Consider the following 115,343-nt stretch of genomic DNA (forward strand, 5'->3'; position numbering starts at 1 on the left):
GCGGCGGTGCTGTGGAATGGAAATAGAAAAAAAGGCCTCCAACTACTGGAAGCCTTGCCTTTTTATTATTACATCTTCTCCGGAGCAGAAACTCCAATTAAATCCAACGCATTCTTCAACGTAATCTGCACGGCTTTAATTAGTGACAAACGAGCCTTTGTTTTCTCCACTTCTTCTGTATCAAGAACTTTCTCCGCATTATAGAAGCTGTGGAAATTGGATGCTAGTTCATAGATATAGTTGCTGATGCGGTGCGGCATTCTCTTTAATGCAGCTTCCCCTACTGCTTCAGGGAATTCACCAAGCTTTTTCAATACGTCGATTTCCTTTTCCGATTGAATATAGGAAAAATCAGCAGTCTTATGATAATCAAGATTCATCTCCTCCGCTGAGCGCAGGATACTGCAGATTCTTGCATGCGCGTATTGTGCATAATACACTGGATTTTCATTCGATTGTGACACAGCCAAATCAAGGTCAAAATCCATATGTGTATCCGCACTTCTCATCGCAAAGAAGTAGCGCGTTGCGTCAAGGCCGACCTCTTCAACAAGATCTCTCATCGTAACGGCCTTTCCGGTACGCTTACTCATCTTCATTTTCTCGCCATTTTTATATAAATGTACAAGCTGGATAATTTCAACCTCAAGGGTGTCGGCAGAATAACCTAACGCCTGAATTGCTGCCTTCATACGGGGGATATAGCCGTGGTGATCGGCACCCCAAATATTGATCAGCTTTTCAAAGCCTCGCTCAAGCTTGTCTCTGTGATAGGCTATGTCCGGCAGCAAGTACGTATATGAGCCGTCCTGCTTGATTAACACGCGGTCCTTGTCATCGCCGAAATCAGTCGAACGCAGCCATGTTGCGCCGTCCTGCTCGTAAATATAGCCGTTATCTCTTAGTTTTTGCAAAGCATCATCTATTTTTCCATTTTGATATAAGGAAGTTTCCGAGAACCACACATCAAATCCGACGCGGAAGTCCTCTAAATCCTGCTTCAGCTTGGCCATTTCATATTTTAACCCGTATTCGCGGAAATGCTGGAAGCGCTCTTCATCTTCCAACTCGACAAACTTATCGCCGAATTCTTCCGCTAACTTTTTACCAATCCCAATAATGTCCTCGCCATGGTAGCCGTCCTCAGGCATTGGTTTGTCGATACCAAGCGCCTGATGATAACGCGCATCCACTGATAACGCCAGATTGTTAATCTGATTTCCTGCATCATTGATATAATATTCACGTGATACATCGTAGCCTGCTTTTGCTAAAATATTGCAAAGTGAATCCCCTACGGCTGCACCACGGGCATGTCCTAAGTGTAAATCTCCTGTTGGGTTAGCAGACACAAACTCAACCTGAACTTTTTCGTTATTGCCAACAGCCGTTTCGCCATACTTGTCGCCGGCGTCGATAATTGCTGGAATTAGATCCGTTAAATAGCTGTTGTTCATGTAAAAATTAATAAAGCCAGGACCGGCAATTTCAATTTTTTCAATGGAAGCCTTTGATTTATCAAAATTGGCTACAAGCTCTTCGGCAATCATTTTCGGCGCCTTTTTCGCCACTCTTGCCAGCTGCATCGCCATATTCGTTGAATAATCGCCGTTTACCTTATCCTTCGGAATTTCTAGAATAACGTCTGGCAGCTGTTCTTCACTCGCTAAGCCCGCTTTGATAACGGCCGCAGCGACTTCTTGTCTTAGTTTACTTTTTACTTGCTCCACTATGTTCATTCTTTTCATCCTCCTCAAACGTAATCGATAAGTGATATGTACCTGCATGGTTTCCCTGCATCTTTAAATCATAAAATATGTTAATAAGACCTTTTTTTAACCTGTCGTCAAATTCATGGCTGATCCCCTCAGTTGAGGTTTCCATGTCGAGTACCCCGTACGGCGTCTTGTAGCTTCCGATAAGGGTTTTATTCATTTGAAATGGCAGGCGCATGTCAACAGCTCCACTGCGCAAGATAGACCCCTCTTGCTCAGATACCTTGACAACTGTTTTTGCGGACCCCTCTTCCATCACTTCATCATAACGCAGAAAAACAGAGCTCTTCTTTTGAATGTATTGTCCAAATGTGATGAGCTCATACGTTTCTTTTTCCGAATCATTTGTAATTGTTGTATTCACTGTTATTTTAACAGCCATTTGCTCTGTTGGATAGCCGGACACCGAGCGTGCACCTCTTTTCCTCCACATTCCCTGGATTACCTTTTGGATAACTTATTAATTATAATTTTTTTTAAAAATTGTTTCAAGCTCATGTTGATGATCCATTCGAAGTCTTGGATGCTCCCTTCTTTTTCCGAAGACTTCCGACAATCCATAGCAAGAGCGGAATCCCTGCCATATTTAGAGACAGAACCACTGGTAGCCAGAAATACTCCATATACTCCATCCCATATAACGAATGATTCGAAAAAAAGGTTGCTAAAAGAAAGGAAATAGATGCCACAATCCATATCAGCTTTTTCCAATTTTTGATATGAAGCAACTGAGCTGTCCCATAGGCTGCCATGATAAAATATAAGGATAATTTGACAAAAAGACTTAAAACCCATATTAATACAGCTAAAATTTCAAGATTTTGTATAAAATTCATTACATTAATGAATCGGATCGATTCAAATGCCGAATATTTCAGATTTGCCGCCACTTCGGGCCCAAAAACCAGAATCACACAAACAGCGGTAATATTAACCAGCACAACTGCGGACCAAACGCCCCATACGGCCCGCTGAGTTCCTTGCTCTGGCTGATCCATGAAAGAAATGAGCATCAGCATAGATACAGACTCTCCAAAAAAAGAAAGGGGATATAAACTGCCCCTAACAATAGGAAATAATCCAGTATCAGTATATACAGGGAGAAGACGATCCAAATGGATATTAGGTAATGTAAAAGCGATCAAAAAAAGAAAACTTGCTAAAATAATGGGCCCAAACACCTCACTGCAACGTCCAACCCCTTCTATCCCTCCTAAATAAGCAATATAAATCATTAATAAAAGGATGGTCAAAAACAATACCCATGGAGGCGTTTTTGGAAGTAAAATGGAGTTCACAAATTCAGCAAATTCTCCTAATATGTCGCCGATAACAGAATACCAATAAACTAAATAAAGAATTGCTATTATGGCTCCGATCCATCTGCCAAAAATTAATTTACTGTATTCAATCAGTGTATGTTTTGGATGCAGTAAGGCCGTTTTGGCTGCAAGGAACACAATCAGCACTCCACCCAGTCCAGCAATAAGAAAGGAAATCCAAACATCTTGTTTGGCCTGCTGAATAGCCGGTGAAACGGTAATTAGCACAGTATTGCCAATTAATATAGAAACCATAATCCAATAGATTTGCAGCCCCGTTATTTTCATTCTTTGACCTCGCTTTCTTTATACAGTAGCGATGGACCAGTCATACCAACTCGAAGGATCTTAAGCTCAACGTTAACTGAAATATCCGCTTCTGCAAAATAATGGTCCCAATCTTTTTTCACCTTTTTCCACTGCTGGGGATACTTTCTATGGACAGATTCCCCAAAACCAAAAATATCCAGCCCAAATTCCTTTTGCACTTTATTGATCGTTGCCAATACTTCTTCTTTTGTCTGTTTTTCCATGGCGTGTTTCACAAGCTGACTATTTTTTCTTTTATCAATATCCAGGTTGTTATTATTTTCTGTAATTAATCCTTCTCCGCTTAACTCAACAGTAAAGGTAATCTGACCTTTACTCATTTTTGGGATGATTTTTCCTTTAATCTTAGTCAAAGCCATACTTGCATTACTTTCCCCACCCATTGAAACACTTATTTTCTTTTTCTTTAAATTTCCTGTCACCCAGAGAAAGTTCCGGTTATCGTTCATATTTAAATAACCGACTAATTTAAGATCAGGGTCAAACACAGCCAATCCTGCTAATGTTAAAATCGGTTTTGCTGCTGCTCCTTTAGCCTCTTTATTTCCATGTTGGAAATAATCAATTTCAATAGCGGGCATCGTAGGCCGAATCCCATCGCTGTTCGCGGCTCTAATAAAGTCTAAATAGGACTCATCTCCTCTTCCCCCTGCATGTTCATGGATCTTCAATGCTGCAACTGCCGGAGGACTCTCAAATGGATTGGACTGATTCAGCGCATTTAAAGCCGTATCCCCTTTTACTACAAAAGAATCTGTCCGAATACTAACATCCGAGCTTCTGCTATTTATATCTATTTCTTGTTTCAAACCATGTTTTGCAAATGCTTCTCCATAAAAAACCACCCGCCTCTGGCCAAAATAGGCTTCCCTTGAGAGCTTGTCTTGTTGATTTTCCAAGGCATCTTGTACATTTGTCCCCTTCGCCGAAACCGTTACGTACGATTCACTTTTACCTCCACCACCGCTGCCCCCTCCGCTTTGCGACTGCATACTAGAAGGGATGGCTATTTGACCGCATATTTGAATGTCCTCTTCTTTTTCACCGGCATCCCAGCCTGTTGCAAGCCATATGGAACGATCATTCAGTTCCTTGCGATCCCAGCATCCCGTTGTGAGGATCATCTGGATACACAAAAACATACACACCATACTTCCCTTGCCCATTTACCTTTACTCCTTATTTTCGTTTTTGCCCTTTTGGAAAACGTATCTTATCCTTGCCTGCCAAAAAGGTAGGACGCTGATTTAAAGCCCATCTTGGAACTCTTATGATGACATCTTTTAGATCTTTGGGAATTTGCGGCGCTACAGGAGTGAAATAAGGAACGCCAAAAGAACGCAGGCACACCAAATGAATCGTTAAGGCAATAAAGCCGAGTACAATTCCATATAAGCCCAAGACCCCGGCTAAAATTAACATAATGAACCTTATCAATCTGATGGAGGTGCCAAAATTGTATCGAGGAATCGAAAACGATGCGATCCCTGTTGTTGCAACAACAATAACCATTGGAGCAGAAACAATCCCAGCCTGTACCGCAGCTTGACCGATAACCAGCGCTCCAACAATACTGACAGCAGACCCAATCGCTTTCGGAAGGCGGACACCCGCTTCACGCAAGCCTTCGAATACAAACTCCATCATCAATGCCTCAACAATCGCCGGAAACGGTACCCCCTCCCTGGCGGCAGCTACACTGAAAAGCAAGCTCGTTGGAATAAGTTTTGGATGAAAGGTTGAAAGCGCCACATAAAGAGATGGCAAAAAAAGAGAAATATTAAATAAAACATAACGAATAAAACGAATAAAAGTCGTATAGATAAAGCGCTCATAATAGTCATCCGCAGCCTGGAGTCCGCTCCAAAAAGTCATCGGAATCACAAGGGCAAAGGGAGTATTGTCCACGATAATTCCCACCCTCCCTTCCAGGAGATTAGCTATTAGAATATCCGGTCTTTCAGTATTTTGAATTTGTGGAAAGGGTGAATAAGGAACATCCTCAATAAATTCTTCCAGCATTTCTGACCCCATTAATGCATCAATTTGAATCCGGCCAATTCTCGATCGGACCTCCTCTAAAAGAGAATCAGCCGCAATTCCATCAATATAAGCCATCACGACATCTGTTTGTGACAGCTCTCCAATGGTGAAGGATTCAAATTTGAGCTTTGTACTGCGAATTCTTCTGCGTAAAAGGGTTGTATTAGTCCTTAAGGATTCTGTAAACCCGTCTTTCGGACCGCGAATCGTGACCTCCGTTGCCGGCTCTTCAATTGCTCTTTTTTCATAGCCGGGCAATTCAGCAAGCATGGCATTTGCTTCACCCTCAATGACAACACCGATATTGGCTTTCAATATTCCATCCGCCAGCTCACCTAGCTTGGACACATTTTTTACTTGGGTGACCGCTATTAGGTGCTGTTCAATGATCTTCCCTAATGAAGAAGTCTCCTCAACCCCTTGAGGCTTCCCTTCAAATATCATCGGCTTTAAAAAAACTTCATCAAGCAGGTTCGTATCAACAAGCCCGTCTATATAAATGAGTAAGATTTTGACTTTATCCATAACAAAGAAAGGCCGAATAACAAAATCTGAACAGTTTTCAAAAAGCTTTTTTAATTGCTGTTCCATATCCGATAGGTCTGAACCAATCGTGTCTTTCGTATTCACCTTCGATGGCAGAGATTCTGTTTTTTTCTTGAACAAATCCTGTAATGTTTTTCGTTTCCGGAATTGATGCATCACGAGTTTTCCCCTTTTTTCATATGGGTATATTTTTCCAATACTGGAAGTTTGTATGCATACTTTGGGATAAACATTAAAAAAGAGGACAAACGCTCATGTTTGGAGCGTTGTCCTCTTTTTTCATTGGATGTCTTTTCCACAGGAAAGACGGGTGTAAATGTCCATTTTCGGTGTCAGGCGCCCTTCATACACCTTTATAAGGTACTGTATGTAGCACGACTTCCCTTACTTATTATTATTCTGCTGATGAAGATGATGAAGTTTGAATCTGTGATTGAACTTGGCTAATCAGTGTTTGTACTTGCGCCACTTCATTTGATGCTTGCTTTAATGCTTCTGATGCAAGTGTAGTGTTAGCAGCTGATTGTTCAATTGCGGATGCAATCATATCCTTTGCTATTGAAGTTGCCGCTTCCGCTTGTTTAAGTTTGTTAGTGTCAATTTGAGTTGTCATTTGATTTCCTCCTTGTATTTGTTTAGTACAAATATAGAATGCTACCAAATAATTGTTTTATCCTTGTTATTGATAGTAAAAATGTTCTTCGTATATTTCACATGTAATATCCTATTTAAAAAGCCAAAATAAAAAAGAGAACGCCTATTACTCATAAATAATAGCCATTCTCCTTGATTGTTATTTTTATTAATCTTATTTTACAAATCCAAGCAGCATTTCACGAAGCAGCTTACTTGCTGTATTCGCTGTTTGCTCGGAATGATCATAAATCGGGGCCACTTCTACAAGGTCTGCTCCCACTACACGTACATCAGAATGCGCAATTTCATGAATGGATGCCAATAATTCTCTTGACGTAATGCCGCCCGCATCAACCGTACCTGTTCCAGGTGCATGAGCCGGGTCCAATACATCGATGTCAATCGTTACATATACAGGGCGCCCAGCAAGCGTCGGCAGAATTTCTTGTAGCGGCTTGTGGACGTCAAATTTGAACAGATGCATACCGACTTCCTTTGCCCATTCAAATTCCTCCTTCATGCCGGAACGAATTCCAAAAGAATAAACGTTTGTCGGACCAATTAGCTCTGCAGCCTTCCTAATCGGCGTTGAGTGAGACAACGGCTCGCCCTCATAATTCTCGCGCAGGTCGGTATGCGCATCCATATGAATAATCGCTAAATCCGGATATTTTTTATACATTGCTTTAATGACCGGCCAACTTACAAGATGCTCACCGCCCATTCCTAACGGAAATTTGCCGTCAGCCAGCAGATCGTCAAGGTAATCCTCAATTAAATCAAGGCTCTTTTGCGCATTCCCAAACGGCAGCGGGATATCGCCTGCATCGAAGTATTTAATTTCATCTAATTCCCGGTCCAGATACGGGCTGTATTCCTCAATTCCGATCGACACCTCGCGAATACGGGCAGGACCGAAACGAGAGCCCGGACGATAGCTGACCGTCCAGTCCATCGGCATGCCGTAAATCACAACCTGACTTTCTTCATAGTTTGGATGACTTTTAATAAACACATTGCCTGAATAGGCTTCATCAAAACGCATCGTAACTCCCCCTTTATTCTGTTGTACTGTTTTGACGTAACAGTACCTTTTCCTGTAAAATTACTCTACCAAATCTCTTACAAACTTAGGCAGAACAAACGCTGCTTTATGTAATTCTTTTGTATAGTACTTCGTTTCAATCTCATGAAAATGATCGTCGCTTATTTCAAGCGGATCGTATTTTTTTGACCCGAGTGTAAAGGCCCACATCCCGCTTGGATACGTCGGAATATTGGCCGTGTATAGCCTTGTAATCGGGAAGATTTCTTTTACATCCCTTTGCACGCTGCGGATTAAATCACTCTTAAACCAAGGGTTGTCCGATTGCGCAACAAAGATGCCGTCTTCCTTCAGCGCCTTGGAAATTCCGGCATAAAATCCCTTTGTAAAAAGATTGACTGCAGGACCAACCGGCTCTGTCGAATCCACCATGATCACGTCATAGTCATTGTCGCTTTCGGCAATATGCATAAAGCCGTCGCCTACTTTTACCTCAACGCGCTCATCATCGAGCTTTCCGGCGATTTCCGGCAGATACTTTTTTGAATACTCGATCACCTTGCCGTCGATATCAACGAGCGTTGCCTTTTTCACACTTGGATGCTTCAGCACCTCACGAATCACTCCGCCGTCACCGCCGCCAACGACCAATACATTTTCCGGATTCGGATGGGTAAACAAAGGAATATGTGCGACCATTTCATGGTAGACAAACTCATCCCTGACAGACGTCATGACCATGTCATCAAGCAAGAGCATGTTTCCCCATTCTTCGGTTTCTACCATGTCCAGTTTTTGAAACTCAGTTTGCTCTGTATGTAAGGTACGATTGATTTTCATCGTAATCCCAAAGTTCTCTGTCTGCTTCTCAGTAAACCAAATTCCCATTGTATTCATCCCTTCATTTGGATTGAAAACAAGTGCCTGGCACCTGTAATGTCTCATCAGTCTTCCTTATGTTACCCAGTCCCTTTAAATGCAAACAAAAAAAATTATAGAGTATTGCGCAGGAAATAAAAAGAAAAATATTCTCAATTACCCAGATTATGTTTAAAATCCCACTTATTTTTCAATACTAATAATATCTTTATTTTTGATTAGATAAGAGAAGATTTGTGCTGAGCAAATGCTAGAATTCTCCGCATTTCTGTTAGGAGGTGAAATACTATGGAACTTATGACAGACCAACGATTTCGAAAAACGATTAAATATTTACGGGCCTTATTCTTTCTTTGTTTTATTCTTGCTTGTATAATGACTCTTTTTATCATTGGAATTATCATGTACGCGAAAATCCTTGGTCCTCCGCCGCTCTCAGTGCCGCAGTCAACACTGTACTATGACGACAATGGGACGGTGATTGGGGAAAGCAACAACGGGCAAAAGCGGTACTGGGTGAATTTTAACGATATCAGCCCGCATCTTGTGGATGCGACGCTTGCGATTGAGGACCGGAATTATTATGAGCATCACGGCTTTGACTATAAACGTATTGCCGGTGCTGCCCTCGCTGATATTAAAGCGATGGCAAAGGTGCAGGGGGCGAGCACGATCAGCCAGCAGTATGCCCGCAACCTCTATCTTGAGCATGACAAAACGTGGCAGAGGAAGTTGCATGAAGCCTTTTATACGATCCGTTTGGAAATGAACTATACAAAGGAACAAATTTTAGAAGGCTACTTGAATACGATCTATTACGGACATGGGGCATACGGCGCCCAGGCTGCAAGCCAGTTTTACTTTGGCAAGGATGCATCCGAGCTGACCTTGGCTGAGGCCTCGATGCTGGCGGGAATCCCGAAAGGACCGAGTATTTACTCGCCGCTGGCCTCACTTGAAAAGGCGAAAGAACGTCAGGGAGTTATTTTATCAGCGATGCAGGGAAATCATTTAATTGATGAAAAAGCAGCGCAAAAAGCGAAGCAGGAGGAGCTCGAGATTGTCGGCAAACACCCGCACACACAGCTTGTGACAGCTCCCTATTTCCAGGATGCCGTGCACCAGGAGCTAACGGATGTGTTGAAGCTCGATGAAAGAACGATTGAGCTCGGCGGGTTAAAGGTCTACACAACCCTTGATCTTGATCAGCAAAAAATTGCCGAGGAAACTATTGCAAAGCAAATCTCTGAGGATTCCGATATTCAGATCGGCTTTGTAGCGATGAATCCGAAAAACGGCTACGTCAAGGCGATGGTCGGCGGCCGGGATTATGAAGAAAGCCCTTATAACCGCGTTACCCAGGCAGAGCGCCAGCCAGGTTCGACGATCAAGCCGCTCCTTTATTACGCAGCGCTCGAGCAGGGCTTTACGCCGGCGTCAACGATGCGCAGTGAGCTGACAACCTTCAAATTTGATGATGGCCGGGCCGAGTACACACCGCATAATTTTAACAACAAATATGCTGAAGAGGATCTGACCATGACTCAAGCATTGGCATTATCGGACAATGTATATGCTGTGAAAACGCATCTGTTCCTTGGCGAAGAGACATTGGTAGAAACAGCGAAACGCTTTGGGATTACCTCCGATATGGCAAAGGTCCCTTCCCTCGCCCTTGGCACATCTGGCGTGCGTGTGATTGAAATGGCCAATGCCTACAGTATGTTTGCCAACGGCGGGAAGAAGGTCACTCCGGTGATGATCAAAAAGGTTGAGAATCATAAAGGTGAGGTTATTTACGAGCATGACCCCGAGCCTGAAGCAGCGCTGCGGTCAGACTTAGCGTTTGTGATGACACATATGATGACGGGAATGTTTGATAAAAAATTAAACGGCTATGCCAGTGTCACCGGTAGTAACATTATCAATGACATGACGCGCACCTATGCCGGCAAGTCCGGTTCAACCAACACAGACAGCTGGATGATCGGATATTCGCCGCAGCTTGTCTCAGCGGTTTGGACCGGCTATGACGACAGCCGGCCGATTGAAGGCAGACTGGATCAAATGTATGCCAAAAATGTTTGGATTCAGTTCATGGAAGAGGCGCTCGAAGGAACGCCGGAAAAATCATTTAAAGCCCCAAAAGGCACGGTCGGGGTCTATCTAGATCCTGAAAATGGGAAGCTGGCTACAAAAGAATGTCCGGTAAGGCGGTACACCTACTTTGCGGCCGGCACCGAGCCAACTGAATATTGTACAGAACACCTGCTAGAGCATGAGGAAGGGGCTCCAAAAGGGAAAAAGAATAAGCATCATGAGGAACATGAAGATCGTGTTCCATGGTATAAAAGAGTGATGCCGTGGTCGTAGTTATGGCTGCATGCAGATGGTTGCATGCAGTTTTTTTATTGCCGTTTTTCTGGTTAGGTTTTTGATTAAGCATTGTTTTGTCCCCTGCTTGTTTTGTTCATCAAAGCACCCCACTCATTGAAAGGTTTATAGTTTTGGTCACTATCAACCCTTTATAGTGACCGTCTGCCTGTTTCTCCCCCGTTCAGGGGCAACTATCAACCTGCTGGCACAAACAAAAAAAGCTTAGGGTCTCCCCTAAGCTCAAGCTCCTAAATCATCTTTCAACTGCTGTGCCGACCGTTCCCACATGCCTGCATCATGATTCTGCAGAAACTCACGCAGTATAACCTTTGATTTTTCATCCATATGGTCCACAATAATATGACGCTTAATTGATTTATCCATACGGTTCACATGCTCCGGCAGCGACTTATAGCCTCTGCGAATCTCGCGGTCGACGGTCATCTCGCACGCGGTCACACCGGCATAATGAGGCCCCCTCTCGTCACGGTCAACCGTCACCCATACCAGCCAATAAGGCTTGCCGTTTGGAACCTCGTCTTTATTCGGTAAAAACTTAATCCCTTTTTCCGCCGCACTTCTTGCATGCATGGCGCCGATATCGATGACCGCCTCGCCTTCCTCGACATCAATAATAACTGGCGACACATTATCAAGACTCAACGCGCCTTTGCCAAACCCCTTATGTCCATCAAGCGGTTCATTTTTAATAATATTAAACTCAAGCTTCTTTTTCTTTTTTTCTTCCATTTATAAAAATCCCCTTTCAGTCTTTTAAAAAAACCAACTATAAATAAATTCATTCAACCCATTTACGAGCCATGGCAGGACGGTGCCGAAGATTGGCTGGATTGTGTAGCGGTCAAGCGGTGTGATGACTAGGATGAGAAAAATCAGCATTCCATACTGTTCAAACTGCGTCATTTTTGCCCGCACGTCGGTCGGTGCTAAGTCCTCAATGATGCGGTAGCCGTCAAGCGGCGGCAGCGGCAGCAGATTGAAAATAAACAGGACAGCATTCAGCTGAATAAAAATATCAAGAAAATCCGGAACAAATGACGGTAAGCCTGCGGCCAGCCCTGAGGCCACTAGTGCATACCAAATAATAAATCCAAGGCAAACCATAATCAAATTGCTCAGCGGCCCTGCAAAGGAAACGGTGATGCCAGCAATGCGCGGCTTTTTAAAGAAATAGCGGTTGACCGGTACAGGGCGCGCCCAGCCGAATCCAGCAATAAAAATTAAAATTGTCCCGATTGGGTCTAAATGCGAAGCCGGGTTTAAGGTTAATCTCCCCTGCTTTTTCGCCGTATCATCACCAAATCTCCAGGCGGTAAAAGCATGTGCAAATTCATGGACGGAAAATGCAATAATCAGTGTTAACGCGACATAAGGAATTTTTTCTAACGGGTATGCCAAAAATTGCGAAAATGAGGATTCCAATCGGCAAAACTCCTTTTTTAGCTCTTTGAATAAAAGTATACATGATTACCGTGCTAAAGTGAAAAATGATGCCACCACATCCGCCAACAAAAGGAAAATAAATCAGATAACTTGTGGTACACTAGGTAACAGGTGAATTCCACCAATTGGAATACATACAAACCCAGCGAAGGAGGCTGACGACATGCCATATGTAACAGTTAAAATGTTTGAAGGCAGAACAGACGAACAAAAAAAGGCACTCTGTGAAAAAGTAACAGATGCTGTTATTGAAACTACAGGTGCCTCAAGAGAAAGTGTCGTTGTTTTCATTGAGGAAATGACGAAAGATAATTATTCAGTTGCCGGTAAACGCTTAATCGACTGATCTTTCCCGCATCTGCCCCAGCGAAAAATATGGTTCTATCCAAAGCGATAGAGCCATATTTTTGATAGAATGAAAGTAACAGCTATTCATGGCGCTAGGGGGAACCGAAATGGAAGTCGGGACAAAAATTGCTCAAGTTCAGAATCTGATCGACCAACATATCGAAACAATCGAAAAATTGATTAATACATACGAAGAAGATGTAAAGCCTAACCCAGATTACTCGGACGATGAAATGATGCTGTTCAAATTGTGGCTACGCGATAATATTTTCCGTATCTGGGTAAAGGTTCTCCAGCAGTCCATCCAAAGTATGGATGACAGCAATCGGACAGATATCCTGCGAATATTGAATGAATTTGAAAAGCCAATCGCTAACTATATCAATAAGGAATTAGGGCTTTAACGCCTGCCGTTTCATCATTCCACATGCTCGTGTAATGTCACGCTCTCGATATAATTAATAAATCGTCTTAATTCCTTTGCCTGCTCCTTATTAATATCACCCGCTTCGTACATGCGGTGAATTTCGGAACGTTCGATATCCATAACTTTGATACGAAGCTCTTCTTTTTGCTCTTCACTTTTTTCATTATAAGAAACTGTCGTCCGTTTTAATCGCTCAATCAGCCGTTTATAATCGTTAATCACAATGTTTACCGCCTCAAGCCGCTCCATTTCTGTCTGCCTCGCATATTCTTCCAGTTTATCCACTGCCTTTTGCAAAGCCTTTAATTGAATATTCCTCCCAAGATCACGTAATTCCGCTAATCTTGTTTCTTTATAATATTGCCCAATGAAACGCTGCCAAGCCCTTTTGGACCTTCCAATTAAAAACAGAATTCCCGTGCGGACATTATTTGACAGCGCATCTTCCCGATAATCAAGGGATTTCTCAAATGTAGCAAACACCTCTTCATCCATCCCGCCTTGATCCATGACTTCATGGATATACTGCCTTTCCGCTCTTAAGGCTTTAAGCCGAACCTCACGCACTTTTTGCTGAAACGCATCTGTTGTTGTGCTTTGCTCTTGTTTGTATTTTGCAAACATTCTCTTATATTCAGCGATTAATTCATAGGCAACAATCGCATTCTCTTCCGTCATTTCTACCTTAATTTTCTGAATCGCAGCTAGTAAAATCCGGCCCTTAGCTTCCGTTAAATTGAGCACAGAAGGTTCTTCGCCTGCTGTCTGTTCCTCTTTACTTAATAGCGGCAGGAAAACGGTGGCCGCTATCAACGTAAATAGAATTGTACCGGCTGCTAAAAAAAGAATCAGCGAACGCTCCGGGAATGCCGCTCCATTCTGTATGACAAACGGAATCGAAAGAACCCCTGCCATCGTCACCGCCCCGCGAACACCAGTCAGACTAATGAACAAAGTTGTTTTCACATTTGGTTTGACGTTCATTTTCTTTTTCAAAAAGCGATATTCCTGATAAGAAAAAAGATACGACCAAGCAAAACGAATTGCTAAAATCATCAATCCAACCGCCACCACATAGCCAACAGCCAGCCAATTGCCGATATTCGGATTTTTCACCGTTTCAATCATGGACGAAGGAATGTTTAATCCCAGCAGTAAAAAGACAATCCCGTTTAAAATAAACAAGACAATCGACCAGATATTTTCAGTCAGCACCTTCTCCTGGGCATTCATCGTTTCTGTTTTTTCATTGATGAGCGAATGAACAATTCCCGCCACGACAACAGCAATTACACCTGATGCATGCAACATTTCTTCCGTTATGATAAAAATGATAAACGGAGTCAAAATCTGCAGAAGGGAATGAAAGGTAATATCATTAATCCCTTGCTTTCGCAAAATAAAGCGAATCCAAATAATAGCCAGCCCCAGCACAAGTCCGAGCAAGGCGCCGGCAATAAACATATAAGTAAAATCAAAGACCGCTTCTTTTATTGAAAAATAGCCGGTAACAACCGCAGCGACTGCATAATTAAACGCTACTAAGCCGGATGCATCATTGATAAGCGATTCTCCTCTAACCAAATGCAGCACCTGTTCTGGAATATGGATACGCTTGGCAATCCCATTCACTGCAACCGGGTCTGTCGGTGATAAAATAGCTGCCAAGGCAAACGAAGCGGCTAGCGGAATTTCGGGGATGATCCAGTGAATAAAGTAGCCGCCGCCGATCGCCGTAATAAGAACGAGAATTATCGCATTCCCAAAAATAGAGGCCTTCATCCGCCATAATTCCTCACGCGGAAAATACCGCCCGTCATTATACAACAGCGGAGCCACAAACAAGAGCAAAAACCACTCCGTTTCCAGTTCAAGTGAAATTTCCCCAATAAATAAAGCAAGAACGACTCCAAAAGCAATCTGTGTTAAGGCTGTAGGAATAAATGGAATATAATGGCTGATCACATTCGAAATTAATAAACAAAACAAGAGCAGTAAGACAGTAAACAAAAAGTCCATATGTACGACTCCTTTCTCTACCTTCTTTTATATTGCTCTTTTTCTTGATTCTTATTTGAAAGTAGCTTTCAATTGCACAAAAAAAATACAGTGCCCTCAAGCACTGTACAGTTTATCTATTGAAGTTCAGCCTTCTCTTTCAACATCGCAATATATTCATAAGCACTATCAATTTCTTCTGTTGTATAGCGCTGTTTGCTTTTTAAAGTGAAAATCTTTTCCTGAACTTCTTCTTTTGGTAGATTATCAAAAAATAATACGGTGGAAACCAGTTCAAGAAATCTTGCATTTTGACTGTTCATATCTGTTAAACATTCCTGCAGATTGGGGATATCCACATGACTTTCAGACAGAAACTCCTTGCCGTTATCAGTGACGGTATAACGATATTGATAGTATCCGCCCTTCTTTTCCTTGACTTCCTCCAAAAATCTCATGTTACACAGCTCTTCAACTTGTACCGTTAACTCCTCAGAATAAGGTCCATAAAAATGAAATTGAAATTTTTCTCCGAATGGAAAGGATAATTTTTTCGAGATATAAATCATTTTTTGAAGCTTTTTCCTTCCGATAACTTCTCCAGAGGCTGCGATGGCCTGCATGACCTTAGCATGATCTTTTAACACACCTTTTCAACTCCTACTTCTATAGCAATGGACAAATATTACTCTTCTATATCCAGCAGCTTACGGATCTGCTTTTTAATGTTTTTCTTCGAAGAATCATCGCAAATCAAATCGAGCGGATAATACAGCTTATGATCCGTTCTTCTTTTTCCCGAAATTGCATCTACGATTTCCGATTCTCGTGAGAGCTCGCGAATATCGCCGTTTTTCATTAATAATTGAATTGGCAGGCGCTCTTCTTCCTCGCCAGGCCGGTAAAAATCATACGGTAAATCTGAAGAGGAATCAACAACCAGGTAATAATCCGGATCCATCCCAGCCTTTTGAAACAGGTTAGCAAGCTCTCCCAGCTTTTTATATTCTTTTGCCGGTTCAAACTCCGCATATTTAAATAGATTCCGATTCATAAAACGACGGCAGAGATCACGCAAAATCGGATCGTCTTCCTCCTGCCACATTTGAAAATAATAGAGAATCACGGATTCATCTAATTTTAAATAGTCTTCCAATGTGACCTCGTCTTCAAACATAGAATAAAAATGAATGGGATAGGATTTAAAAGAATAAAACTCCTCATGAAGAGCCTTTGCCCGGTGCAGAATTTTCGTTAAAATCACTTCCGCACTTCGGGTTACAGGGTGGAAATATACCTGCCAATACATTTGATAGCGGCTCATAATATAGTCTTCAACTGCATGCATGCCGCTTTTCTTAATTACCACCTGATCCTCGCGCGGACGCATCACCCTTAGGATCCGCTCCATATCAAAATGGCCGTAACTTACCCCTGTGAAATAAGCATCTCGCTGCAGGTAATCCATACGGTCGGCATCAATTTGACTGGAAATCAAGCTGATCACTAATTTGTTTTGATAGGTTTTGGCGATCACTTCAGCTACCTTTTTCGGAAAGTCATCTCCCACTTTCCTAAGGACGGCATTTACCTCTGTATCGCCTAAAATAATTGCCTGTGTAAAATATTCATGGTCCAGTTGGAACACTTTTTCAAAGGAGTGAGAAAACGGTCCATGCCCTAAATCATGGAGCAGCGCAGCACAGAGGGAAAGCAGCCGTTCGTCATGACTCCAGCCGGAGCGCCCTTCGAAGACGTCATCAACAATGCGCCGGACAATCTCATAGACTCCAAGTGAATGATTAAACCGGCTATGCTCCGCTCCATGGAAGGTTAAATAAGTTGTCCCTAACTGTTTAATTCTCCGCAGGCGCTGGAATTCCTTCGTGCCGATCAGGTCCCAAATCACCCGGTCACGCACATGCACGTAACGGTGAACGGGATCCTTAAATACCTTCTCCTCCAATAACTTTTCCTCAGAATAGGCCATTTTCTCCCCTCTTTTCTGTTCAATATAAGCATGCAGCCAAATAGGCACACTGCCCTGCTGCGGACTTGTTTTTTTTGTTAGTCTATTATGAAGGACATCTTTCCACTTTTCTTATTATAATCAAATTACCCGTCACTTCTCTACAAAATTCAACAAAAACCAACCATTTCTAAAATAGGTACTTTCTCTAGCCTATTCTCGCTCAAAAAAAAATAAAGCACCTGCCCTAAGGCAAATGCTTTATTTTTTTATCAATTAGATAATACGTATGTTAACCATTCCTGGAATTTTGCCGATATTTTCTTCTAATGCAGGAGTTAGATCGCCGTTAAATTTATTATCAATATCAATGATTGTATAGGCATAATCTCCACGGCTTCTGTTTACCATGTCAGCAATGTTTAAATCATAGTTTGATAAAACAGCCGTAATCGATCCAACCATACCTTTCACGTTTTGATGGAAAGCAGCAACACGGCGTTTTCCTGTATACGGAAGGAATGCATTAGGGAAATTGACTGAGTTTACGATATTTCCTGTTTCTAAGAAATCCTTCACTTGACGGGAAGCCATAATCGCACAGTTTTCTTCAGATTCGGTTGTAGATGCACCAAGGTGTGGAATGCACACACAATTTGTCATTTTCAATACTTTTTCGTTCGGGAAGTCAGTAATATATTTTCCAACCTTGCCGCTTTCAAGCGCTTCAGCCATATCGTCTTCATTCACAAGCTCTCCGCGGGAGAAGTTCAAAATATGAACGCCATCTTTCATAAGCGCGAAGGAATCTTTGTTAAACATTCCACCTGTATCCTTTGTAAATGGTACGTGAACAGTAATGTAATCAGCCTTTGCATAAAGCTGCTCAAGCGTCATTGCACGTTGTACATTACGAGAAAGGTTCCAAGCAATGTCAACAGAGATGAATGGATCATATCCAATTACGTCCATATCCAAACGAAGTGCATCGTTTGCAACGCGGGCACCGATCGCTCCAAGTCCAATGATACCAAGCGTTTTGCCTTTGATTTCTTTTCCAACAAACTGTTTCTTTCCTGCTTCAACAAGCTTCGGAACTTCTTCTCCCTTGCCTTCTAAGCCTTTTGTCCATTGAATACCGGCAAATAGATTACGGGAAGAAGCCATCAATGTTGTTAATACCAATTCTTTAACTGCATTGGCATTTGCACCTGGTGTGTTGAAAACAACAATCCCTTTTTCCGTATACTCATTAACTGGAATATTATTCACGCCAGCTCCTGCACGGGCAACGGCCTTTACATTCGAATCAAGCTCCATATTGTGCATGTTAAAGCTGCGAAGAACGATGGCATCCGGTTTCTCTGCATCATTATCGATTGTGTAGTTATCATTGGTTTTGAATACATCTAAGCCGACTTCCGCAATTGCATTTAATGTTTTGATTGTAAACATGTGTTTCTTTTCTCCCCTTTATTTTTTTATAAAAAATGGCTGGTTAACTATGAAACTTACTTTTGGATTAGTTCAAGATGACTAAAAAAAGAGATTGGACTCATCTCCAATCTCCTGCAAAAAGTAAGAATAACAAATAGGACTTGTTACTCTTCTGTCCTTTTGCCTGAGATTGTGAACCCTTCGGCGCTGCGCATTGCAATCTCTCCAGAAGCCGCTCCTGTTATAGCGTGAACCATAACCATCTTCGCTAGCGATATTCTTTTTCATATGTTGATATTTGTAGAAAAAAACTTAAAATTTTTGTCGAATGATTGTGTAATAATTTTAAATTTTAACAATATTACTTAATAAATTCAAGCTCAAAACTTCTTTAATTACTAGAAAAATGAATATTGTTTAATTGATAAAACACCTTCATTCGTCTTTCGTTAAAAATCAGAAAATTTACTGATATAATGTTTGAATTATAATTCATTTCAAAAAACATATCAAGTGTTTAAAACTGGGACTTTAACTTAATTTTATTTCCGGTAACGCTTACATTCAAACTATACCTGTAACAAGATTACACGAACATTTTTATATATTTTTTTATTATCATTCGTAAAGAAGTAAACTTCCCTAATAATTCAGGAGTCATATCTATCGATTTAGGAAGAACCAATAGATCCGCATTATTGAAATTACGGTTATGTGCACAAAAAAAACTCCTCAGACTATGTCCAAGGAGATTTCTTATTTTTTTAGCTTCTTTTTGACTTTTTCTTCGAGCTCTTCTTCTGATAAAGCTGCTAACGGCCGGTTATTAACAAAGGCAAAGGTTTTTTTTCTGCCAGGGCCGCAATATGACTGGCAGCCGATTTGAATTTCTGCTTCCGGATCAATTTTCTTCAACATTGGTACTAACGTTTTTAAATTCACAGCCTGGCAGTCGTCACAGACACGGAATTCATTTGCCATAATGGATACATCCCCTTTTAATCATTCACAAACATCAAACGAAAAGCGCAAGCGCCTTCGGAACATAAAGAACATGTTCCTGCGAAGCAATATCAAGGAAGAATTCCTTGGTGCTCAGCCCCGACAAGCATAAGACGCGCCTGAATAGAAGGCGTTCTTTGCCTTCAATTCAGGCGTGGCTAGACCCAAGAGGGGCTATGCGCTGGAGCTAGACCACTAACTAAGTTAAAAAGATAACTTTCTTATTTAATTGAAATATGAAAACAATCTGTTTCTCACATTTTCATTATTTTTTTAAAAAATTATACTAGTACGTTTACACTATGAGGTATTTTAACGCTTCTTTTTCTGTATTGCAAGTTGATTTCTGATGGTATGCGTAAACTAGCAATTAAAAGATAATACTAACTTTTAATAAAGATCCAAAGGTCTATGCACTACTTTTCATTTAAACTTTCCAATCTAACATTCATTAGTATGTGTTTCGCTGTTAAAATGCATTCGTTTTTTCATAAGTCTACTATCCTTTTAATCACCCTGTATAAAGTCTGAAAAGATTGGACATGATGAAAGTAACGCTTTATAAAAATACAAAAATATGATAGGGAGCTGAAGAAATGAAAGTTCGTCAAGATGCATGGACAGATGAAAATGACTTGCTGCTTGCTGAGACTGTCTTAAGACATGTAAGAGAAGGAAGTACACAATTAAATGCCTTTGAAGAGGTAGGAGATAAGCTTAATAGAACGTCTGCTGCCTGCGGTTTCCGCTGGAATGCCGTTGTTCGCCATAACTATGAAAAGGCGCTGCAGCTGGCGAAAAAACAGCGCAAGCAAAGACAACGGATTTTGGGGAAAGATCAAGGCGGCAAGAAGAAACTATTATACTCACCACCGCAGCCGAGTATAGAAGAAATTCAAACCTTGACAACACCAACCGATACCCAAGTATTTAATGAAAATATGACAATGGAAATGAGTGAAGAGATGACCGCTAGCATAGACATGAACTCAATTCAAGCTTCACCAACAATCCCTGCAGGTGAACTCAATCTTGATGCTATTGTCTCTTACCTGCAAAATATGAAAAACTCAGGTTTTCAGGTTGAAATATTAAGAAATGAGAATGAAAGATTAAAACGCGAAATCGCCGATCTGAGAAGAACCAATAAAGAGCTTGAAGAAAAGATTGGTGAAATGGAACAAAATTCAGAAACGATTCAAGAAGATTACGAGACGCTGATGAAGATTATGAACAGAGCACGCAAATTGGCCTTGTTTGAAGAGGAAGAGCGTCCAGCAACAACCTTTAAGATGGACCGAAATGGCAATCTTGAAAAAGTAGCTGAGTAATTGGATTGATAAAAAGCCGTTAGGATAACGGCTTTTTTTATGTTGTTCTTATTTAATAGATTGTAAACCTGCAGTCAGAGGTTCTCACTCCCCCAGAACCTTCTGGTTCCGCTCAACTACCCTATCATAATAGCCTTCAAACAGCGGAACCTCCTCCGGTGACAAGGAAGCGGTAAAAAGCTGCTCCGACTTCGATTGCAGTGCCTGTAAAAAGCGCAGCATTACATCCTGAACGGTAAGTTCAACCTGAAGCAGCTCTGACAGTGATGCCATCACCTCAGGGACAATCGCTGGATACACATGCCTCGTTTCTTCTCCCTTTTTACTAAGCTCATAAAATTGTTTAATCAGCTCGGCCCTTTTGCTGCCGCTGCCATTGACACAGAGATAGATTTGCACGGCCACGCCTTTTCTAATCCTCCTCTGCGAGATGCCGGCAAATTTTTGCCCATTGATACTGAGATCATAGCTGCCGGGGCAATAGGAACCAATGATCTCTCGAGCTTCAATGTCTTGACCGTAATCAGCAAACATTTCCTGCACTAACTGCCACATCGCATCATAGCCGCGGTTAATATCAATTCCTTTTTCTTTTTCCGGAAAAACAAGCGTCAGATTTAAGACCCCTTCATCTAGCACAACCGCCAGTCCGCCGGAATTTCGGACAATGACCTCATAGCCTTGATCTTGTAAAAAATCATTCCCATTTATTAAATAGGGAAGTTTCGTATCTTGAATTCCTAGTACAATCGTCCGTTGGTGAACCCATGCCCTCGCTGTCGCCGGAGCCTCACCCGAACCGACCGAAGCACATAGCGTATCATCCATGCCGAATGATTGCAGGGCACTTATATAAAGGCCGGAGACAGACTGATCAATCACTCTCCACCGCTCCTGAACTAATAAATCCGTTGTGTCCTTCATGATTATTCTCCTTGCTATCATGCTGTTATTTCTTCATTATAGCATGCAGTCAGTGTAAGCAAAAAGGCAGGTTGCATAGTGACCGTTGGGCTATCTTTATCTTCCTCTCGGGCACTATCAACCCTCTTTTGTGACCATCAAGCTTCCTTTTTCCTCCTCTCGGGCACTATCAACACTCTTTTGTGACCGTCTAGCTTCCTTTTTCTTCTTCTCGGGCATTATCAGCTCTCTTTTGTGACTGCCAAACTTTCTTTCTCCTCTTCACGGGCACTATCATCCCTCTTTTGTGACCGCCAAACTTTCCTTTTCCTCTTCTCGGGCACTATCATCCCTCTTTTGTGACCATCAAGCATTCTTTTTTCCTCTTCTCAGGCAATTACCTTTTTCCAGAAAAAAAAGTACACCACTCTAAAAGTGATGTACCTCATACAATCTTATTTTTTCAAAGCCTGTGCTGCTGTAATAAGTGCTAGCTTATAAACGTCTTCTTCATTACATCCGCGGGAAAGGTCGTTAACCGGGCGGTTAAGGCCTTGCAGAATTGGACCAACAGCTTCAAAGTTTCCTAGGCGCTGGGCAATTTTGTAACCGATGTTTCCTGCTTCAAGGCTTGGGAATACAAATACGTTTGCATCACCTTGCAGAACGGAACCAGGTGCTTTCGATTTCGCAACAGATGGTACGAACGCTGCGTCGAATTGGAATTCACCGTCGATGATTAACTGTGGATCGCGTTTCTTCGCTTCTTCAACAGCTGTTGACACCTTTTCTGTTTCAGGAGACTTCGCAGAGCCCTTCGTTGAGAAGCTTAGCATTGCTACACGAGGCTCGACATCGAACATTTCCGCTGTCTTTGCGCTTTCAATTGCAATTTCCGCTAAATCATTGCTGTCCGGTGCAATGTTGATAGCGCAATCAGCAAACACATATTTTTCATCTTCACGAACCATGATGAAGACACCTGAAGTTTTGCTGACGCCTTCTTTTGTTTTGATAATCTGCAATGCAGGACGAACAGTATCAGCTGTTGAATGTGCAGCCCCGCTTACAAGTCCGTCTGCTTTATTTGTATGAACAAGCATTGTGCCGAAGTAGTTTTCATCTAAAAGGATTTTACGGGCATCTTCTTCTGTTGCTTTTCCTTTACGGCGTTCCACAAATGATGCCACAAGCTCATCAAATGCAGCATAGCTAGCTGGATCATAGATTTCAGCCGATTCTAAAGAAACATTTAGTTCCTTTGCCTTTGCCTCAATTTGCTCAATATTTCCTACTAAAATAGGTGTTAATACTTTATCTTCTGCCAAACGTCCGGCAGCAGTTAATATTCTTTCATCTAATCCTTCCGGAAAGACAATTTTCAAGTTTTGACCTGTAACTTTTTGTTTTAAGCCTGCGAATAAATCACTCATGATTTTACCCTCCTAAAATTTTTCCCTATATTAGAATACCCTTCCAATTTAAAAATTCAAGGAATTAACAGCCTTCCTGATAAATGTTCCATTTTTAAAATATTTCAAAATAGTTATACAACAATTAAGGTTCCCCTACTACTATTTACATATTTTGAAATAATATCCTAAAAAGTGACGATTCTGATTTTTTCAGGTTTCATCCATGAGGTTATGGAGAAACTATGATATAGTAGTTATGAAAATGTATTGTAAGAACAAGGAGTGAAAATAGATGAGCCAAGCAGCAAAAACACTTGATGGATGGTATTGTTTACATGATTTCCGTACAATGGATTGGACAACCTGGAAAATGCTACCAAGCGAGGAAAGGGATGCAGCCATTCAAGAATATCTTGGTCTTGTAGACAAGTGGAACCGTACGGAGAAGGAAGAACAAGGCAGCCATGTGATTTATAGTATTGTTGGGCAAAAGGCAGATTTCATGATGATGATTTTACGTCCAACGATGGAAGAGTTAAATGAAATTGAAAACGAATTCAATAAAACAAAGCTGGCTGAATTTACAATTCCAGTCCATTCTTATGTATCCGTAGTGGAATTAAGTAATTATCTGTCTTCTGATGAAGATCCATATCAGAATCCGCAAATCCGCGCGCGTTTGTATCCGATTTTACCAAAATCAAAATACATCTGCTTCTATCCAATGGATAAGCGCCGCCAAGGTAATGACAACTGGTACATGCTTCCGATGGAGGAGCGTATGAACTTAATGAGAAGCCACGGTATGATCGGACGTCAATATGCAGGACTTGTCAAACAAATCATTACAGGCTCTGTTGGTTTTGACGATTATGAGTGGGGCGTTACGCTATTCTCAGATGATGTTCTGCAATTTAAAAAGCTTGTCTATGAAATGCGCTTCGATGAAGTAAGTGCACGCTACGGCGAGTTTGGATCCTTCTTCGTCGGCAACCATCTGCAAGATGATCAAATTCAAACCTTTTTGCATGTAAAATAAAAAAAAGGCATACATGCTTACATAACAGGAGTCTTCGGCATATGCCGGAGGCTCTTTTTAGGTAGTCTTATTTTTTAGTCATATTTGACCCTCCTTGCCCATATCCATTAGTTAGTGAGTTTGATATTTTCTACATCACGATTTCAACTTTGAAGCTTGCAGGTCAAAGACTTGAGTGGCCAATCCAGGATGGGGCCTGCATTCTATAACCACTGACTTAATGAAACCTACGCAAGTTACACCACTTGCGATTAGAGTATTAGGAGGGAATTAGAATGAGCCAACAAAACAATAACCAATATGGGTATTACAGATCGTACCCATCTTACGGGAATAAGCCGCAGCAATATGGAGGGGCTCCAATGGGCGGTCCGATGCAGCCTGCTGTTTTCCCGCAACAAGGAGGAATGCCTGGTACGATGTTTCCACCTACAGGAGCCATGCCAGGAACAGGAGCCCCCTCCATACCTGGGATGCTTCCGGTTGAACAATCCTATATTGAAAATATCCTTCGCTTGAATAAAGGAAAACTGGCAACCGTCTATGCGACTTTTGAAAATAATTCGCAATGGAATGCAAAAATCTTTAAAGGTCTCATCGAAGCTGCCGGAAGAGATCATTTAATCCTAAGTGACCCAGAAACAGGACAGCGCATTCTGCTGCCAATGGTTTACTTTGACTATGCCACATTTGATGAAGAGCTCGAATATGAGTACCCATTTGCGGCAGCACCAGCTGCAGCAGATCTTGCTACGTATCCTCCGAGATAAGGCAGCAACATAATGCAATTTGCTTAGCAATCAGATCTTCCCTGCCACTTTATATCCAAAGCTGACCATTGTTTTATATATAAAAGGAGTCTGACCCTCTTGTCAGACTCCTTCTTTTATTTTTTTATAAAAATTTTACAGCTGCAATCACGATTATTACCCAAGCAACAATAAATGCCACGCCTCCAAGTGGTGTAATCGCACCTAGCATGCTGATTTTAGTAATACTTAATACATATAAACTACCAGAGAATAAAACGACTCCGATAAACATCAGCCAGCCTGACCATGACAATAATGAACTTGAATGTACCTTACCAAGCAGAATACCGACAATCAGCAAACCTACTGCATGAAGCATTTGATAGGTTACAGCTTTCCCCCAGGTATCCAAATATTTGGGTTCAAGCTTTCCTTCAAGAATGTGTGCGCCAAATGCTCCTAAAGCAACCGATAACCCGGCCAAAGCAGCCCCTAGAATAATAAATATTTTCATTCTTCTATCCCCTTTCAAAGTCTACACTTCGATTAATGTCCAGCTGCAGCGCCTACCCCCTAAGGTCATACGCCAATCGGGGGTGGGCAAGGCGCTTCCGCTTTTCTATTAAAAATCAAATATAGAATCCCCGTTTGCACCGTCTTCTACTTCCAATTTCTTTTGTGGCTGAAAGCTTACCGACTGTGGTTGATAACTTACAGGCTGCTGTTGAAAGGACACTGCCGGCGCCGGTACAGCAGGGCTGCTGATTTCCGTTCCTGCTTGTGCTGGCTCCTCTAAAATAAGCTCACAAAGAGCCTTCATCGCATAAGCATGTTCACGTATTTTTGCATCAGATCCAGCCTGCTTAGCCTCCTGCAACTCTTTTCCGATCTTATCAAGAAGTTTGTTTACTGAAATATTCATCTTGACCTCCAGATCATTTATTTATTTTTCTCTATGTATCGTTCAACAATTGACTTCGATTACAAGGTCCTTCACCTATGCAATTCTTCTTTATTCTACATGAATTTTCAGCAAAATACAGCTTATTAGCATTCAACGTCTTAACTCCTTTTTCTCTACTGCAAACGACAGCATGTTTCACGTGAAACATTTTATTTCCAACATAACCAATCACTTCCTGCCAAAATAACTCTCTATAATCTTTCATTTCTGCATCAATTCTTCAAATTTTTGCCGTACACTATAGTTATATATTTTGAAATTAGGTGATTCATTTTGAAAAAGCTTTCGGTCAAACTGGGAATGTTATTTTTCTTTATTATCTTTGGTTTAATCACATTTATGTTTTTCTTTTTACATAATGGCATTACCCAGTCAAGGGTTGAGGAAGAACTGAACAGCCTGCAAAGCCGTGGGAATTCTCATCGTGATATTCTCGAAAAACACTTTGACCTTGATACGATTGATCATGTCGTCTTAATGGAATCCGAAGCCGAAACCGATGTGGTCATTACCAATCAAGACGGGCAGGTATTAAATTCTTCCGCACCTGCCGGGGTCTTTGCGAAATATTTGCAAGCGTCCCCCGCTTCTTTCCCAAGAGATGGACAGATCATTGAAGGAGATTGGGATGAAGAACCCTATATTTCAACCGTTAGCCCTATTGAAAAGGACGGGAAGCTCGTCGGACTTGTTTATATGTTTCAGGATACGGCATCCGTCCATTCCTTGATGGATCGGCTGAACAAGCATTTCATCATTTCAGGCTGGATTTCCATTATTTTTACCATCATTATTATTATTTTCCTTTCCAAAGGAATTACAAAGCCGCTCCTTAACATGAAAGAGGCAACGAGCCAAATCAGCAAAGGAAATTATTCTGTTTCCCTCCCCAATACCCATGAAGACGAATTAGGTGATTTGGCAAAATCGATTGAAACATTAGCACGTGATTTGCATTATTTAACCAAGCAGCGCAATGAATTTCTAGCCAGCATTTCCCACGAATTACGGACACCCTTAACGTACATTAAGGGGTATGCCGATATCTTACGGAAACAGAGCCTGCCAAAAGAAGATATGGAGAACTATTTAGCCATTATCGTAGATGAGGCGAACCGTTTGACCCAATTAGTAAAGGAACTATTTGAATTGGCTAAGCTTGATCAAAATCAATTTGCAATTGCAAAGGAGCCGGTAGATTTACATCCCTTTTTTGAAAAAATAGAGCAGCGGTTTCTGCCGATTTTGCAAGAAAGCAATATTGAATTTACTGTCAGCTGTCCGTCGAACTTGTGTGTCATGGCAGACCCGCTGCGGCTTGAGCAGATTCTTTTTAACCTATTAGACAATGCGAAGAAATACTCTCCAAATGGCGGAACAATCATTTTAAAAGCCTGGAGGCAAAAAAACAACATTCATATTCTCGTAGAGGATCACGGTAAAGGAATTCCCGAACAGGATCTCCCCTTTATTTTCAACCGCTTCTATCGAGTGGATAAGGCCCGCACCCGCTCCCTTGGAGGGTCCGGTCTTGGACTGGCCATAGTGAAAGAGCTTGTTCATGCCCACGGCGCAGACATTACCGTCAGTAGTAAAGTGAATGCCGGCACAAGCTTTGAGATTATTTTTTAAAGGAGAACCCTATGAAGACCATTTTATTAGTGGACGATGAACCGTTAATGTTAGATTTATTATCTTTGTATTTAAGCCCGCGCGGCTATACCTGCATCAAAAAAGAATCGGCCCTGGAGGCAATCGACTATTTAGAGTCGCATTCTGTTGATCTGATTCTTCTTGATATTATGATGCCTGAAATGGATGGCTTGGAGGCCTGCCGGGAAATACGGAAATATTGGGATACCTCGATTATCATGCTGACGGCGATGAGTGAAAAAACAGACATTGTCAAAGGGCTGAATACTGGCGCAGATGATTATATTTCCAAGCCATTTGATGAAGATGAATTGCTGGCGAGAATTGAGGCTGTTTTACGGAGAAGAACGAAGCAAAAAGGCAATCTTTCCTTTCAGGGACTTGTGTTAAATCAAGACTCCTTTCAGCTCCACTATAAGGAACAGGAAATTCCCCTAACCCCAAAGGAATTTGGCATGATGAGTCTATTTTTAACAAACCCGAATGTTGTTTTTACAAGAGAGCATTTGATTACCTCTGTTTGGGGATACGGCGTTTCGACGGAGGACCGTACGATTGATTCCCATGTCAGGAACCTGCGCGAAAAGCTACGCAAGGCTGGTTTCCCTGCTGATGACCATTTACTGACTGTTTGGGGTGTTGGGTATAAATGGGATGGACAGGAATGATTGCAGGTAAAAACCCTATTAATTCATACAATCGTAACAACTTCACCATTCTTCTGCATACGTTCTGCAAATCTTTAAGCTATGATAAAAGTATGAAAGGAGCTGTTGAGGAATGAAAAAGAAATGGGTCATCGGTATGTTAACAGGTGCTGTATTGTTAGGCGGGGCTGGAACGATCGCTTATGCTGAAGGAAATGGTAATGGCCTATTAAACTTCGGCCAGATGAAACCTTATATGGAAAAAATGCATCCTGATTTTTCCGAGAAGCAATTAAAGGATATGTATAATGCTTGCCATGGTGAAGGCGGTATGATGGAGAACGTCGATCCTGCTGACATGATGCCAAACGGTGCCACACCAACTATGAATCTAAATAATTTGTAATCTGGAGATGATTCCCCATGATGGGTGGATTTGGATCTGGTTTTGGCATGCTTGGTTTTTGGACTTCTAGGTTGGGCCATTAACCTTTTTGTGACAGGAGTCGTTGTTTATTATGCAGTGAAGCTTGCTTTAGGAAAGCATAAATAATAATAAAGAAGAAATGGCCGCTACTTTTCAATAGAGGCCATTTTCCTTCATTCCGCATGCTGCTCTGTATTCTTATGCTCCATACCGTCCGCAGGAGACTCTGCTAATCCTGTATAAGCATAGTACACACCGACAACGACCAGCAAATAGACAATGGCGGAAAGCGCCCATTTTTTCATTTGTCATCTCTCCTCTATAGTTTTACTTTTTGTAAACGAAGTGCATTCAACACAACTGAGACCGAGCTGAACGCCATTGCTGCCCCTGCAACCCAAGGTGCCAAAAATCCTACCGCTGCAACCGGTACTCCAATCGAATTATAGGCTAATGCCCAGAATAGGTTCTGCTTGATATTTGTAATGGTTTTATGACTCATTAAAATTGAATCCGCAATACTGTTCAAATCACCGCGGATAAGTGTAATATCAGCCGCTTCCATGGCCACATCTGTTCCTGTCCCAATCGCCATCCCAATATCAGCAACAGCAAGTGCCGGTGCATCATTGATTCCGTCGCCGACCATCGCTACCTTTTTACCCTGAAGCTGGAGCTTCTTCACTTCTTCTGCTTTTCCTTCCGGCAGAACTTCCGCAATGACAGAATCAACACCAGCTTGCTTTGCGATGGCATTAGCCGTTTGTTGGTTATCACCTGTAATCATGATTACCTCAAGCCCCATGTCCTTCATGCGCTTAATCGCTTCTGTTGAAGTCTCCTTGATTGTATCCGCCACGGCAACAATTCCGGCATAGACACCGTCCACTGCTGTCAGCATCGCTGTCTTCCCTTGCTTTTCAAGACCTTCCATAACATCAAGCATATGCTCAATCTCGACATTAAATTGTTTCATCAGCCTGCGTGTACCGACCAACACTTCTTTGCCATTTACAGTTGCTTTAATACCATATCCAGGTATATTTTCGAACTCAGACACATCAGCAAGTTCAATTGACTTTTCCTTAATCCCTGCCACAATTGCCTGCGCAAGCGGGTGCTCGGATTGTTTTTCAGCTGAACCTACGAGAGATAAGAACTCTGCTTCATCCTGGTCTGTTACTACATCTGTAAGAACTGGTTTTCCGTTTGTGATCGTGCCTGTTTTATCTAAAATGACCGTATTGATCCGGTGCGTCATTTCAAGATGCTCTCCGCCTTTAAAGAGAATACCGTATTCTGCAGCCCTGCCGGAGCCAGCCATAATGGACGTTGGAGTTGCCAGTCCAAGTGCACAAGGACAGGCAATGACAAGCACGGCAATCAGATTCTCTAATGCTAGAGCAAAGTTACCCGGATCTACCCAGATATACCAAACCAAGAAAGTAATTACCGCAATGCCGACAACAATCGGGACAAACACACCGGAAATAGAATCGGCTAAGCGCTGAATCGGGGCCTTTGAGCCTTGCGCTTCTTCAACCACTTTAATAATTTGCGCCAGTGCCGTTTCCTTGCCTACCTTTGTTGCCTTCATTTTCAGGAAGCCGTTTTTATTAATTGTGGCACCGATGACCGTATCTCCGACTGTTTTATCAACCGGAACACTTTCCCCCGTGATCATGGACTCATCCAGCGCAGAGTTTCCTTCTAAAATTTCACCGTCAACCGGGATCTTTTCGCCAGGTTTGACGAGAATGATATCTCCAGCAACAACCTCTTCCAATGGAATCTCCATTTCATCGCCATTCCGGATGACAACTGCCGTTTTGGCCTGCAGCCCCATCAGCTTCTTAATCGCTTCTGATGATCTGCCTTTTGCTCTCGCCTCAAATAATTTTCCAAGCAAAATCAACGTAATTAAAACCGCACTCGTTTCATAATAAAGTCCAACGGAGTGGGCATAACCGCCGATTGTTTGGAAAGACCAATACAGGCTGAAAAAGTAAGCCGCAGATGTTCCAAGTGCAACGAGAACATCCATGTTTGCACTCTTATTTTTCAAGGCCTTATAGGCTCCGACATAGAACTGCTTCCCAATAAAGAATTGAACCGGAGTCGCTAGTGCCAGCTGCACCCAAGCGTTCATAAACGCATCTGGCACGTATACTCTATCTTCTAAAAAATTGAAATGTCCTACCATTGACCATAGCAGCGGCAGTGATAATATTGCTGAAAAGATAAACTTCCCTTGCTGCTTTTCAATCTCTTTTTGACGGTAGTCGACTGCTTCCTCCTGGTTTTCCTCACTCTTTAAAATGGCCCCATAACCGAGCTTTTCAACTTTTTGAATCAGGTCCTTTACGGAAACCGCTGTAGGATTATATTCAACCGTTGCCTTCTCCAATGTCAAATTCACATTCGCTTGAATAACTCCATCCATTTTGTTAAGGCCTTTTTCAATTCTGGATGAGCATGCCGCACATGTCATGCCCGTTATCTCTAGCTCCTTCTTCTCTGTCACAACATCGTAGCCAAGGTCCCTTACCTTCTTCTGAATCTCACTTGAACTCATGGCAGAGGTATCAAAGGTTACTGTTGCCTTTTCAAGGGCGAGGTTGACATTGGCATCTTGGACACCCTCGAGCTTCCTAAGCCCTTTTTCGATACGGGTTGCACAGGCCGCGCACGTCATACCGGTTATTTGAAACTGGTCTTGAGCTAGCTGCTTTTCACTCATCATTATCACCTCATACCTATATAGGGTATATTTAATTGAAAAAGAGAGAGCGTGTGCTTTCAAAAACACATTCGCTCTTCATCAACTTATTTTACATCGTAACCTTGATCATCAATTATTTCTTTGATTGCATCTAATGTTACTTCATCTGCATTATATTCAACATCTACTGTTTTATTTTCAAGGCTTACTTTCACACTTGCTACACCATCTAATTTACCAACGCTTCCTTCTACCGCTTTCACACAATGTCCGCAAGACATACCTTCCACATTAAGAGTTACTTTTTCCACTATGATCGTCTCCTTTTACTTTTTCATTAATTTTTGGAACGTTACCAGCACTTCATCTACAACTTCTAAATCCCCATCTTGGATGCGGTCGACCACACACTCCTTTAAATGGGCTTCAAGAAGGATTTTCGCCACGCTGTTTAAGGCGGCTTGGGTTGCGGCAATCTGCGTAATGACATCGTCACAATAAGTATCCCTGTCGATTAACCGCTTTATGCCCCGAACCTGACCCTCAATCCGATTTAACCTGGATTCAAGGTTTTTCTTCATTTTGTCAGAATGATGACTCTTCCGCTCACCTGAGTGGCAGCAGTCATCTCCCTCATGCATTGGGTCTTGCTCTAATTCGGATGACATCGATGATCCCTCCTTGATTTATATTATAGTATACGGGGGTACCCTATGTAAAGTTCCTTTTTTTAAAGAATTTATTTAAATTTTTTTCCGAATCCTTTTTCTTCCCGTCTTGATAAGCAATATTTAATTTTATAATTTACCTCTCCTATTTTATACTCCCCTACCCTATCTTATTCCTCTATTCATTGTTCTATTAATTGTATTTCGAAATATGATTTACAATGAAAAGAGGTGCTGCAATGAAAAACAAACCTTTTCTAACAACGAGAAAATTGCAACCGGAAAATCAAGAATCTCCCATTCATTTTCTATCTACATGGCTGACCCCAGCCAAATACTTTTACCGTCGAAATCATTTTCCCTATCCTTCGTTGACTGATCGGCATCTTTGGCTGCAAATTTGCGGAAATGTACCCCAGCCCCGTTTCTTTCATCTTAATGACATCCTTTCTTTGCCTGAAAAATCGATCATTCTTCCCGTTGAATGCGCAGGTAATAAAAGAGCTTATTTTGATCCAAAGGTCCATGGAGAACAGTGGGAAGACGGAGCGATCAGTCAAGGAAAATGGACGGGAGTCCCCTTGTCTCACCTGCTTGAATTGACAGGATTCTATAATCAGACAAAGGAAGTTGTTTTTCAAGGAGCTGATTTTGGCAGAAAGCCCGATAAAGAAGACTTGATTCCCTTTAAAAGAAGTCTTCCGTTAGAAAAGGCCTTACACCCGGATACCATTATTGCCTATCTGTACAACGACAAACCGCTCGATTATACACACGGCTATCCATTCCGATTAATTGTTCCAAACTGGTACGGAATGGCTTCTGTAAAATGGCTCTATAAGATTGAACTCATTAATGATTCCTTTAACGGACCTTTCCAAACGGAAGATTATGTCTACTATCCTCATAAACATAACGACCATAAGTCATTTCCCGTTACCACTTTACAAGTAAACTCGACTATTCAACAGCCCCTTCCATTTTCCATATTGAATACGGGAGTTCATGAAATAAAAGGAATAGCCTGGACAGGGAAAGGCGTAATAACAGAGGTCGAAATCAGCTTAGACAATGGTGATACATGGCAGAAAGCCGTTCTCGAGCGTTTGAATGAGCCTTATGCATGGACAAAATGGTCCTTTTTGTGGCATGTGGAAAAAAAGGGAGAATACTCTATTTATGCAAGGGCAAAGGATTCACAAGGACGAATTCAGCCGATGAATGCCTTTTGGAACCGGAAAGGCTATGGATATAATGCAGTGTCAAAAGTGAACGTGAAAATTGAATAGTATTTTATAACATGGTTGTCTGTTCTGGGCATTTCGCCTTCCAAGGGAATCTACGTGCCCTCCACTGCAATCTGCCTGCTAACTAAAAATCAACATTGTGCTTTAACACAGCCTTTACAAAAAAGCAGGCTGATTGATCCCATATCAGCCTGCTTTCTTATCTATATATTAATGCCCGCTATGCCCTTCACTGTTCTCCTGAACAATCTCCAGCTTGTCATCAATGATTCCCTGCGTTTGGTAAGGAATCGCTGCAGTATCCCCGACGAGATAGGCATGATTATAAGGTCCTTCCGTCGGAGTGTCCTTGAACATTGGCTTGATCCCGGCAAGGAAATCATATGTTTCTTGCTGCAATTGCCCCTTATCAAGCCAAATTAATGGTGCATGTTTTCCCAAGTGGGAAAATGGTGCGGCAGCAATCGCTACTTCCGGTGATTCAGTAGATACGAATGATACCCCATGACCGGATCCTGTTAAGCCCCAGCCAAAGCCTGTCTCCTCATCTTTAAACTTGGCAAATTCGATTGATACTGCCGATGGATCATTTGCTTCTGCGCCAATCCGCTGCACCTTGCCATATTCCTTTAATTGCTTTTCAAGATCCTTTGAGATTACACTTTCAGGTCCTAGAATATAAATATTGGCTTTACTTTTTCTTTTTTCTAAAGCTGCAATCGTTTCCTCAGGGATTTCCGTTTTAGAAACATAAAGAACCGGTTCCGGCATATGGGCAATCCAGTTTACTGCCGGTATAGTATACAATTTATCTTCCTCATCTGCTGATGCGATAATTACCCCATTAGGGTACCCGCCCGATACTTTTGCATAAGCCTCGTCTATATTTTTTGCAAAGTCAGCTGGATTTTCACCTGTTATCCTTTCGACCTTATAGTCAGTGAGCTGACTAAGCACGACATCTGACACATCCCCCATTACCATGACCTGGGTTCCATTTGTATTCCCAATTGGATTCAATCGTTTAATCTCGTTTAAAACATTTGCCGGTATACTATCCTTTTGGATAAATAACAACGGTCCGTTATTTGGATGATGGATTAAATCGGTACTAGCCATTGCATTCTGCCAGCTTCCCAACGGAGTCAAAATGACAGTTCCCGGCTGATTTTCTTTATGAGTTGCAGGCCAAACCGTTTGCGATACATAGATGGATGTCTCAATTGGGTCGCTTGTCGGAATTCTCGTCACATTTTTTGTATTTAGCGTTAAAAGATTTTCTGAAGCATTTTCATTAACCTGTTCTGGAGCCTTAGCGAATTCCGCCATGTTTCCCGTGGCTTTAGTGCTTTCCATATCTGCATGGTTTGTTGCTGCTGTCCCTTCTTTTGCTGTTTCTGCCTCATCATCCTTATTGGTGCATGCCGCAAGCACCAATAACAGCACAGATAATAAGGTTACAAACATTACCTTTTTCATTACTGTAGACATTCTTTATCCCCCTTATTTCGTTTTGGAAAAATGATAAACGAAAAATATGCAGAATTTATGGATTTTTTACTTTATTAAATTAAAAAGCTCACCAGATTCGGTGAGCTTAGACTCTCGATTATCTACTTGTTCTTCCGCTATATCTATGACTATGAGGTGCCACTCCGTCCACAGTGGTCACACCGCTAAACTCATGATAATGACCGCCACCGGAAAGCGGAATAGCCGGTCCGGTCATTCCTCTAATCTGATGGATATGTCCGTCAGCAATCGCGGTAAAAATAAAGTATTGGTGTGTGTGCTGAACTCCGGTTGGAGCTGGTTCTGTTCTGCCGGCAAAGCTGTGATTATGTCCCATATCAAAGGTGGTAGCTCCTCTCATTTCATGGGCATGTGTGGGCATTTGCATTTGTCGTCCATCCCAAGATGTTATATATACATAGTGAGAATGCATCGGATCTGAATCATTCGAATGATACATGTATCCAGAAACAGGAATCTCCATGAGCAAAAACTCCTTTTGCCTTTTTCATACTGTATGTGTTCATAGCGAAAAAGGATTCAAATATTCAGAACTATACTTTTGTTTATATATATAAAGTAAATAACTTATAAAAAATCCATAGAATCTGCACATTTATATTTTAAAGTATAGGAAAGTAAGTGGATTGACCTCTCCTTGCTTTGAAAACAATTGGGCGCCTGCATGGCGTCTTTTGTTATTCCTCTTTTTCTACTGAAATATGACATGTTTCACGTGAAACACACAATTTGGAACAAATTCCACTATTCCGCACCAAATTCCCCATTTTGTATATAAATCCAAAAATCCCCATCATTCTTTCAGTTCTTTTTCAGAAATGCCGATTAAAGTGTTCCCTATAAGGAGGGATAAGGAAATGAAATCAAAAATAACAAAGTGGATGTTAGCCTTTTTCATGCTTTTCTTTATTTTTCAGACAGGAACGATCGCCAATGCGGATGATGACGATGAGGGCGTACGGTATGAACGGCACGAGCATGAAGATGAAGACCGTGAGTATGAAGAGGACGACGATGAGGGTTACTATGAAGAAAACACCACTAATTACGGGGACGGCACAATGTATGAAAGCACTCCTGTTCAAAGCACCTTTTGGAATCTGTGGACAAGAGAAATAAGCAGCACTACTTCAAATACAGAGCTTCCCTTCCAAGAAGCAAAAGAGGTCAGTATCGAACTAAACAATACAAGCGAATCGTTTTTCATGATCCCGCAAAATGGGCAGCTGCTTGTTCCTGGTGAAAAAGTGGCAAAGTTTCTCGGCGCAAAGTCCCGTTATTATCAGCAAAGCAAAATTCTTGAGCTTTCAAAGGGCACGGAAGAGCTCATTGTCCGCGCTGGGACAAATGCAGCTTATGAAAATATGGTCAAAACACCGATGCCTACGCAAAGCTTCTACTATGAAAGGTCTGTTTATCTGCCTATCTCAGTCATTTCCAATGCATTAGGCTACCGCGTGAACTGGGATGCAGCCAAATTAGCTATTATCCTACAGGAAATATGAGGTGATAAATATGAAAATGAATACAAAAGCAAAATGAATAGTTGGTATCACAGGGGCAGCCTTCTCGGCTTTCGTTCTCAGTGCATTAGATGCCCCCGCCCCAGCTGACCAAAGCACCTTGTCAGCAGAAGTCAACGACAACATGAGCGAGCGTGAAAAAGAGCTTGGGCTGCCAGGCTCATTGCTTTTGTTTGTTCTTCCGTTCTCCCCTAGTATTCGGATAATATCTTTCTTAAAATATATTTATTAAAACGGACATAAATTGATTGAATATTACAACATGCCTATGATATACATAGATAAGATTTGGAACATAGGAGGAACTACATGAATTCTTACATTCTCTTATTTGCAGCAATCATCAGCGAAGTGTTTGCCAGCTCTTTGCTAAAAGCTGCGGACGGCTTTAAAAAGCTGCTGCCCTCCATTGGTGTCGTTGTGGGCTATGGCTTAGCCTTCTATTTCCTGTCACTATCCCTTAAATCGCTGCCGCTGGGAATGGCTTATGCGATTTGGTCTGGATTAGGAACGGCACTCACTGCTGTAGTAGGTGTCACGATCTATAAGGAGAATTTTAACAGTAAAACGTTTTGGGGCTTAGCTCTTATTATCGGCGGCGTCATTCTATTAAACTTCGCAAACACTCATTCTTTTTAATCATTCGGAGGAAACAAAATGAAGGGCTATATCATGTTAAGTATTTCTATTATCAGTGAAATCTTTGCTACGACCATGCTCAAGCTGTCAGAAGGCTTTTCCGTTCTCTTCCCATCTCTTGGGGTTGCTATCGGATACGGAATATCCTTTTACTGCTTATCCATATGTCTTAAAACCGTTCCCTTAAGCTTGGCCTATGCGATATGGTCTGGAGTCGGAACAGCCTTAACCGCTCTAATAGGTGTACTGATATGGGACGATCCTTTTAACTCACTTACCTTTGCCGGTTTAGCGCTTATTATCGGCGGCATTATTTTTTTACAATCATCGAATAAGCCGGATAAAGTAAAAAATCAATCTAACGCATAAAAAAGGACCATTCGTTTATAATGGTCCTTTTCAGCTTACGCTGCCGGTTTTGTTTATCGTTTACGTCTGATTAAAAATGCTTTATCCGATTTTTCAAATCCAATTCGAGGATAATAGTCCACCGCATTAGGTGCTGCAATCAATACCAATGTAACCTCGTCACCAAGCTTTTCTTGTATCCGACGAACAAGTTCCTTGCCAATTCCGTTGTGTTGATATTCGGTATCCACAGCAAGGTCTGATAAATAACAACAATAGTTGTAATCAGTTATGGCTCTGGCAATGCCAACAAGCTGGCCATTGTTTCTCGCCGTTGCAATCATATCTGCATTCTCTACCATCCGTTGAATCCGATCTAAATCATCTACCGGCCGAATAATCCCTGACCTTTTAAATACATCTGCTACTTCTGCAGCATCAATCCTATCCTCAAATTCATAGTTAATCTGCAAATTTAGTACCTCCTTCTAGCCTTATACTCTATTAATTTCACCAAACAATTGTCACTAACCCGCTCCATTCGAACACCAATATTCCTTTAAAATGTAACAATAAATTGCGTTCCTTTTCCCGCCTCACTTTTCACTGCTATCTTCCCTCCGTGGGCATCGACGATTGTTTTCGCAATCGACAATCCGAGTCACGAGCCATCCCTCTTCCTGACCGAATCCCCCCGATAAAAACGTTCAAAAATATGCGGGAGATCCTCTGGAGGAATCCCTGAACCGGTATCTGCAACCGCCAATGTAATCTGCTGGTCCTTTTTTAACGTACAGGTAATGGTGCCTTCCTTCGTGTAGCGAACTGCATTTTCCAGCAAAATATAGAGCTGCTGCTGAATCCGCACCCTATCGCCTTTCATCATAACATGATCCTGAATGTCCTACTGCAAGGATAAATGAGCAGGTACCGTTCTTGCAAAGCTGGTTAACCATGTATCTAAGAGACTCGAGAAATCATATTCTTCGAGATCCAATTCCATATTTCCCTGATCACTTCTTGCCAAAAATAATAGATCATTTAGCAGCTTATTCATCATTTCTGCCTCACTTTTGGCATCCTCAAGCACTTCTTTGCCAAACGAGCTTAAATTCTCTTCTCCAGATAGGACATCAAGCGAACTGTAAAAGATACTTAACGGTGTCCTTAATTCATGTGAGGCATCTGATACAAACTTTCGCTGCGTTTGAAAGGATTTCTGAATCGGATTCATCGCCTGTCCGGCAAAAAAATGACCAACCCAGGCAAACAAAACGCTGAAAATGACTGTAATGATGAGGAGAAACCAGACAATATTTTGGATGACATGCATTTCATTGGTTATGTCCATGCCAATAATGACTGTCCCAATATTCTCTAAAGGATAGCTTTTTACTAATAAATGAGATTTCTCCCATTGAATTTCTTCTGTTTCATAAGTTTTTTCGATATCTGATAGATAAGAAAACAACCCTCTGACTGTTTCTTCTCCAGTTATTAATTGCTGATTCTTATCGATCACATAATAGAAAAACTTTTTTCCTCCTCGTATTCCAGATGTCCATTTTCTCCCTCGAAAGAGTCCTCATAGAATTCATGCTGCTCATTTTCAAAAAACTGGTCTAGTTCATTGATTTCTTCCTTTTTGATGGCTCCTGAGATGAATCCATATAAGACAAGAATAAATATAATCAATATCACTAATAGTGAGCCTGCAAATAGAATGGTGAGTCTTGCCTTGACGGTATTAAACATGACCTTCCCTCAATGTATACCCGACTCCACGAACATTTTTAATAATCGAAGGTTTTCCAGGCAGGTTGACCTTTTTCCGAACAAGCTTCACAAGGGCATCAAGGGCATTCTCTGTTACCTCGACATCAAAACCCCAGATTCTTTCAAGTAGGACTTCCCTTGTCAGCGTTTGATGTTTATTCCGCAGCAGCAGCTCCAATAGCCCATACTCTTTCTTGGAAAGTTCGATGACTTGTCCGTTTCGCTCAACAATATGTGTATTCAGATGTAACTGCAGCCCATTACAGGAGAGGATCTCTTCAATGGCTATTCAATCCTTCTCGACAGCGCCCGTAACCGTGCGGCCAATTCCTCGAATTTAAATGGCTTGACGAGATAATCATCTGCACCAGAGTCAAGCCCGGCAACAACATCCTCAATGGCATCCTTTGCCGTCAAGAATAAGATACAGCCTTTATAGCCATTCTTTCTTAATCGGCTGTATACTTCAACCCCGCTTAAGCCCGGCATCATCCAATCAAGAATCACCACATCATAGTCTGTCAATGAAGCATATTCATAAGCCGACCGGCCATCCTTCACCCACTCCACCCGGTTAAATTCCTTCTGAAGCAAATGATGGATTAACTTCCCTAAGCTTTCGTCATCCTCAGCAAATAAAATATCCATAAACCCTTGCACATCCCTTACCAAAATGGCGCTATTTTACATTTAGAATAACAAAGAAAACTGAAAATTGGGTGAAAGTTTTGAAATGGTTTGTGAATATTTTAAATAGAATAGACTGCATCCTTTAGAAAACAATAAGAGCATCATCAAACTGTGGGAGCTGTCTCATGATTCAAGCCAGAACGGAGCAGGAATGGGTATCAGAGTATGTAAAAGGTAAGAAACATCCGCTACCTGTTGTATTAGGTACAAGAGGAACTTGGACGGGAAACGGAAAACCGATGATTATCTTAATTGGTTTTACAATAGAAGATGTTTTGGTATTAGGGGATATTTACGGGGCGTCACATCACCCTGTTAGGGAAATGAAAAAGAAGCAAATAACGTACTATGCAATCAATATTATTGATAGAAAAAAGGTAAAGGAAATTATCGAGGAATGGAGAGGACCCTAAGGCTTAACAGGATGTAAAAAGCGGTACCCTTTTCAATAAGAGTACCGCTCTTTCATTACTAACTAGGCAAACATTAATTCTTTTTATTTTTTTACAACCCCTGACTCAATGGCTGCTTTGGAAACAGCTTGGGCTACACTTTCAACAACGCGTTTATCTAATGCACTTGGAATCACATAATCGCTTGTTAATTCATTAGGCGATATAATATTTGCAATCGCATAGGCTGCGGCAATCTTCATTTCCTCCGTAATATCTGTTGCACGAATATCTAATGCGCCACGGAAAATCCCTGGGAAGGCTAACACATTATTAACCTGATTTGGAAAATCAGAGCGCCCTGTTCCTACTACTGCCGCTCCGGCCGCTAAAGCTTCGTCAGGGAGAATTTCTGGCGTCGGGTTCGCCATGGCAAACACTATTGGCTCGTTATTCATCGTTCTAACCATATCCCCTGTTAAAACGCCAGGGCCCGACACACCAATAAATACATCTGCATCTAAAACAGCATCTTTAAGGGTCCCTCTTGCCTTTCGATGATTCGTGGCTTCAGCGATAAGTGCCTGACAAGGGTTCATCCATTCCTCACCAGTACAAAGAATTCCGGCCCGATCAACAAGTGTTATATCCCTCATCCCTGCTGTTATAAGCAATTTCGCAATCGCAATTCCAGCGGATCCCGCACCATTAATCACCACTTTCACATGACTCATGTTCTTTCTAACCAAACGTAAAGCATTGATGACTGCTGCTAAAATAACAATTGCTGTTCCATGCTGATCATCATGAAATACCGGTATGTTTAACTCCTGCTTCAAACGTTCCTCAATTTCAAAACAGCGAGGTGCAGCAATATCCTCCAAATTAATGCCTCCAAAGGTAGGCTCCAACGCTTTAATAATATTGATGATTTCATCTGTATCTTTTGTAGCAAGACAAAGCGGTACGGCATCAATACCTGCAAACTGTTTAAATAATAAAGCTTTCCCTTCCATTACGGGCATGGCTGCCTCAGGACCAATATCACCAAGACCTAATACGGCTGTTCCATCTGTTACAACAGCAACCAAATTTCCACGTCCGGTTTGTTCGTAGGATGCTTCCTTATCCTGTGCAATGGCCAAGCAAGGAGCGGCAACACCTGGTGTATAAGCAAGACTCAAGTCATGAGCCGAATTTATCGTTACCTTACTAACAATCTCAATTTTACCCGCTAATTTTTTATGCAGCTGTATAGCCTGCTCTTTTATTTCTCTTTCGTTCATTACTCTTCCCTCTCCTTTTATGTGAACACCCTTTGTCCATATTTGTGTTTAATGGGTTTCTAGTTGATTTTTACAATTCACTTAACTTAACTTAACGCTTTCATTAATAACGTTGCTAAAATAACCGTTGAAGCACCGCCAAGTCTTGTTGAAACCTGTGCAAATGGCATTAAGGACATCCGATTGGATGCTGAAAGAATTGCAACATCCCCCGTACCACCTAAACCGCTGTGACAGCCGGTTACAATCGCAGCATCAACAGGGTACATTTTCATAAACTTGCCGACAACATAGCCAGTACCTATCATTGCTAAAACAACAGATATACAAATCACAATATAAGCAGGAGTTACTAGTTTTACTACGTCTTCAAGTGGAATATAAAGAAGTCCTAGTCCAACCATTAAAGGCCAAGTCAAGCTGCCTGATATAAATTTATATAAATGGAAAGCACCTTGTTCCATCTTCGGAGGCATAATTTTTATGCACTTAACAAGTGTGGCCGCTACGATCATTAAGACAGGACCTGGAATTCCGAGAATCTTATGGGCCAAACTGCCTAAAATAAAGAAAACGCATGCTATTAAAATACCCGCACCCATTAATTGAAAATTAACTGGTTTATTAATTGTTGTATCTTCTGAAATGCCATCTCCACCTTCTGCTTTAACGAGTACACCATTCCCAGAAAGCTCTGGTTTCTTTTCACCTAATCGCATTAAAAGACCAGCACAGACAACCGCTGCAATATTTCCGATAACCGCTGCTGGAATCATCTGAGCTACAAAGGATTCCGCAGAATCTCCTAAAATCGAAGAGTATGCCAAGGATAGAGGTAAAATCCCTTCTCCAATTCCCCCGCCAATAATTGGAACAATAATATAAAAGAAAGTATGCTTCATTTCGTAGCCGAATAAGGATCCAACCAGCATTCCAACGACTACAGAAGCGAGCGTTCCCAAAATTAGAGGAACAAACATTTTCGCAAATCCTTGAATCAATACCTTTCGGTTCATGCCTAAAATACTTCCTGCTACTAAACATGCTATATAAAAATAGAGAAAATTGGATGTTTTCATTAATGTATGTGCTGCATCCATTGAAGCTGGGTTCATAATATTAAAGAAAACTAATGTGGAAGGGACCAGTAAAGCCAGGATAGCCGGTCCGCCGATATCTTTTAAAATAGGAATCTTTAAACCAAGATCACCTAGCAGCATCCCCATAATCATAATGACTGCAAAACCGCCAATCATATCATTTGGCAGTGAATTCGTGTATGATGCTCCAAGAATAATAGCTGCCAGGACTAAATAAACTGGTAAAGGCATAACCCCAACTTTGATACTGCTAAACTTTGACAAAAGACTTTTGTTTTCTTCACTTCGCTCTACCCTAGGAAGCGTTTGCAACCTTCGTGCCGGTTCCATAGTAAATCCCCCTAATCCCTAATAGTTGATAGACCAATCATATTAGGTATCAGAAGTTTCTAATAGTTTATGTAATTAATGTAAGTGTTTTAATAACCATAAAAAAGTAAGCAGCCACATGGGCTGCTTACAAAAATTTCTTTATCAAATGTTCTTCCGATTTATTAATTTCATACTGGTAGACTGGTCTCCCCACGGTACCGTAGATAATCCGTTCCCGCAGTACCCCAATATCCGTCAAAAACTTTAAGTATTTTCGGACGGAGACACGAGAAATCCCTACCACTTTAACAATGTCCTCCGTTGAAAATTGTTCTTCCTTCAACGTGCTGATTGCTTCCCAAACTTGTTCCAATGTATTATTGGTCAAACCCTTTGGAAGATCCTCCGTAACTTCCATTTCTTTCATATTAAAAAATTGCTGATCCAGCTCTTTTTGGTTAACTACCCGCTGGTCCTGAATAAACCTTGCTTTTTCCTTATAGGCAGTCAAGGTTTTATTTAAACGTTCAAATTCAAACGGCTTAATTAAATAATCAACGACTCCGTATCTAATTGCTTTTTGTATCCTCTCAATATCTGACGCTGCGGAAATCATAATGACATCTATATCCATTTCATTTTCTCGTAAGTAAATTAACAGCTCTAATCCATTCTTTCCAGGCATAAAAATGTCCAACAAAATCAAATCGACCGGCTGTTTTTCAATCACATCTATTGCCGCATCAACAGTAGAGGAAACGGCAACTAACTGGAATCCTTTTATTTCTCCAATGTAGCGTTTATTAAATTCCGCAACCATTGGGTCATCTTCTACAATCATTGTTCGAATCATTCTTCCTCCCCCTTAGCTGTAATATGGGATATATACGATAAACTCAGTACCTTGACCGGGTTTAGAGGAAATAATAAATTCACCCTCTAATTTATTTATCGATTGAGTTACTAAATGCAAGCCAAAACCTCTATTTTGTCCTTTTGTCGAATAGCCTTTTTGCAAGACTTTATTTTGCTCATCCTCTGTCATCCCTGTCCCTGTGTCCGAAACCTCTATTGTTAAAATATCGTCAGCGTATTCCAAAACAACTTCGACTCTTTTGATCGGACAATCAATTACAGCATCTATCGCATTATCAATTAGGTTCCCTACGATTGTAATTAAATCATGAACCATTTCATTATCCTGCGGTTTAGGAACAGGACTTTCGCTTGATATATGCAGCTCCACACCTGCTTCCCTTGCATAGCTTAACTTTCCAATTAGAAAACCTGCAAAAACTGGGTCCCGCATCATTCGAGACACAAAATTAATTTCATTGCTGCGATGATCGACCGTTTCACTGATATATTCAGACAGCTGATCATAATTCTTCATATGTACCATTCCAAGAATAACATGGAGCTTATTCATAAATTCATGCGCCTGGGCTCGTAGTGCATCTGCATAAAGCTGTACGCCCGTCAGCTGCTCCGCTAAAAGACGCATTTCCGTTTTGTCACGAAAAGTAGAAATGGCACCAACTGTTTTATTATTAAGGACAATAGGGACACGATTGACCAATAAATTAACTCCATTGATTTCCTGCTCCTCATCTAGTTCTGCTTCACCTGTTCTGATCACATTGGTCATACGGGATGTTGACATATAGGTATTAACATCTTTTCCAATCGGCTGATCATCAAGCCCAGCCTTTTTAAAGATTGATGAGGCGGATTTATTGACTAGCGTAATACGGGAATCCTGATCAGTGGCGATAATCCCTTCACGTACAGAGTTCAACATAGCACTTCGTTCTTCCACTAATCTTGCAATTTGAATTGGTTCTAATCCAAGCAATATTTTCTTTATGTACCTTGCTAAAACAATAGCCCCGATAATTCCAATGAATAACCCAAGACCAATCCCTAATAAGATTCCCTTACGGCTTTTATCAACAGCTTTTTCTACATCTTCAAGCGTAATCCCAACCGCTACGGCACCGATCTGTTTCCCATCATCCATGACGGGTGTAAAGGACCTTAATGAATCACCTAAGGTACCTTTTGAGATAGAAACATGCTCTTTTCCCTGTAAAACAGGTCCCTCATCACCACCCCTAAAGTGTTTTCCTACTTTACTGCTGTCTGGATGAGATTTTCGTATTCCGTCCATATCCATGACCACGACAAATTCTACATTGGTTGCTGATTTAATTTTATTCGCAAATGTTTGGATGTCTGATTCATCCCTTTGACCGTTCAGCCCTTCAATGACAAGCGGACTAAGCGCAACCATGCGGGCCACATTGCCCGCTTTTTCAGATTGACTGTTCTCAACAGTATCAGCTATTAGTTGGCTGATTAGGATTTCCGTTATCAAAAGCGAAATAAATACGACAGTAAAGACAAAAAAGATGATGGTATTTTGTAAGCTTACATTTCCTCTATGCATATCTTCCTCCTAAGAGATGATGTTCAACATAATCTGGCTAAACTCTGAGCTTCTCTAAAAATGATTAATATTTGACCTATTTACTATATTAGAAAGAGGGATTTTTTTGAAGTATGAAAAAAAGCGGTAAATTTATGTTTATCCCTCAATGCCATTATTTTAAACCAGCAGCAGCTCGTCTAAATTGATAATTTCGAAGTTCCGCTGGCTGTTTTGTTTGATATAACAAAACCTCGATAGTTCCCACTGACTCGTTTCATTCCTACGTACGGGCACTATCAACCCTCGTTAGTTCCGTATCACCAGTTTCTTACCCGAATACGGGAATTATCAACCTCCAATAGTAACGAATTGCACTCTAGCTCACCAAATCCCTAAAAGCAAGGCCAGCCCCAACACAAAAAGAGGACAAACCCTACAACAGGTTCATCCCCATACCTCAACCAAGTATTCGATTATACAAACTCTTCGCCGCCGTCATATCCTTCGTCCCATGCACCAGCGCACGCCCGTCTTTAAATATAACCACCCGCCCATCCTTCATCTCCACAGATAAAAGATACGGGTTTCCCTTCACAGTATAGCCAAGTGACCCAAGCTGTCTAGCCAGCTCATCAAGCTGAATCTCACGCGGCTTTGGCGGACGGACCTGCACCGTATCCCGGCCGCACAATACCGTTGATTTCGTTTGATTTTCTGCTTCCAAAAATGGATACGTCGGACTCACGCCGCATGACAGGCATGACTCATCTTTTGCCTTCCCCACTTTAATGCTCGAATATTGATTTCGCCACAAGTCAAAGCTGACAAAAGCCGGCCGTACCGCATCCCAATCCTCAACCAGGATTTTCAATGCTTCTGCTACTTGATGGGACACCACCATCCCAACAGCAGGTGAAATAACGCCGACGGTATCGCATGTCATGCCTTGAACCGGAATCGTTTTAAGCAGGCAATTCAAGCAAGGTGTTTTCCCCGGCAAAATCGTGAAAGTCATGCCGTAGCTTCCGACAACGGCGCCGTAAATCCAAGGAATCTTAAACTTCTGCGAAATATCATTTATCGCAAGCCTCGTCTCAAAATTATCGGTTGCATCAATGATCAAATCTTTTCCGTCTGCTAACTCAGCCAACTTCTCGGGATTCGCGTCACCAATCACGGCATGTATCACAACATCGGAATTAATCTCACGCAAACGTTTTTCGGCAGCAGCTGCCTTTGGAAGCTTCAACTCCACATCCTGCTCCGTATACAGCTGCTGGCGCTGCAGATTGCTCTCTTCTACATAATCCCGATCAACAATTGTGATCTGCCCGACTCCGGCTCTCGTCAACATTTCCGCACTCCCAGAGCCAAGTGCCCCGGCCCCGATAATCAGCACATGCTTACCATGGATCTTCTCCTGGCCCTCTTTACCGATTGGGGCAAACAATGTCTGCCTGGAATAACGCTCAGACATAAGGATCAACCCCCGCTGACAGGAGGAATAAACGCAATCGTATCGCCTTCCTTGATGACCTCATCATCGCCGGCAAACTCCTCATTCACGGCGGCCATCACAGCATCTAATTTCTGTATTCCATAAGTCCCAGCTAACTCTTTCTTTAATTCAGCAATCGTTTTACCCGCTGCTTCCACTTCCACATTTTCCTGTCCAACCTCATCACGTAAATGAGCAAAAAATAGCACTTTATTCACTTAAATCAGCCTCCTCTGGTTTTCCTGTTGGATAGGCTACTGTCTCCTTTTGGTTTCCAATCCATTCCTGACCGTCTTCCCAATGTTCTTTTTTCCATATTGGAACGATTTCTTTGATTCTTTCAATTGCATAACGGTTGGCTTCATAGGCATCGGCACGATGCGGGGTCGAAACCGCAATTACGACCGCCACATCCGTAATATCGAGCTTCCCTACTCGGTGCGAAATAGCCACTTTGGCGCTAGGCCATTTTTCTTCAATTTCCTGGCCAATCTGCGCAAGCTTCCTGACCGCCATTGATTCATAGGCTTCATATATGAGATAAAGAGTCTTTTTACCATAGGTTAACTCCCGCACTGTTCCAATGAAGGTCGTAATTGCGCCTGCTTCACGCTGTACTACCTTATCAATCACAGCCTGGATGTTAATGGGCTCTTTCGCTATTTCAAAATTCATCTTTTCTACCTCCGCATTAAGTGAAAACTTCTATATAGTGAGGGTCTTACGACAAGGCAAAAGGGCGCAGCGTTCTTAGTCCGCCTGCCCAATACAATTTTAGCTAAAAAGCACAGGATCCGGATGATCCATCACCACATAGCCGCCAATCGCCAGCACGTCCTGTTTGAACTGATCGCTTTGAATAACTTCGATCAGCTTTTTCCCCTGTTCGCTTTCGAAAAATTCCTTCGTCATTAATAAGTCGTAGCTCTCATCGGAAACCGGAACAAAATCAAGCCCCATTGTTTTAGCAGCTGAATAGATACCTAAGCCGACAGCATTCTCATCCACCTTCACCTCTGCAGCCACACTTAGATGGGAGAACATTTCCCGCTGATAGCCAGTGATATTCTCTGATGATAGATCTTCCTCTTTTAACAGCATATCAAACAGGATTCTGGTTCCCGCTCCTTTTTGCCTGTTAACAAAATGAGCTTCTTTTTCGGCAATATCCTTCACCGTTTCGATCCCTAACGGATTTCCCTTCGGTACCAGCCAGCCTTGTTTTCTTTTTAAAAATGGATAAAGCACGACTTCTTGTCCCGCTAAGAAACGCTTAATATAAGGAACATTATATGTGTTTGTTTCTGGATCTAGAAGATGCGTGCCCGCAATATGGGCCTCCCCCTTCTTAATCGCCATAAGACCTGCCATGCTTCCGACATGGGAGGAAATGATTTTCGTGCTAAAATCCTGTTCCTTAAGCCGCGATGACAACAAATCAATCGTTAAATCATGGCTGCCGTTAAACACAATTGCCTGCTTAATTTCCGCCCGCGGCTTTAAGAGTTCAATTTCAACCGTTTCACCCTGCTCATAGCCTAAGGAATGAGCAGGAATTAACAGCATCCCGTCTGCCTTCACTAGTGACATCGTTACGCCAGCCGCACGCGGCAATGGGTTGGCTATATATTCTCCGTTCACATAGCCAATACTCATACGGATAAAATCCTCCGCGCCCATCGTACCGACAATTCGACGCCCCAGCTTTACCGTTAATGTTTCCCGCTTTGGCACCGGAATCTGCAGATAATCACAAATCAACGGCTGGACAAACCATTCAAGGTCTAAATAAGCCGAAACCGGATAACCCGGCAATCCGATCACAATTTTATCCTTAATCCGGCCTAAAATAACCGGCTTTCCGGGTCTAGTTGCCACGCCATGCGTAAAGACCTCGCCAAGCTCTTCGATGATATGAACCGTATAGTCCTCAGAGCCAGCCGATGAACCCGCATTAATGATCACAATATCAGATTCCTCTACCGCATCCAGCAGGGCCTGCTTAATCTCCTCCGGTCGGTCTTTGACAATTGCAGTAAGCGCAGGCTCACCGCCCCATTCGCGGATATAATTAGCCATGACAGTGCCGTTGAACTCAACCAATTTTCCCGGCGGTGTTTCACCGTTTGGAAACACAAGCTCATCACCCGTCGGAATGATGCTGACAACCGGCTTTTTCACGACCGGAACTTCAATTCGCTGCGAAGCCAAGAGAACCCCGATATCTACCGGGCGGATTTTGTGACCCTGTGGAAACAGCATTTCCTCCTGGATGATATCCTCTCCGATTGGACGGATATGCTGCCATGGAGAAGCCGGCTCAATAATTTCAACTGTCTCTTCATCGATTTCGTCCACGTGTTCAATCATGATGACCGCATTATAAGGGGCTGGAATCTCATTGCCTGTGTTTACATAAACAAAGCCTTCACCAAGCTTCAGTTGGACCGGGTTTTGTTCGTGAGCAGAAAAAGTCTCCTCCGCTTTTACGGCAATACCATCCATTGCCGATGCATGATAGTGCGGGTTGGACATTTTCGCAAATACCGGATGGGCTGTAACACGTCCTAATGCTTCCGTACTTGGTATCGTTTCTGTTACCCGCTCGGAAGTGAAACTTTTCAGCAGTTCGTATAAAGCCTCCTGCCGCGGTGTATCCTGCAAATAGATTTTTCGTTCATATTTCTTCATATGTATCACCTCACCCAAATAGTCTTACTGAAACGAGATCACCTTTTAACACGCCTTCGCTGCGTGATGGAATTTCAATCAAACCTTCACTTTTGACAAGAGTAGAGATCAAGCTTGATTTTCCGATGATTGGTTCTGCATACCATTGATTTTCTTTATAGATGAGGCGTGCCCGGATATAATCGCTGCGTCCCGGAGTGGACGGCAGGTTTTTCGTCACAATCGCCCTTGCCAGATTCTTTTCTTCTCTCACCCAGCCCTGCAGCTTATGTAAAATGGCTTTTCCGAACAAGTGGAAAATCACAATCGCCGATGCCGGATGCCCTGGCAGACCGATGATCGGTTTATCGTTTGCCGAAGCAAGAATAGTCGGTTTCCCCGGCTTAATGGAAACACCATGGACAAACACACCAGGCTCCCCAAGTGAATCAATAACTTCAACCGAATAATCCTTTGTTCCGACCGAGCTGCCTCCTGATAAAATCAAGCAGTCAACCTTCTCGAGCATTTCCCTCGCCTGTCTTTCCAGTTCCTCACGGCTGTCCTGAATAATCCCGCCGTAAATAAACTCACAGCCCCACTCGGAAACAAGGGAGCCAATCGTAATGCCATTCATATCACGAACCTGTCCAATCGCTAGTTCCTTTGTTTCAATCGGTACAATTTCATCACCGGTAGAAAGATAACCGATCACTGGCTTGCGGTAAACGGTAACCTCTGTAATTCCCTGTGAAGCCAAAGCGCCTAATTCCTGAGAACGCAGCTTCATGCCTGCGGTTAACAGCTGCTCGCCTTCTTTTAAATCTTCACCGATGGAAATCACATTTTCACCCGGTGCGACCTGGCGATACAGATTCAAAAGCCCGCTTAAATCCTCACAATGCTCGATCATGATCACGGCGTCGCTGTCTTCCGGAAGCATACCGCCGGTTGGCACATAAATAGCTTCACCGTCGGCTAAAGCTTTTTCCGGCTGTTCGCCCATTTTCACTTCACCGGCAACCGTTAAAAATCCCGGCATACTTTCAGAGGAGCCGAACGTATCCTTTGCCTTTACCGCATAGCCGTCAACAGAGGATCGGCGGAAAGCCGGCACGTTTTCTTTGACCGTGATATCCTCGGCCAATATGTAATTAAGCGCTTCATATAGCGGATTTGTTTCTTTTTCCGTTAAAGGTTTAATCATTTCCTCAATAAGAGAAAAGGTTTCCTCAACTGTTTTTACTTGAAAAAATTTCATTTAACTCTCACTACCTATCTTTTTCGACATAGTAAACGCCTTCTCATATTCATTACGGTCATTCATATTAAAAAAGTAAATCTCTTCATCCGGAAGACGGAGTGATTTTAATACATCATTCTTTACTATTTTAACATGAATACTATGTAAAAAGTGTCTAATACGCAGCTGGTTATCCTCGAGTGATTTTGTTACTGCATCCTTTACGTCTTTCCGGTAAGCCGCAAATAAAGGATGCAGCCGGCCGGAAATCTCCGGCACCGCTGCTTGATAGTCCACTAAACAGGATAATAAGTAGTTTCCTAACTCAACAGAGATAAATGGCATATCACAGGCTGTGATCAGATTATGCTCTGTTTTTGAAGCTGACAGACCGGCCTCAATCCCGGCAAGGGGCCCCATGCCCTTGTAGTGATCTTCTGTCATAGGCAGGTGCAGGAATTCATAGTCGGCAGGTGTATTGGTGACAATGAGAAGCTCATCCGCCACCTTTTCCAAACTTTCCACGATCCCTTCAATTACGGTTTTCCCATTCAGCTCTAGCAGGGCCTTATTTGTTCCCATTCTGCTTGACTGTCCCCCTGCCAGTATGATTGCCGTCGTCTTCACTTCTGTTCACCTCTTAATGCTGTTTGTCTTCCGATAATCCGTAGCCTTTTTCCTGTGCAATATAATCCAAATGAATCGTTTTTAAATCGAGGATTTCCGGAGCTGGAACCTCAAGCAGCTTTCTCGTATCAATTACTTTAGTATACCCTTTACATGATTTACATGCATAAATTTCCGCACGCTCATCTTCCTCTAGCTTTAACACCATCACTTCACCCTGCGCATCTGAGCCGCAATGGGCGCAGGCAATTTTCTTCTGCTCCCATGTTGAATGACAGCGCGGGCAGATCAGTTCTTTTTTTCCATTTTTGTTGATTAGTGCCATACGGGCCGGTTCACCGCAGCAAGGACAACCTCCTGTATGACCCTGCTTTGGAAGTTCATCCTGAAGCTCAATGCTTGCTTTGTGTAAATAAGGACGGACTGCATGTTCAGCAGCAAAAACCGGCAGCCACTCAGGCACACTGTTTTTCTCAGCCCAGTCGGCAAAATAATACGTATTAACAATCACTGCTTCCTGAAACCATTTTGCCAATGTTTCACCGTCTAACTTCGCTTCGATTTTTACTAAATCCTCGCCTAACTCTGGTTTATTTTCCTTTACCGCTTTAAAAAGGTCCTGTAGAAAGGAATGATAATCTTTTTCATTAAACTGCAAATCAACTTGCGGTAGAAGCGGAAACTGCTTCCCATCTATTTTCTCTTTTATCACAACCGTTTGTTGTGATAAAGCTCTCACCCATTGTTCATATAAGGCTGAAATCTCCTCTTGCAGCTTCATGTATACCGGACTGATTATTTCTGTTTTCATCTATATTTGCACCTCGTGTTATTTTTTAGGAAGAACAAAAGAGGCTGACTCATTAAGCTGTCTGACTCCCACACGTTGAATATATCTAGAGCCTTTAGATAGCATTGAATCCTAGATATTGTATTGTGTGGGGTCTGACTTACTTCCTGCCTCGAGTCAGCCTCTCTTTCTTTATAAAATTACTTCATTTTCTTTTCTAAGTTAACTAGATCCCTTTTTATGGCTAACTCCAGCGCCTAGGAGCTCGAGGTCTTAAGCCAAGCAGCTGATGGGAAGAAAGGTCACTTCCCCTCAGCTGCTCGGCTTAAGCTTGTCGCTCCTGGGCAAGGAGCTTCCGTTTTTCTTATTATGCACCTTTAGGATGATTATCTTTATTTTCTGCCTCTAGTTTCTTTTCTTCTTCTACGACATCATCATACCAATTTGTGTGGTGATGCTTCGCATAGTCTTCGGAAACCCAGCCTGTTGTCATTCCTTCTAATGATGCTTTAGATGAAGGGTTGGCACTGGATAAATAGATGTGCCCAACTACCACCATCAGGGATAAACCTAATGCGATATTATGCATTGGATAGGACCAATCAATGACCCATCCAGGGAAATACCCTGGAAACCACATGACGATTCCTGAAGCAACGAACATAAAGAAAGTTGCAATCTGCATTAAAGAATTTAATTTCTCACCGCCGCTGATGAAATCCTGTGGCGGGTTTTTCGTTTTAAAACCAAACATATCAAATGGGAAGTTCATTAAATATTTAATATCATGTTTGCCCCATTTAAAGGCACTTTTTAACCATAAAGCCATGCTCTTTCTGTCGAAAATAAGCATGTAGATTGGCATGATGATAAAGATCACGGCAGCCACTCGATGGATGATACGTGCCGTTGCCGGTCCGCCAAATAATACATACAGCCAATCAAAAAACTCAGTGTACATCGCTAACCCAGATAAATAGAGGGTAAAGTAGGCTAATGCATAACCCCAGTGAAAGATTTGAAAGTGAATGGTAAAGCGTTTAACCTTGCCGTCCTTTATTTTTCTTTTTTCCTTGTTCTTCATTAGATTTATAATTTGCATCAAATTATCCTTCATGGTGGTCTTCACCTTCCTTTCCTCTATTCTTCAGTTTCAATGCACCCTGTACCGCTAAGGCACTAAGAACACCAAAGGTTGTGGCACCGACTGCCAGCTTTCCTATTGGCTGTGCCCAATCCTTCCAGATAACCTGTGACAGCTTTGCCTGCGGGTCCTCTGGAAGTCCGTATACTGATGGCTTTTCCGCTAACAGATAAACGGTTGTCGTTCCATCAATTCCTTGCGGGTTATAAATATTTGCATTTGGATAACGTTCTTTTACTTTTGCTAAACGATTTTTAGCATCGCGAAGCACATCTTCTTTTCTGCCAAATACGAGACAGTCTGTATGGCAGGCTGTGACACAGGCTGGCTGAAGACCGTTTTCCAGACGGCCTGTACAAAGATCACATTTCTGGGCTAAGCGGTATTCCTTGCCCTTCTTGTCCTTGTATGCAGCCAGCTGGATGACATCAAAGTAACAGCCCTGTACACAATAGCCGCAGCCGACACATTTATCATGGTCAATCACAACTGAGCCAAACTTCGTCGTGCTGATAGCATTTTCAGGACATGCCTTCTCACAGCCTGCAATATTACAGTGCAGGCAGGCCGCGTGACGGAACAGCCAGTCAAAGCTGCCGTCACTTCTTTCATGCTCCTCATAGGTAATGACATTCCATGTATTTGCTGTTAGTCCTGCATGCGACTGAATGCTTCCATGAAATTCCTCCGGCTCAGCAGGGAGGTCATTCCAGTTTTTACAGGCAACCATACAAGCCCGGCAGCCATCACATTTTGTTACGTCAACGAACTTTACATAATCGGTCATTACTTCGCCCTCCTTACATCGCAAAGGAACGCTTTATATTCAGGAATAAATGAGTTGGCATCCCCGATATGTGGAGTGATCCGGTTTGCAGAAGCACCTGTTGCAATTCCTTTATAACCAAATTGCCATGGCATACCGATATGGTGAACCGTTTTTCCTTTTAATTTATATGGCTTAAATCGCTTTGTAACCATTGCATAGGCTTCAATTTCACCACGAGCGGAAGAAACCAGCACTTTATCTTTATTTTTAATGTCCTTTTCCTTCGCCAATTCCTCACTAATTTCAATAAACATATGCGGAACAAGCTCTGCAAGCCAAGGGACATTACGGGTCATGGAACCTGATTGCCAATGCTCAGATACACGATAGGTTGTAGCAATAATTGGGAATTTCTCAAACTCACCTTTTGTCTCTAATTTCTTTTCACCAAATTGAACAGCTGGGTTGAATTGGGTTTTAGATATTTGGTTTTCTAATGGGTATTCCCATGGCTCATAGTGTTCGGGGAATGGGCCTTCATTCATTTTCGCTGAGAATAAATCCCCCTTACCTGTCTCCTGCATGATAAAAGGATCAATAAATGTTGGATCATCCGGACCTTTTGTAACAGCAAAGTCTGGTACGTCGTAGCCGGTCCATTTTCCTTGCAAGGCATCCCATTGAATGCCGACACGATGTGAATTCCATGCCTTACCATTTAGGTCCGCACTTGCACGATTATAAAGAATCCGTCTATTCATTGGCCATGCATACGACCAATTTAAGAAGTTACTCATCCCTTCATTTCGATTATCACGGCGTTTTGACAGGTTTCCTGAATCAGGATAGAAACCGCAGTAAATCCAGTTACCACAGGCAGTAGAACCGTCATCCTTTAAGTTTCCGAAACCATTAATCTGTTGTTTCGTCGTTGTATCATAGCCGTTAATTTCACGGCAAACTAAATCAATATCCGGGTGGTGTCCAGGTCCATAATTCCAAGTTAAAGCCTGAAGCGGAGCATCGGCCGGTTTCGTACTGTTTGCATATGCCTCTTTCAAACGAAGGGCAAGTTCATGTGTAATTTCCAAGTCTGCCTTTGAATGTCCCTTAGGCGGAAGCGCCTGCCAGCGATACTGCATCCAGCGGCCTGAGTTTGTAACGGAACCTTCTTTTTCAAAGGAAGAGCAGGCAGGAAGGAAAAATACTTCTGTTTGGATGGATGCTGGGTCAGAACCTGCTTCTTTTTGCCAAAATGCAGATGTTTCTGTTTCCATCAAGTCAATCGCTACCATCCATTTTAGGTTTCCTAATGATTTTTGTGATTGACCGGAGTTTGGTCCGCCCACAACTGGGTTTGAGCCATATAAGATTAAGCCTTCAAGCTCCTTGTTGAACATGGCGTCAAATAATCTTAAATAAGAATAGTTTTTGCCAGAAGCAATCTTTGGCATAAAGTGATAACCAAATTCGTTTTCCGCCGTTGCATTTTCTCCATAAAAGGATTTCAACATGCTTGTGTAAAACTTTGGATTGTTTGTTTTATAACCGGACTTTGGCGTAATGCGATCCAGGAACGCTTGGTATGTTGTGTCATTTGATGTTGGTACGTCCATATATCCTGGAACATTGTGATAAAGGAGACCAAAGTCTGTTGAACCTTGAACATTTGATTCACCGCGCAGTGCATTCACACCGCCGCCGGAAATACCGATATTACCAAGTAATAATTGAAGAATGGCATAGATACGAATGTTTTGCGAACCAACTGTATGCTGTGTTCCACCCATTGCATAAAGGATGGTACCAGCTTTACCTACTTCACCTGAAGCACCATAAATTTCACAAACCTTTAAATACGTATCTTTATCTGTACCTGTAATTCCAACAACAGTGTCCACATCATAGCGTGAATAATGCTGTTTTAACAGTTGGAATACACATCGTGGATCCTGTAAAGTTGGATCTTTTAAGGCATTTCCTTCTTCATCCAATTTATAAGCCCATTTTGTCTTATCATATTTTCTTGTTTTTTCATCGTAACCGCTGAACATTCCATCTCCAAATGAGTAGCTGTCATCAACAATCAAGGCAGCATTTGTATAGTTTGCAACGTATTCTTGAGGATAAAGATTGTTCTCAAGGATATAGTTAATCATCCCCCCAACAAACGGAATATCTGAACCTGAACGAAGTTGTCCATAGATATCTGACATTTGCGCTGTTCTTGTATAACGCGGGTCAATGGTAATTAATTTTGCCCCGTTTTGCTGTGCTTTTGAGATCCATCTAAAGCTAATTGGATGGTTCTCTGCTGGGTTTGAACCTAGAACTAATAAAACGTCTGCATATTGAAGGTCGTTCCAATGATTTGTCATCGCTCCACGACCGAACGAAGGTGCCAGACCGGCAACCGTTGAACTGTGTCATATTCGGGCCTGGTGCTCAATAAAGGATAAGCCTAAACCAGCACGGAATAATTTATGATTTAAATGGCATTCCTCATTATCAAGAGCTGCTCCGCCAAGATATGCGATATTGTCTAAACGATTAACAACCACACCGTTTTCTTGGTGAATCATGCCTTTGTCACGTGTCTCTTTGATATTTTTAACAATTTTCTCGTACGCAAATTCCCAGTCTACTTCTTGCCATTTATCGCTTCCTGGTGCACGATACAATGGTGTTGTTACCCGCTTTTCAGTAGTATATAACTGGCGAATGGTTGTCCCTTTACTGCATAAGGTACCCTCATTGATTGGATGATCCGGGTCACCTTCTGTGTAAAAAACATCATTTTCACTTGCATAAACAAGTATCCCGCAGCCAACGGAACAATAAGGACAAATCGTTGGCGTTGGTGTTAATTGGGCAGTTTTAAACTTGCCTGATGCTGCTTTTGCGCGGTTTTCATCAAAACCAAGCTCTACAACTGCCAATGTTGCTGCCATGGCACCAGATATTTTCAGAAACTGCCTTCTGGTTACTTCCATGTTTCTTTTCCCCCTAACTTGATGTAGCTCTTTAGTAGTTTTCAATAACCCTTTATGATTTGCGACTAACCATCAGTGGAAAACTAATGAAGTATTCTTTATGGTAGAACCCTTAGATTAGGTTGAGTTCCCGCTTGTTCTGTAACATCATCAATGACCCTGCCTGTTGATGTATAGACGATAGCCATTTTTCCTCGTAAATATCCTACCAGCTCAATATTTAAATACCTTGCCAGTTGGACCGCCTGCTTTGTTGCTGCCGTTCTTGAACCAATTATCGAAAAACCAAATTTAGCTGCCTTTGAAAGCATTTCATAGGAAACCCTTCCCGTTGTCAGCAGGATTAAATTCTTTGGATTTAAGCCCTGTCTTACAGCGTGGCCGATGACTTTGTCCACCGCATTATGACGGCCAATATCCTCCCTAACCGTCATTTCTCCCGCTTCATTGACAATACAGGCACCATGCATGCCGCCTGTTTCTAAATATAAAGGTGAGTTTTTCGCGAACTCTGCCCGCCTTTTTAGTAAATCACTCAGCCTATATGATTTTTTGCTTTTCACCTTAGTGAAGGTTTTGACATCTGTCATTGAAAAGAAGGTAACCCCTCTTCCACAGCCGGCCGTATAATGCTTTTTCTTCGAAAGCATTTTTTCAGCATCGATATCATTCCCTAAGACAACACGAATGGCCCCAAAGTCGGGTTCGACTTTAAGCGACACTATATCATTCTTATGTTCAATCAGCCCCTCAGAAAACAAGTAGCCATAGGCCCAGTCCTCTAAATCCTGATGAGTCAATTGAAACACTGCCACCTCATATCCATTCACGACAAGTGTAATGGGATATTCCTCTGGACAACTCTTTTTGTGCATATCCTTCACCTCTTTCATTTTTAAAAATGAAATGGTCAGCCTAGCTAACAGTATTTTTATGAACAAAGCACTGCTATTAAGGGTTCCTTTAGTTTCGGAGATTCAATATGAAACTGTATTGTTACAGTATGAAAATGCCTTACTAGAATCCCATACCACTATCGTAATCCCAATTTTCTGCCCGGACAGTAACATTTATCACCGAAAAAAAGGTAAATGTGACTTTCATGTGAACATCACATCGTTTAACTGAAGAAACCTCACAGATAATACAGAAGATAAAAGGCGTGGAAATGATTGTCCAAGGCCATTTTATTGTTATAATGAAATAGGTAAAATTCTTCGCTGGAGGAAATCAGATAAATAGTGGCGATTTGTCGAAAATATGATTGAGTAGCACTGGTCGTTTAGAAACAAAAGAATTAGCAAAACAATAGCATGTTATAGGTGTCTTGATTCCTCAAGCAGTGGGGCTTGACACCTTTCTTGCGCAAATCTTTTGTAAGCCTTTTCGGAATGATTTGATAATAAAGGAGCGAGTATCATGGCAGAAACATTCAAGGCATTAATCGTTGATAAAAAAGAAGAGGATTTTCGTGTATCGATTGAAGAGCTAACGTTACAGGACTTGCCTGAAGCTGACGTACTCATCAAAGTGGCCTATTCCAGCATTAACTATAAAGATGGATTAGCATCAACGCCAGATGGGAAAATTGTCCGCTCCTATCCATTTGTACCTGGGATTGATTTAGCAGGTACAGTGGTTTCATCGTCTGACCCCCGCTTTAAAGAGGGAGATGAAGTAATTGCGACAAGCTATGAGATCGGTGTTTCTCATTTTGGCGGCTATAGCGAATATGCCCGCATTCCAGGCGACTGGATCGTCCCGCTTCCAGACGGGCTGACAATGAAGGAGGCAATGGTTTATGGAACAGCCGGTTTGACTGCAGCCCTTTCTATCCAAAGGCTTGAGGATAACGGCGTAACCCCTGATAAAGGAAAGGTCCTTGTCACAGGTGCAACCGGCGGCGTTGGCAGCTTAGCCGTTTCGATGCTTGCTAAGCTTGGCTATGAGGTTGTTGCCAGCACTGGCAAGGAATCCGAGCATGAATTCCTACGCGAGCTAGGCGCTTCTGAAATTATTTCTCGTGAAGATGTACATAACGGTAAAATTAAAGCATTAGATAAGCAGCTGTGGGCAGGTGCTGTTGACCCTGTCGGCGGTGAAACATTGGCTGCTATTTTAAGTAAGATCACGTATGGCGGCTCTGCAGCTGTCAGTGGATTAACCGGGGGCGGACCGGTTCCAACATCCGTCTTTCCGTTTATTCTCCGCGGCGTGAACCTTCTGGGTATTGACTCTGTATACTGCCCAATGGAAATCCGGAAAAAAGTCTGGAATCGTATGGCAGCTGAATTAAAACCCGATAATCTCTTACATTCCATTCAAAAGGAAATTACGCTTGAAGAGCTTCCAGAGAATTTACCTATTCTGTTAAAAGCGCAGGCACGTGGACGTATTTTGGTTAAAATTTCGTAGTCAATTTAGAGAGAAGGTCCTTCATCTGGGTGATGAGGGACTTTTTCCCTCCCGCACCATGTTACAAATTCAAGCGAAATTTTCGCTTTTCGAACACTTTTTTAGTAAGATAAAAATATCATTTTTTCATGAACCATTAGGAAAAGGAAAGGAGGCTGAAAAGATGGAACCGGTTATTGCAGAAACTGTCCAAAAAGAAATTGACAGGTTTGCCAACCAGGATGTGTACCTTCATCTTGAAACGACCGCTGGTGCTTATGCCTCACATTTTAACGAGAAAGTTTTCTCTTCTGGAGCTTATATTCGCAATGCACTCGTTCAATATGAAAGAGGGAAAATTGCAGGAACTGGCCCTTCTTACCGGGTTGGCTTAAAAATGCAGATTGGCTGGATTTATGCTGAGGGTATTACGCATTTTGAAGTGGATTCAGCTGGAAGATTGCTATTAGCAGGCCATGACTATCAAGGAAAACTAGCCGTCTGCCTTGAAATAAGTCCAAAACCTTTTGAATAAATAACTGCAAACCATATAGCCGTAATCGCGCACGACTGATGTAAACAACCTGAACGGAGCTAAAAAACAATAGTAAGGAGCAAGATTGAATGGATAAAATGGAAAAAGAACAGCATATCTTAGTTGTTCTTCCCCACCCTGACGACGAAGCATTCGGCGCATCTGGAACCATTGCCGCTCATGTTGCAAACGGGACCCCTGTCACCTATGCTTGTTTAACACTCGGTGAAATGGGCCGAAATCTGGGAGATCCGCCATTTGCTACTCGAGAGTCATTGCCGTTAATCCGGAAAAAAGAATTGCAGAATGCTGCCAATGTACTAGGAATTAAGGATTTAAGAATGCTTGGCTACCGCGACAAAACCGTTGAATTTGAAGACGAGGAAAAGCTGATTCATGACATCAAATCCATCATTGAAGAGGTACACCCAACGCTGGTTATCAGCTTTTATCCGGGCTATGCCGTTCACCCTGATCACGATGCAACTGGTGCCGCTGTTGTCCAAACTCTTGAACGAATACCGGAAAACAAACGGCCGAAGCTGCATTGCCTTGCCTTTTCCCATGGCTGTGAAGAGGAAATTGGACAGGCTGATATCGTATATGATGTGAGCAAGGTGGCAGAGACGAAAATGGATGCGATTTTATCACACGCCTCACAAGCTCAATTAATGGTAGCAAATATGAAGGAAAGATATAAACAAGGGGACCTCGAAGTATTAGCTAGAATTAATACAGAGCGCTTCTGGACCTATAAATTTTAATCAAAAAGGGGTCGTCTCATGAGACAACCCCTTTTTTTATATAAATATAGTTTACATAGGCTTTTCTGAAAAAGTAAATCAGCTTTCAAAGCCCAATCGCAAATGCTGCTTCAATTGTTTAATTTCCGGTTTAATCGGTGCCAATGTAATCGATGATAAAAAATTTACTGAGCTTTCAATCGCCAGTTTATCATGCTGTTTTCCTACTAATGTCTCGAGTCGATCCAAGATTTCAAAGCTTTTCATGATCTTACTATTACGGACAGGCATTTTCTCAAGTTTCACTCTAATCGTATTTAACAATTTGCCTACTGCTTCTGTTTCATTTTTTTTCATCATGGACCGTTCTCCTTCCCAAATCATGAAAGTTAATGGTGATTTTGAAAAAATATTAATGATAATTTACATTATACAAGGTGGCATCATAATTTTCTAATTAAAAGTCTCCGTGTGTACAAATTACCACTGCTGTCTTTTTACTTCCTTTTCAGCCAATGAAAAAACACTGTTATGATTATTAAAAATAGCAGATATCCCAATGAAGTATAAAGATGCTTCCAATCATCACCATGCTGAAAAAGACCAAGTACCTCAGCGAATTTTTCAAAAACGGCCATCAATAGGCTTACTAAAAGAATCACCGTTATTCTCCCCCATTTAGTTAAACGAGAAAGAAAATATAATAATAGTATGATAGAAACCGGCAATCCTACTATTGTAAAGCCAATATTGATCGTAAAAATCTCCGGCAGTGGACGTTTGGGGAACTCATACAATCCTTTTCCGACAAAATAAAGATCCAAATAGGTTCCGATTAAAGAGGCAAAAATCCCAGTGACTATGTAATCCTTTTTAGAACTTGATTGCCTTTTTGGCAAGGGCAGCAATTTCAAGCCGTTCAAGTGTTTTACAATACTCATCCTTTATCTCCCCATCTATCATATCAATATCATCCTCCAAATAACTTGCTGCCCGAACATCATGAAACCAATCGCCGGGTTCGGCCTCAGGCTGGCTGACATTCTTCCAGGCATTTTCAAGCTTTGGACTGTAAAATCTGCTTGCCCCTTTTCTCAGCTTACAGCCCTTTAGGCGAAGGGGGTATGCAAGTCCAGGGGCTCCCTCCTTCACATAATGAAAAAGCTGCGGCCAATAATCTTTTCTGGAGCCTGTATGTGGATGACTTCTCGCCCAGTCCAGCGCTTGTCTATGAAAATCCTTATTTTTAAAAAGAACCGCATACAGCCTTTTCCCTAATAAAATCCTTTCATGAAGGGATTCAAATTGGTGGAGTGTCTGACCTTTAAGGCCTCTGTTCTCATATGGAAAAAGAATATGGTTAAAGGAGAGCACATCCTGAAGAAAGAATTCAAACTTCCGCAGCACTTCCTTTTGATAGACAGGATGCTGAACCACCCTTTTTTCCAAATAGCTTTGTTCATTTATAACAAGAGCAATGCAGTGAATATACCGGTCTTTGTTTTCCCAAAAGTGGTTCCAAACCGTTTCCATAAAAGTTGAGACGTGTAAATGAGGGAGCAAGTAAAACAGCCGTTTGCCTCTCCTCAGACCTTCCTGATAAAGAAGAAATTGCGGATACACATCCTGAAAAATCAGCCAATTGCCCCGCTCTAAGAAGGAAAAAAGCGACGTTCTCTCTTTCTTTGAAAGGAGCCTTGTCAAGAGCTCCCCCTGCAAATCGGTCATATTGTACCCGCCATTTCTTGAGACCATATGACCTAAGAAAGCCCATTCAATTTCCGGGAAACGCAGATAAAAGTCAAGATAGGCCTTCGTTCTTGTGATGTTATTAAGATTATGCCTTTCGGTTTCCTTCTTTATCTCTTCAAGCAGGATTTGCTCCTTTAACGATAATGGCTTTAGATCTGCTTTCGTGCCATTGCTTTTTTGCTTCAATTCATCCCGTATCCTCTCGAGCGGCGTTTTCTCACGATGTCTCCAAAAAAACATAGCAGATCCCCCCATGATGAATGGTTCTTGCACATTAGGAATATGTATAACCTAAGAAAGTAATCTCTGTACTAAAAACTGTAAAGCCGCTTGTGAAAGGAGTGAACAGCTTGGTGGATACAAAAGCAAGTATAGAATGGATTATTGAGACCCTTCGAAAAGACCAATCTTCTGACGGCTCCTGGAATTACCCATTTGAAACAGGAATTTCAACTGATGCCTATATGATCATTTTATTACGGGCATTAAAAATAAATGATGAAGAATTAATCCAAGGGCTTTGCAAAAGGATTTTGAGCAAACAGGAAAAAAACGGGGCTTGGAAGCTTTTTTATGACGAAGGTGACGGAAATATTACAGCGACCGTTGAGTCCTACTACGCCTTACTTATTTCCGGATATTATACAAAAGACGACAGGAACTTAAGAGCAGCCAAACGATTTATTTTAGCCCATGGCGGTCTAAAAAAGGTTAGTATGTTCACAAAAGTTATGCTGGCCCTCACCGGGCAATATAAATGGCCGTCCCACTCCCCGCTGCCAATTGAAGTGATGTTGTTGCCGAACTTCTTTCCAATCAATTTCTATTCCTTCTCATACTTCGGGAGAGCGAATCTAACACCAATCATGATTCTCGCTGCAAAGAAGTTTTCCATACAGTTGAAAAATGCCCCTGACTTGAGTGATCTGAAGCAAAACCGGGATGATGACGAGGAATGGGCTTATTCAAGAGAATGGCGCTCCTTGCTCTTCCTCATTGGGGAGGGCAGAAAAAGATTAGTTGGTATTCCAGGGGAACTACGGAATATGGCCATCGACAGGGCCAAACATTATATGCTGGGCCGGATTGAACCGGACGGGACGTTTCTCAGCTATTTTAGCAGTACCTTTCTCATGATTTTTGCTTTGCTGTCACTCGGCTATAAAAAAACAGATCCTGTTATTATGAAGGCCATTGACGGATTAAAGTCCATGAAATCTGAAATAAACGGAGAGCCCCATATGCAATATACCACTGCCACTGTTTGGAACTCATCCTTGATCAGCTATGCCCTGCAGTCAGCAGGAATTTCACCGGATGATCCGATGATAAAAACGGCAAACGGTTATCTGTTAAGCCGTCAGCACCAGAAATATGGGGACTGGGTCATTCATAATCCGAACAGCCAGCCAGGGGGATGGGGGTTCTCAAATATAAACACACTCCATCCCGATGTTGATGATACCACCGCTTCACTGCGGTCTATTGTAAAAATTGCCCGTACAGAAAAGGATTCTTGGGAGCGGGGTATCCGCTGGGCATTATCGATGCAGAATGACGATGGCGGCTGGCCTGCCTTTGAAAGGAATGCCGATTCAAGACTGCTAAAACTTCTCCCGCTAGAAAAAGGCGAGTTTTTACTGCATGACCCATCTTGCGCTGACCTAACCGGCAGGACACTGGAGTTCTTAGGGAATTATACTAATCTTCCCAAACACCATCCAATCATTAAAAGGGCTATCGGATGGCTTTGGAAAGACCAAAGGAGTGACGGCTCGTGGTACGGGCGCTGGGGAATTTGCTATACGTATGGAACATGGGCAGCCATTACAGGATTACTTGCCGTCGGTGTGCCTAGCAACGATCCCCATATCCAAAAGGCATCAGCTTGGTTAATCTCGATTCAAAATCCTGACGGCGGCTGGGGAGAATCGTGTCACAGTGACATAAAAAGAAAATATATTCCGCTTCAGTCCAGTACACTGACACATACGTCCTGGGCATTGGATGCCTTGATTGCCATTTCCGACAAACCAACAAAAGCAATCGAAAAGGGAATTGCGTATTTAGTAAAATCACTGAAAAATAATGATTGGACAACAGATTACCCAAAAGGCCAGGGAATGGCCGGCGCCTTCTATATTCACTACCACAGCTACCGCTATATTTTTCCTTTGATTGCACTGTCACATTATCAAAAAAGGTACGGATAAACCGCAGTGCGGCGGGAAATTCTGTCACCGCCGCAGATCTATTTAAACAAATATTTGCTTCCTTCCCGCACACTTAATGGAGCCAATGTATGGCTTTCTATAAACCCTCTGACTGATTCCGGATTGGTTTTCGAGTATTCACGAAGAGACCAGCCAATCGCCTTTTGGATAAAAAACTCCTTGCTGTCAGAACTTCCTTCGATATAACGGTATAACAGTTCTTCATCTGTTTTTTCTTTATACTTCAACTGAAACAATATGGCCGTTCTTCTCAACCATAGATGCTCTCCATATGCCCAGTCCTCAATCGTTTCCGAGATGACCTCCGGATTTTTTTTCGCAATTGTTCCAATCGGCTTCTGGGCCAGCATATCAACCGTATCCCACCACGATTTTGTTGTGATTAGCTTTTCAAATAACGGAAGATCCTCCTTAATAAGCTTCGTTAAAGACCTGCTAATATAATCGATTGCAGCATATTGATATTCTCTTTCCGACTGCTCCCATAGTTCAAGCACAAATTCATGTTGGAAATCCTGTTTTAATATTCCGCTTTGCTGATAAAATAGTTTCGTCAGTCTAGTTCTTTCAGGCGTTTTGATTCCAAGAAAAGGAAATAAATCCTTCATGTATTTTTTCATCGGCCCTGCATTTTGCTCATTGCGATTATTTTCAAAGTGAAACTTAAGTGCAGCCATCATCTCATTCAAACGTGTACACCTCTTCAGTTCGTGCTATAACTATTATGGACTTATTTAGAAATTTTTAGCAATAAGGTTGGCATGTACCTTTTGAATCCTATTATTTTTGTATAAGATAATGGTCTACTAAGGAAGTATATTTCCGGTTAGGGGGAAGTTGTTTTAAATAAGTGTTTATTAGAACATACCTCCTGATTGGCTACCGAATTTCCCTTTTTTCTTTCATTTTGGGCGCCTATGTTCCTTATAGCTACAAACATTGTACGTCTTTTTCGATGTTTTACTAAACAACAAAAAGAGTATCCAATTATGGATACTCTTTTACTTTGCTTGGCGGCGTCCTACTCTCACAGGGGCAAGGCCCCAACTACCATCGGCGCTGAGAAGCTTAACTTCCGTGTTCGGGATGGGAACGGGTGTGACCTTCTCGCTATTGTCACCAAACCTGTATAACATTCTTTCAAAACTAAATAGAAGTATAATAAGAAGTAAAATATCCTTAATATTTAGGTTAAGTCCTCGACCGATTAGTATTTGTCAGCTCCACGTGTCACCACGCTTCCACCCCAAACCTATCAACCTGATCATCTTTCAGGGGTCTTACTAGCTTGACGCTATGGGAAATCTCATCTCGAGGGGGCTTCATGCTTAGATGCTTTCAGCACTTATCCCTTCCGCACATAGCTACCCAGCGATGCTCTTGGCAGAACAACTGGTACACCAGCGGTGCGTCCATCCCGGTCCTCTCGTACTAAGGACAGCTCCTCTCAAATTTCCTACGCCCACGACGGATAGGGACCGAACTGTCTCACGACGTTCTGAACCCAGCTCGCGTACCGCTTTAATGGGCGAACAGCCCAACCCTTGGGACCGACTACAGCCCCAGGATGCGATGAGCCGACATCGAGGTGCCAAACCTCCCCGTCGATGTGGACTCTTGGGGGAGATAAGCCTGTTATCCCCGGGGTAGCTTTTATCCGTTGAGCGATGGCCCTTCCATGCGGAACCACCGGATCACTAAGCCCGACTTTCGTCCCTGCTCGACTTGTAGGTCTCGCAGTCAAGCTCCCTTGTGCCTTTACACTCTACGAATGATTTCCAACCATTCTGAGGGAACCTTTGGGCGCCTCCGTTACTTTTTAGGAGGCGACCGCCCCAGTCAAACTGCCCACCTGACACTGTCTCCCACCCCGATCAGGGGTGCGGGTTAGAATGTCAATACAGCCAGGGTAGTATCCCACCGACGCCTCCACCGAAGCTGGCGCTCCGGCTTCTCAGGCTCCTACCTATCCTGTACAAGCTGTACCAAAATTCAATATCAGGCTACAGTAAAGCTCCACGGGGTCTTTCCGTCCTGTCGCGGGTAACCTGCATCTTCACAGGTACTATAATTTCACCGAGTCTCTCGTTGAGACAGTGCCCAGATCGTTACGCCTTTCGTGCGGGTCGGAACTTACCCGACAAGGAATTTCGCTACCTTAGGACCGTTATAGTTACGGCCGCCGTTTACTGGGGCTTCAATTCAAAGCTTCGCTTACGCTAACCTCTCCTCTTAACCTTCCAGCACCGGGCAGGCGTCAGCCCCTATACTTCGCCTTGCGGCTTCGCAGAGACCTGTGTTTTTGCTAAACAGTCGCCTGGGCCTATTCACTGCGGCTTTTCAGGGCTATTCACCCTAAAAAGCACCCCTTCTCCCGAAGTTACGGGGTCATTTTGCCGAGTTCCTTAACGAGAGTTCTCTCGCTCACCTTAGGATTCTCTCCTCGCCTACCTGTGTCGGTTTGCGGTACGGGCACCTAATCCTCACTAGAGGCTTTTCTTGGCAGTGTGGAATCAGGAACTTCGGTACTATATTTCCCTCGCCATCACAGCTCAGCCTTCACGCCAACGGGATTTTCCTCGCTGGCAGCCTAACTGCTTGGACGCGCTAATCCAGCAGCGCGCTTACCCTATCCTCCTGCGTCCCCCCATCGTTCAAACGGATTTTGGTGGTACAGGAATATCAACCTGTTGTCCATCGCCTACGCTTTTCAGCCTCGGCTTAGGTCCCGACTAACCCTGAGCGGACGAGCCTTCCTCAGGAAACCTTAGGCATTCGGTGGATGGGATTCTCACCCATCTTTCGCTACTCATACCGGCATTCTCACTTCTAAGCGCTCCACCAGTCCTTCCGATCTGGCTTCAACGCCCTTAGAACGCTCTCCTACCGCGGACATCGTAAGATGTCCACCCACAGCTTCGGTGATACGTTTAGCCCCGGTACATTTTCGGCGCGGAGTCACTCGACCAGTGAGCTATTACGCACTCTTTAAATGGTGGCTGCTTCTAAGCCAACATCCTGGTTGTCTAAGCAACTCCACATCCTTTTCCACTTAACGTATACTTTGGGACCTTAGCTGGTGGTCTGGGCTGTTTCCCTTTTGACTACGGATCTTATCACTCGCAGTCTGACTCCCATGGATAAATCTTTGGCATTCGGAGTTTGTCTGAATTCGGTAACCCGATGGGGGCCCCTAGTCCAAACAGTGCTCTACCTCCAAGATTCTTACAACATGAGGCTAGCCCTAAAGCTATTTCGGAGAGAACCAGCTATCTCCAAGTTCGATTGGAATTTCTCCGCTACCCACACCTCATCCCCGCACTTTTCAACGTGCGTGGGTTCGGTCCTCCATCCAGTGTTACCTGGACTTCAACCTGGACATGGGTAGATCACCTGGTTTCGGGTCTACGACCACATACTAAACGCCCTATTCAGACTCGCTTTCGCTGCGGCTCCGTCTATTCAACTTAACCTTGCATGTAATCGTAACTCGCCGGTTCATTCTACAAAAGGCACGCCATTACCCGTAAAAGGGCTTTGACTACTTGTAGGCACACGGTTTCAGGATCTCTTTCACTCCCCTTCCGGGGTGCTTTTCACCTTTCCCTCACGGTACTGGTTCACTATCGGTCACTAGGGAGTATTTAGCCTTGGGAGATGGTCCTCCCTGCTTCCGACGGGATTTCACGTGTCCCGCCGTACTCAGGATCCACTCAGGAGGGAACGAAGTTTCAACTACAGGGTTTTTACCTTCTATGACCGGCCTTTCCAGACCTGTTCGCCTACCCCGTTCCTTTGTAACTCCATGTAGAGTGTCCTACAACCCCAAGAGGCAAGCCTCTTGGTTTGGGCTGTTCCCGTTTCGCTCGCCGCTACTCAGGGAATCGCGTTTGCTTTCTCTTCCTCCGGGTACTTAGATGTTTCAGTTCCCCGGGTCTGCCTTCAATACCCTATGGATTCAGGTAAAGATAACATCCCATTACGGATGCTGGGTTTCCCCATTCGGAAATCTCCGGATCAAAGCTTACTTACAGCTCCCCGAAGCATATCGGTGTTAGTCCCGTCCTTCATCGGCTCCTAGTGCCAAGGCATTCACCGTGCGCCCTTTCTAACTTAACCATGTTAGAAAAATTCTTACTAAATTAATGGTGATATTTTAGGTCTTCTTATTTCTTCTATTTAGTTTTCAAAGAACGTGTTTTTTAAGAGAATAAATTCTCTCAAAACTAAACAAGTATCTAAACGTCAACTGTTGAACCTTCAGATAAACCGAAGGCTTTCCGTTATATCCTTAGAAAGGAGGTGATCCAGCCGCACCTTCCGATACGGCTACCTTGTTACGACTTCACCCCAATCATCTGTCCCACCTTAGGCGGCTGGCTCCTTACGGTTACCCCACCGACTTCGGGTGTTACAAACTCTCGTGGTGTGACGGGCGGTGTGTACAAGACCCGGGAACGTATTCACCGCGGCATGCTGATCCGCGATTACTAGCGATTCCAGCTTCATGCAGGCGAGTTGCAGCCTGCAATCCGAACTGAGAATGGTTTTATGGGATTCGCTCGACTTCACAGTTTTGCAGCCCTTTGTACCATCCATTGTAGCACGTGTGTAGCCCAGGTCATAAGGGGCATGATGATTTGACGTCATCCCCACCTTCCTCCGGTTTGTCACCGGCAGTCACCTTAGAGTGCCCAACTAAATGCTGGCAACTAAGATCAAGGGTTGCGCTCGTTGCGGGACTTAACCCAACATCTCACGACACGAGCTGACGACAACCATGCACCACCTGTCACTCTGTCCCCCGAAGGGGAACGTCCTATCTCTAGGATTGTCAGAGGATGTCAAGACCTGGTAAGGTTCTTCGCGTTGCTTCGAATTAAACCACATGCTCCACCGCTTGTGCGGGTCCCCGTCAATTCCTTTGAGTTTCAGCCTTGCGGCCGTACTCCCCAGGCGGAGTGCTTAATGCGTTTGCTGCAGCACTAAAGGGCGGAAACCCTCTAACACTTAGCACTCATCGTTTACGGCGTGGACTACCAGGGTATCTAATCCTGTTTGCTCCCCACGCTTTCGCGCCTCAGCGTCAGTTACAGACCAAAGAGTCGCCTTCGCCACTGGTGTTCCTCCACATCTCTACGCATTTCACCGCTACACGTGGAATTCCACTCTTCTCTTCTGCACTCAAGTCCCCCAGTTTCCAATGACCCTCCACGGTTGAGCCGTGGGCTTTCACATCAGACTTAAGGAACCGCCTGCGCGCGCTTTACGCCCAATAATTCCGGACAACGCTTGCCACCTACGTATTACCGCGGCTGCTGGCACGTAGTTAGCCGTGGCTTTCTGGTTAGGTACCGTCAAGGTACGAGCAGTTACTCTCGTACTTGTTCTTCCCTAACAACAGAGTTTTACGATCCGAAAACCTTCATCACTCACGCGGCGTTGCTCCGTCAGACTTTCGTCCATTGCGGAAGATTCCCTACTGCTGCCTCCCGTAGGAGTCTGGGCCGTGTCTCAGTCCCAGTGTGGCCGATCACCCTCTCAGGTCGGCTACGCATCGTCGCCTTGGTGAGCCGTTACCTCACCAACTAGCTAATGCGCCGCGGGCCCATCTGTAAGTGACAGCCGAAGCCGCCTTTCAGCTTTCCTACATGAGTAGAAAAGAATTATCCGGTATTAGCTCCGGTTTCCCGAAGTTATCCCAGTCTTACAGGCAGGTTGCCCACGTGTTACTCACCCGTCCGCCGCTAACTTTTGGGAGCAAGCTCCCGCAAGTTCGCTCGACTTGCATGTATTAGGCACGCCGCCAGCGTTCGTCCTGAGCCAGGATCAAACTCTCCAATAAGATTGTTTGACTTGCTCATAAGTTTTGCTGCCATAAGGCAGCTAGAATTAACGTTGACGTTTAGAATTTGTTTAGTTTTCAAAGAACTTATTAACAATATCGCAACAGCGACATTTAATAATGTACCACAATGTCAGTTATTAAGTCAACACTCATTTTAACTTTTTTATTATTAAAAAGTAGATAACCTAAAAACCAAGCAATTAAAACTTTCTTTCCAACTGTTTAGTGGATAGATTTTATACTTTAACACCTACTTTAGGACAAGTCAATCCTTTTATTCCTTAAACAGGCTATAGCTTTTCAAAAGAAGAAAGCACCTATTCCATGATGCCTTCTTCTACCTTACCTGAAAGTTCCTCATGCTAGTTATTCTAAATCAGCCTGCTCTTGAATTTCACTTAGAATCTTTTCCTTTTGTTCGCCAACAACATCGAAATCCATTGTTGCAATATAAATTGCTTCCAGCTCATCCCGTAATGTTTTAGCATCAGCTAGATAACCAATAGCTTTCTTCATATTTGTTTTATATTTGGATTCTACTTCCTTAATCTGATCAGCAAAAATTTCATCTGTACCAGGGGCAATAATCGACTCATACATATCAATGATTTCGTCGCTATCCCGGCTTGGGAAATACTCGTGTGGAGCTGTACTATCAAAAATGGCGATCCCCAGTTCCCTAATAATCACCATATCAAGGCTGTTTGGGTCAAAGCCGCAATGGTAGATTTCTAGATCAAACCCTCGTTCTTCTCCTTCAGATGCCAGCTTTTTCAGCATGGTTGACTTACCGGAGCCCGGTCTGCCTTTGATAAAATAACGTTTATTAATATCAGCAGTCAGATTCGGAACAAAATCAACCGCTCCTTTTGGTGTGGCGGCACCAAGGAAGCGATGGCGGACCTCCGATTGTTTATTTAATGTCATATTCCCATAAAAGGTGCTAATTATTTTGTTTGTCAGCTCATTTGCTTTAGCAAAATCCATGTTTTCGATATATATTTTTTCCCAATCATCATGGACTCGAAGTGCTTCGGCAAATGTTTGATAGGCATCCTGAAATGCCTGACTAACCTGTTTAGACAATTCTTGAATCGCTTGTTTCTTTTTGGCTAATTCTTTTGCATCCCAGGCCTCACCAAGATTCACATATTCCTCCACCGCTCCCGGCAGCTTAGGTTCAATGACATGTGGGGCTGTACCATCTACAATTCCTACCCTTAATGATGGGATGATGACACCGTCAATTGAATCAGGGTCAGATGAACAATGTAAGTATTCTATACTGTAGTCCTTTTCAGACAAATACTCTCCTATTTCCTTCATCAATGTGGATTTACCAGTCCCAGGCCCGCCTTTTAAAATATAAACTCTCTCTAAACCTTCTAAGTTAGAGTCAAATAAGCTATAAAATCCACGGGCAGTGTTGCCGCCTGCGAAATACCGGATGATTTTGCCTGCCATAGACATTTCCTCCCTGTTATCAAGACTTCTAAGCCACTTTTATAACTCGAATCTGTTTTCTTTTGTTTTCTACTTCTCTTTACAATATGCAGAACATGATAAATGGGTGAAAGCCTATGCTAGCTCTATTTTTCACAGAAAAAAAAGGACCCTTTGAAAAAGGATCTTTATCATTTATATTCTTCTATTCTATTTGATGCCGTAAGTCCGCTTACGCTTTAATCACTTCTGCAAAGGTTCCGTTTGTAACATGAATAAGATCTTGCGGTTTGATTTCAATTTGCATGCCGATTTTTCCGCCGCTTACAACCATTAGCTCCAAGCCTTCCGCACATTTTTCTATAAAAGTTGGGTATTGCTTTTTCATACCTACTGGTGAACAACCGCCGCGGATATAGCCTGTTAGCTTTTGAATATCTTTAACCGCAATCATGTCAATCTTTTTTTCCTTCGCTGCCTTTGCCGCCTTTTTAAGGTCCAGCTCCTTTTCAACAGGAATAACAAAAACATAAATCCCCTTACTTGTTCCTTGTGTTACCAGTGTTTTATATACTTCCTTTGGATCTCTATTTACTTTTTGCGCAACAGAAACACCGTCTATTTTTCCATCTTCGGTTTCATATATCTTCATTCCATAGCTGATCTTTTTTGCATCCAAAATCCGCATCGCATTTGTCTTTATCTGCGCCATATTCCTTTCTCCTCACCTTTTCATCATTCGAAGCTACTCCTTGCCTTGAATGATGTCCTTATGAATCCAAATTGCCGCCTGAGAACCTTCTCCCATCGCAATCGTCACCTGCTCGGAATGCGCTGCTACATCACCCGCCGCCCAAACCCCGCGAATGTTCGTCATCTTTGTACGAGGATCAGATAAAAGATGTTTATTTTCCAGCCTATCTATCCCTAGCTGCTTGGCCAGTTGTGATCTTACTTCATTTCCGCCAAATGCTATAAAGGCGTGGTTCCCCGCAACCGTTTCGCCATTTTTCAGCAAAAATCCTTCGAGCTGCGCTTCCTCCGCTAAGGCCTTCTTTATTGGAGCTTCTATGTAGGAAATCTTTTTATCTTGAAAAAACTGTCTGTCCTCTTCTGTAATAGACCTTTGTTCGTGGTTGATGTAGACCAAGTCCTTTGTCCAATAGGACAGCGTTTTGACCATATCAACCCCCGTAACGCCGGCCCCAATGACAATAGTGCGTTTTCCTTTTACCTGATAGCCGTCGCAGTCTGGACAGACATAGACACTGATTCCGAGGCAAGACTGCAAAGAAGGGAGCAGCTCAGGCGGTATCCGATCCATCACACCGGTTGCCAATAACAGCCTTTTGCTGCTGTAGGCTTCTCCATTTGAGACCGTCACCTGAAAGCCGTCCTCCGTCTTTTCGGCAGATTCAGCCTTTCCTTGTAAAAATTGTACACCCAATGCTTCAGCTTGTCTTCTTCCCGTCTCACGAAGATGCTGCCCGCTCACACCATCCGGATACCCTAGTATATTATGGTAGCTTCGGCACAACGTAGAACGGCCATCAGCTGAATCAATCACAAGTACTTGATGCATATACCTGCCTAATTGAATAGCTGCCTGTAGGCCCGCAATACCGCCGCCAATAATAAGACAATCATATTTCATATATTATCACTCCCAGCTAATCCGCGACTTCCTTCATTAGGGAGTCTTTGTTCTGCATCCCCATTAAGTTAGTTCGCATTATTAGCATATCCAAACAGAAGAGTACTATGTTATTTCTATTTGAAATTGAACCAGCCTGCGCCTACATCATCGCTTTCTTCTTTAGCCGATGCTGAACAATAATGCGTGTAAACACCTCAGACACAACGAGGCCGGCCGCGATGCCGCCTGAAATCAGGAACGCTTTGGCGGCTAGCTGAATCGCAATATCATATTCATTACTGACAAAATGACGCATCGCATCATAAGCAAGGCCGCCGGGTACTAATGGGATAATCCCTGAAACATTAAAGACGATGACAGGCTGCTTATACACCTTTGCAAACGTCTGGCCGATCCCGCCAATTAAAATAGAAGCAAAAATGGAGGCGGGTACGGTATCCATTCCATTTTGAACGAGCTCAAAATAGAAAATCCAACCGATCATTCCGGCCAATCCGCCTTGCAGCAGCTGTTTCCTTGGCACGTTAAAAAGCAAACCAAAAGCAGCAGAAGCAATATAACTTGTAACTAACTGCTGAATAATCACAGCCATTTCAATCGACTCCTTCCCTAACTATTTTTGTCTGCGTTACATAAAAGCGACAATTGCCGCAATTCCTGCACCAATGGCCAAAGCTGTCAAAAAGGCATCCGCCCCCTTGGCAAGAGCGGACATTAAATGTCCGTCCATTAAATCGCGGACTGCATTCGTAATTAAAAGTCCCGGAACAAGCGGCATAACAGATGAAATAATTATGCTATCAAAGTTCGTACCTAAGCCGGTATAGACAGCTAAAGCCGTAAGCAGGCCAATAACAAGGGACGAAACACCCTCTGCAAAGAACTTTACTTTTATGTATTTGTGCAAATAAATAAAAAGTAAATAGCCAATTCCTCCGGCAACCATAGCAGGAATAAAATCCTGCCATACTCCTTGAAACATAATGAGAAAGCAGCCGCTTGCAAGTGCAGCGCTAAGGATTTGCAGCCACAACGGAAAGGACAAATCGGCATTTGCTACTTTTTTCAATTTAGTCAAAGCTTCATCAACCGTTAATTCCCCCTTGCTTATTTGCCGGGAAATACTGTTTACAATCGCCACTTTTTCTAGATCGGTTGAACGCTCAGCAACCCGGACCAATTTTGCCCGGTCTTCCCTGTTAGAGGAAAAGATAATTCCGGTTGGGATGACAAAACTCTGTGCCTCAGGGACGCCATAGGAAGCAGCAATTCTCATCATCGTATCCTCCACCCGATTGGTTTCTGCCCCGCTTTTAATCAAAATTTCACCAGCAAGTAAACAAAGCTCCACGATTCTTGCGATTTGGTTATTACTTAAATCCATGGGATCGCCTCACGTTATTTGATAATGTTGGTCATATTTTCCTGTTTTGTTATTCAATAGTTAACATTTAAACCATAAAAAAAGCCTTGTCAACTGAAAATGACAAGACTTTTTTAGTATACATATTATTTAAAGATAATATTTACGGATATGAAGCTCACCATTTTGAACGGGAAGCCCTGTGTGCGGCAAAAGCTAGCACCGATATCCTTTCTTATGCTTTTAATACATCATGGTCAACATAACGTTCACCATTAATTTCACTGATTACGTTAATCACAACACGGGCACCATCACCAGATGTTACAATTGTATGTGCACTTACCCCTGCAGCTACACCAGCAGCCCAGATTCCTTTTTTGCTAGTTTCACCATCAGCATTAACAGTGATAGCAGTTTTGAATCTTGGCTCTCTGTGATCCTTTGTTTCAATTCCTAAGCTTTCAGCAAGGTTTGTTAATGCACCTGTAGCAATGATGATATGGCCTGCTTCATATTTTGAACCGCTTTCAGTTTCAATCACAAATGATCCTGCTTCACCAGTAATATTTGTAACAATTTCTTCTTTAATTTCAGCGCCGAATTTTTCTGCTTGTTTTTTACCTACTTCAAGCATGTCCGGTCCTGAAATGGCATCAACTGCGTAATGGTTTTCCATCCAAGCTCTTGCTGTCATACTTTTATTTGAATCAAGTACAAGAGTTTTCTTTCCAGCCTTGGCAGCAAATAAAGCAGCGCTTCCTCCTGCAGGGCCTCCACCGATAATAGCTATTTCGTACATATATGCATCCACCTTTCTTTATCAAAATGACTCTTCTAATAACATAATTCTTTCCAATTGAAATGTAAAATAATACGCCTTATTTCCATTCCGAATATTATTGTAATGTAAATTCACAACCCTCATAATATAGTTAATTCATTATGATTCTATTCATTTTAGTAAAGAAAGGCGGCTTGGCATGAAGAATCTTTTCGCCAGTTATAAAACATCTCTTATCTTGTTAGCAGCAATCATCATTGGAGGGATAGCCGGACTTATTTTTGGACCGGAGGCGGCAGTTGTAAAGCCCTTCGGAGATTTATTTCTTAATTTAATGTTTACGATTATCGTCCCGCTTGTTTTTTTCAGCATTGCTTCAGCGATTGCAAATATGAGTGGAATGAAGCGGCTCGGTAAAATCATGGGCAGTATTTTTCTTGTGTTTCTTCTGACAGCAGCTATTTCTGCCATCCTTGGTTTTGCCGGCACCAGTATCATGAACCCGCTAGAGAATACGGATACCTCGCATATTAAAGAACTTATGGAAACAGCAGCTGCCAAAGAACCTGTCGGTGAAGTATCACTTCTCGCCCAACTGGTTAATACCTTTACCGTTGGTGATTTCCAATTCTTATTTACAAAAAGCAATATGCTGCAGTTAATCGTCTTCTCGCTTTTATTCGGACTTGCAACGGCATTAGTCGGGGAAAAAGCAAAGCCTGTTTCGAACCTATTAGCAGCAGGTTCAGCTGTGATGATGAAAATGGTCGGTATTCTTATGTATTATGCACCAATTGGACTTGGCTGTTACTTCGCAGCTATCATCGGTGAACTAGGTCCGCAAATTTTAGAGGGCTACGTAAGAGCATTTATTCTTTATTTAATTCTTTCTATTATTTATTATTTTGGATTTTTTACCCTTTATGCCTTTATATCGGGTGGAAAACAAGGAATCAAGATTTTTTGGAAAAACGCCATGACTCCGTCTATTACAGCAATCGCAACCTGCTCCAGCGCCGCATGTATTCCGATTAACCTTGCTGCAGTGGAAAAAATGGGTGTACCGAATGATATCGCCGAAACGATTATCCCGCTCGGCGCTAATACTCATAAAGACGGCTCAGTATTTGGCGGTGTGTTAAAAATTGTATTCTTATTCAGCCTATTCGGCAGAGATATGACCAGCCTTTCCAGCATTGCCAGTATCATCGCTGTCGCCTTCCTCGTTGGAGCCGTAATGGGAGCCATTCCAGGCGGAGGGATGATCGGGGAAATGCTGATTCTCAGTGTATTTGGATTCCCACCGGAAGTTCTGCCAATCATCGCCGTGATCAGTACCATCATCGATGCACCGGCAACGCTTCTCAACTCAACAGGAAACACCGTATCTGCCATGATGGTAACCCGCCTCGTTGAGGGCAAGAACTGGCTCTTTAGATAAGCTGTCAGGCACTACAAAAGGACAAATTGAGGTAGATTGTCCATCTGTGGTGCGCTGTCAGCTTTTTCATGTTTTTACGAAAAAGTGATATATTATTACTAATAGCTATTAGGAGTTGATAGTCGATGAAGGATGATATAATTAACCGATTTACTTCCTATGTTAAAGTGGACACACAATCAAATGCAGATAATGAAAACTGCCCATCCACACCCGGGCAACTGACACTGGCCAATAAGCTGGTTGAGGAATTAAAGGCAATTGGCATGGAAGAGGTAACGATTGATGAAAACGGCTATGTAATGGCAACACTTCCATCGAATACAGAAAAGAACGTTCCGACAATCGGATTTTTATCCCATGTTGATACAGCCACCGATTTTACCGGCAAAGATGTGAAACCGCAGCTTGTCGAGAACTATGATGGAAAAGAAATAGTATTAAACCAGTCATTACAAATCAAGCTGACACCGGAACAATTCCCTGAGCTAGGAAATTACATAGGGCACACGCTCATTACGACGGATGGAACAACCCTGCTTGGGGCAGATGATAAAGCCGGCATTGCCGAGATTATGACAGCGATGGATTATCTCATAAAACACCCTGAGATTGAACACGGTAAGGTCCGCGTTGCGTTCACACCTGATGAGGAAATCGGCAGAGGCCCGCATAAATTTAATGTCGAGGCCTTCAACGCCTCACATGCCTATACGGTTGACGGCGGTCCGCTAGGAGAATTGGAATTTGAAAGCTTCAATGCAGCTGCAGCCAAAATCACGTTCAAAGGCACGAACGTTCATCCAGGAACAGCTAAAGGAAAAATGGTCAATTCAACAAAAATGGCCATGGACTTCAACAATAGACTTCCGGCAGATGAAGCGCCCGAGCACACTGAAGGCTATGAGGGATTCTATCATCTTCTTTCATTCCAAGGTGATGTTGAGGAAACCGTCCTCCATTACATCATTCGCGACCATGATCGTGAAAAGTTCGAAGCTCGGAAAAAGACAGTCGTTTCGCTTGTGGATGAGATTCGTAAGCAATATGGTGAGGAAAGAGTCCAGCTCGAGCTGAATGATCAATATTATAATATGGGAGAAAAAATAAAACCCGTTAAAGAAATCGTTGATATTGCCCACCAAGCCATGGAGAATCTAGGAATCAAGCCAATCGTGAAGCCGATTCGCGGCGGTACGGACGGTTCTCAGTTATCCTATATGGGACTGCCAACACCGAATATTTTTGCTGGGGGAGAAAACTTCCATGGTAGGTTCGAATATGTTTCCGTTGATAATATGGTGCTAGCAGCAAAGGTAATTGTGGAGATTGCTAAGTTGACGGCGGTTGAACTTGAGAAAAAATAAGATTTAGATCATTGCACGGGAAATAATTAGGACATTTCTATCCTGTCTTTAGTGAAGCGAAGTCCTTCATCAGAGTGATGAAGGACTTTTTGTATATCTGATTTTTAGAATTCGTCCTTTAAAGAGTGGGTGAAGGACAAACCTCGAGCCCGCTTCTTATTTTTTGTCTTTCAGTACCCTTATGAAGGACATCACTCAAACTCTCTCTCCTTTTTATCCTTCAGGAGCCGTAAACAAACAAAAAACCCTGGGGTATTCAGCAAAGTAACTATTCATTCAAATACCGATAATAAACCAGTTTTTCAACATGTGTCAGCAGATAATTAGCTATGATACCAATCGCAATTCCGGATAGAATTCCGATAAAAGACATAACAGGCAAGTAAAGAAGGACAGTCCATGTCTGGGCAATCCAGCTGGCAATCAAGAGCTGTCCGACGTTATGCATAATTGCGCCTGTGACGCTTACCCCGATTAGACTAATCCGTGATGGCCCTAGTTGTTTCACAAGCATCATTCCCAATAAACTCAAGATGGCACCGGATGCACTGTACATAAAAGATGACAGGTTGCCGCCCAATAGAGCGGACAGTGTAATCCGGATCAACACTACCTTTGTGACATCTTTTAGAGACAGAGTGTAAAGGGCCATACAGGTGATAATATTAGCCAAACCTAATTTAGCTCCTGGAGCAATCGCAAAAGGAAAGGGAATGGCCTGTTCGAGTATGCTAATAATGACAGCTTGAGCCGCTAATAAAGCTATATATACAATGCGCTGATTTTTTGTCATTTTATATACTCCAATCTATGAGCTGATAATTGGTTCATCCTCGATTACTGATCCGCCAACCGTTTCAAGCTCAATGATAAAATTATGAGGCAGACAAACAGCTGTCTCGCCAGGCTTTGAAAGAAATCCAAATTGAACGCAAACCTGATCAGCACAATTCGCACCCTTTATACGGATTTCCTCGCCCCTTACTTCCACCGTATTGTAATCATTATCTGAGCTGAACACATCAAACACTTCATTTTTAGTATTTCCGGATAAGGTAATGCGCCTCACTTCCTTATTATTGACGGAAATAACAGCTACTGTAACCGGCCCCTCACTAGGTGTCTGACCATGAACTTCATTCGGAACGTTACTAATTTTCCCAGCCTGTTGGTAGCTAAAAAGAACAGCCGGAAGAAAAGAAAGCAGCACTAGAACGAGCGTGACAATGATATCCCATCGTTTGATCATGGTAGAAAAACCCTTCACTTCTTTTCACTCCTTCATAGAAAAATCTTTACAGGCAATTTAAAAAATGGTAATTATTATGTAAAGATAATAAAGCGCGAGACATTAAATACCTCACGCTTTACAACGCTGAACTATTTACCCCACTCTTAAAAGCCTGCAAAGGTCCGACTAGATCTTTTCTTAGAGCTTCAGCTCTTAGAAAAGTCAGTCAGGCTCTGCGTGATAAGTGCGATAAGGTTTTTTCTTAGGGATTCAGCCCTTAGAAAAGCCAATCGGGCTCCGCGCGACTAACCATCAGTATGAAAAACCACTGATGGAAGTCTTCTTTATTTGTCTTTATAGACTGAGCGTTCTTTTCCGTACCACCAGCGGCCAAGTCCTTTTGCTAAAGCTGGTATTACATAGTAATCTAAACCAAGGAATCGACCGGCACCATTCATTAAGGCAAAAGATGCAGGAAGTGCCCAAAATTTATCCCAGCCAAGCATTGCTGTTAGAGTAAACATCATCAGCATGCCGACACTCACAAAGTTGAAAATCCATGTTAATAAACCAAGAACAAGTGCAATACCCATTATGAATTCAACAAAGCCTACCATTTGCTGCATGGCTATAGCCACTTCTGGAGTTGGCATCATAAGCTTCATGATTGCCGCAAACCAATCTGGCATTGCATGTAAAACTGTAGGAGCAACGACTGTAGTTGTTTCAGAAGCACCTTCTGCTGCTGCACTAGCACCTGTTGTTGCTGTTTGTAACCATTCGAAAGGCATTTTTACAGATTCGCTAACAAGCCAAGAATCATCACCAACACTTAGATTACCTGCTGCCCAGTTTGCTTCACCAAAAATCTTTTTACCGCCCTCTTCAATCCAGAACCATCCTAAGTATAAACGTAATGGGAAGCTCCAGATTACATTTCCATAACGTGTTGTTACATCACGGAAGATATTTCGTTTGTCTCTTGTATGGAAGATTTCATGCTTAATGTAGTTCCATGCATAATATCCGCTTCCGATTGTTAGAAAGTAATAGATATTAACCATGTGCTTCATAAAGTTTGCTAGCCAGCCGCTCAAACGCATACCACTTAAGTTTGCAACACCATATCTGGCACCAATAGATACCATTGTTCCATGATACTTGCCATGGAATGCAGTCTTTTCACCGCCGCTAATCCCGGCAATGATATTTTTCGCTGCAGTCGCACCTGTTTGTTCAGCTGCTTCTACAATTTGTGGTATTGGCTTGCCGTCTTCCTCGTAGTAAGCTAAGTCACCGACAACATACGTATCCTTCTTGCCTTCAGCTTCCATATATTCATTCACAATTAAACGTCCTGCACGGCCTGCTGACATTCCATAATCCTTTGTATCAGAGTTAGCCTTAACGCCGGCAGTCCAGATTAATGTATGAGTTGGAATCTCTTCACCGGACTTCAATACGATAGATTCAGCTTTTACTTCAACAATCGGTGCACTCTTTAGAATTTTTACACCTTGTTTTACTAAATAGCGCTCAGCTTTATCTGCATCTGTACGATCAAGCATATTTAAGATTGTTGGTGCAGCTTCCACTACATATAATGTAAAATCTTCTTCATCCAGCTTATATTCTTGCGCTAATGTTGTTTTCCATTCGATCAATTCACCGACCATTTCAATTCCAGTAAAACCAGAACCACAGACAGTGAATGTCAGCATGGCTTTGCGTGTTCCTGGATCTTGAATATTTGCCGCTTTGCGAACGGTGTGCTCGATATGCTCACGTAATCTTACTGCAGCTTCCCAAGACCAAAGTGTGAAACCATGCTCTTGAACACCTGGTGTTCCAAAATCATTGGCCACACCGCCCATACCTAGAATTAAATAATCATAAGTATAAGAGCCATGCTCTGTTTTAATAACTTTGTTATCATGATCAACATGCTTTACGTTATCTGTGACTAATTTAACTTTTGTACGGTTAAATAGTCTTCGTAAATCAAATTGAATATCTTTAGGTTCAACACGATTTGCAGCAACTTCATGAAGCTCTGTCATCATCGTATGGTAAGAATGGCGATCAATTAATGTGATTGAAACTGAATCGTCACGTTTATACTTTTTTGCAAGTTTTTTGGCTGCATGTACACCGGCATAACCTGCTCCGATGACTACTATCTTTTTCTCTGCCAATTGACTCATTCCCCTCTAAAAGTTGATATGAATTCTATTTGTGAATTAATGAACAACCACATCTAATATACTACATGGACTCATAGATACTGTCTATACCGTTCACCAAAAGTTAACAAATTTTAACATGTTCACAAAATGTATAAAAACACAAAGATTACTATAATAAAGTCTATATTTTAAGCGAAATAATAGTATTCCTCTCTATTACTTTATTCAAAAACAGCCACATATAGCACTTTTACTCCCATAGACATCACAAATAAAAAAAGCTATTATGAGTTTGTTCTTAAGTATAAGTAACTATGAATGAATCCGCGGCTCGTTTAGTTGCTTCTTGGAATAATAGAAAAAAGAGTATCACCATCTCTTTATAGGACTTAAGTCACTTATGTACTTCCATAACGCAACAAAGAGGATAAACTATTAAACAACAACAATCTCATTCTAGCATTAGAGTTGGAAATGCTATTCCCATTAAAAAAAGTAACTACATTAATTACAGAGACTATTATTTGTACTTATAAAACATTCAACGAAAGAGACAAATACGATAGAGTCTGCCCAAAGTCTTTTCGGAAAGAAAGGTTTGAATAATATGAAGAAAAACAAGCTCTTATCTGTATTTTTGGTGATCTTGGTCATTCTCTCAGGCTGCACGGGGCAGGAAAAAGACGAAAAGGAACCCGAATTGCTGACAAGCCCGTATAAAAAAACGGAATTTCTAATGGGGACCGTTGTAACGGTAAAAATTTATGACGAAGGAAAAGAAGATGTATTAGAAACGGCCTTTGACCGTATTAAGTACTTAGCCGCACATATTACGGTAAACGAAATCGAAAAACAGTCTGAAGTTGATGAAATCAACCGCAAGGCCGGCGTTGAACCGGCAAAAGTGTCAAAGGATATCTACGAGCTGATTGAAGCTGGCGAAGCCTACAGTGTGGATACAAAGGGCTCATTTGATATTACAATCGGTCCGCTAACAAATCTATGGCACATCGGTTTCCCTGATGCCCGCAAGCCTGAGCAGTCAGAAATTGATGCGGTTTTACCTTTGATCAATTATGAACAGGTTGAATTAAATAAGAAAGAACAAACTGTGTTTTTAAAGAATCCAGGAATGCAGCTGGATTTAGGTGCAATCGCAAAAGGTTTTATCACGGATGAAGTCGTTGAAGTGTTAAAAGAAAACGATGTTACAACTGCCATTGTAGACCTAGGAGGAAACATTTATGTCTTGGGAAATAATCCTTCAGGCAGGGATTGGACTGTCGGAATTCAAGACCCATTATCGGCAAGAGGAGAAACAGTCGGAAAAATTACCGAAAAAAATAAATCCATTGTTACTTCTGGTATTTACGAGCGTTATCTAGAGGTTGACGGCAAAACGTATCATCACTTGTTAAATCCAGATGACGGTTATCCTTTTAATAATGATATTGCAGGTGTTTCGATTGTATCCGAAAAATCTGTTGATGGAGACGGACTTTCGACATCACTTTTTTCAAAGGGAATTCAAGGCGGACTTGAATTTGTAGAGCAATACGAAGGTGTGGAAGCCATCTTCATTAGTACAGATAATAAAGTCTATATCACTTCCGGATTAAAGGGGAGCTTTGAATTAACAAACGATGAATTCGAGATGGGGAAATAACACAGCTCGTATAAGGGAAGGGGGAACCATTCATGTCACTACGTACCTTTTTAAAACTCATCGAAATTCAAACAAAAGTGGCAAGCCTATTTCCATTCTTAGTAGGCTTGCTATTTGTTATTTATCGATTTGAGACCATTAAACCATTAAATACCATCATCTTTTTTTCATCTATGCTGATTTTTGATTTAACGACAACTGCTATTAATAATTATATGGATTATAAAAAAGCGACTACAGACGAATATCGTAAAAGAGAAAATATAATCGGACAGGCAAACATTTCAGAATTCTTGGTTAGAAATACAATCATAACGATGCTATTAACAGCTACAGCACTTGGCATTTGGCTTGTTTTCCGTACAGATCTCTTAGTGCTTTTCCTTGGAATTATCTGCTTCATTATTGGTGTCTTTTATACGTATGGACCAGTTCCTATTTCGAGAATGCCGCTAGGTGAAGTCTTTTCCGGCATCACAATGGGCTTTGGCATCTTATTTTTAGTCGTATATGTGAATGCCTATGATCAGGGGATTGCAAATCTATTTATCGATGGACAAACACTGACTTTCGAGGCTGACTTAGCCCTGTTAGGTGAAATCGTCTGGGTTTCCCTTCCATGTATCTTTACAATTGCCAATATCATGTTAGCCAATAATATATGCGATCTTGAGGATGACATAAAGAATCTCCGCTTCACATTGCCGTATTATATTGGTAAAAAAAGTGCCATTGTTCTTTACAATGTACTTTATATGGCGACATTTGTATCAATTTTGACAGCTGTTCTATTTGATGTCTTACCAACCATCATGCTGATTAGCTTATTAATCATTATTCCAGTATCAAAACACATTTTAATTTTTAACAAGAAACAAATTAAATCGGAAACGTTTCATCTGGCTATTAAAAATTTAGTCTTAGTGAATGGGTCAATCATTGCGATGATGGTCGTTTCATTTATTGTGTAAGGAGGTTGATTGTCATGAAGGCACCTATTATAGAAGTAGAAAATCTCACTTTTCGATATGATAAACGGGTGGAAAAGGAAACCCTATCCGATGTATCTTTTACGATCGATAAAGGAGAATGGGTGGCAATCGTCGGACACAATGGTTCTGGTAAGTCGACGCTCGCACGCATGCTGGTAGGCTTATTGATTCCGCAAAGCGGACGGATTGCCATTGCCGGACGGGAATTGAACGACGAAAGTAAATGGGAATTGCGGCGTCGTATTGGCATGGTCTTTCAAAACCCTGATAACCAATTCATTGGAACGACTGTGCAGGATGATGTAGCCTTTTGTCTGGAAAATTTAAATATGTCCCATGATGAAATGAAGGCAAGAATCGATGAGGCGCTTGAAATGGTTGAGATGTCTGCTTTCCGTGAGCATGACCCTTCCCGATTATCGGGCGGCCAAAAGCAGCGGGTTGCCATTGCAGGTGTCCTTGCCTTAAAGCCGGACGTACTCGTTCTCGATGAGGCCTTAGTCATGTTAGATCCAAGGAGCCGGCGTGAACTGCTTGCGTCATTAAAACAGCTAAATTCAACCCAGGATATTACGATTATCTCCATCACACACGATATGAACGAAACCGCTGCAGCCGACCGCATCCTTATGCTGCGTGAAGGGCAGATTGTGAAGTGCGGCGCTCCGCAGGACGTGTTCCAAGGTGAATTAGAATGGGAGCCTCCTTTTGCTGAACGACTGCGGCGGACATTACTGAAACGAAACCGCAGTGTTCCGAACAACTATATGACGGAAGAAGAGTTGGTGCAATGGCTATGGAAGTAAGATTTGAAAACGTATCAGCAGATTATAAAATAGGACCGATTCGAAGCCCATTAGTGCTTAACTCAGTTGATGTCAGAATTGAATCAGGCTCCTATACAGCAGTTGTCGGTTATACAGGTGCCGGAAAATCAAGCTTGCTAAAGGCGATGAACGGACTGCTGCTGCCAAAGGAAGGCCAGGTGGCAGTTGGCAATTTAATTATAAAACCAAATAAACATAAGCAAGCTTTAAAAACCATCCGCAAACGGGTCGGGATGGTGTTTCAATTCCCGGAATCGCAATTATTTGCGGAATCGGTTGAAAAGGATATCTGTTTTGGACCGATTAATTTTGGTGTACCAAAAGATGAAGCAAAAGAAATTGCCAAACAAGTGCTGGAACAGGTCGGATTAAAGCAGGATATTTTGACAAAATCTCCTTTCGCCCTATCAGGAGGTCAAAAAAGACGGGTAGCCATTGCTGGGATCCTGGCGATGCAGCCGGATATTCTTGTCTTAGACGAACCGGGAGCTGGACTGGATCCTAATGGAAGAAAGGAAATTATGGACTTAATTGCCTCCTGGCACCGCGACAAGGAAATGACAACCGTGCTTGTTACTCATGATATGGAGGATGTCGTTACATACGCAGACCGTGTCATTGTCATGGAAAAGGGTAAGATTGCACTGCACGACGGGTTCGAAAAGGTGTTTTCCGACCTAGAGCAATTGGAAAAATGGCATCTTGATGTACCTGATGCACGGCTATTTCAGCTGAATTTTGAAAAGAAAACAGGGATTGTCCTGCCAAAGGTTTGTTTAACTGTGGATGATCTTGCGGATGCTTTTATTGAGGTGGGGCTTGCATGAATAAACTCATTTTAGGCCGATATTTCCCAGGTGATTCCTGGATTCACCGTCTTGATCCGCGGGCGAAGCTGCTCGCTTGTATTTACTTTATTTTTGTTTTATTTTTAGCCAATAACTGGCAGACATATGTAGTGCTTTGGATGTTTACGTTATTGGTCATGTATTTCTCCGGCGTTAGCTTTAAGACTTACCTTCGCGGTGTCAGACCGTTAATATGGCTGATTCTGTTTACGGTCTTTTTACAAGTATTATTTACATCAGGCGGCACCATTTACGTTGATTGGGGACCGATTACCATTTCCGAATTCGGATTAACAAACGGCGTTTTTATTTTTTGCCGTTTTGTTATGATCGTTTTCGTTTCAACCGTTGTAACGCTGACTACAAAACCAATTGACCTGACCGATGGCATTAATTCATTATTACGTCCGCTGCGTGTCCTTAAGGTCCCCGTTGATGAATTTGCCTTAATGCTCTCGATTTCCCTAAGGTTTATCCCAAACCTGCTCGACGAAACCCAAAAGGTAATGGAAGCTCAGCGTGCAAGGGGGACAGAGTTCGGTGAAGGCTCTCTTTTTAAGCAGATGAAAACATTAGTCCCTATCTTTCTTCCCCTCTTTGTCGGCTCATTAAACCGCGCTGAGGAGCTGGCAAACGCGATGGAGCTAAGAGGCTATCAATCAGGGGAAAAACGCTCAACATTCCGCCAATTAAACTGGCAAAAACGTGATACTTTTTGTTTAGTATTCATGCTGGTGTTAACCGTCGGGCTTGCGTTCCTGCGTGCAGACGGAAGCCTATTGCATTGATAGGCTAATGGATAAAAAAATGAGGGTTGTCCCGAGACACCCTCATTTTTTCAATTGGTTCAATTAATTTTAATGAACACTCATTTCATATTTTATCCATTTTTGTACTGATCATGACGTGAGAAAAAGTCCATTAAAAATAGGTAGAAAAGATTTTGTGTAGGGAGCAGCTGCCGATGTCTTGGAATAATTACGCCAACGCTCCGGGTTACCCTCGGCTCTGTCACAGGAATAATGACAGTCGAACGCGGAGGGCTGTCGATAATTGTTACTTCTGGTATTAACGTCACACCCAGACCTGCTGCAACAAGTCCCTTAATCGCATCAATATCCTCACCTTCAAACGATACATTCGGCTGAAAACCAAGCTTTGTACATGCATCCACAAGGATTTCACGTAAAATAAAGCCTTGGGGAAACAATATAAATGAATCATCCCTCAGCTGGCTTAATTTTAATGAGGCTTCGCCTGCAAGAGGGTGATCCTTTGGCAATAAGGCTACAAGGTCCTCGGTAAAGAAAATACTTCCCTTTACCTTTTTTTCCTCCATTGGCACAGGACCAAGCAGCGCCATATCAATTTCACCTTTTGCCACTAGATCAATTAAATGGTAATATGCACCTTGTTTCAGCTGGAATTTGACATTTGGATAGCGCTCACGGAAGGCGGAGATAGCCGTTGGCATCGTATGGGTGGCCAAACTGCTCGGAAAACCGACTCGAATCGTCCCTTGCCCAGGGTCTAAATATTCGGCAATTTCACGCTGCGCGTTTTCAAGTATCGTGACCGCCTCTTCCATATGTTCAAGGAAGATTCTCCCAATCGGTGTCAATTTTACGTTTCTTCCTTCACGAATAAATAAATCAACACCCAATTCCGATTCCAAATTGAAAATTTGCCTGCTAACAGCTGATTGGGCTACATGCATATGGACTGCCGCTTCTGTTACATGCTCTCTTTTTGCCACTTCAATAAAATATTGAATTTGTCTAAGCTCCAAACCCCACCACTCCTTCTACAACTAATGCTATATAGATATCATTTCCTGTTATTTAATATACATTTTAGATAATATCCTATTTCGACATTATACTCTTCTTTTTTTTGTCAAAAATGATTGAATTACATCTAATTATAGCATGAGTTATTGTCGTTTTTGCACTTTTATTAGATACTATCTCATTTAGGCATTGGTATCATCTATATTATATATTGTTTAGATTACTTATTAATTATAAAATAATATTGTACTTGATAACTTTATTAATAAAGCTTTATATAATAATAAATAATATTCAATAGCAGGATATTTGAAAGGATGATCATTGTGAATTCAGTAACAGAGACTACAGGAACTCAATATGTTCAGCAAGTATTTGAAACGGTTAAAAAACGCAATCCAAATGAGAGCGAATTCCACCAAGCAGTGAAGGAAATTTTAGATTCACTTGCTCCTGTTTTCGATAAACACCCACACTATATGGAGCAGGGCGTATTAGAGCGCATTGTTGAGCCTGAAAGACAAATTATCTTTCGAGTTCCATGGGTAGATGACCAAGGCAAGGTACAAGTTAACCGCGGTTTCCGAATTGAATTCAACAGCGCAATCGGACCATACAAAGGCGGATTACGTTTCCACCCTTCTGTAAATGCAAGTATCATTAAATTCTTAGGTTTCGAACAAATCTTCAAAAACTCTTTAACTGGTCAGCCAATCGGCGGCGGTAAAGGCGGCTCTGACTTCGATCCTAAAGGCAAATCTGATGCTGAAATTATGCGTTTCTGCCAAAGCTTTATGACTGAGCTTGCGAAGCATATTGGACCTGATACTGACGTTCCTGCAGGAGATATCGGTGTTGGCGGCAGAGAAATCGGTTATATGTTCGGACAATACAAGAGACTTCGAAACGCATTCCATGCAGGCGTATTAACTGGTAAACCAGTCGGCTTCGGCGGTAGCTTAGCACGTACAGAAGCAACAGGCTACGGTGCTGTTTACTTCGTACAAGAAATGTTAAAAGATAACGGTCTTGATTTCAAAGATAAGACAGTTGTTGTTTCCGGTTCAGGTAACGTTTCTATCTACGCTATGGAAAAAGCAATGCAGTTAGGTGCTAAGGTTGTTGCATGTTCTGATTCTAACGGTTATGTATATGACAAAAACGGTATTAACCTTGATACTGTTAAGCGTCTAAAAGAAGTAGAAAGAAAACGTATCAGCGAGTACGTTAATGAGCATCCAGAAGCAGATTACTTCGAAGGCTGCGAAAATATCTGGTTAATTCCATGTGATATCGCACTTCCATGTGCAACACAAAACGAAATTGATGAAACTTCTGCAAAAATTCTTGTTACAAATGGTGTTAAAGCAATCGGTGAAGGTGCAAACATGCCTTCTACATTAGAAGCAATCGAAGTATTCCTTTCAAACGGAGTTCTTTTCGGACCTGCAAAAGCAGCTAATGCCGGCGGTGTAGCAGTTTCTGCTTTAGAAATGGCACAAAACAGCGCAAGAATTTCTTGGACTTTCGAAGAAGTTGATGCGAAATTACACGAAATCATGGTAAACATCTACCGTAACAGCAAGAACGCTTCTGAAGAATACGGTCACGCAGGCAACCTAGTAGTTGGATCCAACATCGCTGGATTCCTAAAAGTTGCAGATGCTATGATCTCTCAAGGTATCATCTAATAACAGCTTAAACAATAAACAAAGAGCCCAACATCGCTTATAAAAGTGATGTTGGGCTCTTTCGCTTTACCGGAATGGGGGACAGTCCCCCAGCGCATTAATGCGCTGAAGGGACTGTCCTTTTCCCTGAGGCCCGCTCCGAGGCGGGCCTCACAGAGATAAGATGTAAAAAAGGGGAGGGGCCGATAGCACCTCCCGACTTTGTTTAACTATTCATCCTCGAAAGGAAACCGCCAAGCAGGTCATCAACGTCCATTTCCTCGGCATCATCTTCCGCTTCTGTTTCCTCCGCTTCCCCTTGTTTCGCACTATCCCAATCAAAGCTGTCCAAGTCATCATCAAAGTCCAATAACGGGTCATCTGCAGCATCTTCTTCCAGCCCTAAATCACTACTGTACGGATCCTCTTTTGCAGCTGAAACATTGGCTGGCATAGCTTCTTCCTGAAGGTATAATGCCTCGTCAATATCTAAACTACTGCTGTTAAAAGACGCCAGCAAGGATGAAGCACGAATTGGGTCTGAAATAAGCTGATAAATAATACTGCCTAATAGTGCCTCCGAATGCTCATGCTTCAGCCAGTCTCTCTGTGCTTTTGTTAAGCTTTTCGGAAGCGGAATCGTAACCATTTCTCTGTCTCGTAAGGAAGAGCTGTTAACCCCTTGAATAACGAAGTCAGCAATTTTACTCGAAAAATTCCTGCGCTCTATTTCCTTTAATCGCGTCAATTGCTTTAATATATGGTCTGGAGTGTCAGAAGGGATTCGAAAGGATATCGTTTGTCCCCTCGTAATCTCATTTGCCGAAGTCCTTTTCATTTAATCACCTTATTTTACATTTGCAGGTTTTTTCACATCTCCTGTTTTTACCTCAACTGGTTTTACATTTGCCTTATTCTGCTTACGATTAAAATCAGTAATGAGCTTGTAATAAGCATTAGCCATCATCCAAATGCTTTCCTTCTCATCTTCAAAGAAATCAATATTATAGCCGTCTAGGCTGTTATTTAGGGTTTTAAGATAATCCTTAAGTACATTGGAGCCACCGCCTACAAAATAGCAGATTTCGGTTTGGGAATTCTTCTGCCATGTATTTCGCAATAAACGGTATTGCTTTTTCGCCAAATCAAGCAGAATTCGGTCTGTAATATCATGAACGCTTGTCCGGCTTCCCTTTACCATAATATGGTTACGATCATGTTTTTTCGTTAAAATTTCAACGACATCTCTGCGGCTGTCCAGTTCAACGCCGTGCTTCTTCCTAATTTCTTCACGAATCTGCTCTAATGATTCAGAAACACCTAAGTTAAAGCCCTGCGCTTTATCGTCATCTACATTACGGTTTTTAATAACAGCGATATCTGTTGAAAGTCCACCGATATCCTGAATGATAATACGCTTATCGATTAAATCCTTATTAATAATATTTAAATTATTATCCATTACAAGGTTAATATAAGCTGCAAACCCTTCAGGATACACCTTTACTTCATCAAACTTTAGATTAACCTTGATTCCTTGGTATTTCGGTGTCACTAAAAATTCAACCTGGTGTACATTTCCTAATAATCGTGAACGATAGCCTGCATCTTTTCCTTCTTTTACTTCACGAAGAGGGAGGCCTGTTCCTAATGTATAAAATGCATCGATGATATTGCCATTTTTGCGGAAGATTTGTGCATTTTCAGCTCTTACTGCATCCATTGCTAATGTCGTAAAAAGCATAACTAATGTTTGGTCTTCTTCAGATTTGCTGCTTCCTGGATCAAGCTCTGTAGTATTGTTGCTCTTTGTCGCCAAGTTCCCAACACGATAAATAACATTATTTTCTTTTAGGGCAGGGGAGTGGACTCTTACATGGATTCCATCTAGTGGATTTTTACTATCCAATTCTTCAATCCCGATAACTGGGCGGTCTTCGATATCTCTAGCAATAATATTAGGTATATTTAGTTCATATTCTACTTCTCCAAAAATAGCTTTAATAGAATCATTACCTACGTCAACAGCGGCAATTCTTGAATTTGACATCAACATACTTCCTTTCCTTTTTCCAATAATAGGATGCAAATAAATCTATTAATTGCTCCTAGTTGTGTTCTTTTAGATTACACAAGATTGGTAGGTTTTTCAATATTCGAAAGTAAAAAGTAACAAAAGTGTAATAAGTAAACAAGCACCGTTTACGAGTATACAAGTTTACGATACTTGCAAACAACTAAAGCATATTTGTGTACATATTGATTCATAGCTATTTATACGCATTTGCATACATGTAAACATTTTTATAAACATGCATACAAAAATCGAAAACAATTGCATACATCACGTATACTTGCATACTTATTTATAAACATGTAAACAAAATTGTATATTTTAATTTTTGGATACTAAATTTTACTAGAACTTTCCTGATTCTCCCTCTAGCAGAACCAAATGAATAATGTCGTTCTATGTAAATATTTAGATAAACTACAAAAAACTCTTTAAATAGAAACCTGCTACATTTTTTATTCATAGCACCAAGCTCCATACAAATTTTTACAGCCTATAAAATCAATCCTAATCTAACTCAGTTATTTAAAAAGATTGAACCTTTCAATCCTGCTAACTTCCTCTCTAACTAAAACGCTCCTTATCAAACAATAGCTCGACACGGATATAATAGTCTTCGCCATGTTTACCGAAGCTATTCGGCCGCCACTATCTACATCTACCTGCTTTAATAATAAATCAGCATACATTTCACTCTTAAAACCTTCCGGACAGGAATTCACAACAAAGAAGGGGCTTGATGAACTTTACACATTCCATCCAATTATTTGACAGGCGGTTACAAATGCTTCCCTTCGTTCTTCATATCAGAATACAAGATCATCTACACATCGGTGGTCCCCCGTTAACTGCATCCGAACGTCAGGAAATAAACTGCATTAAAATGACCATAACTCAAATCAATCGCTTTAATGAATACAGGGTTTCCTACTGCAAAACTGACAAGCCAGCATACCATATTATAGTTTTTGATAAGGTGTACCTCTCAATTCCGACCTCCTTCTCACATTCTACTCAAGGAAAATAATCGGCTTTTTCCAGTCAAATCCGATCTCACCATATTCAAAATCATGCAAAATGCTTCTATCATTTTCATTTGCAAACCGGATCGTTTCTTCAAAAAATGCACATCCTGCAGCAACTCTCCGAAAGGGCTGTTTAGATTATTTAATTACATTAAGCGGGCAGTTTCTTTATTGCGCACTAGTGAATATAAAATAGTCCGGCAAGAAATCATTTTTCTCGAGTAATTTTCGCCTTTAATGGAAAGGTCTCATACTAGACATTCCCTAGAACAACACTTAATAAATAATTTGGATATCCAGGATCACTTGCTACTTAAGTTCCCTATTAAACAATTACATTGGCATTTCGGCAGACCTGTCTTCATTCCGGATAGAATAGCAACCTCTTTTTCAGGATCCAGATCAACACAATACTGTTTTAAATACAATTCACATAAATCTTCTTTTAACTTAGGAAGTCCACGAAGTAGTGAATATTTATGTATTTGTGGATCCTTGGCAGCTATTTGCAAAGTCCTCATGATATGAGTGGGGAGGGTGATCAGGAAACCCCTGTCCCAATTTAATAATATTATTTACCCGCTACTGCTTTATTCACCTAATCAATATGCGTTGAAAAATGTTGATTAGTAACAATCTATAAATATCGTATACACGTTTACAATACTTGAAAACATGTATACGATATTTGAAAACATTTAATACAAATTTGCATACATATTGTTTTATAAGGATGCGTACGTATTTGTAAACATGTAAACATTATTATATACACGCATACAAATATCGTAAACAATTGTATGCATTTTTATAAACTTATAAACAAAATTGTATACATTGATTTTGGGATACTAATTTAGAGTAGAACTTTTCTGATTCCCCCTCTAACGGAAACAAATGAACATTGTAATTAATTGTAATTGCTAAGCAAAATGCTACATACAACTAAAAATAGAGACCTGCTACATTTTCTCAAGAAAAGTAACAGGTCTCTTGCCATTGTTTATAATCACAAAAACAAACATAATCAACTCAATTATTTAAAAAGATTTAACTTCTCAATCCTGCTAACTGCCTCTTCTAAACGATTCTCATCAAGCAGTAACCCGACCCGGATATAGCCTTCGCCATGCTTACCAAAGCCATTACCAGCAGCAACCGCTACATCAGCCTTTTCTAATAATAGGTCAGCAAACTCCTCGCTTGTAAAACCTTCTGGAATAGGCAGCCAAACAAAGAAGGAGCCGGCTGAAGGTTTAACATCCCAGCCAATTTCCTGACATGCAGTAACGAATGCATCTCTTCGCTTTTCATAACGCTCTACCAACTCTTCAACACATTTCTGATCCCCAGTCAATGCAGCAACAGCGGCCTTCTGAACAGCAGGGAACAGGCTGCAATACAAATGATCCTGAATCAAATTAATGGCCTCGATAATTTCGGCATTTCCAACGGCAAACCCGACACGCCAGCCTGCCATATTATAGGTCTTCGACAACGTATACATTTCGATTCCGACATCCTTTGCACCTTCAGCTTCCAGAAAACTGACTGGTTTTTTTCCGTCAAAGCCAATCGCGCCATATGCAAAATCATGTAAAACAACAATATCGTTTTCTTTAGCAAACTGAACAGTGTCTTCAAAAAATGCAATATCTGCCGCAGCCCCGGTCGGATTGTTTGGATAATTTAAGTACATTAGGCGCGCTGCTTCTTTTTGCTCTTTCGTGAGCATAGAATAATCCGGTAAAAACTGATTCTCCGCCAGCAGTGGAAAGGTGTCATACTTTACATTGCCCAGCACAACCCCTGATAAATAATCGGGATATCCTGGATCAGGCAAAAGCATCAGCTCACCCTCATTTAACAGACACATTGGCAATTCGACAAGACCTGTCTTAGTACCAAACAAAATAGCCACTTCGGTCTCAGGATCAAGGTCAACACTGTATTGTTTTTTATAAAATTCACAGGCAGCTTCTTTTAATTCAGGCAGCCCGCGAAACAAAGAATATTTATGTGTTTGAGGATCCTCGGCAGCTGTTTGCAAGGCCTTCACAATATGAGAAGGTGTCGGCTGGTCTGGATTCCCCTGTCCCAAATTGATAATATCCCTGCCCTCAGCCACTGCCTTATTCACTTTATTTACAAGCGTTGAAAAGAACTGCACCGGTAACTTCTTTAATCGATCAGAATAAATCATTTGTAAGCCCCTCTTTTATATGAAATAGCACTAAGCTTATTTTAAATTATTTATAAAAATAAAATTGATTGCGATTTTATCTAAGATTCTATAATCTTTAAAGTAACTTGTCTAGCGGTGGTGAGAATGATGAAGATAGCTGTAGTACAAATAAATATTGAATTTGGACAGCCAGATACAAACTTTACAAAGGTTGAGGAATCTATAAAAGAAGCTGAAGTAAATGGTGTGGATGTTGTCGTATTTCCGGAAATGTGGAATACCGGCTATGACTTAAAACAGCTTGAAACACTAGCCGATAAAAATGGTGAACGCTCAAAAGCTTTATTCGCAAGACTGGCAAAGGAATATCAAGTGAATATCGTAGGCGGCTCTGTTGCAACAAAGAAGCAGAACAAATTCTATAATACGATGTATATAGCCAACCGTACTGGAGAGATCATTTCCGAATACGATAAGGCCCATCTTTTTAAACTGATGGATGAACACTTATATATGGATGCCGGACAAAAGCTTAATACATTTGAATTAGACGGCACTGTGTGCGGTGGTGTTATCTGCTATGACCTGCGCTTTCCTGAATGGATTCGTGCCCATGTCTTGAAAGGAGCAAAGATTATGTTCATTCCTGCCGAATGGCCAAGCACCCGAATTGATCATTGGCAATTGCTGTTACAGGCACGTGCGATTGAAAACCAGTGTTTTATTGTTGCTGTTAATCGCGTTGGATCGGATCCGGGAAATGACTTTAACGGTCATTCAATGGTTATTGCCCCCTGGGGTGAGCTTCTTATCAGCGGCCAATCACAAGAAGGAATTTATTATACTGAAATAAATTTACAGGAAGTTGATAAAGTCCGTAGTACCATCCCTATTTTCCAGGATAGAAGAACAGATTTATATAACTAAACTGCTTTTCTTTTAAATAGAATTACTTTTCTTAAAAAAGTAAATTTTATATATTGACAGATGATTGAAGAATTAGTACTATACAAACATAACTTAATAAATTAACTTATCCAGAGTGACCGAGGGAAAAGGCCCTATGACGTCCGGCAACCCCCAGTTTGGGAAGGTGCCAATTCCTCCAGAATGACTTTCATTCTGAAAGATAAGTCGAAATAATAGACCGTGTTTCGATGCTTCTTTCAATTGAAAGAAGCATTTTTTACATAAAAGCAGCCATTCGAAACGAAAGGAATAGCTTTTTTTCTTTAAAACCATCTAAATGAATCGGCTTAATATGCTTTTGACATGAAAGTAGGTATCCCTATGATTGAAATTCAACATCTTTCAAAAATATATCAAACAAAAAGTGGTCCTGTTAAAGGCGTAGATGATGTTTCCCTTACAATACATGAAGGAGAAATTTACGGCATTGTCGGTTATTCAGGAGCTGGAAAAAGCTCGCTGCTCCGCTGCATCAATTTATTAGAGCGCCCGACATCAGGCATTATTACCGTAAATGGAACAGACCTTACCCGGTTAAACAGTGAGAGCTTACGCCGGGCACGTTTAAAAATCGGCATGATCTTTCAGCATTTCCACTTGATCAGTCAAAAAACCGTCTATGAAAATATCGCTTTTTCCCTAAAGGCTGCCAAAACACCGGCTAATGAAATAAACAAACGCGTTGAAGAATTGCTTGAAATGGTTGACCTTGCCGATAAAAGAAATGTTTTTCCTTCGCAGCTTAGCGGCGGTCAAAAGCAGCGGGTCGGTATTGCCCGGGCACTGGCAAATAACCCTTCCGTCTTATTATGTGATGAAGCGACATCAGCCCTAGATCCGACCACAACAAGATCCATCCTCGAGCTGTTGAAAAAGATTAATAGAGAACTTAACATCACGATTGTCTTAATCACCCACGAGATGAATGTAGTAAAGGAAATCTGTCATCGTGTGGCAATTATGCAAAAAGGAAAAGTCATCGAGGAAGGCCCTGTCTATGATATTTTCTCCAACCCGCAGACAGAGCTAGCAAAAGAGTTTATTAAAAGTGTGGTCTCATTTGAAATTCCAGAGGCTATTTTACAAAAGTGTAAAGGCAAGATTGTCAAAGTTACCTTTAAAGGCGATGTGGCCGGAGAAAGCGTGATTTCCGATACCTTGCAGAAATTTAACGTAAATGGAAACTTCCTCCACGGATCTATTGAATATATCGGTGAAGCGCCGCTTGGAATCTTTATTATGGAGCTGAACGGGTCAACGGAAGAAATGGATCAAGCGATCCGGTTTATTGAAAGCCGCACGGCACAGCTGGAGGTGATTCAGAGTGGCATTTGATTTTAACCATTTTATCGAGCTTATGCCCGATATCAACCAAGCCTTTTTCCAGACAATTTATATGATTGGCATTTCATTAATAATCGCCATTGTTATTGGTCTTCCAATTGGAGTTCTTTTATATGTAACAGATAAAGAACTGTTCTGGGAAAACCGCACCGTGCAGAATATTTTAGGATTTATTGTCAATATGGTCCGCTCCATCCCTTTTATTATTTTACTGGTTGCCTTAATTCCAATGACAAAGGCATTGGTCGGAACAACAATTGGACCTACTGCAGCAAGTGTTTCCCTATCTGTTGCGGCGATTCCATTTTTTGCCCGGATTGTTGAGACAGCTTTAAGGGAAATTGATAAAGGAGTCATTGAGGCAGCCATTGCAGCCGGCGCTACTCCATGGATGATCATCAAGGATGTTCTCCTGCTTGAGGCTAAGTCGGGCATAATTTCCGGTATTACACTAACCCTAATTAGTTTAATCGGCTTTTCAGCCATGGCTGGCACAGTCGGCGGCGGGGGTATTGGGGATTTAGCAATTCGCTTTGGTTATTACCGCTATGATAATACGATCATGATTGCAACTGTTGTCATCTTAATCGTACTAGTACAAGTTATTCAATTGCTTGGAGACTTTATCTCCAAAGCTGTCGATAAAAGATAAAACAGAAAGAAGGAGAAACTGATGAAAAAGTGGTTTATCGGCTTTATTTTATTAATAGCAGCAGCCTTCCTCGCAGCATGTGGCGGCGGTGAAGAAAAGAGTGAAACAAAGGATACAGCAGCTACAGAGTCAAAGGAAATTAAATTTGGTGCGACTGCAGGCCCTTACAGTGACATGGTATCGACCATCATCAAACCGGCCTTAGAAGAAAAAGGCTACAAAGTAGAATTAGTTGAGTTCAGTGATTATATCCAGCCAAATAACGCACTGGATACTGGCGATATCGATGCTAACCTGTTCCAGCATACAATCTATCTTGAAAACTTTGCGAAAGAAAACAAAATGGATTTAACTGCTTTAATTTCTGTTCCAACTGCACCAATGGGCCTTTATTCTAATAACTTTAAATCATTAGATGAAGTAAAGGACGGCGCAACTGTTGCGATTCCAAACGACCCAACTAATGCAGCACGCGCTTTTAACACGCTTCAAGACGCAGGATTAATTACAGTGAGTAAAGATGCAGACCCGCTGACTGTTTCTGAAAAAGACATTGCAGAAAACAAGAAAAACCTTAAATTCCAGCCAATCGAAGCAGGCCAGCTGCCACGTGCCGTTGAAAGTGCAGATTTATCAGCAGTTCCTGGTAACTTCGCATTAGCAGCCGGCATGAATCTTCTTGATGCCCTTCAGCTAGAGAATATGGATGATAAATACCGTAATATTATCGCTGTAAAAACAGAAAACAAAGACTCTCAACTAGCGAAAGATATTAAAGCAGTTGTTGAATCAGAGGCATTCGAAAAAGCAATCGATGAGAATTTCAAAGGCTTCGGCAAACCAACCTGGATGACAGAATAAATAGATAAATAAATTATCGGGTGTCAGGCACCACAAAAAGACAAAGTATTCGATACTGTCCATTTGTGGTGCCTGACACCTTTTATTAGGAGGAATTACAATGGAAACCATATCTGTACATGGAGCACCAAGTGAGTATGTATTGCAGGAAGGGATATTGCATCAATTAGAAGCGAAATTGCAGGAACGCGGCTTACATAAGGTTTTTATCGTTCATGGACAAAAATCATGGGAGGCAGCCAAGCCGTATTGGCCGTCGCTAACCAGCGTAGAATATGTTGAATACAGCTATCACGGTGAAAACTCTTTAACAGAAATTGAAGCAGTTGCTAAGCTTATCACTGAAGGTTCCTTTGATGGCATTGTCGGTGTTGGCGGCGGTAAGGTGCTCGACCTGGCAAAATCAGCTGGACATGTGGCACATAAGCCTGCTGTTCTAATTCCTACCCTTTCCTCCAATTGCTCGCCATGGACCCCTGTAAGTGTAATTTATGATGATGCAGGCACCTTTATTCGGTTCGATATCTACCCCGAGAGCGCGTCACTTGTACTAGTGGAACCGCGTATTTTATTACATGGGCCCCTTGATATGTTCATTGCCGGGATTGCTGATACCCTCGCGAAATGGTATGAAGCGGATGTGCAGCTGGCCGCAATTGCGAATAAATCCATTCCACTGGAAATTTGCTATTACACTGCCAAGCAATGTAAAGACGTGTTACTCTCCTATTCGGAAGGGGCTGTGAACGCAGCAAAAACAGGGGTTCTGAATGATGATTTTATTAAGGTTGCGGAAACGGTCATCATGCTAGGTGGGATGGTCGGTGGCTTTGGCGATCATTACGGAAGGGTAGCCGGTGCTCATGCCGTCCATAACGGGCTGACGGTTTTAGAAGAAACCCACCATGCCCTTCATGGCGAAAAAGTCGCTTACGGAATTTTAGTTCAGCTTGTTTTAGAGAATAAATGGACGGAAATTGACGCGATTCTTCCGTTTTATCAGAAGTTAGATATTCCATTATCCTTAGAAGGCCTGGGCGTTAAGCAGGTTACGAAGGAAAAGATTCTTCAGGTTGCGGAAAAAACAGTTGTTCCAGAAGAGTCTATCCATGTACTTCCAGGTGAAATGAATGTGGAAACAGTCAGCCGCGCGATGATTGAATTGGAAAATTATATTCAAGCAAAAGTTCGATAATAAAAAAGCTTACCATCAGATACTTTATCCAATGGTAAGCTTTTCTTTTAATTAATATTACGCACTTTTAGCTAATGATTCCTGGCGTTTTCCAAATAACTGATCTACGGCTAATAGCTTACTGCCGTTTAAAGCAATAAATACTGCCATTGCAAGTAGGGCTAAATCTAATTCGTAACCTGCTCCTTGACCATTACCTAAAAATCCCATTGCTAATTTCACCTTTAACGTAGCTCCAATCATTAAAAGTGCCAATAAGGCAGAGACTACTCTGCTTCCCAAGCCGATAATTAATGCAAGTCCGCCAACAAGTTCTATAATTGCTACAACATATGCCAATGCTCCTGGTAAACCGATGCTTGCGAACCAGCCAACTGTATTTTCAATGCCGCCTTGGAATTTCACTAAACCATGGACAAAGAATGTAATTCCCAATACAACTCGTAAAATTAATGCTCCTACTTCAACATTTTTCATTTAATTTCTCCTCCTGTTTTCCCTTTGTTTTATTTTTATTTTTTATCTAAACCATCATCCAAATTGCCAAACACTATGACTAAGGTTTCCATACCGATAGCTTCGGTGAAGAAGTTTTGCCTGCTTCACATCATCAGCTGCGCCCATTGCGTAAAAAATAGGAATAAAATGCTCTTTTCCATACGGTGGTACAGCAACCGCAGCATTTGGTGCTAACGTTTCATAGTTGAACAAGGCCTCTGTATCCCAGCTGTTCATATGCTGTTCAATCCACTGGTCAAAATCGACTGCCCATTGCTCAATCCCCCTGCCGTCCATTTCCCATTTTACAGCTCGTAAATTATGGACAGTTCCTCCGCTGCCAATGATTAGAACGTCCTGTTCACGTAATGCTGACAGTGCCTTCCCGATTTGATAATGTTCTTCAGGCTTTACATGCTGATTGACAGACATAGAAATCACAGGGATATCCGCATTAGGATAAAGCATTCTCAGCACAACCCATGCACCATGATCCAATCCGCGCTTTGTCTCCACCTCAACTGGGATTCCATTATTAGAAAAAGCTGCTTTTATTTCCTCGGTAATGTTTGAATTACCTGGTGCCGGATACTTGATTCTGTACAACGGCTCAGGAAAACCGCCAAAGTCATAGATTGTATCAAACTCCTCCACATCACTTACCCTTTGAACAGGACTCTCATAATGGGCTGAAAAAAGGATAACAGCTTTAGGCTTTGGCAATGTCTTTCCCAGCTGATTTAAAAACTGTGTGTACTCATTATTTTCAATCGCAAGCAGTGGTGCTCCATGAGCGATAAAAAGTGAAGGCATCATGATTCTTTTTCCTCCTTTTTGCTTTCAATTTGATCTTGTATCCATCGGATAAAATCCTGTTGATTCTGTATTGAAACGGTATGTTGTTCCTGATAGGAACGGAAGGTTACATCTGCTCCAAGCTGTTTAAAATATTCCTGTGCTTCGACTCCCCATTGATACGGCAAAATTTGGTCCATTTCACCATGTGAGATAAATGCAGCAACCTCATCAACCGGTTTTACCTCGTAATCCTCGGAAACAATCTTTGGAATATAACCGCTTAATGCCACAATCCCCTTTATTTTGCTGCCTAAAGTCAAGGCTAGTGACATCGATAGAATGGCACCTTGGCTAAATCCAAGTAAATACAATTGATTAATATCGATGGGATACTTATTTGAAGCATATTCCAGAAAGTCTGTAAGCTGACTTAACGACTGCTTAAATACCTCACGGTGCGGCTTCCCGTATCCTTCAATTGTGAAAAAGGCAAAACCAGGAGGATGAGAAAGCGGCCCGCGAATACTGAAAATAAAATACTTCTCCTCTAACCCGGCTGTTAGCGGAAACATATTCTGTTCATTGCTGCCTATGCCATGAAGTAAAAACAAAGCTGGATAAGTTTTATTGTGATCAACTGTTTTTGGCTTGAGAAGATCATAGACCAGTGGTGCATCCATTCTCCATCATCCCTTCGTTGTTGTTTTCAAATATGAATATTTGTTGTTTATAAGATAACAATACTCGGTATAGATTGTCAACAATAATTTTGTTAATATAGAATTAAGTTTTCTATTAAGAAACATTAGAGGTGATTATATGGATATTGGCTCCAAGATTCGTGCAGTAAGAAATAGAAAAAAGATCACCATTGCCCAGATGTGTGAAGGCACCGGGCTTTCGAAGGGATTTATCAGCAATGTAGAAAACAATCATACCTCCCCTTCCATTAATACCCTACAAACGATCGCTAATTTTCTCGAAATTCCATTGCCTTATTTATTGCTAGAAAAGCAGCAACATATGCATGTAGTGAAAAAAAGTGAAAGAACGTATTCCGTGTATCATGATTTGAAGATCGAGCATATTGGATATAAGGACGGACTCCGTATGATGATCATAGAATTTCCGGCAGGTGCTTCCATGGGTACACCAAATGCTCACGAGGGAAAGGAAATTCATTTAGTATTAGAAGGAAAAGTTGAGGCCCAGCAGGGAGAGGATGTTTTCATATTAGAGGAAGGCGATTCATTTAGCTGGAATGCCTGTGTCCCGCATTTTGTTAAAAACGTCGGCGATGGAAAAGCCGTATTATTAGTTACGGTCTATTCTGAAACAGACTCAAAAGATACTTTTTAACCGTTATGAAAAAAGCTTACCAGTTGAATGGTAAGCTTTTTTCAATACTATTTAGCTTTTAACATCCTTCATCAGCCATAGCTTGAAGTCCTCTTGATTTTTCAAAGAAACGGTATGCCCTTCTTGATAGGAGTAAAAGGAAACGGATGCGTTCATTTCATTAAAATATTCCTGCGCGGCAACACCCCATTGGTAAGGAAGAACAGGATCCTTTTCGCCGTGGGAGATAAATACGGACAGCCCATCAACCGGCTTAATTTCGTACTCTTCCAAGGCAAATTGCGGAATATAGCCGCTTAGTGCAACTATTCCCTTTATTTTGTGGCCCAATGTTAAAGCAAGCGTCATCGACATAACAGCACCTTGGCTAAATCCAAGCAGGTACATATGGTTGACATCGATTGGATACTCTTCTGAAGCGTAGTCAATAAAACTCGAAATCAGCTGTATTCCTTCATCAAAACCTTCCCGGTCCGGCTGGCCATATATTTTAAAGGTAAAAAAGGAATAACCGGGTGGCTGAGGAATATGGCCCCTTATGCTAAAAATAAAGAAATCATTTTCTAATCCACTGACAATATCAAACATATTGTGTTCATTACTGCCCTTACCGTGAATTAAAAATAATGCTGGATAATTTTTGTTAGGAATTATTCTTTTGGGCCGTCTTAGCTCATAGAACATAGGTGCATTCATTCACTATCATCCCTTCACAAAACAATATAATATCATCACTTCCAACATATCAAATCCACTATATAAATATCTATTAAAAAGTTAGATTGATTGTTTTTATTGAACTACTCACCGCTTAACAACCTTGCGGTCTGTTTGAAGCGGGAGATTCCTAAGAACACCAACCTATCGGTTAGTTATTGATTAGGCTATCCCCGTCGCACCGACGGTTAGAAGTCTTATAGCTTCATTTTTAAGATTTAAGCTTGCGTTAATATCACGATCGTGTTGGGTATGGCATTTTGGACATTTCCATTCACGCAAACCGAGATTTTTAACGTCTTTGTTTTGAAAGCCACAGCATGAACATAATTGACTGGAAGGAAAGTTTTTTGCAACGGTTACGATTTGTTTTCCGTACCATTTGGCCTTGTACTCAATCATCGTTTTGAACTGTGACAAAGACACTTCACTAATGGCTTTAGCAAGATGATGATTTTTTAGCATATTACCAATAGACAAATCTTCCATACCAATAATGTCGTGGTTATTGACTATTTTGGTAGATAATTTGTGTAAGTAATCATTTCTTGCATCCGTGATTTTCTCATGGATACAGGCGACTTTCTTTTTCGCTTTATACCAATTTGCACCCCCAATCGTTCGTCTACTCATGATTCGTTGCGCTTTAGCTAACTTATCTTCTAATGTGCGAAAGAATTTAGGATTGGAGTATGTCGTTCCATCTGACAGAATGGCAAAATCCTTTAATCCTACATCTATGCCGATTGCTAATTCAGTTTTTGGTAACTCAGATACTTCAGCTTCTGTACCTAAAGAAACAAAGTATTTACCCGATGGATTACGTCGAATGGTGGCATTTAAAATACGCCCTTTGACTTCACGGCTTTTTGCAAAACGAACCAATCCAAGTTTAGGTAACTTGATATAGTTGACTTCAATAGATATATTTCCATTAGTATGCTTTGTCGTATAAGACTGAACAGGATTCTTTTTCGATTTAAATCGTGGATATTTATTTTGTTTTTTGTAGTAACGATCATAGGAGTCAGCTAAATTTTCAACGGATTTTTGCAAAGCAATACTGTCCACTTCTTTTAAAAAGGAATATTGCTTTTTAAGTTATGGAATTGCTTTTACTGTTTCGTATTTATTTAGACATTTGCCCTTCCAGTTATTTGTTGGCAGTTGACCATTTTGTACCATTTCCTCACAGACATACCAGTAGGTATCTTTGTCTTTTTGTTTGCCTAAAAAGAAGTTAAACACAAATCGTGAGCACCCTATTGTTTTGTCAATCAGTTCAATCTGTTTTTTATTTGGAAAGATACGGAACTTATATGCTTTATTTACTAGCATTATATTTCACCTCCTTACATCGAATGTATGTTCCCACTATATCACAAGTGGTAGATTTTGGCTATCGCCAACAGACATTCATCTCCCACCTACTCACTGGGTTACGCCCTTCTTGTTCCTTGAGGTGGGAGCCTTCTATCGGGAGAATGATAAATTATACCGTTTAAATAGTGGAATTTCTGCCCATACTGCTTCTATCAAGTAAGCAAGGGGCTATCTATTATGTTAGCATACAATGATTTTGGCAGCGGTATTCCGCTTGTCCTCATTCACGGCCTCGGCAGTAAAAAAGAGGCTTGGACGCCACAATATGAGCTGGCCTCACAATACCGGTTAATTATTCCTGATTTAAGAGGACACGGTGAAACAAGCTTAAATGACAGCATTACCATTCAAAACTTTGCAAAGGATATTCGGAACCTATTACAATTCCTTGATATCTCGTCAGCTTTTATATGCGGTCTATCGTTAGGGGGGATTGTTGCCCAGGAGCTGTATAAACAGCATCCAGAGCTGGTAAAAGGGTTAATCCTTGCTAATACAACATCCTATATCCCGTCTTTATTCGCTTTCCATAGTATTTCATCGACTTCTATACACTTGAGGACAGGACGGCAGGAAAGGCTAGTCGAGCAAATTGTAAAAGCATCCTTATATGATTACTCCTATATAGGAGAGGCTATGAATGCCTTTCTAGTACGGGATACCTATCTGGAATCGGCAAAAGCCCCTGTTGGGGTCAACTATTTTCCAGTTCTTCCAACGATCAAGAAACCAGTATTACTGATCGGAAGTACGCATGACAGAGTCACGCCCATTGGGAATGTATTTTTGATGAGGCTTTATATCCGGAATGTCCGTACAGCCCTATTAAGGAGAACAGGGCATTTAAGCAATATTGAAAGAAAAGAGTATTTTAACCAATATCTGAGACATTTTATTGACACAAACATCTCATGAGAACACAAAAAAGTGCCCCAAAACACGGGACACTTCTTTATACAAATCTATAATTGTACTTAGTTAGAACGCTCTGCTAACCAGTCGCCAATTGTTGGGTAAGTAATCTTGTTTGCTTTACTTCCAAACGTAATAGATGTATGACCAACTGGAAGATTCTTAAATTCTTTATCTTCACTTGAAATAACATCCATTAACGCTTCAACCATATGCGGCTGGGCGATAAGGTCGCCTTGACCAGCTAGGTTAAGGACATTCGCTTTAATATTTTCAAGGTTAACCTTGCGCCCGCGGATAACCATTTCGCCTTTGATAAGCTTATTCTGTTGGTAGAAATCTCTAATCCATTGACGATAAGCTTCGCCAGGGAATGGAATACCATCATTCAACCATTTTTGTAAAAGCTTAAAGCTCTTAATAAAGCTTTCATTTTCAGCACGATCCACAAGGCTTATATATGGACCATAGAAGTTTGTCATCGGTTTAATAAGCTTGTTACCAAAGTCGATCATTTCAGGTGGAATCACACCAAGTGTTTCAACCACTTTATCGATATCAAAATAACGCTCATCAAGCATCGCACCATAAAGACCAGTATCTTCAAAGTCAAATGGACTTGTCATGAAAACGATATTTTTAACTGGTAATTCCGGGTGAAGGGAGGCGAACATAGATGTAATTGTACCACCCATGCAGTAACCTAGCATTGAAACTTCATCAGCACCAGAAGTACGTAATACTTTACGTACCGCACGTGGAATGTAGTCCATTACGTAATCATCTAACTTCATATTGCGATCTTCATATCCAGGTGTACCCCAGTCTAGAAGATAAACATCAAAACCTTGGTTAACCAAATACTCGATTAAGCTTCCACCTTTGGTTAAGTCTAAAATATAAGGCTTATTAATAAGTGCATATACCATTAGTAGTGGAGTTTTGTGTTTTTTCGGTACATCAGATATATAACGATATAACTTCGTCTTATTTTTAGTCCAGATTACTTCTTTCGGTGTTGGGCCTACCTCAGGTTCAGCCTCTTTCGTTAAAACTTGTGTTGCCCTTTTTACACGAGTATACATTTGTTGATACTCTTCAGGCAGCATATCAGCAAACTCTTTCCACTCTTCTCTAATTAGAACGCTAATGGTGATCCACTCCTTACTTGCATTGTTAATTCTTTAAATCTTACTCAATTGAACGAGCGTTCATGCTAATTGCATGAAAATTACATGTAAATACCGCCGTTGATATTTAACTCTTGACCAGTGATATATGCACCATCTTTACATAAGAAAACAACACCGCGAGCGATTTCTGAAGGCTCACCTAAACGTGATTGAGGGATTTTAGCAATTAGCTTATCAAGAACTTTTTCAGGAATTGCTTGAACCATCTCTGTTCCGATGTATCCTGGGCAGATTGCGTTAACTGTTAGTTTTGTTCTAGCTGTTTCAAGAGCTAAAGACTTAGTGAAACCAAGTAATCCAGCTTTTGCTGCAGCATAGTTTGTTTGTCCGAAGCCACCGAATTGACCGATGATAGAAGAAATATTAATTACACGGCCAGCTTCTGCTTCAGTAAGATGCGGTAATGCAACAGATGTTGTATTGAACACGCTGTTCAAGTTAACATCGATTACTTTTCTCCAATCTTCTTCAGTCATTTTCTTGAAAGTAGTGTCACGAGTGATACCAGCGTTGTTAACTAGGATATCTAATTGACCAAATTTCTCTACTGCAGCTTGTACTAATTTTGCAGCATCTTCGCTTTTTGAAACGTCAGCTTGTACTGCGATTGCTTCTACGCCTAGTTCTTTAATTTCTGCTACCATTTTGTCAGCAGCTTCGCTGTTGCTGTTGTAGTTAATAACGATGTTTGCTCCTTCTTTCGCTAATTCTAATGCGATTGAAGATCCAATTCCTCTGCTTCCGCCTGTTACGATCGCTACTTTGTTCTTTAGTTCTACTGTCATTTTTGTACACTCCATCTCTTAGTTTGTTTTATGTTATATCCATTAGTTGGATTAGTTTTTAGCTTGTGATTTTACCGGTGCTTTTGCTGGTGCTTTTTCATTTGTGCTAGCAGCTGGTGCTTTTTCATTTGTGCTAGCAGCTGGTGCTTCTTTTGTTTCCTTTAGCAAATCAAGAATTTGATTTAATTTTGTATCTAAATTCTTCATGTCTTTTTTCAGATTCGCCACTTCTTTTTGCAGTTCTGGTTGACCTGCCTGATCTTGTGCATCTTCTAATAACTCTTCTAAGCTATCAACCTTTGCATCTACATTTACAATCAATGATGAAAGATTTGCAATGTCAGTACGTGTCGGAACATTTACTTGTTCTAAATAACTTTCTGTTGTTTCATTTAAGAACTTTTTGAATAGAAGATTCATCTCTAGGATTTGTCCAATTCCTTGAGATGGAAAGTCTTCTTTAACTTTTTCATCTACGTAATTGCTGGATTGATCATAAAGATCTTTCCACATTTCAAATAGATTATAGTCTCTTGACATCTTTTCGCCTCCATAGTTGTTTTTTTAATTACAATTCATAGCCATATTTATAATACTAATTTTCGTAAAATAAAAAAACCCTAATTATTTAAAATTATCTAAATATTTTAATTGGTTTTTCGACAGGTTTCTACCTTCTCCAACACAATTAATCATAAAGAAATTTTAAGATTTCTTTTAAAAAAACTGGTAAATCGTCTTACTGAAAACGTTTTACTATATACTCCAGCTACATTTTAGAAATTTGTTGGTTTTTGGCGCTTTTCGCCAGATTAATGTGAAAAATTTGTGACAAATAGTGGAGTTTCGACTTAAGCCGCGGATAAAAAAGGTTACCTATCTTTAAATTCCTTGTCTGCCAGGCATAAAAGGTGAAGAAGCTGCGTTCAAATAAGCAGAAAAAACTTTTCCAAATATTATATAAGAAATACAACGGGAATATGCACGCATTTTTAAAATAATCTAAAAATTTTTAAAAAACATTATTGACAATTTAAACATATAGGTGTAAATTACACATAAGGACTTCAACACAGGAGTGATACATTGTGACAACAAATAAGAACGAACCAACTAAAGAAGATAAGATATTCACATCAATGCCAAAAAACTTAATGGTTCCTGCACTTTTGTTAAGTCTCCGAAATATTAATTTACATGGCTATAGACTCATTCAAGAGTTAACTCGCTTTGGTTTTTCCTCTATAGATCATGGAAATGTTTATCGTACATTAAGACAGTTAGAAAAAGATAATATGATAAAGTCTGAATGGGATACATCAACTGGAGGCCCAGCAAAACGCATTTATTCAATTACAGAAGCAGGAGAAGCTTATTTAAAAACCTGCTCAGATGCATTGGAACAATATCAATCTATTATTAACCGCTTTTTTTCCATGTACATGGACATGTTCCTGCCTAGCTCTTTATCTCCGTTTAATGATAAAGACAAGGACAAAAAGGAAACTGACAAGTAACACATTGCATCACAATCCAAACAATGATTCTGCAGTATTACTGCAATCATAATAAATTATATTTTTTCAGGAGGTTTTACAATGGCACAAGCAACAGCAACAGCAACTAAGGCTCAAGAAGCGGCTGCACATATCGGAGATTCTTTATTCAACAGCTTTACAAACGGATTAGATTTGGTTTACACTTCTCGCAAGGAAATTGAAAATCTTTTCCTACAAGCATTAGAAACACAAAAAGAAACTTTCACTAAGCTTTCTGATGATCTTTCTAAAATCGAAGCTGAACAAAAGAAATTCATTGATGAAATCCGCGAGCAAGTGAAATTAAATATCCAACGTGTATTTGGACCAACTGCTGGTAAAGCTTATGAGCAATTCAACGCTCAATTTGATGAAGTAGCTAACCGTGTTCAAGAATTAACTGTAGCTCCTTACAAAGAAGGTTTAAATCTTCTTGTTCAATCTCAAGAGCAATTCCAACAAACAATTGTTAACTCAATTGAGCAACAACAAAAGCTTCGTCAAGATCTTACTGAACAAGTAAAAGCATCTCAAAAAATCTTTAACGATATCGTTGAAGCAAATTCAAAATTAGCCCTTGGCTTATTTAAATAAGGACAGCGGATTTTCGCTGTTCTTTTTTTTCGAAAAAAAGAATATTATAAAGTGGCTAATGAAAATCTCACCTATTGCCAAGTTACATTGTCTTATATTTATTGAGTATGTATCGTCTGCCGTCGACTCTGGAACACATTAGCAAAAGAGGTGGTATGTTTGAAGTTAACTCAAAAGGTTGCTTTAATTACTGGTGGAGCTCAGGGCATAGGAAAAGAAACAGCCAAAAAATTTCTTCAAGAGGGTGCTAAGGTCGTTATCTGCGATTATGATGATAGGGCAGGCCTAGCGACACTTGAAGAATTCGGTAATGAAAACGCAGACTTTTTTAAAGTTGATGTGACGGATAGTGCTCAGATTGCAAAGGTTGTTCAGTCAACAGTCGATAAACACGGAAGAATCGATATACTCGTAAACAATGCAGGAATAACAGTTGATGGATTTTTGACAAAGATGGACGAAGCAGCCTGGGAAAAAGTTATTGCTGTCAATCTTTCCGGTGTCTATAAATGCACGAAGGCAGTTGCTCCTGTTATGCTGCAGCAGGGATCAGGTGTGATCCTGAATGCTTCCTCTGTAGTCGGTCTGTATGGAAATATTGGGCAGACGAACTATGCAGCAACAAAAGCCGGCGTCATCGGGTTAACAAAAAGCTGGGCAAAGGAATTTGGTCCAAAGGGAATCAGGGTAAATGCCGTAGCACCAGGCTTTATTGAAACAGGCATGACAGCTGCTGTACCTCAGAAAGTACTCGATTTCATGAAAGATAAGACACCGCTAAGAAAACTGGGAAAACCAGAGGACATTGCGAATGCTTACCTATACTTAGCCTCTGATGATGCCAATTATGTAAACGGAACCATCCTCAGTGTTGATGGCGGCTTAGTTATCTAATTGTTATAGAAATGAATCATCATCTGATGCATCACTCATTTTCACCATTTATTGAGTGATGGTTATATTAAAAATAACATACTCAAGAGAACGCTTGTCTGACAAAAAAACGAGGACTCCCTTTGTGGAGCCTCGTTTTTCTATTTTGTTTAAACTTACGCTTTTTCTACGATTGTTGCTACGCCTTGTCCGCCACCGATACATAGTGTAGCTAGACCAGTCTTTGCATCTCTCTTCTGCATTTCGTGGATTAAAGAAACAAGGATTCTCGCACCGCTTGCACCGATAGGATGTCCAAGAGCGATTGCTCCGCCGTTAACGTTTAATTTTTCTTTATTGAATTGAAGCTCACGGTCTACAGCGATTGATTGTGCTGCGAATGCTTCGTTAGCTTCGATTAAATCAACATCTTCTAATGATAAAGAAGCTTTTTCAAGAGCCTTTTTCACTGCAGGAACAGGTCCGATACCCATGATGCTTGGATCAACACCAGCACTTGCATTAGCTTTAACTGTTACTAATGGTTGAAGACCTAATTCTTCAGCTTTTTTACGGCTCATTACAACAAATGCTGCAGCTCCGTCATTGATACCAGAAGCGTTACCAGCAGTTACTGAACCGTCTTTCTTGAATGCAGGACGAAGCTTTCCTAAGCTCTCAGCAGTTGTGTTAAAGCGTGGGAATTCATCTTGGCTGAATACTGTTACTTGTCCTTTACGTCCAGGAATTTCTACAGGGATGATTTCATCTGCAAAACGGTTTGACTCGATTGCAGCTTGAGCTTTTTGTTGGCTCCATGCAGAGAATTCATCTTGCTCTTCACGAGAAATTTCATATTTCGCAGCTAGGTTTTCAGCTGTAACACCCATATGATAATCATTCATTGCGCACCATAATCCATCTTGAATCATAGAGTCTTCGATTTTTTGATTTCCCATTTTAAAACCGTTACGAGCTCCTTTTAATACATATGAAGCTGCGCTCATGTTTTCCATACCACCAGCAACAACGATTTCAGCATCGCCAGCTAAGATAGCTTGAGTTGCCATATGTACAGCTTGTAGACCAGATCCACATACTTTGTTGATTGTAATAGCAGAAGCTTCTTGTGGAACACCTGCAGCTAATGCAGCTTGTCTTGCTGGGTTTTGTCCAAGACCTGCTTGTAATACGTTACCCATGATCACATCATCTACTTGATCAGGATTTACTCCTGCTTTTTCAAGAGCTCCTTTTATTACAATTGCTCCAAGTTGAGTTGCAGCAACATTTGTTAAGCTTCCTAGAAAACTACCAATTGGTGTTCTTACAGCACTTACAATAACTACTTCGTTTGTCACTTGAATTTCCTCCCGTGTGTTTGTTTTATATTCTGAATATTCGACGTTGTTATAATACTACATATTTCTCTAAAATGAATGCCAAATTATTCGACAAATTCTGATTTATATATTATTTCAGAAACCTCAAAAACCCTATTTGACAAACACATTTAGAGCTATCGGAGGAGGACAAAACCCTTATTAATCTCTAAAATTTTCCGCTTACAATCTAGTAATAGTAGGAAGAAATACTATTTTATTTATTATATTTAAATTAATTATTAGATTGTAGATATATTAAAATAACTGCAAAAAGGTAACGTTGAATTTTATAAGAATTCGGCGAAAAATGTTGAAAAGTTTTTTGCAGGACCGAGCATTTCATTCTAAAATTCACCTATTCTATCAGAAAGTGATATGGATAGATATGATTATTTTTGTTGGAATTCCATATCTTTTTCCATCATATTTGCTGATTTCTTTTCTTTATAAGAAATTGTAAATTGAGATGGACTAGTTTATATACTTTTTAGATTTGGAGGGATGGCTGTCTGGAGAGCAAAGGTGAAGTTATTTTCAATTAATTTTTCAGAATATTGAAAATTAAAATAATCCTTAGGAGGACAAGAAATTTGAAAAACTTTAATGCCAATGAGATTTATGACAAAGGGACATTTAATCGTTACCATTTTAGTTTATTATTCTGGCTTTTTATTACAATCTTATTTGATGGCTATGACACAGCCGTATACGGTGCCATTGTACCGGTACTAATGGAAGAGTGGTCGCTGACACCAGTCCAGGCAGGAGCCATTGGCAGCTATACGGTCATCGGTACGGTTATTGGTGCATTTATTTTTGGCCTTATGGCTGATAAAATCGGGCCAAAGAAAGTGACCGTTATAAGCGTTATTCTTTTCAGTATATTTACAGTACTAGCAGGCTTTGCAAATAGCCCTGTCATGTTTACTGTATGTCGTGTCATTGCAGGCTTCGGTCTTGGAGGAGTAATGCCGAATGTTGTTGCCCTAACAACAGAATTTGCGCCGAAGAAAATTAGAAATGCAATGGTTGCCATTGTCTTTTGCGGATATTCCCTTGGCTCTATGTCTGTAGCCCTTCTAAGTACATCTATCATTGGCTCGTTTGGATGGAAGCCGCTTTATTGGTTAGCAGGAATTATGCTTTTCCTTCTTCCAATCATGGTTAAAGCGCTGCCTGAATCCTTACAAATTCTAGCGAAGCAGGACAAGCATGATCAAATCAGAGCAATTTTGAGAAAAGCTGTTCCAAGTGAAGACATCCCTGATTCAGTCATCTTTGCAAAAGCAGCTGCACAAAAGCACACGAAAACTCCTATTGCCGCTCTATTCAATAATAAACGCGGTTTAACGACAGTCATGTTCTGGATTGCATCCTTCTGCAGCTTCATCCTTATTTATGCAATGAATACATGGCTAACTAAGTTAATGATTCAAGCTGGCTATAACTTAAATTCCAGCTTACTATTCTTAGCTCTCTTAAACGTAGGTGCGATTATCGGAATTATTATCGGTGGATTCTTGATGGAGAAGTATGGCTATAAAAAAGTCCTGCTTCCATTATTCCTTTCCGGCTCAGTTGCACTTGTGTTTATTGGAATCACGAAAAGTCTCGTATTGGCGTATATACTAGTCGGTATTATCGGTGCTGCTTCAATCGGGATTCACAGTCTCATGTTCCCGCTTGTGTCACAATATTATCCGCCTGAAATGAGATCAACCGGTGTCGGAATCATGATGGCTTTTGGCCGGGTAGGTGGAATTGTATCACCGACACTTGTCGGTATGCTAATGGCTTTAAATCTTTCTGTCCAAGTCAATTTCACAGTCATCGCGATTGCAGGAGTATTAGGAACACTGGCTATGGCCTTAGTTCAAGAAAAACATGCTTACTATAATCAAAATAAAAATCAGCCACTTCAAGCCGATAAGGTTGTCTAACTAGTTTATAACTTTGAAATATATTTCCCCATTTCGTGTCAGGCGTTAAGCCTGGCACTTTTTTTCGACTGATAGAGCGGTTCTTCCAGTTTTTTGATAAAAATTAACTAGTGATACGATCTTGAAAGCCTTGTATACTTTTCTTATAAACTAGTATTTTCCAAATCACTAGTCATTTGAGAGGAGCTAAGATGAAAAAAACCAGCTTTATATCTTTTTTATTCATGTTTTTTGTTCTCGCAGGTTGTACGGCTAATGAAGCAGCTAATTCAGAGCCTGTCAAAGCAGTCAAGGAAGCAGCACAAAAGAAAAGCTTCACGAAGGAAGAGGTTGAAGACCTGTCTTCACAAGCCTTACAGATTCTTCAAAGGGTTGCATCATCTGGCGGCGCAGAGGAAGAACAAAAGAAGGTAAAAGAATTAATCACGATACTTAATCAGTATAAATACGAGGATAACAGTTTAAGTGATTATAGTAAGAACTTAAAAAACTGTTTCACTGCACTTATGGATTACAGCAAGGGAAAGGCTGACGAAAAGGCTTTAGGCAGGGTCTATCCAGAATATATTGCGGCAGTTGAACGTTTAAAACAAGAAGAACCGGCTATCCAGCTGAGCGAGCCTACCCATTATGAATGGTTCTATGCATCTGCTGCCGCTTATGAACAGGGACGAACAAGGGATGGTGAAATTACTTTAACCTTTGTCGGAGATAACTCCTTTGGGACCTATCCAGAAACGCCTGAACACTTAAAGTTTGACAATGTGTTTAAAAAGAACGATGGCGATAATCAATATGTCTTTAAAAACAGCCTGCCTTGGTTTAACTCAGACGACTTTACAATCATCAATGCAGAAAGTGCCTTTACAAACGAAACAAAGGCTGAAAATAAAATGTGGCGGATAAAAAGTGACCCGGCCCATGTAGCTTTCTTACCCGCAAGCGGGGTAGAAGCTGCCAACCTGGCAAACAACCATACGAGAGATTATTTTGAAGCCGGCTATGAGGATACCCTGGAGGCTTTTGCTAAGAATAAGGTGGCTGTGTTTAATGACGGAATGCCTCTGAAGACGAAAATCGATAATATTGAAACCATTTTCCTTGGCTATGACTGCCGTATGAGCCAGCAGAATCCTGAATTTTTGGCAAGGATTTTGGAAGAA

Annotated in this window: 110 protein-coding genes, 3 rRNA genes, 2 pseudogenes and 2 riboswitches (2 of these 117 cut by a window edge); of the genes and pseudogenes, 39 read left to right on the top strand and 76 right to left on the bottom strand. The window is 41.5% G+C overall.

Annotated elements, in window-relative coordinates; all coding sequences use genetic code 11:
* Nucleotides 1-26 carry the 3' portion of a UV DNA damage repair endonuclease UvsE gene (gene uvsE / locus R4Z09_RS29970; protein WP_338450257.1) on the top strand. 931 nt of this gene lie to the left of the window's left edge, so 26 of the gene's 957 nt are visible here — the last part of the coding sequence; its start codon lies off the left edge, out of view; the stop codon is at nucleotides 24-26.
* Nucleotides 27-68: 42 nt separating this feature from the next.
* Here the strand turns inward: uvsE and argS are convergent, their stop codons facing one another.
* From argS to speE, 8 genes are all read right to left on the bottom strand, one after another.
* Nucleotides 69-1,739 (bottom strand): arginine--tRNA ligase, encoded by a 1,671-nt coding sequence (gene argS, locus R4Z09_RS29975; protein WP_338450258.1) that lies wholly within the window; start codon nucleotides 1,737-1,739, stop codon nucleotides 69-71.
* Nucleotides 1,711-2,208, bottom strand: a complete 498-nt coding sequence (locus tag R4Z09_RS29980) for a DUF1934 domain-containing protein (protein WP_338450259.1) — start codon at nucleotides 2,206-2,208, stop codon at nucleotides 1,711-1,713. The genes argS and R4Z09_RS29980 overlap by 29 nt, the downstream gene beginning before the upstream one ends.
* Before the next feature lie 61 nt (nucleotides 2,209-2,269).
* A complete protein-coding gene (locus R4Z09_RS29985; protein WP_338450260.1) occupies nucleotides 2,270-3,385 on the bottom strand; it encodes an endospore germination permease in 1,116 nt (371 codons plus the stop codon).
* On the bottom strand, nucleotides 3,382-4,593 hold the full coding sequence (locus tag R4Z09_RS29990; RefSeq protein ID WP_338450261.1) for a Ger(x)C family spore germination protein: 1,212 nt from the start codon (nucleotides 4,591-4,593) through the stop codon (nucleotides 3,382-3,384). The genes R4Z09_RS29985 and R4Z09_RS29990 overlap by 4 nt, the downstream gene beginning before the upstream one ends.
* Nucleotides 4,594-4,606: 13 nt before the next feature.
* On the bottom strand, nucleotides 4,607-6,172 hold the full coding sequence (locus tag R4Z09_RS29995; RefSeq protein ID WP_422392326.1) for a spore germination protein: 1,566 nt from the start codon (nucleotides 6,170-6,172) through the stop codon (nucleotides 4,607-4,609).
* Between the two features lie 238 nt (nucleotides 6,173-6,410).
* Nucleotides 6,411-6,629, bottom strand: a complete 219-nt coding sequence (locus tag R4Z09_RS30000) for a hypothetical protein (RefSeq protein WP_338450263.1) — start codon at nucleotides 6,627-6,629, stop codon at nucleotides 6,411-6,413.
* A 195-nt stretch (nucleotides 6,630-6,824) separates the two neighbouring features.
* Entirely contained in the window at nucleotides 6,825-7,697 is an 873-nt protein-coding gene (gene speB, locus R4Z09_RS30005) for an agmatinase (RefSeq protein WP_338450264.1), read from the bottom strand.
* A gap of 60 nt (nucleotides 7,698-7,757) precedes the next feature.
* Nucleotides 7,758-8,585, bottom strand: a complete 828-nt coding sequence (speE, locus tag R4Z09_RS30010; RefSeq protein WP_338453401.1) for a spermidine synthase — start codon at nucleotides 8,583-8,585, stop codon at nucleotides 7,758-7,760.
* Nucleotides 8,586-8,864: 279 nt separating this feature from the next.
* Here speE and R4Z09_RS30015 point away from each other — a divergent pair, with 279 nt between their 5' ends.
* Nucleotides 8,865-10,949, top strand: a complete 2,085-nt coding sequence (locus R4Z09_RS30015) for a PBP1A family penicillin-binding protein (RefSeq protein WP_338450265.1) — start codon at nucleotides 8,865-8,867, stop codon at nucleotides 10,947-10,949.
* A 243-nt stretch (nucleotides 10,950-11,192) separates the two neighbouring features.
* Here the strand turns inward: R4Z09_RS30015 and R4Z09_RS30020 are convergent, their stop codons facing one another.
* Both R4Z09_RS30020 and R4Z09_RS30025 read right to left on the bottom strand, forming a co-directional pair.
* Complete coding sequence (locus R4Z09_RS30020; protein ID WP_338450266.1) at nucleotides 11,193-11,702, bottom strand: YwhD family protein; 510 nt, start codon at nucleotides 11,700-11,702, stop codon at nucleotides 11,193-11,195.
* A gap of 24 nt (nucleotides 11,703-11,726) precedes the next feature.
* Entirely contained in the window at nucleotides 11,727-12,395 is a 669-nt protein-coding gene (locus R4Z09_RS30025) for a site-2 protease family protein (RefSeq protein ID WP_338450267.1), read from the bottom strand.
* Nucleotides 12,396-12,579: 184 nt separating this feature from the next.
* On the opposite strand from R4Z09_RS30025, the gene R4Z09_RS30030 reads away from it, so the two are divergent.
* On the top strand, nucleotides 12,580-12,762 hold the full coding sequence (locus tag R4Z09_RS30030) for a 2-hydroxymuconate tautomerase (RefSeq protein WP_338450268.1): 183 nt from the start codon (nucleotides 12,580-12,582) through the stop codon (nucleotides 12,760-12,762).
* Between the two features lie 109 nt (nucleotides 12,763-12,871).
* A complete protein-coding gene (locus R4Z09_RS30035) occupies nucleotides 12,872-13,168 on the top strand; it encodes a hypothetical protein (RefSeq protein ID WP_338450269.1) in 297 nt (98 codons plus the stop codon).
* 14 nt (nucleotides 13,169-13,182) lie between these two features.
* Here the strand turns inward: R4Z09_RS30035 and R4Z09_RS30040 are convergent, their stop codons facing one another.
* The 5 genes from R4Z09_RS30040 to R4Z09_RS30060 form a co-directional block, all read right to left on the bottom strand.
* Nucleotides 13,183-15,210 carry a Na+/H+ antiporter gene (locus R4Z09_RS30040; protein WP_338450270.1) on the bottom strand — a complete coding sequence of 676 codons (2,028 nt, stop codon included), beginning with the start codon at nucleotides 15,208-15,210 and terminating at the stop codon, nucleotides 13,183-13,185.
* A 116-nt stretch (nucleotides 15,211-15,326) separates the two neighbouring features.
* Nucleotides 15,327-15,836, bottom strand: a complete 510-nt coding sequence (locus tag R4Z09_RS30045) for a YwgA family protein (RefSeq protein WP_338450271.1) — start codon at nucleotides 15,834-15,836, stop codon at nucleotides 15,327-15,329.
* Nucleotides 15,837-15,874: 38 nt separating this feature from the next.
* Complete coding sequence (locus R4Z09_RS30050) at nucleotides 15,875-17,179, bottom strand: HD domain-containing protein (protein ID WP_338453402.1); 1,305 nt, start codon at nucleotides 17,177-17,179, stop codon at nucleotides 15,875-15,877.
* Between the two features lie 255 nt (nucleotides 17,180-17,434).
* Nucleotides 17,435-18,613: a 3-phosphoglycerate dehydrogenase family protein gene (locus tag R4Z09_RS30055; protein WP_338450272.1), complete on the bottom strand. Its 1,179-nt coding sequence runs from the start codon at nucleotides 18,611-18,613 to the stop codon at nucleotides 17,435-17,437.
* Between the two features lie 144 nt (nucleotides 18,614-18,757).
* A riboswitch (glycine riboswitch) is annotated at nucleotides 18,758-18,834 on the bottom strand.
* 517 nt (nucleotides 18,835-19,351) lie between these two features.
* Complete coding sequence (locus R4Z09_RS30060; protein WP_338450273.1) at nucleotides 19,352-19,576, bottom strand: DUF1450 domain-containing protein; 225 nt, start codon at nucleotides 19,574-19,576, stop codon at nucleotides 19,352-19,354.
* Nucleotides 19,577-20,193: 617 nt separating this feature from the next.
* Between R4Z09_RS30060 and R4Z09_RS30065 the strand changes: the two genes are divergently transcribed.
* Nucleotides 20,194-20,928, top strand: coding sequence for an RsfA family transcriptional regulator (locus tag R4Z09_RS30065; protein ID WP_338450274.1), 735 nt, complete (start codon nucleotides 20,194-20,196; stop codon nucleotides 20,926-20,928).
* Between the two features lie 84 nt (nucleotides 20,929-21,012).
* Here R4Z09_RS30065 and R4Z09_RS30070 read toward each other — a convergent pair whose 3' ends face one another.
* Nucleotides 21,013-21,852 carry a lipoate--protein ligase family protein gene (locus R4Z09_RS30070; protein WP_338450275.1) on the bottom strand — a complete coding sequence of 280 codons (840 nt, stop codon included), beginning with the start codon at nucleotides 21,850-21,852 and terminating at the stop codon, nucleotides 21,013-21,015.
* A 434-nt stretch (nucleotides 21,853-22,286) separates the two neighbouring features.
* Nucleotides 22,287-23,264, bottom strand: a complete 978-nt coding sequence (pta, locus tag R4Z09_RS30075) for a phosphate acetyltransferase (RefSeq protein ID WP_338450276.1) — start codon at nucleotides 23,262-23,264, stop codon at nucleotides 22,287-22,289.
* Between the two features lie 274 nt (nucleotides 23,265-23,538).
* On the opposite strand from pta, the gene hemQ reads away from it, so the two are divergent.
* Both hemQ and gerQ read left to right on the top strand, forming a co-directional pair.
* The gene (hemQ, locus tag R4Z09_RS30080) at nucleotides 23,539-24,285 is read left to right on the top strand and encodes a hydrogen peroxide-dependent heme synthase (protein ID WP_338450277.1); all 747 of its coding nucleotides are present in this window, start codon (nucleotides 23,539-23,541) and stop codon (nucleotides 24,283-24,285) included.
* Between the two features lie 275 nt (nucleotides 24,286-24,560).
* The gene (gene gerQ, locus R4Z09_RS30085; RefSeq protein WP_338450278.1) at nucleotides 24,561-25,055 is read left to right on the top strand and encodes a spore coat protein GerQ; all 495 of its coding nucleotides are present in this window, start codon (nucleotides 24,561-24,563) and stop codon (nucleotides 25,053-25,055) included.
* A gap of 124 nt (nucleotides 25,056-25,179) precedes the next feature.
* On the opposite strand, the gene R4Z09_RS30090 is transcribed toward gerQ, so the two are convergent.
* The gene (locus R4Z09_RS30090; protein WP_338450279.1) at nucleotides 25,180-25,551 is read right to left on the bottom strand and encodes a DUF423 domain-containing protein; all 372 of its coding nucleotides are present in this window, start codon (nucleotides 25,549-25,551) and stop codon (nucleotides 25,180-25,182) included.
* Nucleotides 25,552-25,659: 108 nt separating this feature from the next.
* Complete coding sequence (locus tag R4Z09_RS30095) at nucleotides 25,660-25,959, bottom strand: YwdI family protein (RefSeq protein WP_338450280.1); 300 nt, start codon at nucleotides 25,957-25,959, stop codon at nucleotides 25,660-25,662.
* A 315-nt stretch (nucleotides 25,960-26,274) separates the two neighbouring features.
* On the opposite strand from R4Z09_RS30095, the gene R4Z09_RS30100 reads away from it, so the two are divergent.
* The 3 genes from R4Z09_RS30100 to R4Z09_RS30110 all read left to right on the top strand — a co-directional run bounded on the left by R4Z09_RS30100 (nucleotide 26,275) and on the right by R4Z09_RS30110 (nucleotide 28,707).
* Nucleotides 26,275-27,633 carry a sensor histidine kinase gene (locus R4Z09_RS30100; RefSeq protein ID WP_338450281.1) on the top strand — a complete coding sequence of 453 codons (1,359 nt, stop codon included), beginning with the start codon at nucleotides 26,275-26,277 and terminating at the stop codon, nucleotides 27,631-27,633.
* 11 nt (nucleotides 27,634-27,644) lie between these two features.
* Nucleotides 27,645-28,322 (top strand): response regulator transcription factor, encoded by a 678-nt coding sequence (locus R4Z09_RS30105; RefSeq protein ID WP_338450282.1) that lies wholly within the window; start codon nucleotides 27,645-27,647, stop codon nucleotides 28,320-28,322.
* A gap of 112 nt (nucleotides 28,323-28,434) precedes the next feature.
* Complete coding sequence (locus tag R4Z09_RS30110; RefSeq protein ID WP_338450283.1) at nucleotides 28,435-28,707, top strand: hypothetical protein; 273 nt, start codon at nucleotides 28,435-28,437, stop codon at nucleotides 28,705-28,707.
* Nucleotides 28,708-28,901: 194 nt separating this feature from the next.
* On the opposite strand, the gene R4Z09_RS30115 is transcribed toward R4Z09_RS30110, so the two are convergent.
* The 4 genes from R4Z09_RS30115 to R4Z09_RS30130 form a co-directional block, all read right to left on the bottom strand.
* A complete protein-coding gene (locus R4Z09_RS30115) occupies nucleotides 28,902-29,033 on the bottom strand; it encodes a hypothetical protein (protein WP_338450284.1) in 132 nt (43 codons plus the stop codon).
* 14 nt (nucleotides 29,034-29,047) lie between these two features.
* Nucleotides 29,048-31,468, bottom strand: a complete 2,421-nt coding sequence (locus R4Z09_RS30120) for a heavy metal translocating P-type ATPase (RefSeq protein WP_338453403.1) — start codon at nucleotides 31,466-31,468, stop codon at nucleotides 29,048-29,050.
* A gap of 86 nt (nucleotides 31,469-31,554) precedes the next feature.
* Nucleotides 31,555-31,761: a copper chaperone CopZ gene (gene copZ / locus R4Z09_RS30125; RefSeq protein ID WP_338450285.1), complete on the bottom strand. Its 207-nt coding sequence runs from the start codon at nucleotides 31,759-31,761 to the stop codon at nucleotides 31,555-31,557.
* 15 nt (nucleotides 31,762-31,776) lie between these two features.
* Nucleotides 31,777-32,118 carry a metal-sensitive transcriptional regulator gene (locus R4Z09_RS30130; RefSeq protein WP_338450286.1) on the bottom strand — a complete coding sequence of 114 codons (342 nt, stop codon included), beginning with the start codon at nucleotides 32,116-32,118 and terminating at the stop codon, nucleotides 31,777-31,779.
* 239 nt (nucleotides 32,119-32,357) lie between these two features.
* On the opposite strand from R4Z09_RS30130, the gene R4Z09_RS30135 reads away from it, so the two are divergent.
* Complete coding sequence (locus R4Z09_RS30135; protein WP_338450287.1) at nucleotides 32,358-33,407, top strand: sulfite oxidase; 1,050 nt, start codon at nucleotides 32,358-32,360, stop codon at nucleotides 33,405-33,407.
* Between the two features lie 168 nt (nucleotides 33,408-33,575).
* On the opposite strand, the gene R4Z09_RS30140 is transcribed toward R4Z09_RS30135, so the two are convergent.
* Nucleotides 33,576-34,844 carry a cell wall-binding repeat-containing protein gene (locus R4Z09_RS30140; protein ID WP_338453404.1) on the bottom strand — a complete coding sequence of 423 codons (1,269 nt, stop codon included), beginning with the start codon at nucleotides 34,842-34,844 and terminating at the stop codon, nucleotides 33,576-33,578.
* 130 nt (nucleotides 34,845-34,974) lie between these two features.
* Nucleotides 34,975-35,361 carry a YmaF family protein gene (locus R4Z09_RS30145; protein ID WP_338450288.1) on the bottom strand — a complete coding sequence of 129 codons (387 nt, stop codon included), beginning with the start codon at nucleotides 35,359-35,361 and terminating at the stop codon, nucleotides 34,975-34,977.
* Between the two features lie 394 nt (nucleotides 35,362-35,755).
* On the opposite strand from R4Z09_RS30145, the gene R4Z09_RS30150 reads away from it, so the two are divergent.
* From R4Z09_RS30150 to R4Z09_RS30160, 3 genes are all read left to right on the top strand, one after another.
* Nucleotides 35,756-36,403 carry a copper amine oxidase N-terminal domain-containing protein gene (locus R4Z09_RS30150; RefSeq protein ID WP_338450289.1) on the top strand — a complete coding sequence of 216 codons (648 nt, stop codon included), beginning with the start codon at nucleotides 35,756-35,758 and terminating at the stop codon, nucleotides 36,401-36,403.
* A gap of 327 nt (nucleotides 36,404-36,730) precedes the next feature.
* Nucleotides 36,731-37,060, top strand: coding sequence for a multidrug efflux SMR transporter (locus R4Z09_RS30155; RefSeq protein WP_338450290.1), 330 nt, complete (start codon nucleotides 36,731-36,733; stop codon nucleotides 37,058-37,060).
* Nucleotides 37,061-37,078: 18 nt separating this feature from the next.
* Nucleotides 37,079-37,429, top strand: coding sequence for a multidrug efflux SMR transporter (locus R4Z09_RS30160; RefSeq protein WP_338450291.1), 351 nt, complete (start codon nucleotides 37,079-37,081; stop codon nucleotides 37,427-37,429).
* 53 nt (nucleotides 37,430-37,482) lie between these two features.
* Here R4Z09_RS30160 and R4Z09_RS30165 read toward each other — a convergent pair whose 3' ends face one another.
* The 6 genes and pseudogenes from R4Z09_RS30165 to R4Z09_RS30190 all read right to left on the bottom strand — a co-directional run bounded on the left by R4Z09_RS30165 (nucleotide 37,483) and on the right by R4Z09_RS30190 (nucleotide 39,832).
* Nucleotides 37,483-37,881 carry a GNAT family N-acetyltransferase gene (locus R4Z09_RS30165; protein WP_338450292.1) on the bottom strand — a complete coding sequence of 133 codons (399 nt, stop codon included), beginning with the start codon at nucleotides 37,879-37,881 and terminating at the stop codon, nucleotides 37,483-37,485.
* 86 nt (nucleotides 37,882-37,967) lie between these two features.
* A pseudogene (locus R4Z09_RS30170) lies at nucleotides 37,968-38,294 on the bottom strand (sensor histidine kinase).
* Between the two features lie 18 nt (nucleotides 38,295-38,312).
* On the bottom strand, nucleotides 38,313-38,930 hold the full coding sequence (locus R4Z09_RS30175; protein ID WP_338450293.1) for a histidine kinase dimerization/phospho-acceptor domain-containing protein: 618 nt from the start codon (nucleotides 38,928-38,930) through the stop codon (nucleotides 38,313-38,315).
* Nucleotides 38,927-39,163, bottom strand: coding sequence for a hypothetical protein (locus R4Z09_RS30180; protein WP_338450294.1), 237 nt, complete (start codon nucleotides 39,161-39,163; stop codon nucleotides 38,927-38,929). The genes R4Z09_RS30175 and R4Z09_RS30180 overlap by 4 nt, the downstream gene beginning before the upstream one ends.
* The gene (locus R4Z09_RS30185) at nucleotides 39,156-39,362 is read right to left on the bottom strand and encodes a winged helix-turn-helix domain-containing protein (protein WP_338450295.1); all 207 of its coding nucleotides are present in this window, start codon (nucleotides 39,360-39,362) and stop codon (nucleotides 39,156-39,158) included. Before R4Z09_RS30185 ends, R4Z09_RS30180 begins: the two co-directional genes overlap by 8 nt.
* A gap of 107 nt (nucleotides 39,363-39,469) precedes the next feature.
* The gene (locus tag R4Z09_RS30190) at nucleotides 39,470-39,832 is read right to left on the bottom strand and encodes a response regulator transcription factor (protein ID WP_338450296.1); all 363 of its coding nucleotides are present in this window, start codon (nucleotides 39,830-39,832) and stop codon (nucleotides 39,470-39,472) included.
* Nucleotides 39,833-39,999: 167 nt separating this feature from the next.
* Here R4Z09_RS30190 and R4Z09_RS30195 point away from each other — a divergent pair, with 167 nt between their 5' ends.
* The gene (locus tag R4Z09_RS30195; protein WP_338450297.1) at nucleotides 40,000-40,287 is read left to right on the top strand and encodes a hypothetical protein; all 288 of its coding nucleotides are present in this window, start codon (nucleotides 40,000-40,002) and stop codon (nucleotides 40,285-40,287) included.
* Between the two features lie 83 nt (nucleotides 40,288-40,370).
* Here the strand turns inward: R4Z09_RS30195 and R4Z09_RS30200 are convergent, their stop codons facing one another.
* The 15 genes from R4Z09_RS30200 to fdhD form a co-directional block, all read right to left on the bottom strand.
* Complete coding sequence (locus tag R4Z09_RS30200; protein WP_338450298.1) at nucleotides 40,371-41,552, bottom strand: NAD(P)-dependent malic enzyme; 1,182 nt, start codon at nucleotides 41,550-41,552, stop codon at nucleotides 40,371-40,373.
* An 86-nt stretch (nucleotides 41,553-41,638) separates the two neighbouring features.
* The gene (locus R4Z09_RS30205) at nucleotides 41,639-42,982 is read right to left on the bottom strand and encodes a 2-hydroxycarboxylate transporter family protein (protein ID WP_338450299.1); all 1,344 of its coding nucleotides are present in this window, start codon (nucleotides 42,980-42,982) and stop codon (nucleotides 41,639-41,641) included.
* Between the two features lie 127 nt (nucleotides 42,983-43,109).
* The gene (locus R4Z09_RS30210; RefSeq protein WP_338450300.1) at nucleotides 43,110-43,817 is read right to left on the bottom strand and encodes a response regulator; all 708 of its coding nucleotides are present in this window, start codon (nucleotides 43,815-43,817) and stop codon (nucleotides 43,110-43,112) included.
* A gap of 12 nt (nucleotides 43,818-43,829) precedes the next feature.
* Nucleotides 43,830-45,413: a DcuS/MalK family sensor histidine kinase gene (gene dcuS, locus R4Z09_RS30215; RefSeq protein ID WP_338450301.1), complete on the bottom strand. Its 1,584-nt coding sequence runs from the start codon at nucleotides 45,411-45,413 to the stop codon at nucleotides 43,830-43,832.
* Between the two features lie 439 nt (nucleotides 45,414-45,852).
* Nucleotides 45,853-46,872: a thiazole biosynthesis adenylyltransferase ThiF gene (locus R4Z09_RS30220; RefSeq protein ID WP_338450302.1), complete on the bottom strand. Its 1,020-nt coding sequence runs from the start codon at nucleotides 46,870-46,872 to the stop codon at nucleotides 45,853-45,855.
* A gap of 5 nt (nucleotides 46,873-46,877) precedes the next feature.
* Nucleotides 46,878-47,111, bottom strand: coding sequence for a molybdopterin converting factor subunit 1 (moaD, locus tag R4Z09_RS30225; RefSeq protein ID WP_338450303.1), 234 nt, complete (start codon nucleotides 47,109-47,111; stop codon nucleotides 46,878-46,880).
* Complete coding sequence (locus tag R4Z09_RS30230) at nucleotides 47,104-47,568, bottom strand: molybdenum cofactor biosynthesis protein MoaE (protein ID WP_338450304.1); 465 nt, start codon at nucleotides 47,566-47,568, stop codon at nucleotides 47,104-47,106. Before R4Z09_RS30230 ends, moaD begins: the two co-directional genes overlap by 8 nt.
* Before the next feature lie 99 nt (nucleotides 47,569-47,667).
* Nucleotides 47,668-49,584 carry a molybdopterin biosynthesis protein gene (locus R4Z09_RS30235; RefSeq protein ID WP_338450305.1) on the bottom strand — a complete coding sequence of 639 codons (1,917 nt, stop codon included), beginning with the start codon at nucleotides 49,582-49,584 and terminating at the stop codon, nucleotides 47,668-47,670.
* Nucleotides 49,585-49,594: 10 nt separating this feature from the next.
* Complete coding sequence (gene glp, locus R4Z09_RS30240) at nucleotides 49,595-50,824, bottom strand: gephyrin-like molybdotransferase Glp (RefSeq protein ID WP_338450306.1); 1,230 nt, start codon at nucleotides 50,822-50,824, stop codon at nucleotides 49,595-49,597.
* Nucleotides 50,825-51,433 carry a molybdenum cofactor guanylyltransferase gene (gene mobA / locus R4Z09_RS30245; RefSeq protein ID WP_338450307.1) on the bottom strand — a complete coding sequence of 203 codons (609 nt, stop codon included), beginning with the start codon at nucleotides 51,431-51,433 and terminating at the stop codon, nucleotides 50,825-50,827.
* 13 nt (nucleotides 51,434-51,446) lie between these two features.
* The gene (locus R4Z09_RS30250; RefSeq protein ID WP_338450308.1) at nucleotides 51,447-52,244 is read right to left on the bottom strand and encodes a formate dehydrogenase accessory protein FdhE; all 798 of its coding nucleotides are present in this window, start codon (nucleotides 52,242-52,244) and stop codon (nucleotides 51,447-51,449) included.
* Nucleotides 52,245-52,590: 346 nt separating this feature from the next.
* Nucleotides 52,591-53,340: a formate dehydrogenase subunit gamma gene (locus R4Z09_RS30255; RefSeq protein ID WP_338450309.1), complete on the bottom strand. Its 750-nt coding sequence runs from the start codon at nucleotides 53,338-53,340 to the stop codon at nucleotides 52,591-52,593.
* Nucleotides 53,330-54,154 carry a 4Fe-4S dicluster domain-containing protein gene (locus tag R4Z09_RS30260; RefSeq protein ID WP_338450310.1) on the bottom strand — a complete coding sequence of 275 codons (825 nt, stop codon included), beginning with the start codon at nucleotides 54,152-54,154 and terminating at the stop codon, nucleotides 53,330-53,332. Before R4Z09_RS30260 ends, R4Z09_RS30255 begins: the two co-directional genes overlap by 11 nt.
* Nucleotides 54,154-57,129, bottom strand: coding sequence for a formate dehydrogenase-N subunit alpha (gene fdnG, locus R4Z09_RS30265; RefSeq protein ID WP_338450311.1), 2,976 nt, complete (start codon nucleotides 57,127-57,129; stop codon nucleotides 54,154-54,156). Before fdnG ends, R4Z09_RS30260 begins: the two co-directional genes overlap by 1 nt.
* A 98-nt stretch (nucleotides 57,130-57,227) precedes the next feature.
* On the bottom strand, nucleotides 57,228-58,004 hold the full coding sequence (gene fdhD / locus R4Z09_RS30270) for a formate dehydrogenase accessory sulfurtransferase FdhD (RefSeq protein WP_338450312.1): 777 nt from the start codon (nucleotides 58,002-58,004) through the stop codon (nucleotides 57,228-57,230).
* Between the two features lie 544 nt (nucleotides 58,005-58,548).
* Between fdhD and R4Z09_RS30275 the strand changes: the two genes are divergently transcribed.
* From R4Z09_RS30275 to bshB2, 3 genes are all read left to right on the top strand, one after another.
* Nucleotides 58,549-59,544 carry an acryloyl-CoA reductase gene (locus tag R4Z09_RS30275; protein ID WP_338450313.1) on the top strand — a complete coding sequence of 332 codons (996 nt, stop codon included), beginning with the start codon at nucleotides 58,549-58,551 and terminating at the stop codon, nucleotides 59,542-59,544.
* 163 nt (nucleotides 59,545-59,707) lie between these two features.
* Nucleotides 59,708-60,058: a YojF family protein gene (locus R4Z09_RS30280; protein ID WP_338450314.1), complete on the top strand. Its 351-nt coding sequence runs from the start codon at nucleotides 59,708-59,710 to the stop codon at nucleotides 60,056-60,058.
* 98 nt (nucleotides 60,059-60,156) lie between these two features.
* Entirely contained in the window at nucleotides 60,157-60,822 is a 666-nt protein-coding gene (bshB2, locus tag R4Z09_RS30285) for a bacillithiol biosynthesis deacetylase BshB2 (protein WP_338453405.1), read from the top strand.
* Nucleotides 60,823-60,900: 78 nt separating this feature from the next.
* On the opposite strand, the gene R4Z09_RS30290 is transcribed toward bshB2, so the two are convergent.
* From R4Z09_RS30290 to R4Z09_RS30300, 3 genes are all read right to left on the bottom strand, one after another.
* On the bottom strand, nucleotides 60,901-61,161 hold the full coding sequence (locus R4Z09_RS30290) for a hypothetical protein (protein WP_338450315.1): 261 nt from the start codon (nucleotides 61,159-61,161) through the stop codon (nucleotides 60,901-60,903).
* A gap of 137 nt (nucleotides 61,162-61,298) precedes the next feature.
* Complete coding sequence (locus tag R4Z09_RS30295; RefSeq protein WP_338450316.1) at nucleotides 61,299-61,742, bottom strand: CBO0543 family protein; 444 nt, start codon at nucleotides 61,740-61,742, stop codon at nucleotides 61,299-61,301.
* Nucleotides 61,675-62,793 carry a DUF2515 domain-containing protein gene (locus R4Z09_RS30300; protein ID WP_338450317.1) on the bottom strand — a complete coding sequence of 373 codons (1,119 nt, stop codon included), beginning with the start codon at nucleotides 62,791-62,793 and terminating at the stop codon, nucleotides 61,675-61,677. The genes R4Z09_RS30295 and R4Z09_RS30300 overlap by 68 nt, the downstream gene beginning before the upstream one ends.
* 101 nt (nucleotides 62,794-62,894) lie before the next feature.
* On the opposite strand from R4Z09_RS30300, the gene shc reads away from it, so the two are divergent.
* Nucleotides 62,895-64,766, top strand: coding sequence for a squalene--hopene cyclase (shc, locus tag R4Z09_RS30305; protein ID WP_422392234.1), 1,872 nt, complete (start codon nucleotides 62,895-62,897; stop codon nucleotides 64,764-64,766).
* 38 nt (nucleotides 64,767-64,804) lie between these two features.
* Here the strand turns inward: shc and R4Z09_RS30310 are convergent, their stop codons facing one another.
* From R4Z09_RS30310 to R4Z09_RS30355, 10 genes are all read right to left on the bottom strand, one after another.
* Nucleotides 64,805-65,467, bottom strand: coding sequence for a DNA alkylation repair protein (locus tag R4Z09_RS30310; protein ID WP_338453406.1), 663 nt, complete (start codon nucleotides 65,465-65,467; stop codon nucleotides 64,805-64,807).
* Nucleotides 65,468-65,795: 328 nt separating this feature from the next.
* Nucleotides 65,796-65,911 (bottom strand): 5S ribosomal RNA (rrf, locus tag R4Z09_RS30315).
* A gap of 63 nt (nucleotides 65,912-65,974) precedes the next feature.
* A 23S ribosomal RNA gene (locus tag R4Z09_RS30320) occupies nucleotides 65,975-68,906 on the bottom strand.
* A 176-nt stretch (nucleotides 68,907-69,082) separates the two neighbouring features.
* Nucleotides 69,083-70,632, bottom strand: a 16S ribosomal RNA gene (locus R4Z09_RS30325).
* The 16S, 23S and 5S rRNA genes sit together here, the layout of an rRNA operon.
* A 369-nt stretch (nucleotides 70,633-71,001) precedes the next feature.
* A complete protein-coding gene (locus R4Z09_RS30330) occupies nucleotides 71,002-72,099 on the bottom strand; it encodes a PRK06851 family protein (RefSeq protein WP_338450319.1) in 1,098 nt (365 codons plus the stop codon).
* A 211-nt stretch (nucleotides 72,100-72,310) separates the two neighbouring features.
* Nucleotides 72,311-72,790, bottom strand: a complete 480-nt coding sequence (gene ybaK, locus R4Z09_RS30335; RefSeq protein ID WP_338450320.1) for a Cys-tRNA(Pro) deacylase — start codon at nucleotides 72,788-72,790, stop codon at nucleotides 72,311-72,313.
* A gap of 33 nt (nucleotides 72,791-72,823) precedes the next feature.
* Nucleotides 72,824-73,732 carry an NAD(P)/FAD-dependent oxidoreductase gene (locus R4Z09_RS30340; protein ID WP_338450321.1) on the bottom strand — a complete coding sequence of 303 codons (909 nt, stop codon included), beginning with the start codon at nucleotides 73,730-73,732 and terminating at the stop codon, nucleotides 72,824-72,826.
* Nucleotides 73,733-73,874: 142 nt separating this feature from the next.
* A complete protein-coding gene (locus R4Z09_RS30345) occupies nucleotides 73,875-74,327 on the bottom strand; it encodes a threonine/serine exporter family protein (protein WP_338450322.1) in 453 nt (150 codons plus the stop codon).
* A 36-nt stretch (nucleotides 74,328-74,363) separates the two neighbouring features.
* A complete protein-coding gene (locus tag R4Z09_RS30350; RefSeq protein ID WP_338450323.1) occupies nucleotides 74,364-75,119 on the bottom strand; it encodes a threonine/serine exporter family protein in 756 nt (251 codons plus the stop codon).
* A 214-nt stretch (nucleotides 75,120-75,333) separates the two neighbouring features.
* A complete protein-coding gene (locus R4Z09_RS30355; RefSeq protein WP_338450324.1) occupies nucleotides 75,334-75,900 on the bottom strand; it encodes an FAD-dependent oxidoreductase in 567 nt (188 codons plus the stop codon).
* 181 nt (nucleotides 75,901-76,081) lie between these two features.
* On the opposite strand from R4Z09_RS30355, the gene R4Z09_RS30360 reads away from it, so the two are divergent.
* Nucleotides 76,082-77,323: a dicarboxylate/amino acid:cation symporter gene (locus R4Z09_RS30360; RefSeq protein WP_338450325.1), complete on the top strand. Its 1,242-nt coding sequence runs from the start codon at nucleotides 76,082-76,084 to the stop codon at nucleotides 77,321-77,323.
* A 125-nt stretch (nucleotides 77,324-77,448) separates the two neighbouring features.
* Nucleotides 77,449-78,690: a peptidase T gene (pepT, locus tag R4Z09_RS30365; RefSeq protein ID WP_338450326.1), complete on the top strand. Its 1,242-nt coding sequence runs from the start codon at nucleotides 77,449-77,451 to the stop codon at nucleotides 78,688-78,690.
* Between the two features lie 268 nt (nucleotides 78,691-78,958).
* Here the strand turns inward: pepT and R4Z09_RS30370 are convergent, their stop codons facing one another.
* The 3 genes from R4Z09_RS30370 to R4Z09_RS30380 form a co-directional block, all read right to left on the bottom strand.
* Entirely contained in the window at nucleotides 78,959-79,483 is a 525-nt protein-coding gene (locus R4Z09_RS30370; protein ID WP_338450327.1) for a Gx transporter family protein, read from the bottom strand.
* A gap of 15 nt (nucleotides 79,484-79,498) precedes the next feature.
* On the bottom strand, nucleotides 79,499-79,957 hold the full coding sequence (locus R4Z09_RS30375; protein ID WP_338450328.1) for a NusG domain II-containing protein: 459 nt from the start codon (nucleotides 79,955-79,957) through the stop codon (nucleotides 79,499-79,501).
* Nucleotides 79,958-80,265: 308 nt separating this feature from the next.
* On the bottom strand, nucleotides 80,266-82,116 hold the full coding sequence (locus tag R4Z09_RS30380; RefSeq protein ID WP_338450329.1) for an FAD-dependent oxidoreductase: 1,851 nt from the start codon (nucleotides 82,114-82,116) through the stop codon (nucleotides 80,266-80,268).
* A gap of 598 nt (nucleotides 82,117-82,714) precedes the next feature.
* On the opposite strand from R4Z09_RS30380, the gene R4Z09_RS30385 reads away from it, so the two are divergent.
* From R4Z09_RS30385 to R4Z09_RS30405, 5 genes are read left to right on the top strand one after another with little or no spacing between them, the layout of a single operon-like run.
* Nucleotides 82,715-83,773, top strand: a complete 1,059-nt coding sequence (locus R4Z09_RS30385; RefSeq protein ID WP_338450330.1) for an FAD:protein FMN transferase — start codon at nucleotides 82,715-82,717, stop codon at nucleotides 83,771-83,773.
* Between the two features lie 32 nt (nucleotides 83,774-83,805).
* Nucleotides 83,806-84,744, top strand: coding sequence for a 1,4-dihydroxy-2-naphthoate polyprenyltransferase (gene menA, locus R4Z09_RS30390; RefSeq protein WP_338450331.1), 939 nt, complete (start codon nucleotides 83,806-83,808; stop codon nucleotides 84,742-84,744).
* A 14-nt stretch (nucleotides 84,745-84,758) separates the two neighbouring features.
* Entirely contained in the window at nucleotides 84,759-85,571 is an 813-nt protein-coding gene (locus R4Z09_RS30395; RefSeq protein ID WP_338450332.1) for an energy-coupling factor transporter ATPase, read from the top strand.
* The gene (locus R4Z09_RS30400) at nucleotides 85,562-86,419 is read left to right on the top strand and encodes an energy-coupling factor transporter ATPase (RefSeq protein WP_422392327.1); all 858 of its coding nucleotides are present in this window, start codon (nucleotides 85,562-85,564) and stop codon (nucleotides 86,417-86,419) included. The genes R4Z09_RS30395 and R4Z09_RS30400 overlap by 10 nt, the downstream gene beginning before the upstream one ends.
* Complete coding sequence (locus tag R4Z09_RS30405) at nucleotides 86,416-87,228, top strand: energy-coupling factor transporter transmembrane component T (protein WP_338450334.1); 813 nt, start codon at nucleotides 86,416-86,418, stop codon at nucleotides 87,226-87,228. The genes R4Z09_RS30400 and R4Z09_RS30405 overlap by 4 nt, the downstream gene beginning before the upstream one ends.
* Before the next feature lie 92 nt (nucleotides 87,229-87,320).
* On the opposite strand, the gene R4Z09_RS30410 is transcribed toward R4Z09_RS30405, so the two are convergent.
* The gene (locus R4Z09_RS30410) at nucleotides 87,321-88,229 is read right to left on the bottom strand and encodes a LysR family transcriptional regulator (protein WP_338450335.1); all 909 of its coding nucleotides are present in this window, start codon (nucleotides 88,227-88,229) and stop codon (nucleotides 87,321-87,323) included.
* A gap of 327 nt (nucleotides 88,230-88,556) precedes the next feature.
* Here R4Z09_RS30410 and gdhA point away from each other — a divergent pair, with 327 nt between their 5' ends.
* Nucleotides 88,557-89,921, top strand: a complete 1,365-nt coding sequence (gdhA, locus tag R4Z09_RS30415) for an NADP-specific glutamate dehydrogenase (protein WP_422392235.1) — start codon at nucleotides 88,557-88,559, stop codon at nucleotides 89,919-89,921.
* A gap of 205 nt (nucleotides 89,922-90,126) precedes the next feature.
* On the opposite strand, the gene R4Z09_RS30420 is transcribed toward gdhA, so the two are convergent.
* The 4 genes from R4Z09_RS30420 to R4Z09_RS30430 all read right to left on the bottom strand — a co-directional run bounded on the left by R4Z09_RS30420 (nucleotide 90,127) and on the right by R4Z09_RS30430 (nucleotide 95,202).
* Nucleotides 90,127-90,738, bottom strand: a complete 612-nt coding sequence (locus tag R4Z09_RS30420) for a hypothetical protein (RefSeq protein WP_338450337.1) — start codon at nucleotides 90,736-90,738, stop codon at nucleotides 90,127-90,129.
* A 9-nt stretch (nucleotides 90,739-90,747) separates the two neighbouring features.
* The gene (locus R4Z09_RS30425) at nucleotides 90,748-91,950 is read right to left on the bottom strand and encodes a ParM/StbA family protein (protein ID WP_338450338.1); all 1,203 of its coding nucleotides are present in this window, start codon (nucleotides 91,948-91,950) and stop codon (nucleotides 90,748-90,750) included.
* Nucleotides 91,951-93,301: 1,351 nt separating this feature from the next.
* Nucleotides 93,302-93,574 carry an aminotransferase class I/II-fold pyridoxal phosphate-dependent enzyme gene (locus R4Z09_RS31225; RefSeq protein ID WP_422392328.1) on the bottom strand — a complete coding sequence of 91 codons (273 nt, stop codon included), beginning with the start codon at nucleotides 93,572-93,574 and terminating at the stop codon, nucleotides 93,302-93,304.
* Nucleotides 93,575-94,035: 461 nt separating this feature from the next.
* Nucleotides 94,036-95,202 carry a pyridoxal phosphate-dependent aminotransferase gene (locus R4Z09_RS30430; RefSeq protein WP_338450339.1) on the bottom strand — a complete coding sequence of 389 codons (1,167 nt, stop codon included), beginning with the start codon at nucleotides 95,200-95,202 and terminating at the stop codon, nucleotides 94,036-94,038.
* A 129-nt stretch (nucleotides 95,203-95,331) separates the two neighbouring features.
* On the opposite strand from R4Z09_RS30430, the gene R4Z09_RS30435 reads away from it, so the two are divergent.
* From R4Z09_RS30435 to R4Z09_RS30455, 5 genes are all read left to right on the top strand, one after another.
* Complete coding sequence (locus R4Z09_RS30435; RefSeq protein ID WP_338453407.1) at nucleotides 95,332-96,111, top strand: carbon-nitrogen family hydrolase; 780 nt, start codon at nucleotides 95,332-95,334, stop codon at nucleotides 96,109-96,111.
* Nucleotides 96,112-96,214: 103 nt separating this feature from the next.
* Nucleotides 96,215-96,320: riboswitch (SAM riboswitch) on the top strand.
* A gap of 154 nt (nucleotides 96,321-96,474) precedes the next feature.
* Nucleotides 96,475-97,488, top strand: coding sequence for a methionine ABC transporter ATP-binding protein (locus R4Z09_RS30440; protein WP_338450340.1), 1,014 nt, complete (start codon nucleotides 96,475-96,477; stop codon nucleotides 97,486-97,488).
* Nucleotides 97,478-98,149 carry a methionine ABC transporter permease gene (locus tag R4Z09_RS30445; protein ID WP_338450341.1) on the top strand — a complete coding sequence of 224 codons (672 nt, stop codon included), beginning with the start codon at nucleotides 97,478-97,480 and terminating at the stop codon, nucleotides 98,147-98,149. Before R4Z09_RS30440 ends, R4Z09_RS30445 begins: the two co-directional genes overlap by 11 nt.
* Before the next feature lie 21 nt (nucleotides 98,150-98,170).
* Nucleotides 98,171-99,010 (top strand): MetQ/NlpA family ABC transporter substrate-binding protein, encoded by an 840-nt coding sequence (locus R4Z09_RS30450; protein ID WP_338450342.1) that lies wholly within the window; start codon nucleotides 98,171-98,173, stop codon nucleotides 99,008-99,010.
* Nucleotides 99,011-99,110: 100 nt separating this feature from the next.
* Entirely contained in the window at nucleotides 99,111-100,205 is a 1,095-nt protein-coding gene (locus tag R4Z09_RS30455) for an iron-containing alcohol dehydrogenase family protein (protein WP_338450343.1), read from the top strand.
* 57 nt (nucleotides 100,206-100,262) lie between these two features.
* On the opposite strand, the gene R4Z09_RS30460 is transcribed toward R4Z09_RS30455, so the two are convergent.
* The 3 genes from R4Z09_RS30460 to R4Z09_RS30470 are packed head-to-tail and all read right to left on the bottom strand — an operon-like array spanning nucleotide 100,263 to nucleotide 102,181.
* The gene (locus R4Z09_RS30460; protein WP_338450344.1) at nucleotides 100,263-100,682 is read right to left on the bottom strand and encodes a DoxX family protein; all 420 of its coding nucleotides are present in this window, start codon (nucleotides 100,680-100,682) and stop codon (nucleotides 100,263-100,265) included.
* A gap of 54 nt (nucleotides 100,683-100,736) precedes the next feature.
* On the bottom strand, nucleotides 100,737-101,519 hold the full coding sequence (locus R4Z09_RS30465; protein WP_338450345.1) for a class III extradiol ring-cleavage dioxygenase: 783 nt from the start codon (nucleotides 101,517-101,519) through the stop codon (nucleotides 100,737-100,739).
* A complete protein-coding gene (locus R4Z09_RS30470) occupies nucleotides 101,516-102,181 on the bottom strand; it encodes an esterase (RefSeq protein WP_338450346.1) in 666 nt (221 codons plus the stop codon). Before R4Z09_RS30470 ends, R4Z09_RS30465 begins: the two co-directional genes overlap by 4 nt.
* 139 nt (nucleotides 102,182-102,320) lie before the next feature.
* Here R4Z09_RS30470 and R4Z09_RS30475 point away from each other — a divergent pair, with 139 nt between their 5' ends.
* Entirely contained in the window at nucleotides 102,321-102,860 is a 540-nt protein-coding gene (locus R4Z09_RS30475) for a helix-turn-helix domain-containing protein (RefSeq protein ID WP_338450347.1), read from the top strand.
* Between the two features lie 51 nt (nucleotides 102,861-102,911).
* Here R4Z09_RS30475 and R4Z09_RS30480 read toward each other — a convergent pair whose 3' ends face one another.
* Together R4Z09_RS30480 and tnpB are read right to left on the bottom strand one after the other, a co-directional pair.
* The gene (locus R4Z09_RS30480; RefSeq protein WP_338450348.1) at nucleotides 102,912-103,556 is read right to left on the bottom strand and encodes an esterase; all 645 of its coding nucleotides are present in this window, start codon (nucleotides 103,554-103,556) and stop codon (nucleotides 102,912-102,914) included.
* Between the two features lie 183 nt (nucleotides 103,557-103,739).
* Nucleotides 103,740-104,915 (bottom strand): annotated as a pseudogene (tnpB, locus tag R4Z09_RS30485) (IS200/IS605 family element RNA-guided endonuclease TnpB).
* 222 nt (nucleotides 104,916-105,137) lie between these two features.
* Here tnpB and R4Z09_RS30490 point away from each other — a divergent pair.
* A complete protein-coding gene (locus tag R4Z09_RS30490; RefSeq protein WP_338450349.1) occupies nucleotides 105,138-105,875 on the top strand; it encodes an alpha/beta hydrolase in 738 nt (245 codons plus the stop codon).
* A gap of 59 nt (nucleotides 105,876-105,934) precedes the next feature.
* Here R4Z09_RS30490 and phaC read toward each other — a convergent pair whose 3' ends face one another.
* The 3 genes from phaC to R4Z09_RS30505 all read right to left on the bottom strand — a co-directional run bounded on the left by phaC (nucleotide 105,935) and on the right by R4Z09_RS30505 (nucleotide 108,390).
* Nucleotides 105,935-106,981, bottom strand: coding sequence for a class III poly(R)-hydroxyalkanoic acid synthase subunit PhaC (gene phaC, locus R4Z09_RS30495; RefSeq protein WP_338450350.1), 1,047 nt, complete (start codon nucleotides 106,979-106,981; stop codon nucleotides 105,935-105,937).
* Between the two features lie 122 nt (nucleotides 106,982-107,103).
* Entirely contained in the window at nucleotides 107,104-107,850 is a 747-nt protein-coding gene (gene phbB, locus R4Z09_RS30500; RefSeq protein ID WP_338450351.1) for an acetoacetyl-CoA reductase, read from the bottom strand.
* A 51-nt stretch (nucleotides 107,851-107,901) separates the two neighbouring features.
* Entirely contained in the window at nucleotides 107,902-108,390 is a 489-nt protein-coding gene (locus R4Z09_RS30505; protein WP_338450352.1) for a polyhydroxyalkanoic acid synthase subunit PhaR, read from the bottom strand.
* Nucleotides 108,391-108,938: 548 nt separating this feature from the next.
* On the opposite strand from R4Z09_RS30505, the gene phaQ reads away from it, so the two are divergent.
* The 3 genes from phaQ to fabG all read left to right on the top strand — a co-directional run bounded on the left by phaQ (nucleotide 108,939) and on the right by fabG (nucleotide 110,876).
* Nucleotides 108,939-109,367, top strand: coding sequence for a poly-beta-hydroxybutyrate-responsive repressor (gene phaQ / locus R4Z09_RS30510; RefSeq protein ID WP_422392236.1), 429 nt, complete (start codon nucleotides 108,939-108,941; stop codon nucleotides 109,365-109,367).
* A gap of 81 nt (nucleotides 109,368-109,448) precedes the next feature.
* A complete protein-coding gene (locus R4Z09_RS30515) occupies nucleotides 109,449-109,982 on the top strand; it encodes a hypothetical protein (RefSeq protein WP_338450353.1) in 534 nt (177 codons plus the stop codon).
* 159 nt (nucleotides 109,983-110,141) lie between these two features.
* Nucleotides 110,142-110,876, top strand: coding sequence for a 3-oxoacyl-ACP reductase FabG (gene fabG / locus R4Z09_RS30520; protein WP_338450354.1), 735 nt, complete (start codon nucleotides 110,142-110,144; stop codon nucleotides 110,874-110,876).
* 155 nt (nucleotides 110,877-111,031) lie between these two features.
* On the opposite strand, the gene R4Z09_RS30525 is transcribed toward fabG, so the two are convergent.
* The gene (locus R4Z09_RS30525) at nucleotides 111,032-112,216 is read right to left on the bottom strand and encodes an acetyl-CoA C-acetyltransferase (protein ID WP_338450355.1); all 1,185 of its coding nucleotides are present in this window, start codon (nucleotides 112,214-112,216) and stop codon (nucleotides 111,032-111,034) included.
* 614 nt (nucleotides 112,217-112,830) lie between these two features.
* On the opposite strand from R4Z09_RS30525, the gene R4Z09_RS30530 reads away from it, so the two are divergent.
* On the top strand, nucleotides 112,831-114,180 hold the full coding sequence (locus R4Z09_RS30530) for an aromatic acid/H+ symport family MFS transporter (protein WP_338450356.1): 1,350 nt from the start codon (nucleotides 112,831-112,833) through the stop codon (nucleotides 114,178-114,180).
* Between the two features lie 191 nt (nucleotides 114,181-114,371).
* A protein-coding gene (locus tag R4Z09_RS30535) for a CapA family protein (RefSeq protein WP_338450357.1) crosses the window boundary here: on the top strand, nucleotides 114,372-115,343 show its 5' portion. The gene runs 477 nt beyond the window's last position; 972 of the gene's 1,449 nt are visible here — the first part of the coding sequence; it begins with the start codon at nucleotides 114,372-114,374; its stop codon lies beyond the right edge, outside the window.

Source organism: Niallia oryzisoli (genome assembly GCF_036670025.1).
Classification (GTDB): domain Bacteria; phylum Bacillota; class Bacilli; order Bacillales; family Cytobacillaceae; genus Bacillus_BD; species Bacillus_BD oryzisoli.

Excerpts from the sequence above, each read along its gene's own strand:
- R4Z09_RS30430 (WP_338450339.1), bottom strand. The coding sequence starts at position 95,202 with ATGATTTATTCTGATCGATTAAAGAAGTTACCGGTGCAGTTCTTTTCA.
- R4Z09_RS30200 (WP_338450298.1), bottom strand. The coding sequence starts at position 41,552 with ATGAACGAAAGAGAAATAAAAGAGCAGGCTATACAGCTGCATAAAAAA.
- R4Z09_RS30000 (WP_338450263.1), bottom strand. The coding sequence starts at position 6,629 with ATGACAACTCAAATTGACACTAACAAACTTAAACAAGCGGAAGCGGCA.
- phbB (WP_338450351.1), bottom strand. The coding sequence starts at position 107,850 with ATGACAGTAGAACTAAAGAACAAAGTAGCGATCGTAACAGGCGGAAGC.
- R4Z09_RS30290 (WP_338450315.1), bottom strand. The coding sequence starts at position 61,161 with ATGATGAAAAAAAATGAAACAGAAGCAGTAGGCAAATTGTTAAATACG.
- R4Z09_RS30420 (WP_338450337.1), bottom strand. The coding sequence starts at position 90,738 with ATGAAAAGGACTTCGGCAAATGAGATTACGAGGGGACAAACGATATCC.
- ybaK (WP_338450320.1), bottom strand. The coding sequence starts at position 72,790 with ATGGCGCAGATAAAGACAAATGCGATGCGGATTTTGGATGCAAAAAAG.
- R4Z09_RS30255 (WP_338450309.1), bottom strand. The coding sequence starts at position 53,340 with ATGAAGGATAATTTGATGCAAATTATAAATCTAATGAAGAACAAGGAA.
- R4Z09_RS29990 (WP_338450261.1), bottom strand. The coding sequence starts at position 4,593 with ATGGGCAAGGGAAGTATGGTGTGTATGTTTTTGTGTATCCAGATGATC.
- R4Z09_RS30435 (WP_338453407.1), top strand. The coding sequence starts at position 95,332 with ATGAAGATAGCTGTAGTACAAATAAATATTGAATTTGGACAGCCAGAT.
- R4Z09_RS30150 (WP_338450289.1), top strand. The coding sequence starts at position 35,756 with ATGAAATCAAAAATAACAAAGTGGATGTTAGCCTTTTTCATGCTTTTC.
- R4Z09_RS30235 (WP_338450305.1), bottom strand. The coding sequence starts at position 49,584 with ATGAAGAAATATGAACGAAAAATCTATTTGCAGGATACACCGCGGCAG.
- R4Z09_RS30070 (WP_338450275.1), bottom strand. The coding sequence starts at position 21,852 with ATGAAGGACACAACGGATTTATTAGTTCAGGAGCGGTGGAGAGTGATT.
- gerQ (WP_338450278.1), top strand. The coding sequence starts at position 24,561 with ATGAGCCAACAAAACAATAACCAATATGGGTATTACAGATCGTACCCA.
- R4Z09_RS30140 (WP_338453404.1), bottom strand. The coding sequence starts at position 34,844 with ATGAAAAAGGTAATGTTTGTAACCTTATTATCTGTGCTGTTATTGGTG.
- R4Z09_RS30425 (WP_338450338.1), bottom strand. The coding sequence starts at position 91,950 with ATGTCAAATTCAAGAATTGCCGCTGTTGACGTAGGTAATGATTCTATT.
- R4Z09_RS30130 (WP_338450286.1), bottom strand. The coding sequence starts at position 32,118 with ATGTCATCCGAATTAGAGCAAGACCCAATGCATGAGGGAGATGACTGC.
- R4Z09_RS30260 (WP_338450310.1), bottom strand. The coding sequence starts at position 54,154 with ATGACCGATTATGTAAAGTTCGTTGACGTAACAAAATGTGATGGCTGC.
- R4Z09_RS30370 (WP_338450327.1), bottom strand. The coding sequence starts at position 79,483 with ATGACAAAAAATCAGCGCATTGTATATATAGCTTTATTAGCGGCTCAA.
- R4Z09_RS30180 (WP_338450294.1), bottom strand. The coding sequence starts at position 39,163 with ATGTTTAATACCGTCAAGGCAAGACTCACCATTCTATTTGCAGGCTCA.
- pepT (WP_338450326.1), top strand. The coding sequence starts at position 77,449 with ATGAAGGATGATATAATTAACCGATTTACTTCCTATGTTAAAGTGGAC.
- R4Z09_RS30360 (WP_338450325.1), top strand. The coding sequence starts at position 76,082 with ATGAAGAATCTTTTCGCCAGTTATAAAACATCTCTTATCTTGTTAGCA.
- R4Z09_RS30060 (WP_338450273.1), bottom strand. The coding sequence starts at position 19,576 with ATGGCAAATGAATTCCGTGTCTGTGACGACTGCCAGGCTGTGAATTTA.
- R4Z09_RS30355 (WP_338450324.1), bottom strand. The coding sequence starts at position 75,900 with ATGTACGAAATAGCTATTATCGGTGGAGGCCCTGCAGGAGGAAGCGCT.
- R4Z09_RS30230 (WP_338450304.1), bottom strand. The coding sequence starts at position 47,568 with ATGAATTTTGAAATAGCGAAAGAGCCCATTAACATCCAGGCTGTGATT.
- R4Z09_RS30095 (WP_338450280.1), bottom strand. The coding sequence starts at position 25,959 with ATGAATATTTCAGTAAACAAACTTCTTGATAAGATCGGAAAAGAGTTG.
- R4Z09_RS30505 (WP_338450352.1), bottom strand. The coding sequence starts at position 108,390 with ATGTCAAGAGACTATAATCTATTTGAAATGTGGAAAGATCTTTATGAT.
- R4Z09_RS30105 (WP_338450282.1), top strand. The coding sequence starts at position 27,645 with ATGAAGACCATTTTATTAGTGGACGATGAACCGTTAATGTTAGATTTA.
- R4Z09_RS30490 (WP_338450349.1), top strand. The coding sequence starts at position 105,138 with ATGTTAGCATACAATGATTTTGGCAGCGGTATTCCGCTTGTCCTCATT.
- hemQ (WP_338450277.1), top strand. The coding sequence starts at position 23,539 with ATGAGCCAAGCAGCAAAAACACTTGATGGATGGTATTGTTTACATGAT.
- R4Z09_RS30455 (WP_338450343.1), top strand. The coding sequence starts at position 99,111 with ATGGAAACCATATCTGTACATGGAGCACCAAGTGAGTATGTATTGCAG.
- R4Z09_RS30465 (WP_338450345.1), bottom strand. The coding sequence starts at position 101,519 with ATGATGCCTTCACTTTTTATCGCTCATGGAGCACCACTGCTTGCGATT.
- R4Z09_RS30350 (WP_338450323.1), bottom strand. The coding sequence starts at position 75,119 with ATGGATTTAAGTAATAACCAAATCGCAAGAATCGTGGAGCTTTGTTTA.
- R4Z09_RS30330 (WP_338450319.1), bottom strand. The coding sequence starts at position 72,099 with ATGGCAGGCAAAATCATCCGGTATTTCGCAGGCGGCAACACTGCCCGT.
- R4Z09_RS30205 (WP_338450299.1), bottom strand. The coding sequence starts at position 42,982 with ATGGAACCGGCACGAAGGTTGCAAACGCTTCCTAGGGTAGAGCGAAGT.
- R4Z09_RS30295 (WP_338450316.1), bottom strand. The coding sequence starts at position 61,742 with ATGAGTATTGTAAAACACTTGAACGGCTTGAAATTGCTGCCCTTGCCA.
- menA (WP_338450331.1), top strand. The coding sequence starts at position 83,806 with ATGTCACTACGTACCTTTTTAAAACTCATCGAAATTCAAACAAAAGTG.
- R4Z09_RS30195 (WP_338450297.1), top strand. The coding sequence starts at position 40,000 with ATGATTCAAGCCAGAACGGAGCAGGAATGGGTATCAGAGTATGTAAAA.
- R4Z09_RS30515 (WP_338450353.1), top strand. The coding sequence starts at position 109,449 with ATGGCACAAGCAACAGCAACAGCAACTAAGGCTCAAGAAGCGGCTGCA.
- fdhD (WP_338450312.1), bottom strand. The coding sequence starts at position 58,004 with ATGCACAAAAAGAGTTGTCCAGAGGAATATCCCATTACACTTGTCGTG.
- R4Z09_RS30250 (WP_338450308.1), bottom strand. The coding sequence starts at position 52,244 with ATGAAAACAGAAATAATCAGTCCGGTATACATGAAGCTGCAAGAGGAG.
- R4Z09_RS30395 (WP_338450332.1), top strand. The coding sequence starts at position 84,759 with ATGAAGGCACCTATTATAGAAGTAGAAAATCTCACTTTTCGATATGAT.
- R4Z09_RS30275 (WP_338450313.1), top strand. The coding sequence starts at position 58,549 with ATGGCAGAAACATTCAAGGCATTAATCGTTGATAAAAAAGAAGAGGAT.
- R4Z09_RS30020 (WP_338450266.1), bottom strand. The coding sequence starts at position 11,702 with ATGGAAGAAAAAAAGAAAAAGAAGCTTGAGTTTAATATTATTAAAAAT.
- speE (WP_338453401.1), bottom strand. The coding sequence starts at position 8,585 with ATGGGAATTTGGTTTACTGAGAAGCAGACAGAGAACTTTGGGATTACG.
- R4Z09_RS30440 (WP_338450340.1), top strand. The coding sequence starts at position 96,475 with ATGATTGAAATTCAACATCTTTCAAAAATATATCAAACAAAAAGTGGT.
- R4Z09_RS30400 (WP_422392327.1), top strand. The coding sequence starts at position 85,562 with ATGGAAGTAAGATTTGAAAACGTATCAGCAGATTATAAAATAGGACCG.
- R4Z09_RS30300 (WP_338450317.1), bottom strand. The coding sequence starts at position 62,793 with ATGTTTTTTTGGAGACATCGTGAGAAAACGCCGCTCGAGAGGATACGG.
- pta (WP_338450276.1), bottom strand. The coding sequence starts at position 23,264 with ATGAGTGATTTATTCGCAGGCTTAAAACAAAAAGTTACAGGTCAAAAC.
- R4Z09_RS30405 (WP_338450334.1), top strand. The coding sequence starts at position 86,416 with ATGAATAAACTCATTTTAGGCCGATATTTCCCAGGTGATTCCTGGATT.
- R4Z09_RS30160 (WP_338450291.1), top strand. The coding sequence starts at position 37,079 with ATGAAGGGCTATATCATGTTAAGTATTTCTATTATCAGTGAAATCTTT.
- R4Z09_RS30475 (WP_338450347.1), top strand. The coding sequence starts at position 102,321 with ATGGATATTGGCTCCAAGATTCGTGCAGTAAGAAATAGAAAAAAGATC.
- R4Z09_RS30220 (WP_338450302.1), bottom strand. The coding sequence starts at position 46,872 with ATGTCTGAGCGTTATTCCAGGCAGACATTGTTTGCCCCAATCGGTAAA.
- R4Z09_RS30155 (WP_338450290.1), top strand. The coding sequence starts at position 36,731 with ATGAATTCTTACATTCTCTTATTTGCAGCAATCATCAGCGAAGTGTTT.
- R4Z09_RS29980 (WP_338450259.1), bottom strand. The coding sequence starts at position 2,208 with ATGTGGAGGAAAAGAGGTGCACGCTCGGTGTCCGGCTATCCAACAGAG.
- R4Z09_RS30480 (WP_338450348.1), bottom strand. The coding sequence starts at position 103,556 with ATGAATGCACCTATGTTCTATGAGCTAAGACGGCCCAAAAGAATAATT.
- R4Z09_RS30090 (WP_338450279.1), bottom strand. The coding sequence starts at position 25,551 with ATGAAAATATTTATTATTCTAGGGGCTGCTTTGGCCGGGTTATCGGTT.
- argS (WP_338450258.1), bottom strand. The coding sequence starts at position 1,739 with ATGAACATAGTGGAGCAAGTAAAAAGTAAACTAAGACAAGAAGTCGCT.
- dcuS (WP_338450301.1), bottom strand. The coding sequence starts at position 45,413 with ATGCATAGAGGAAATGTAAGCTTACAAAATACCATCATCTTTTTTGTC.
- R4Z09_RS29995 (WP_422392326.1), bottom strand. The coding sequence starts at position 6,172 with ATGCATCAATTCCGGAAACGAAAAACATTACAGGATTTGTTCAAGAAA.
- R4Z09_RS30450 (WP_338450342.1), top strand. The coding sequence starts at position 98,171 with ATGAAAAAGTGGTTTATCGGCTTTATTTTATTAATAGCAGCAGCCTTC.
- R4Z09_RS30190 (WP_338450296.1), bottom strand. The coding sequence starts at position 39,832 with ATGGATATTTTATTTGCTGAGGATGACGAAAGCTTAGGGAAGTTAATC.
- bshB2 (WP_338453405.1), top strand. The coding sequence starts at position 60,157 with ATGGAAAAAGAACAGCATATCTTAGTTGTTCTTCCCCACCCTGACGAC.
- speB (WP_338450264.1), bottom strand. The coding sequence starts at position 7,697 with ATGCGTTTTGATGAAGCCTATTCAGGCAATGTGTTTATTAAAAGTCAT.
- R4Z09_RS30340 (WP_338450321.1), bottom strand. The coding sequence starts at position 73,732 with ATGAAATATGATTGTCTTATTATTGGCGGCGGTATTGCGGGCCTACAG.
- R4Z09_RS30115 (WP_338450284.1), bottom strand. The coding sequence starts at position 29,033 with ATGAAAAAATGGGCGCTTTCCGCCATTGTCTATTTGCTGGTCGTTGTC.
- R4Z09_RS30135 (WP_338450287.1), top strand. The coding sequence starts at position 32,358 with ATGAAAAACAAACCTTTTCTAACAACGAGAAAATTGCAACCGGAAAAT.
- R4Z09_RS30385 (WP_338450330.1), top strand. The coding sequence starts at position 82,715 with ATGAAGAAAAACAAGCTCTTATCTGTATTTTTGGTGATCTTGGTCATT.
- R4Z09_RS30210 (WP_338450300.1), bottom strand. The coding sequence starts at position 43,817 with ATGATTCGAACAATGATTGTAGAAGATGACCCAATGGTTGCGGAATTT.
- R4Z09_RS30310 (WP_338453406.1), bottom strand. The coding sequence starts at position 65,467 with ATGATGGCTGCACTTAAGTTTCACTTTGAAAATAATCGCAATGAGCAA.
- R4Z09_RS30030 (WP_338450268.1), top strand. The coding sequence starts at position 12,580 with ATGCCATATGTAACAGTTAAAATGTTTGAAGGCAGAACAGACGAACAA.
- R4Z09_RS30055 (WP_338450272.1), bottom strand. The coding sequence starts at position 18,613 with ATGTTTACAATCAAAACATTAAATGCAATTGCGGAAGTCGGCTTAGAT.
- glp (WP_338450306.1), bottom strand. The coding sequence starts at position 50,824 with ATGAAATTTTTTCAAGTAAAAACAGTTGAGGAAACCTTTTCTCTTATT.
- R4Z09_RS30015 (WP_338450265.1), top strand. The coding sequence starts at position 8,865 with ATGGAACTTATGACAGACCAACGATTTCGAAAAACGATTAAATATTTA.
- R4Z09_RS30145 (WP_338450288.1), bottom strand. The coding sequence starts at position 35,361 with ATGGAGATTCCTGTTTCTGGATACATGTATCATTCGAATGATTCAGAT.
- R4Z09_RS30035 (WP_338450269.1), top strand. The coding sequence starts at position 12,872 with ATGGAAGTCGGGACAAAAATTGCTCAAGTTCAGAATCTGATCGACCAA.
- R4Z09_RS30470 (WP_338450346.1), bottom strand. The coding sequence starts at position 102,181 with ATGGATGCACCACTGGTCTATGATCTTCTCAAGCCAAAAACAGTTGAT.
- R4Z09_RS30040 (WP_338450270.1), bottom strand. The coding sequence starts at position 15,210 with ATGGACTTTTTGTTTACTGTCTTACTGCTCTTGTTTTGTTTATTAATT.
- R4Z09_RS30460 (WP_338450344.1), bottom strand. The coding sequence starts at position 100,682 with ATGAAAAATGTTGAAGTAGGAGCATTAATTTTACGAGTTGTATTGGGA.
- R4Z09_RS29985 (WP_338450260.1), bottom strand. The coding sequence starts at position 3,385 with ATGAAAATAACGGGGCTGCAAATCTATTGGATTATGGTTTCTATATTA.
- R4Z09_RS30110 (WP_338450283.1), top strand. The coding sequence starts at position 28,435 with ATGAAAAAGAAATGGGTCATCGGTATGTTAACAGGTGCTGTATTGTTA.
- phaC (WP_338450350.1), bottom strand. The coding sequence starts at position 106,981 with ATGCTGCCTGAAGAGTATCAACAAATGTATACTCGTGTAAAAAGGGCA.
- R4Z09_RS30345 (WP_338450322.1), bottom strand. The coding sequence starts at position 74,327 with ATGGCTGTGATTATTCAGCAGTTAGTTACAAGTTATATTGCTTCTGCT.
- R4Z09_RS30050 (WP_338453402.1), bottom strand. The coding sequence starts at position 17,179 with ATGGCCTATTCTGAGGAAAAGTTATTGGAGGAGAAGGTATTTAAGGAT.
- R4Z09_RS30280 (WP_338450314.1), top strand. The coding sequence starts at position 59,708 with ATGGAACCGGTTATTGCAGAAACTGTCCAAAAAGAAATTGACAGGTTT.
- R4Z09_RS30120 (WP_338453403.1), bottom strand. The coding sequence starts at position 31,468 with ATGAGTGAAAAGCAGCTAGCTCAAGACCAGTTTCAAATAACCGGTATG.
- R4Z09_RS30065 (WP_338450274.1), top strand. The coding sequence starts at position 20,194 with ATGAAAGTTCGTCAAGATGCATGGACAGATGAAAATGACTTGCTGCTT.